This window comes from Streptomyces sp. NPDC022552 (assembly GCF_055561875.1).
This window is the reverse complement of record NZ_JBVHGJ010000003.1, coordinates 53,894-166,937: the sequence shown is the minus strand read 5'-3', so window position 1 is coordinate 166,937 and position 113,044 is coordinate 53,894. Positions and strand designations below refer to the sequence as shown.

General features: G+C 71.9%; 108 protein-coding genes (2 of these 108 cut by a window edge). 65 read left to right on the top strand and 43 right to left on the bottom strand.

All coding sequences use genetic code 11. The features are described 5' to 3' along the window. The 9 genes from ACZ3OF_RS10540 to ACZ3OF_RS10500 all read left to right on the top strand — a co-directional run. Positions 1-492: the 3' portion of an ABC transporter permease gene (locus ACZ3OF_RS10540; RefSeq protein ID WP_361668408.1), read on the top strand. Its footprint begins 462 nt before the window's first position; only the last 492 of its 954 coding nucleotides appear in the window; the start codon falls outside the window, past its left edge; its stop codon occupies positions 490-492. A gap of 17 nt (positions 493-509) precedes the next feature. Continuing rightward, positions 510-1,568 (top strand): ABC transporter ATP-binding protein, encoded by a 1,059-nt coding sequence (locus tag ACZ3OF_RS10535; protein ID WP_467304021.1) that lies wholly within the window; start codon positions 510-512, stop codon positions 1,566-1,568. After that, on the top strand, positions 1,561-2,709 hold the full coding sequence (locus ACZ3OF_RS10530) for an ABC transporter ATP-binding protein (protein WP_467304019.1): 1,149 nt from the start codon (positions 1,561-1,563) through the stop codon (positions 2,707-2,709). The genes ACZ3OF_RS10535 and ACZ3OF_RS10530 overlap by 8 nt, the downstream gene beginning before the upstream one ends. Positions 2,710-2,854: 145 nt before the next feature. Continuing rightward, entirely contained in the window at positions 2,855-4,480 is a 1,626-nt protein-coding gene (locus ACZ3OF_RS10525) for a peptide ABC transporter substrate-binding protein (protein ID WP_361668415.1), read from the top strand. Between the two features lie 82 nt (positions 4,481-4,562). Beyond that, positions 4,563-5,486 (top strand): ABC transporter permease, encoded by a 924-nt coding sequence (locus ACZ3OF_RS10520; RefSeq protein WP_361668418.1) that lies wholly within the window; start codon positions 4,563-4,565, stop codon positions 5,484-5,486. Next, entirely contained in the window at positions 5,479-6,465 is a 987-nt protein-coding gene (locus ACZ3OF_RS10515; RefSeq protein ID WP_361668420.1) for an ABC transporter permease, read from the top strand. The genes ACZ3OF_RS10520 and ACZ3OF_RS10515 overlap by 8 nt, the downstream gene beginning before the upstream one ends. 6 nt (positions 6,466-6,471) lie before the next feature. Further along, positions 6,472-7,446, top strand: coding sequence for an ABC transporter ATP-binding protein (locus ACZ3OF_RS10510; RefSeq protein ID WP_361668423.1), 975 nt, complete (start codon positions 6,472-6,474; stop codon positions 7,444-7,446). Then, the gene (locus ACZ3OF_RS10505) at positions 7,439-8,488 is read left to right on the top strand and encodes an ABC transporter ATP-binding protein (protein WP_361668426.1); all 1,050 of its coding nucleotides are present in this window, start codon (positions 7,439-7,441) and stop codon (positions 8,486-8,488) included. The genes ACZ3OF_RS10510 and ACZ3OF_RS10505 overlap by 8 nt, the downstream gene beginning before the upstream one ends. A 235-nt stretch (positions 8,489-8,723) precedes the next feature. Beyond that, positions 8,724-9,653 (top strand): hypothetical protein, encoded by a 930-nt coding sequence (locus tag ACZ3OF_RS10500; protein WP_361668429.1) that lies wholly within the window; start codon positions 8,724-8,726, stop codon positions 9,651-9,653. Between the two features lies 1 nt (position 9,654). Here the strand turns inward: ACZ3OF_RS10500 and ACZ3OF_RS10495 are convergent, their stop codons facing one another. Continuing rightward, positions 9,655-11,796, bottom strand: a complete 2,142-nt coding sequence (locus tag ACZ3OF_RS10495) for a S9 family peptidase (RefSeq protein WP_467304015.1) — start codon at positions 11,794-11,796, stop codon at positions 9,655-9,657. A gap of 174 nt (positions 11,797-11,970) precedes the next feature. Between ACZ3OF_RS10495 and ACZ3OF_RS10490 the strand changes: the two genes are divergently transcribed. From ACZ3OF_RS10490 to ACZ3OF_RS10475, 4 genes are all read left to right on the top strand, one after another. After that, the gene (locus ACZ3OF_RS10490; RefSeq protein ID WP_137993529.1) at positions 11,971-12,165 is read left to right on the top strand and encodes a hypothetical protein; all 195 of its coding nucleotides are present in this window, start codon (positions 11,971-11,973) and stop codon (positions 12,163-12,165) included. A 94-nt stretch (positions 12,166-12,259) separates the two neighbouring features. Continuing rightward, a complete protein-coding gene (mshB, locus tag ACZ3OF_RS10485) occupies positions 12,260-13,156 on the top strand; it encodes an N-acetyl-1-D-myo-inositol-2-amino-2-deoxy-alpha-D-glucopyranoside deacetylase (RefSeq protein ID WP_361668434.1) in 897 nt (298 codons plus the stop codon). Beyond that, on the top strand, positions 13,153-13,497 hold the full coding sequence (locus ACZ3OF_RS10480) for a DUF6113 family protein (RefSeq protein WP_361668437.1): 345 nt from the start codon (positions 13,153-13,155) through the stop codon (positions 13,495-13,497). Before mshB ends, ACZ3OF_RS10480 begins: the two co-directional genes overlap by 4 nt. A gap of 185 nt (positions 13,498-13,682) precedes the next feature. Continuing rightward, a complete protein-coding gene (locus tag ACZ3OF_RS10475) occupies positions 13,683-15,875 on the top strand; it encodes a hypothetical protein (RefSeq protein ID WP_467304011.1) in 2,193 nt (730 codons plus the stop codon). A gap of 96 nt (positions 15,876-15,971) precedes the next feature. Here ACZ3OF_RS10475 and ACZ3OF_RS10470 read toward each other — a convergent pair whose 3' ends face one another. Both ACZ3OF_RS10470 and ACZ3OF_RS10465 read right to left on the bottom strand, forming a co-directional pair. After that, positions 15,972-17,546, bottom strand: a complete 1,575-nt coding sequence (locus tag ACZ3OF_RS10470) for an alkaline phosphatase D family protein (protein WP_361668442.1) — start codon at positions 17,544-17,546, stop codon at positions 15,972-15,974. Beyond that, positions 17,543-18,121 (bottom strand): phosphoesterase, encoded by a 579-nt coding sequence (locus ACZ3OF_RS10465; protein WP_467304008.1) that lies wholly within the window; start codon positions 18,119-18,121, stop codon positions 17,543-17,545. The genes ACZ3OF_RS10470 and ACZ3OF_RS10465 overlap by 4 nt, the downstream gene beginning before the upstream one ends. A 174-nt stretch (positions 18,122-18,295) precedes the next feature. Here ACZ3OF_RS10465 and ACZ3OF_RS10460 point away from each other — a divergent pair, with 174 nt between their 5' ends. Continuing rightward, complete coding sequence (locus ACZ3OF_RS10460; protein ID WP_361668448.1) at positions 18,296-18,484, top strand: hypothetical protein; 189 nt, start codon at positions 18,296-18,298, stop codon at positions 18,482-18,484. Between the two features lie 25 nt (positions 18,485-18,509). Here ACZ3OF_RS10460 and ACZ3OF_RS10455 read toward each other — a convergent pair whose 3' ends face one another. Together ACZ3OF_RS10455 and ACZ3OF_RS10450 are read right to left on the bottom strand one after the other, a co-directional pair. Beyond that, positions 18,510-19,397 (bottom strand): hypothetical protein, encoded by an 888-nt coding sequence (locus tag ACZ3OF_RS10455; protein ID WP_467304005.1) that lies wholly within the window; start codon positions 19,395-19,397, stop codon positions 18,510-18,512. A 249-nt stretch (positions 19,398-19,646) separates the two neighbouring features. Then, on the bottom strand, positions 19,647-19,871 hold the full coding sequence (locus ACZ3OF_RS10450) for a hypothetical protein (RefSeq protein ID WP_361668453.1): 225 nt from the start codon (positions 19,869-19,871) through the stop codon (positions 19,647-19,649). Positions 19,872-19,986: 115 nt separating this feature from the next. Between ACZ3OF_RS10450 and ACZ3OF_RS10445 the strand changes: the two genes are divergently transcribed. Further along, a complete protein-coding gene (locus ACZ3OF_RS10445; RefSeq protein ID WP_467304002.1) occupies positions 19,987-20,829 on the top strand; it encodes a helix-turn-helix domain-containing protein in 843 nt (280 codons plus the stop codon). Continuing rightward, positions 20,801-21,091 carry a DUF397 domain-containing protein gene (locus ACZ3OF_RS10440; protein ID WP_361668456.1) on the top strand — a complete coding sequence of 97 codons (291 nt, stop codon included), beginning with the start codon at positions 20,801-20,803 and terminating at the stop codon, positions 21,089-21,091. Before ACZ3OF_RS10445 ends, ACZ3OF_RS10440 begins: the two co-directional genes overlap by 29 nt. Here ACZ3OF_RS10440 and ACZ3OF_RS10435 read toward each other — a convergent pair. From ACZ3OF_RS10435 to ACZ3OF_RS10425, 3 genes are all read right to left on the bottom strand, one after another. Next, on the bottom strand, positions 21,074-22,663 hold the full coding sequence (locus tag ACZ3OF_RS10435; RefSeq protein ID WP_467304000.1) for a serine/threonine-protein kinase: 1,590 nt from the start codon (positions 22,661-22,663) through the stop codon (positions 21,074-21,076). The genes ACZ3OF_RS10440 and ACZ3OF_RS10435 overlap by 18 nt on opposite strands. 70 nt (positions 22,664-22,733) lie before the next feature. Continuing rightward, positions 22,734-23,054, bottom strand: a complete 321-nt coding sequence (locus ACZ3OF_RS10430) for a GatB/YqeY domain-containing protein (RefSeq protein ID WP_361668797.1) — start codon at positions 23,052-23,054, stop codon at positions 22,734-22,736. Between the two features lie 104 nt (positions 23,055-23,158). Beyond that, on the bottom strand, positions 23,159-23,701 hold the full coding sequence (locus ACZ3OF_RS10425; protein WP_467303998.1) for a DapH/DapD/GlmU-related protein: 543 nt from the start codon (positions 23,699-23,701) through the stop codon (positions 23,159-23,161). A 105-nt stretch (positions 23,702-23,806) separates the two neighbouring features. On the opposite strand from ACZ3OF_RS10425, the gene ACZ3OF_RS10420 reads away from it, so the two are divergent. Both ACZ3OF_RS10420 and ACZ3OF_RS10415 read left to right on the top strand, forming a co-directional pair. After that, positions 23,807-24,694, top strand: coding sequence for a MerR family transcriptional regulator (locus ACZ3OF_RS10420; RefSeq protein ID WP_361668463.1), 888 nt, complete (start codon positions 23,807-23,809; stop codon positions 24,692-24,694). Beyond that, a complete protein-coding gene (locus ACZ3OF_RS10415) occupies positions 24,691-25,572 on the top strand; it encodes a hypothetical protein (RefSeq protein ID WP_467303995.1) in 882 nt (293 codons plus the stop codon). The genes ACZ3OF_RS10420 and ACZ3OF_RS10415 overlap by 4 nt, the downstream gene beginning before the upstream one ends. A gap of 11 nt (positions 25,573-25,583) precedes the next feature. Here ACZ3OF_RS10415 and ACZ3OF_RS10410 read toward each other — a convergent pair whose 3' ends face one another. The 6 genes from ACZ3OF_RS10410 to ACZ3OF_RS10385 all read right to left on the bottom strand — a co-directional run bounded on the left by ACZ3OF_RS10410 (position 25,584) and on the right by ACZ3OF_RS10385 (position 30,473). Beyond that, entirely contained in the window at positions 25,584-25,973 is a 390-nt protein-coding gene (locus tag ACZ3OF_RS10410) for a VOC family protein (protein WP_361668468.1), read from the bottom strand. Beyond that, the gene (locus ACZ3OF_RS10405) at positions 25,970-26,272 is read right to left on the bottom strand and encodes an ArsR/SmtB family transcription factor (protein WP_361436283.1); all 303 of its coding nucleotides are present in this window, start codon (positions 26,270-26,272) and stop codon (positions 25,970-25,972) included. Before ACZ3OF_RS10405 ends, ACZ3OF_RS10410 begins: the two co-directional genes overlap by 4 nt. Positions 26,273-26,348: 76 nt before the next feature. After that, positions 26,349-27,284, bottom strand: a complete 936-nt coding sequence (locus ACZ3OF_RS10400; RefSeq protein ID WP_361668471.1) for a sigma-70 family RNA polymerase sigma factor — start codon at positions 27,282-27,284, stop codon at positions 26,349-26,351. A 10-nt stretch (positions 27,285-27,294) separates the two neighbouring features. Then, on the bottom strand, positions 27,295-28,485 hold the full coding sequence (locus ACZ3OF_RS10395) for an NAD(P)/FAD-dependent oxidoreductase (RefSeq protein ID WP_361668473.1): 1,191 nt from the start codon (positions 28,483-28,485) through the stop codon (positions 27,295-27,297). A 153-nt stretch (positions 28,486-28,638) separates the two neighbouring features. Further along, entirely contained in the window at positions 28,639-29,475 is an 837-nt protein-coding gene (locus ACZ3OF_RS10390) for a transglutaminase-like domain-containing protein (RefSeq protein WP_361668477.1), read from the bottom strand. Next, positions 29,472-30,473, bottom strand: coding sequence for a GNAT family N-acetyltransferase (locus ACZ3OF_RS10385; RefSeq protein ID WP_361668479.1), 1,002 nt, complete (start codon positions 30,471-30,473; stop codon positions 29,472-29,474). The genes ACZ3OF_RS10390 and ACZ3OF_RS10385 overlap by 4 nt, the downstream gene beginning before the upstream one ends. A gap of 112 nt (positions 30,474-30,585) precedes the next feature. Between ACZ3OF_RS10385 and fdxA the strand changes: the two genes are divergently transcribed. Both fdxA and ACZ3OF_RS10375 read left to right on the top strand, forming a co-directional pair. Next, entirely contained in the window at positions 30,586-30,906 is a 321-nt protein-coding gene (fdxA, locus tag ACZ3OF_RS10380) for a ferredoxin (RefSeq protein WP_003985062.1), read from the top strand. Between the two features lie 82 nt (positions 30,907-30,988). Beyond that, a complete protein-coding gene (locus ACZ3OF_RS10375) occupies positions 30,989-32,098 on the top strand; it encodes a bifunctional succinyldiaminopimelate transaminase/glutamate-prephenate aminotransferase (RefSeq protein WP_361668481.1) in 1,110 nt (369 codons plus the stop codon). A gap of 117 nt (positions 32,099-32,215) precedes the next feature. Here the strand turns inward: ACZ3OF_RS10375 and ACZ3OF_RS10370 are convergent, their stop codons facing one another. Further along, complete coding sequence (locus tag ACZ3OF_RS10370; RefSeq protein ID WP_467303989.1) at positions 32,216-32,650, bottom strand: ATP-binding protein; 435 nt, start codon at positions 32,648-32,650, stop codon at positions 32,216-32,218. Positions 32,651-32,912: 262 nt separating this feature from the next. Further along, a complete protein-coding gene (locus tag ACZ3OF_RS10365; protein ID WP_361668487.1) occupies positions 32,913-33,842 on the bottom strand; it encodes a VldE C-terminal domain-containing protein in 930 nt (309 codons plus the stop codon). Between the two features lie 29 nt (positions 33,843-33,871). Between ACZ3OF_RS10365 and dapE the strand changes: the two genes are divergently transcribed. Both dapE and ACZ3OF_RS10355 read left to right on the top strand, forming a co-directional pair. Then, positions 33,872-34,954 (top strand): succinyl-diaminopimelate desuccinylase, encoded by a 1,083-nt coding sequence (gene dapE / locus ACZ3OF_RS10360; protein ID WP_361668490.1) that lies wholly within the window; start codon positions 33,872-33,874, stop codon positions 34,952-34,954. 84 nt (positions 34,955-35,038) lie between these two features. Beyond that, a complete protein-coding gene (locus ACZ3OF_RS10355) occupies positions 35,039-35,788 on the top strand; it encodes an LOG family protein (protein ID WP_467303986.1) in 750 nt (249 codons plus the stop codon). A 111-nt stretch (positions 35,789-35,899) separates the two neighbouring features. Here the strand turns inward: ACZ3OF_RS10355 and folP are convergent, their stop codons facing one another. Beyond that, positions 35,900-36,760, bottom strand: a complete 861-nt coding sequence (folP, locus tag ACZ3OF_RS10350) for a dihydropteroate synthase (RefSeq protein WP_361668495.1) — start codon at positions 36,758-36,760, stop codon at positions 35,900-35,902. Between the two features lie 103 nt (positions 36,761-36,863). Between folP and ACZ3OF_RS10345 the strand changes: the two genes are divergently transcribed. Together ACZ3OF_RS10345 and ACZ3OF_RS10340 are read left to right on the top strand one after the other, a co-directional pair. After that, entirely contained in the window at positions 36,864-37,250 is a 387-nt protein-coding gene (locus tag ACZ3OF_RS10345) for a hypothetical protein (RefSeq protein ID WP_361668498.1), read from the top strand. Then, entirely contained in the window at positions 37,247-37,831 is a 585-nt protein-coding gene (locus ACZ3OF_RS10340; protein ID WP_361668501.1) for a DNA-3-methyladenine glycosylase I, read from the top strand. The genes ACZ3OF_RS10345 and ACZ3OF_RS10340 overlap by 4 nt, the downstream gene beginning before the upstream one ends. A 48-nt stretch (positions 37,832-37,879) precedes the next feature. Here ACZ3OF_RS10340 and ACZ3OF_RS10335 read toward each other — a convergent pair whose 3' ends face one another. The 3 genes from ACZ3OF_RS10335 to chcB all read right to left on the bottom strand — a co-directional run bounded on the left by ACZ3OF_RS10335 (position 37,880) and on the right by chcB (position 41,354). Further along, on the bottom strand, positions 37,880-39,109 hold the full coding sequence (locus ACZ3OF_RS10335; protein WP_467303983.1) for an FG-GAP-like repeat-containing protein: 1,230 nt from the start codon (positions 39,107-39,109) through the stop codon (positions 37,880-37,882). 38 nt (positions 39,110-39,147) lie between these two features. Next, a complete protein-coding gene (locus ACZ3OF_RS10330; RefSeq protein ID WP_361668506.1) occupies positions 39,148-40,398 on the bottom strand; it encodes an FG-GAP-like repeat-containing protein in 1,251 nt (416 codons plus the stop codon). A 152-nt stretch (positions 40,399-40,550) separates the two neighbouring features. Then, a complete protein-coding gene (gene chcB / locus ACZ3OF_RS10325) occupies positions 40,551-41,354 on the bottom strand; it encodes a 2-cyclohexenylcarbonyl CoA isomerase (RefSeq protein ID WP_361668508.1) in 804 nt (267 codons plus the stop codon). Between the two features lie 312 nt (positions 41,355-41,666). On the opposite strand from chcB, the gene ACZ3OF_RS10320 reads away from it, so the two are divergent. Further along, positions 41,667-41,834: a DUF3117 domain-containing protein gene (locus tag ACZ3OF_RS10320; RefSeq protein ID WP_006346801.1), complete on the top strand. Its 168-nt coding sequence runs from the start codon at positions 41,667-41,669 to the stop codon at positions 41,832-41,834. Between the two features lie 121 nt (positions 41,835-41,955). Here ACZ3OF_RS10320 and ACZ3OF_RS10315 read toward each other — a convergent pair whose 3' ends face one another. Beyond that, positions 41,956-42,621 (bottom strand): O-methyltransferase, encoded by a 666-nt coding sequence (locus tag ACZ3OF_RS10315; RefSeq protein ID WP_467303979.1) that lies wholly within the window; start codon positions 42,619-42,621, stop codon positions 41,956-41,958. Between the two features lie 141 nt (positions 42,622-42,762). Between ACZ3OF_RS10315 and sigE the strand changes: the two genes are divergently transcribed. The 5 genes from sigE (at position 42,763) to ACZ3OF_RS10290 (ending at position 47,728) form a co-directional block, all read left to right on the top strand. Further along, positions 42,763-43,521 (top strand): RNA polymerase sigma factor SigE, encoded by a 759-nt coding sequence (gene sigE / locus ACZ3OF_RS10310; protein ID WP_361668513.1) that lies wholly within the window; start codon positions 42,763-42,765, stop codon positions 43,519-43,521. Between the two features lie 2 nt (positions 43,522-43,523). Beyond that, positions 43,524-44,525 carry an anti-sigma factor family protein gene (locus ACZ3OF_RS10305; RefSeq protein ID WP_467304440.1) on the top strand — a complete coding sequence of 334 codons (1,002 nt, stop codon included), beginning with the start codon at positions 43,524-43,526 and terminating at the stop codon, positions 44,523-44,525. A gap of 78 nt (positions 44,526-44,603) precedes the next feature. Further along, positions 44,604-46,445 (top strand): S1C family serine protease, encoded by a 1,842-nt coding sequence (locus ACZ3OF_RS10300; protein ID WP_361668516.1) that lies wholly within the window; start codon positions 44,604-44,606, stop codon positions 46,443-46,445. Positions 46,446-46,537: 92 nt separating this feature from the next. After that, a complete protein-coding gene (locus tag ACZ3OF_RS10295; protein WP_361668518.1) occupies positions 46,538-47,008 on the top strand; it encodes a sec-independent translocase in 471 nt (156 codons plus the stop codon). 93 nt (positions 47,009-47,101) lie between these two features. Then, entirely contained in the window at positions 47,102-47,728 is a 627-nt protein-coding gene (locus tag ACZ3OF_RS10290) for a hypothetical protein (RefSeq protein ID WP_361668520.1), read from the top strand. Positions 47,729-47,852: 124 nt separating this feature from the next. Here the strand turns inward: ACZ3OF_RS10290 and ACZ3OF_RS10285 are convergent, their stop codons facing one another. The 3 genes from ACZ3OF_RS10285 to ACZ3OF_RS10275 are packed head-to-tail and all read right to left on the bottom strand — an operon-like array spanning position 47,853 to position 50,883. Further along, entirely contained in the window at positions 47,853-48,986 is a 1,134-nt protein-coding gene (locus ACZ3OF_RS10285; RefSeq protein WP_361609567.1) for an Mrp/NBP35 family ATP-binding protein, read from the bottom strand. A 42-nt stretch (positions 48,987-49,028) separates the two neighbouring features. Next, positions 49,029-49,622, bottom strand: a complete 594-nt coding sequence (locus ACZ3OF_RS10280; protein WP_361668522.1) for a DUF1003 domain-containing protein — start codon at positions 49,620-49,622, stop codon at positions 49,029-49,031. Continuing rightward, entirely contained in the window at positions 49,612-50,883 is a 1,272-nt protein-coding gene (locus ACZ3OF_RS10275; RefSeq protein WP_361668524.1) for a magnesium transporter MgtE N-terminal domain-containing protein, read from the bottom strand. The genes ACZ3OF_RS10280 and ACZ3OF_RS10275 overlap by 11 nt, the downstream gene beginning before the upstream one ends. Before the next feature lie 184 nt (positions 50,884-51,067). Between ACZ3OF_RS10275 and ACZ3OF_RS10270 the strand changes: the two genes are divergently transcribed. Continuing rightward, the gene (locus tag ACZ3OF_RS10270) at positions 51,068-51,868 is read left to right on the top strand and encodes a hypothetical protein (RefSeq protein ID WP_361668526.1); all 801 of its coding nucleotides are present in this window, start codon (positions 51,068-51,070) and stop codon (positions 51,866-51,868) included. An 18-nt stretch (positions 51,869-51,886) separates the two neighbouring features. On the opposite strand, the gene ACZ3OF_RS10265 is transcribed toward ACZ3OF_RS10270, so the two are convergent. Beyond that, positions 51,887-52,396 carry a hypothetical protein gene (locus ACZ3OF_RS10265; RefSeq protein ID WP_361668528.1) on the bottom strand — a complete coding sequence of 170 codons (510 nt, stop codon included), beginning with the start codon at positions 52,394-52,396 and terminating at the stop codon, positions 51,887-51,889. Between the two features lie 36 nt (positions 52,397-52,432). Beyond that, entirely contained in the window at positions 52,433-53,572 is a 1,140-nt protein-coding gene (locus ACZ3OF_RS10260) for a magnesium and cobalt transport protein CorA (protein WP_361668530.1), read from the bottom strand. Positions 53,573-53,987: 415 nt separating this feature from the next. On the opposite strand from ACZ3OF_RS10260, the gene ACZ3OF_RS10255 reads away from it, so the two are divergent. The 4 genes from ACZ3OF_RS10255 to ACZ3OF_RS10240 all read left to right on the top strand — a co-directional run bounded on the left by ACZ3OF_RS10255 (position 53,988) and on the right by ACZ3OF_RS10240 (position 57,612). Continuing rightward, the gene (locus ACZ3OF_RS10255) at positions 53,988-54,572 is read left to right on the top strand and encodes a suppressor of fused domain protein (RefSeq protein ID WP_361668532.1); all 585 of its coding nucleotides are present in this window, start codon (positions 53,988-53,990) and stop codon (positions 54,570-54,572) included. Between the two features lie 222 nt (positions 54,573-54,794). Beyond that, on the top strand, positions 54,795-55,433 hold the full coding sequence (locus ACZ3OF_RS10250; RefSeq protein WP_361668534.1) for a DUF6758 family protein: 639 nt from the start codon (positions 54,795-54,797) through the stop codon (positions 55,431-55,433). Between the two features lie 133 nt (positions 55,434-55,566). Next, on the top strand, positions 55,567-56,427 hold the full coding sequence (locus tag ACZ3OF_RS10245) for a PHP domain-containing protein (RefSeq protein ID WP_361668536.1): 861 nt from the start codon (positions 55,567-55,569) through the stop codon (positions 56,425-56,427). Between the two features lie 579 nt (positions 56,428-57,006). Then, positions 57,007-57,612, top strand: coding sequence for a MarC family protein (locus ACZ3OF_RS10240; protein WP_361436347.1), 606 nt, complete (start codon positions 57,007-57,009; stop codon positions 57,610-57,612). 90 nt (positions 57,613-57,702) lie between these two features. On the opposite strand, the gene ACZ3OF_RS10235 is transcribed toward ACZ3OF_RS10240, so the two are convergent. Next, complete coding sequence (locus ACZ3OF_RS10235; protein ID WP_086024648.1) at positions 57,703-57,855, bottom strand: hypothetical protein; 153 nt, start codon at positions 57,853-57,855, stop codon at positions 57,703-57,705. 182 nt (positions 57,856-58,037) lie between these two features. On the opposite strand from ACZ3OF_RS10235, the gene ACZ3OF_RS10230 reads away from it, so the two are divergent. Beyond that, positions 58,038-58,964 carry an NYN domain-containing protein gene (locus ACZ3OF_RS10230; protein ID WP_361436349.1) on the top strand — a complete coding sequence of 309 codons (927 nt, stop codon included), beginning with the start codon at positions 58,038-58,040 and terminating at the stop codon, positions 58,962-58,964. 20 nt (positions 58,965-58,984) lie between these two features. Here ACZ3OF_RS10230 and ACZ3OF_RS10225 read toward each other — a convergent pair whose 3' ends face one another. Together ACZ3OF_RS10225 and ACZ3OF_RS10220 are read right to left on the bottom strand one after the other, a co-directional pair. Next, the gene (locus tag ACZ3OF_RS10225) at positions 58,985-59,881 is read right to left on the bottom strand and encodes an alpha/beta fold hydrolase (protein ID WP_467303968.1); all 897 of its coding nucleotides are present in this window, start codon (positions 59,879-59,881) and stop codon (positions 58,985-58,987) included. Positions 59,882-59,976: 95 nt separating this feature from the next. Further along, positions 59,977-62,127 carry a DEAD/DEAH box helicase gene (locus ACZ3OF_RS10220; protein ID WP_467304438.1) on the bottom strand — a complete coding sequence of 717 codons (2,151 nt, stop codon included), beginning with the start codon at positions 62,125-62,127 and terminating at the stop codon, positions 59,977-59,979. Positions 62,128-62,615: 488 nt separating this feature from the next. Here ACZ3OF_RS10220 and ACZ3OF_RS10215 point away from each other — a divergent pair, with 488 nt between their 5' ends. Then, the gene (locus ACZ3OF_RS10215; RefSeq protein ID WP_361668542.1) at positions 62,616-63,395 is read left to right on the top strand and encodes a ferritin-like fold-containing protein; all 780 of its coding nucleotides are present in this window, start codon (positions 62,616-62,618) and stop codon (positions 63,393-63,395) included. Between the two features lie 188 nt (positions 63,396-63,583). Here ACZ3OF_RS10215 and ACZ3OF_RS10210 read toward each other — a convergent pair whose 3' ends face one another. The 4 genes from ACZ3OF_RS10210 to ACZ3OF_RS10195 all read right to left on the bottom strand — a co-directional run bounded on the left by ACZ3OF_RS10210 (position 63,584) and on the right by ACZ3OF_RS10195 (position 65,427). Next, positions 63,584-63,853 (bottom strand): hypothetical protein, encoded by a 270-nt coding sequence (locus tag ACZ3OF_RS10210; protein ID WP_361436357.1) that lies wholly within the window; start codon positions 63,851-63,853, stop codon positions 63,584-63,586. Positions 63,854-64,057: 204 nt separating this feature from the next. Further along, positions 64,058-64,285 carry a DUF3107 domain-containing protein gene (locus tag ACZ3OF_RS10205; protein ID WP_352193002.1) on the bottom strand — a complete coding sequence of 76 codons (228 nt, stop codon included), beginning with the start codon at positions 64,283-64,285 and terminating at the stop codon, positions 64,058-64,060. A 119-nt stretch (positions 64,286-64,404) separates the two neighbouring features. Then, on the bottom strand, positions 64,405-65,064 hold the full coding sequence (locus ACZ3OF_RS10200; RefSeq protein WP_361609768.1) for a TetR/AcrR family transcriptional regulator: 660 nt from the start codon (positions 65,062-65,064) through the stop codon (positions 64,405-64,407). A 147-nt stretch (positions 65,065-65,211) separates the two neighbouring features. Beyond that, positions 65,212-65,427, bottom strand: a complete 216-nt coding sequence (locus tag ACZ3OF_RS10195) for a hypothetical protein (RefSeq protein WP_361668545.1) — start codon at positions 65,425-65,427, stop codon at positions 65,212-65,214. A gap of 135 nt (positions 65,428-65,562) precedes the next feature. Between ACZ3OF_RS10195 and ACZ3OF_RS10190 the strand changes: the two genes are divergently transcribed. From ACZ3OF_RS10190 to moeZ, 7 genes are all read left to right on the top strand, one after another. After that, on the top strand, positions 65,563-66,603 hold the full coding sequence (locus ACZ3OF_RS10190) for an alpha/beta fold hydrolase (protein ID WP_467303962.1): 1,041 nt from the start codon (positions 65,563-65,565) through the stop codon (positions 66,601-66,603). 416 nt (positions 66,604-67,019) lie between these two features. Continuing rightward, on the top strand, positions 67,020-68,102 hold the full coding sequence (locus ACZ3OF_RS10185) for a DUF3152 domain-containing protein (RefSeq protein ID WP_467303960.1): 1,083 nt from the start codon (positions 67,020-67,022) through the stop codon (positions 68,100-68,102). A gap of 254 nt (positions 68,103-68,356) precedes the next feature. Further along, the gene (locus ACZ3OF_RS10180) at positions 68,357-69,979 is read left to right on the top strand and encodes a DUF3492 domain-containing protein (protein WP_361668552.1); all 1,623 of its coding nucleotides are present in this window, start codon (positions 68,357-68,359) and stop codon (positions 69,977-69,979) included. Positions 69,980-69,992: 13 nt separating this feature from the next. Beyond that, positions 69,993-71,621: a hypothetical protein gene (locus tag ACZ3OF_RS10175; protein ID WP_467303957.1), complete on the top strand. Its 1,629-nt coding sequence runs from the start codon at positions 69,993-69,995 to the stop codon at positions 71,619-71,621. Between the two features lie 156 nt (positions 71,622-71,777). Beyond that, positions 71,778-72,737 carry an NAD-dependent epimerase/dehydratase family protein gene (locus ACZ3OF_RS10170; protein ID WP_361668558.1) on the top strand — a complete coding sequence of 320 codons (960 nt, stop codon included), beginning with the start codon at positions 71,778-71,780 and terminating at the stop codon, positions 72,735-72,737. Next, on the top strand, positions 72,725-73,498 hold the full coding sequence (locus ACZ3OF_RS10165; RefSeq protein ID WP_361668560.1) for a spherulation-specific family 4 protein: 774 nt from the start codon (positions 72,725-72,727) through the stop codon (positions 73,496-73,498). The genes ACZ3OF_RS10170 and ACZ3OF_RS10165 overlap by 13 nt, the downstream gene beginning before the upstream one ends. Positions 73,499-73,561: 63 nt before the next feature. Then, a complete protein-coding gene (moeZ, locus tag ACZ3OF_RS10160; protein ID WP_361668562.1) occupies positions 73,562-74,740 on the top strand; it encodes an adenylyltransferase/sulfurtransferase MoeZ in 1,179 nt (392 codons plus the stop codon). 55 nt (positions 74,741-74,795) lie between these two features. On the opposite strand, the gene ACZ3OF_RS10155 is transcribed toward moeZ, so the two are convergent. The 3 genes from ACZ3OF_RS10155 to ACZ3OF_RS10145 form a co-directional block, all read right to left on the bottom strand. Further along, positions 74,796-76,367 carry an alpha/beta hydrolase gene (locus tag ACZ3OF_RS10155; RefSeq protein ID WP_467303954.1) on the bottom strand — a complete coding sequence of 524 codons (1,572 nt, stop codon included), beginning with the start codon at positions 76,365-76,367 and terminating at the stop codon, positions 74,796-74,798. 58 nt (positions 76,368-76,425) lie between these two features. Beyond that, positions 76,426-77,997, bottom strand: a complete 1,572-nt coding sequence (locus ACZ3OF_RS10150; protein WP_361668566.1) for an alpha/beta hydrolase — start codon at positions 77,995-77,997, stop codon at positions 76,426-76,428. 112 nt (positions 77,998-78,109) lie between these two features. Further along, positions 78,110-80,983 (bottom strand): lysylphosphatidylglycerol synthase transmembrane domain-containing protein, encoded by a 2,874-nt coding sequence (locus ACZ3OF_RS10145; RefSeq protein ID WP_467303951.1) that lies wholly within the window; start codon positions 80,981-80,983, stop codon positions 78,110-78,112. Between the two features lie 180 nt (positions 80,984-81,163). Between ACZ3OF_RS10145 and ACZ3OF_RS10140 the strand changes: the two genes are divergently transcribed. The 7 genes from ACZ3OF_RS10140 to nudC all read left to right on the top strand — a co-directional run bounded on the left by ACZ3OF_RS10140 (position 81,164) and on the right by nudC (position 93,223). Continuing rightward, a complete protein-coding gene (locus tag ACZ3OF_RS10140; protein WP_361668571.1) occupies positions 81,164-81,586 on the top strand; it encodes an MGMT family protein in 423 nt (140 codons plus the stop codon). Between the two features lie 157 nt (positions 81,587-81,743). Then, on the top strand, positions 81,744-85,277 hold the full coding sequence (locus ACZ3OF_RS10135) for an ATP-dependent helicase (protein ID WP_467303948.1): 3,534 nt from the start codon (positions 81,744-81,746) through the stop codon (positions 85,275-85,277). Between the two features lie 133 nt (positions 85,278-85,410). After that, the gene (locus ACZ3OF_RS10130) at positions 85,411-86,220 is read left to right on the top strand and encodes a hypothetical protein (protein ID WP_361668577.1); all 810 of its coding nucleotides are present in this window, start codon (positions 85,411-85,413) and stop codon (positions 86,218-86,220) included. 172 nt (positions 86,221-86,392) lie between these two features. Continuing rightward, positions 86,393-87,217, top strand: a complete 825-nt coding sequence (locus ACZ3OF_RS10125; protein ID WP_467303945.1) for a hypothetical protein — start codon at positions 86,393-86,395, stop codon at positions 87,215-87,217. Between the two features lie 93 nt (positions 87,218-87,310). Then, positions 87,311-90,796: a UvrD-helicase domain-containing protein gene (locus ACZ3OF_RS10120; protein ID WP_467303943.1), complete on the top strand. Its 3,486-nt coding sequence runs from the start codon at positions 87,311-87,313 to the stop codon at positions 90,794-90,796. 10 nt (positions 90,797-90,806) lie between these two features. After that, positions 90,807-92,240 (top strand): dipeptidase, encoded by a 1,434-nt coding sequence (locus ACZ3OF_RS10115; protein WP_467303941.1) that lies wholly within the window; start codon positions 90,807-90,809, stop codon positions 92,238-92,240. Positions 92,241-92,275: 35 nt separating this feature from the next. Beyond that, a complete protein-coding gene (gene nudC, locus ACZ3OF_RS10110; protein WP_361668585.1) occupies positions 92,276-93,223 on the top strand; it encodes an NAD(+) diphosphatase in 948 nt (315 codons plus the stop codon). Positions 93,224-93,304: 81 nt separating this feature from the next. Here nudC and ACZ3OF_RS10105 read toward each other — a convergent pair whose 3' ends face one another. Then, positions 93,305-94,417 carry an acyltransferase family protein gene (locus ACZ3OF_RS10105; RefSeq protein WP_361668588.1) on the bottom strand — a complete coding sequence of 371 codons (1,113 nt, stop codon included), beginning with the start codon at positions 94,415-94,417 and terminating at the stop codon, positions 93,305-93,307. A gap of 222 nt (positions 94,418-94,639) precedes the next feature. Then, entirely contained in the window at positions 94,640-94,897 is a 258-nt protein-coding gene (locus ACZ3OF_RS10100) for a mycoredoxin (protein WP_361436404.1), read from the bottom strand. Between the two features lie 160 nt (positions 94,898-95,057). On the opposite strand from ACZ3OF_RS10100, the gene ACZ3OF_RS10095 reads away from it, so the two are divergent. The 5 genes from ACZ3OF_RS10095 to ACZ3OF_RS10075 all read left to right on the top strand — a co-directional run bounded on the left by ACZ3OF_RS10095 (position 95,058) and on the right by ACZ3OF_RS10075 (position 98,955). Then, positions 95,058-97,271, top strand: coding sequence for an ATP-dependent DNA helicase UvrD2 (locus ACZ3OF_RS10095; protein ID WP_467303938.1), 2,214 nt, complete (start codon positions 95,058-95,060; stop codon positions 97,269-97,271). A gap of 171 nt (positions 97,272-97,442) precedes the next feature. Beyond that, entirely contained in the window at positions 97,443-97,817 is a 375-nt protein-coding gene (locus ACZ3OF_RS10090; protein ID WP_361668592.1) for a hypothetical protein, read from the top strand. Between the two features lie 173 nt (positions 97,818-97,990). Next, a complete protein-coding gene (locus ACZ3OF_RS10085; RefSeq protein WP_137993472.1) occupies positions 97,991-98,359 on the top strand; it encodes a WhiB family transcriptional regulator in 369 nt (122 codons plus the stop codon). Next, a complete protein-coding gene (locus ACZ3OF_RS10080; RefSeq protein ID WP_361606555.1) occupies positions 98,356-98,679 on the top strand; it encodes a hypothetical protein in 324 nt (107 codons plus the stop codon). Before ACZ3OF_RS10085 ends, ACZ3OF_RS10080 begins: the two co-directional genes overlap by 4 nt. A gap of 93 nt (positions 98,680-98,772) precedes the next feature. Continuing rightward, positions 98,773-98,955 carry a hypothetical protein gene (locus ACZ3OF_RS10075; RefSeq protein WP_361668594.1) on the top strand — a complete coding sequence of 61 codons (183 nt, stop codon included), beginning with the start codon at positions 98,773-98,775 and terminating at the stop codon, positions 98,953-98,955. Positions 98,956-98,991: 36 nt separating this feature from the next. Here the strand turns inward: ACZ3OF_RS10075 and ACZ3OF_RS10070 are convergent, their stop codons facing one another. Together ACZ3OF_RS10070 and ACZ3OF_RS10065 are read right to left on the bottom strand one after the other, a co-directional pair. Continuing rightward, positions 98,992-100,335: an ABC1 kinase family protein gene (locus tag ACZ3OF_RS10070; RefSeq protein ID WP_467303932.1), complete on the bottom strand. Its 1,344-nt coding sequence runs from the start codon at positions 100,333-100,335 to the stop codon at positions 98,992-98,994. 41 nt (positions 100,336-100,376) lie between these two features. Continuing rightward, complete coding sequence (locus ACZ3OF_RS10065) at positions 100,377-101,528, bottom strand: TOMM precursor leader peptide-binding protein (RefSeq protein ID WP_467303930.1); 1,152 nt, start codon at positions 101,526-101,528, stop codon at positions 100,377-100,379. A gap of 193 nt (positions 101,529-101,721) precedes the next feature. On the opposite strand from ACZ3OF_RS10065, the gene ACZ3OF_RS10060 reads away from it, so the two are divergent. The 4 genes from ACZ3OF_RS10060 (at position 101,722) to ACZ3OF_RS10045 (ending at position 105,484) form a co-directional block, all read left to right on the top strand. After that, positions 101,722-102,297: a M48 metallopeptidase family protein gene (locus ACZ3OF_RS10060; protein ID WP_361668601.1), complete on the top strand. Its 576-nt coding sequence runs from the start codon at positions 101,722-101,724 to the stop codon at positions 102,295-102,297. 113 nt (positions 102,298-102,410) lie between these two features. Further along, entirely contained in the window at positions 102,411-104,015 is a 1,605-nt protein-coding gene (locus ACZ3OF_RS10055; protein WP_361668604.1) for a TerD family protein, read from the top strand. A gap of 13 nt (positions 104,016-104,028) precedes the next feature. Beyond that, positions 104,029-104,709, top strand: a complete 681-nt coding sequence (locus ACZ3OF_RS10050; protein ID WP_361668607.1) for an AIM24 family protein — start codon at positions 104,029-104,031, stop codon at positions 104,707-104,709. Between the two features lie 19 nt (positions 104,710-104,728). Continuing rightward, entirely contained in the window at positions 104,729-105,484 is a 756-nt protein-coding gene (locus ACZ3OF_RS10045) for an AIM24 family protein (protein WP_361668610.1), read from the top strand. Between the two features lie 81 nt (positions 105,485-105,565). Here the strand turns inward: ACZ3OF_RS10045 and ACZ3OF_RS10040 are convergent, their stop codons facing one another. After that, a complete protein-coding gene (locus tag ACZ3OF_RS10040; protein ID WP_467303926.1) occupies positions 105,566-106,087 on the bottom strand; it encodes an NUDIX hydrolase in 522 nt (173 codons plus the stop codon). Beyond that, positions 106,084-107,523 carry a zinc-dependent metalloprotease gene (locus ACZ3OF_RS10035; protein WP_361668615.1) on the bottom strand — a complete coding sequence of 480 codons (1,440 nt, stop codon included), beginning with the start codon at positions 107,521-107,523 and terminating at the stop codon, positions 106,084-106,086. Before ACZ3OF_RS10035 ends, ACZ3OF_RS10040 begins: the two co-directional genes overlap by 4 nt. Positions 107,524-107,733: 210 nt before the next feature. Between ACZ3OF_RS10035 and ACZ3OF_RS10030 the strand changes: the two genes are divergently transcribed. The 4 genes from ACZ3OF_RS10030 to ACZ3OF_RS10015 all read left to right on the top strand — a co-directional run bounded on the left by ACZ3OF_RS10030 (position 107,734) and on the right by ACZ3OF_RS10015 (position 110,983). Further along, positions 107,734-108,843: an SDR family oxidoreductase gene (locus tag ACZ3OF_RS10030; RefSeq protein ID WP_361668617.1), complete on the top strand. Its 1,110-nt coding sequence runs from the start codon at positions 107,734-107,736 to the stop codon at positions 108,841-108,843. Between the two features lie 78 nt (positions 108,844-108,921). After that, a complete protein-coding gene (locus ACZ3OF_RS10025; RefSeq protein ID WP_361668620.1) occupies positions 108,922-109,383 on the top strand; it encodes a molybdenum cofactor biosynthesis protein MoaE in 462 nt (153 codons plus the stop codon). A gap of 206 nt (positions 109,384-109,589) precedes the next feature. Then, positions 109,590-109,820 carry a death domain-containing protein gene (locus tag ACZ3OF_RS10020; protein WP_361668623.1) on the top strand — a complete coding sequence of 77 codons (231 nt, stop codon included), beginning with the start codon at positions 109,590-109,592 and terminating at the stop codon, positions 109,818-109,820. Between the two features lie 74 nt (positions 109,821-109,894). Further along, positions 109,895-110,983 carry a YlbL family protein gene (locus ACZ3OF_RS10015; protein ID WP_361668625.1) on the top strand — a complete coding sequence of 363 codons (1,089 nt, stop codon included), beginning with the start codon at positions 109,895-109,897 and terminating at the stop codon, positions 110,981-110,983. A 79-nt stretch (positions 110,984-111,062) separates the two neighbouring features. Here the strand turns inward: ACZ3OF_RS10015 and ACZ3OF_RS10010 are convergent, their stop codons facing one another. Beyond that, the gene (locus tag ACZ3OF_RS10010; protein WP_361668628.1) at positions 111,063-111,620 is read right to left on the bottom strand and encodes a PPA1309 family protein; all 558 of its coding nucleotides are present in this window, start codon (positions 111,618-111,620) and stop codon (positions 111,063-111,065) included. Between the two features lie 136 nt (positions 111,621-111,756). Between ACZ3OF_RS10010 and ACZ3OF_RS10005 the strand changes: the two genes are divergently transcribed. Beyond that, positions 111,757-113,044, top strand: partial view of a UPF0182 family membrane protein gene (locus ACZ3OF_RS10005; protein WP_361668631.1) — the beginning only. The gene runs 1,694 nt beyond the window's last position; only the first 1,288 of its 2,982 coding nucleotides appear in the window; its start codon is at positions 111,757-111,759; the stop codon falls past the right edge of the window.

The following is a 113,044-nucleotide window of genomic DNA, read 5'->3' as shown; positions in this document are numbered from 1 at the left end:
CTGCCGCTGCTGCTCGCCGCGATCGTCATCCTGAACAACTTCCGTGACGAGAAGGGCATGCGCAACGCCGGTGTGATGGCCGTGGTCATCACGCTCTCCGTCGTCGGCTGGATGTCCATGGCCCGCGTCATGCGCGGTGCCGTCATGCAGGTGAAGCAGGCGGACTACGTCGCCGCGGCCCGTTCGCTGGGTGCCTCCACCTGGCGGCTGATGTTCCGTCACGTCATGCCGAACTCCGTCACCCCGGTGATCGTGGTCGCCACGATCTCCCTCGGTGTCGTCATCGGCGCGGAAGCGACGCTGAGCTTCCTCGGTATCGGCATCAGGCCCCCGGCCATCTCCTGGGGCGTGATGATCTCCGAGGCGCAGCAGCGCATCTCCCAGGGGCTGCACCCGCTGCTGTTCCCGTCCGGAATGCTCACCATCACGGTGCTCGCCTTCATCATGCTCGGCGACGCGGTCCGTGACGCCTTCGACCCGAAGCTGCGCTGAGAGTAAGGACGAACGCAGTGACCACCATCGACAAAACCGCGAGCGTCCCCGCGCCGCGCGACGGCGCGACCCACGACGGTCCGCTGCTCGACGTACGCGACCTCCATGTGGAGTTCCGCACCCGTGAGGGTGTCGCCAAGGCCGTGAACGGTGTCTCGTACTCCGTGAACGCCGGCGAGACCCTCGCCGTCCTCGGCGAGTCCGGTTCCGGCAAGTCCGTGACCGCGCAGGCCATCATGGGCATCCTCGACACTCCGCCGGGGTTCGTGACCAAGGGAGAGATCCTCTTCCGCGGCCAGGACATGCTCAAGATGTCCGAGGACGAGCACCGCAAGCTGCGCGGCAGCAAGATCGCGATGATCTTCCAGGACGCGCTGTCCTCGCTCAACCCCGTGCTCAGCGTCGGCTACCAGCTCGGCGAGATGTTCCGGGTGCACCAGGGCCTCTCCAAGAAGGAGGCCAAGGCCAAGGCGATCGAGCTGATGGACCGGGTGAAGATCCCGGCCGCCGCGGCGCGGGTCAACGACTACCCGCACCAGTTCTCCGGCGGTATGCGTCAGCGCATCATGATCGCCATGGCGCTCGCTCTCGAGCCCGACCTGATCATCGCGGACGAGCCCACCACGGCGCTCGACGTGACCGTGCAGGCCCAGGTGATGGACCTTCTCGCGGAGCTCCAGCGCGAGCTCAACATGGGTCTGATCCTGATCACCCACGACCTCGGCGTCGTCGCCGACGTCGCGGACAAGATCGCCGTGATGTACGCGGGCCGGATCGTCGAGCAGTCGCCGGTGCACGAGATCTACAAGCGCCCGGCCCACCCGTACACCAAGGGTCTGCTCGACTCGATCCCGCGCCTGGACCAGAAGGGCCAGGAGCTCTACGCGATCAAGGGTCTGCCGCCCAACCTGCTCAAGATCCCGTCGGGCTGCGCCTTCAACCCGCGCTGCCCCAAGGCGGACGACGTCTGCCGCACGGAGGTCCCGGCGCTCACGCCGGTCACCGAGCAGGACGGCACGGATCTGCCGGGCCGCGGCAGCGCCTGCCACTTCTGGAAGGAGACGATCCATGGCTGAGCTCAGCAAGAAGGACGAGGCCGCGGACGCGACTCCGAACGTCACCGAGGTCCACGAGGTCGACGCCGCGAGCGAGGCGGAGGCCGTAGCCGCCATCGAGGCGCCGGTCGAGCGCGGTGAGCCGATCCTGCAGGTGCGCAACCTGGTCAAGCACTTCCCGCTGACCCAGGGCATCCTGTTCAAGCGCCAGGTCGGCGCGGTCAAGGCCGTGGACGGGGTCTCCTTCGACCTCTACCAGGGCGAGACCCTCGGCATCGTCGGCGAGTCCGGCTGTGGCAAGTCCACGGTCGCCAAGCTGCTGATGAACCTGGAGAAGGCGACCGCGGGCGAGGTCTTCTACAAGGGCCAGGACATCACCCGGCTGTCCGGCCGCGCCCTGAAGGCCGTCCGCCGGAACATCCAGATGGTGTTCCAGGACCCGTACACCTCGCTGAACCCGCGCATGACGGTCGGCGACATCATCGGTGAGCCCTTCGACATCCACCCCGAGGTGGCCCCGAAGGGTGACCGGCGCCGCAAGGTGCAGGAGCTGCTCGATGTGGTCGGTCTGAACCCCGAGTACATCAACCGCTACCCGCACCAGTTCTCCGGCGGTCAGCGCCAGCGCATCGGCATCGCCCGAGGCCTCGCGCTCAACCCGGAGATCATCATCTGCGACGAGCCGGTCTCGGCCCTGGACGTCTCAGTCCAGGCGCAGGTCATCAACCTGATGGAGAAGCTGCAGGACGAGTTCAACCTCTCCTACGTCTTCATCGCGCACGACCTGTCGATCGTCCGGCACATCTCCGACCGGGTCGGCGTCATGTACCTCGGCAAGATGGCCGAGATCGGTACGGACACGCAGATCTACGACCACCCGACGCACCCCTACACCCAGGCGCTGCTGTCGGCGGTCCCGGTCCCGGACCCGGAGGCCCGCGAGGGCCGCGAGCGGATCATCCTCACGGGTGACGTCCCCTCGCCGGCCAACCCGCCATCGGGCTGCCGCTTCCGCACCCGGTGCTGGAAGGCGGAGGAGAAGTGCTCCACGGAGGTCCCGCTGCTGGCGATCCCCGAGCGCTTCCAGGGCCAGGACACCCCGGCCGCGCACGAGTCGGCGTGTCACTTCGCCGAGGAGAAGGACGTCGTCCACGCCGGATGACCGAGTTCTACGCGTGAGGCGCCCGGCCGATTCGGCCGGGCGCCTCACGCGTTTCTTCTTACGGGTGTCGTAAAGGTGCATACCGCCCGCACTCGGGTGATATTGGGGCTCTCGGTAGAGACCAGAGATCCTCGGGAGGCACCTGATGCGTGGAGCCACGCACGCCAAGTGGGCCGCACTGGCCGTTGCCGTCGCCCTCACGGTGACGGCATGCGGCGGCGGAGGCGACGGCGGAGGCGGTGGCGCCGACGGCATCGTGAGCTCCTCGTGGGGTGATCCGCAGAACCCGCTGGAACCCGGGAACACCAACGAGGTCCAGGGCGGCAAGGTCCTGTCCATGATCTTCCGGGGACTCAAGCAGTACGACCCGAAGACCGGCGAGGCGAAGAACATGCTCGCCGAGAGCATTGAGACGACCGACTCCACCAACTTCACCATCACGCTCAAGGACGGCTGGACCTTCTCCAACGGCGAGCAGGTCACCGCGCAGTCCTTCGTAGATGCCTGGAACTACGGCGCGTCGCTGAAGAACAATCAGAAGAACGCCTTCTTCTTCGGTCAGATCGAGGGCTACGACCAGGTCCACCCCGAGTCGGGCGAGCCGACCGCGGAGACCATGTCCGGTCTCAAGGTCGTCAACCCCAAGACGTTCACGGTCAAGCTCACCCAGAAGTTCTCCACCTGGCCGGACACCCTCGGCTACGTCGCCTTCGCCCCGCTGCCCCAGTCCTTCTTCGACGACCACGCGGCCTGGCTCGACAAGCCCGTCGGGAACGGCCCGTACACCGTCGCCTCGTACTCCAAGGGCTCGCAGATGGAACTGCAGCGCTGGGACGGCTACCCCGGCGACGACAAGGCGCAGAACGGCGGCGTGACCCTCAAGGTCTACACCGACAACAACACCGCCTACACCGATCTGACGGCCGGCAACCTCGACCTCGTGGACGACGTGCCCGCCTCCCAGCTCAAGAACGTCGAGGCGGACCTCGGCGACCGGTACATCAACGTCCCGGCCGGCATCATCCAGACCCTCGGCTTCCCGTTCTACGACCCGGCGTGGAACAAGCCGGGGCAGGAGAAGCTCCGGCAGGGCCTCTCCATGGCGATCAACCGCCAGCAGATCACCGACCAGATCTTCCAGAAGACCCGCACCCCGGCTGTCGACTGGACCTCCCCCGTCCTCGGCGAGGAGGGCGGCTTCAAGGACATCTGCGGCGACTTCTGCCAGTACAACGCCGAAGAGGCGAAGAAGCTGGTCGCCGAGGGCGGTGGCATCCCCGGCGGCACGATGACGATCACGTACAACGCCGACACCGGCTCCCACAAGGAGTGGGTGGACGCCGTCTGCAACTCCATCAACAACGCCCTCGGCAACAACCGGGCCTGCGTCGGCAACCCCATCGGCACCTTCGCCGACTTCCGCAGCCAGGTCAGCACGCAGAAGATGAAGGGCCCGTTCCGGGCCGGCTGGCAGATGGACTACCCGCTCATCCAGAACTTCCTGCAGCCGCTCTACTACACCAACGCCTCGTCGAACGACGGAAAGTACACCGACCCGGAGTTCGACAAGCTCGTCGACCAGGCCAACGCCGAGTCCGACATCGCCAAGGCCGTCGAGACCTTCCAGAGCGCCGAGGAGGTCCTCCGCGACGACATGGGCGCGATCCCGCTCTGGTACCAGAACGGCAGCGCGGGCTACTCCGAGCGCATCTCCAACGTGACCCTGAACCCCTTCAGCGTCCCCGTCTACGACCAGATCAAGGTCAACTGACGCAGCTCGTCGGCGTACGGCCCGGCCTGGCGATCACGCGCGAGCCGGGCCGTACGACGTCCCCACACCCCCGGAGCCCCTCATGGGTCGTTATGTGATCCGGCGTCTGCTGCAGATGATCCCGGTCTTCATCGGCGCCACCCTGCTGATCTTCCTGATGGTGAACGTGATGGGCGACCCCATCGCCGGCCTCTGCGGCGACCGCGCCTGCGACCCGGCGACCGCCGCCCAGCTGGAGAAGGAGTTCGGTCTCGACAAGCCGGTATGGCAGCAATACCTGATCTACATGGGCAACCTCTTCACCGGCGACTTCGGTACGGCCTTCAACGGCCAGCCGGTGACCGAGCTGATGGCAAGCGCCTTCCCCGTCACCATCAGGCTCACCATCGTCGCGATCCTCTTCGAGATCGTCATCGGCATCAGCCTCGGCGTGGTGACCGGCCTGCGCCGCGGCCGCCCCGTCGACACCACCGTGCTGGTGCTCACGCTCGTCGTGATCTCGATCCCGACGTTCGTCACCGGCCTGCTGCTCCAGCTGCTGCTGGGCGTGGAGTGGGGCTGGATCAAGCCCGCCGTCTCGCCCGAGGCCCCCTTCAACGAGCTGATCGTCCCCGGCCTCGTCCTCGCCTCCGTCTCCCTCGCCTACGTCACCCGGCTCACCCGGACCTCGATCGCCGAGAACAAGCGCGCCGACTACGTCCGCACCGCCGTCGCCAAGGGCCTCCCGCGCCGCCGGGTCATCTCCCGGCACCTGCTGCGCAACTCGCTCATCCCGGTGGTCACCTTCATCGGCGCCGACATCGGCGCGCTGATGGGGGGCGCCATCGTCACCGAGCGGATCTTCAACATCCATGGCGTCGGCTACCAGCTCTACCAGGGCATCGTCCGCCAGAGCACCCAGACCGTCGTCGGCTTCGTGACCGTCCTCGTCCTCGTCTTCCTGGTGGCCAACCTGCTCGTCGACCTCCTGTACGCCGTCCTTGACCCGAGGATTCGCTATGCCTGAGCAGCCCGCGCCGTTCGACGACGGCCGCGCCATCGACCACACGGGGGCGGGTGGCGCCACGGACCTCGCCATGGAAGAGGGCGAGTCGCTGGAGAAGACCCCGGGCGGGCCCCTGGGCACCGGCCCCACGGGCAAGCCCCGCTCCCTGTGGTCCGACGCCTGGCACGACCTGCGCCGCAACCCGGTCTTCATCATCTCCGGCCTGATCATCATCTTCCTGGTGGTCATCTCCATCTGGCCGTCCCTGATCGCCAGCGGAGACCCCCTCCAGTGCGACCTCTCCAAGGCGCAGGAGGGCTCCCAGCCCGGCCACCCCTTCGGCTTCAACGGCCAGGGCTGCGACGTCTACACCCGTACGGTCTACGGTGCCCGGACCTCCGTCAGCGTCGGCGTCCTCGCCACCCTCGGCGTCGCGATCCTCGGCTCCGTCCTCGGCGGCATCGCCGGCTTCTTCGGCGGCGGCTCGGACGCCGTCGTCTCCCGGATCACCGACGTCTTCTTCGCCATCCCCGTCGTGCTCGGCGGACTGGTCCTGCTGTCGGTCGTCACCAGCAGCACGATCTGGCCCGTCATCGGCTTCATGGTGCTGCTCGGCTGGCCACAGATCTCCCGCATCGCCCGCGGCTCGGTCATCACCGCCAAACAGAACGACTACGTGCAGGCCGCCCGGGCGCTCGGCGCCTCCAACTCCCGCATGCTGCTGCGCCACATCACGCCCAACGCCGTCGCGCCGGTCATCGTCGTGGCGACCATCGCCCTCGGTACGTACATCTCGCTCGAAGCGACCCTGTCCTACCTGGGCGTCGGGCTGAAGCCGCCGACCGTCTCCTGGGGCATCGACATCTCCTCGGCCTCGCAGTACATCCGCAACGCCCCGCACATGCTGCTCTGGCCGGCGGGCGCGCTCGCCATCACCGTGCTCGCGTTCATCATGCTCGGCGACGCGGTGCGCGACGCCCTCGACCCGAAGCTGAGGTAGCCGCCCATGCTGCTCGAAGTGAGCGATCTGCACGTGGAGTTCCACACCCGGGACGGAGTGGCGAAGGCGGTCAACGGGGTCAGCTACTCGGTCGACGCGGGTGAGACCCTGGCCGTGCTGGGTGAGTCCGGATCCGGAAAGTCCGTCACCGCCCAGGCCATCATGGGCATCCTCGACATCCCACCGGGGAAGATCACCGGCGGCGAGATCCTCTTCCAGGGCCAGGACCTGCTGAAGCTCAAGGAGGACGAGCGGCGCAAGGTGCGTGGCGCGAAGATGGCGATGATCTTCCAGGACGCGCTGTCCTCGCTCAACCCCGTCCTCAGCGTCGGGGACCAGCTCGGCGAGATGTTCCAGGTCCACCAGGGGATGTCCCGCAAGGACTCCCGGGCCAAGGCGGTCGAGCTGATGGACCGGGTCCGCATCCCGGCCGCCAAGGAGCGGGTGGGGCAGTATCCGCACCAGTTCTCGGGAGGCATGCGCCAGCGCATCATGATCGCGATGGCGCTCTCCCTCGAACCCGACCTGATCATCGCGGACGAGCCCACCACCGCCCTCGACGTCACCGTCCAGGCCCAGGTCATGGACCTCCTCGCCGAGCTCCAGCGCGAGCTCAACATGGGCCTGATCCTCATCACCCACGACCTCGGCGTCGTGGCCGACGTCGCCGACCGGATCGCCGTCATGTACGCGGGCCGGATCGTCGAGTCCGCCCCCGTCCACGAGATCTACAAGGCACCCGCGCACCCCTACACCCGGGGCCTGCTCGACTCGATCCCGCGCCTGGACCAGAAGGGCCAGGAGCTGTACGCGATCAAGGGCCTGCCCCCGAACCTGCTGGCCATCCCACCCGGTTGCGCCTTCAACCCGCGCTGCCCCCTGGCCAGGGACATGTGCCGCACGGACGAGCCGCCGTTGTACGAAGTGTCGGAGGAACGCCGCAGCGCGTGCCACTTCTGGCAGGAGGCCCTCCGTGGCTGAGCCGATCCTCGAGGTCCGGGACCTGTACAAGCACTACCCGCTGACCCAGGGCATCCTCTTCAAGAAGCACGTCGGCGCGGTCAAGGCCGTCGACGGTGTCGACTTCGACCTGACGGCGGGGGAGACCCTCGGCATCGTCGGCGAGTCCGGCTGCGGCAAGTCCACCGTGGCCAAGATGCTGGTCAACCTGGAGCGCCCGACCTCGGGGTCGATCCGCTACAAGGGCGACGACATCACCAAGCTGTCCGCCAAGGCCCTGCGCGCGGTCCGCCGCAACATCCAGATGGTCTTCCAGGACCCGTACACCTCGCTCAACCCGCGGATGACGGTCGGCGACATCATCGGGGAGCCGTACGAGATCCACCCCGAGGTCGCCCCGAAGGGGGACCGGCGGCGCAAGGTCCAGGACCTGCTGGACGTGGTCGGGCTCAACCCCGAGTACATCAACCGCTATCCGCACCAGTTCTCCGGCGGTCAGCGCCAGCGCATCGGCATCGCCCGCGGGCTGGCGCTCCAGCCCGAGATCATCGTCGCGGACGAACCGGTCTCGGCGCTCGACGTCTCCGTCCAGGCGCAGGTGGTGAACCTTCTGGCGAAGCTCCAGGACGAGTTCAGCCTTTCGTACGTCTTCATCGCCCACGACCTGTCGATCGTGCGGCACATCTCGGACCGGGTCGGCGTCATGTACCTCGGCCGGATCGTCGAGATCGGTACGGACGCGCAGATCTACGACCACCCCACGCACCCGTACACGCAGGCGCTGCTCTCCGCCGTCCCGGTGCCGGACCCGGACGCGCGGGAGCACCGCGAGCGCATCATCCTCACCGGGGACGTGCCCTCGCCGGCGAACATCCCGTCGGGCTGCCGCTTCCGCACCCGGTGCTGGAAGGCGCAGGAGCGCTGCGCGCTGGAGGTCCCCGAGCTGGCGGTCCCGGCGGTCTTCCGGCTGACGGACACCCCGGCGAAGCACGACTCCGCCTGTCACTTCGCGGAGGAGAAGCACGTGGTCCCGTCGGAGGACGAGCGCCCCGACGAGGGTTAACGCCGGGGCAACGCGGCCGACTTGGATCCGATATACGAACACGGCACGCTCGGCAGCGTACGGCCGTGCGGGTGCCGTAGGCCGGCCGGGAGGCACCAAGCATTCCGGTCGGCCGCTCGCTCCGCGGCTCGCTCGTCTCGGCGGCCGGCGGTCTCGGCGGTCCTGGCCGGCGCCTTGCCGGTCGAATATGCGGAACCGCTTGTTTCGGTGCGTGGTAGCGGTGAGTATCGGCACCGTGACTGTGACCCGACCGGCACGTCTCACCGGCGCCGCGCTGTGCGGTGCCCTCGCGCTCGTCATCGTCGTCTGGATCCTGCGGGACCTCGCGGCCTTCGGCTCGCCCGCCGGGCTCGCCTGGCACTGGGCCGGGGAGCACACGTTCCTGTCGCGCCGCCGGGCCGCCACCTCGCTGGTCGACCCCCTGCTGCTCGTCGCGTACGCCGCCACCGCCGTCGCCGCCCTGCGCTCCTCCCTCGCCGCGCCCGCGCTCGCCGCCACCGCGGCCGTCACGCTCGCGCTGCGGCTCCCCGGCCTCTGGGCGACCGGTGTCGACGCCCTCGTCACCACCCTCCTCACGCTCGTCCTCGCCGCCGGGCTCCTGGTCACCGCCGTCGCGGGCCGCCGTCCCGCCGAGACCCGCCGCGAGCTGCCGGCCCGCCCCCGCACGGGCCCGGCCGTCGCCGCCGGGGTCCTCTGCGCCGTGGCCGGGCTCGGCTGGGCCGCCCGGGAGGTGCACCGGGCGGCCGCGCTCCCTGTAGAGGCGACGGTCGACCGGTTCACCGGCGGCCGCTCGCTCCTCCTGCCCGCCCTCGCCGTCCCGCCGGCCTGGCTGAACCTGACGCTCGCCGCCCTGTTCCTCGCGGCCGCCGGCGTGGCCTTCGCCCGCGCCGTCCACGCTCGCCCCCTCGGCCTGCTCGCCGGGCTTCTCCTGACGGGCTGGGGGCTCTCCGGGGCCGCCGTCGCGTTACGGCTCGGGTGGGCCGAGCGGTTCGCCGCACCGGACGACGACGGCCGGCTCACCCTCGCCACCTCGGCGTACGCGCTCCTCGCCGGAGCCGCCGTCCTCGTCCTGCTCTCCCTGCGCGGCGCACCCCGCCCCGCACTCCGCCGCCCGGTCGCCGCGCTGCCGCCCGCCCCGCCGCACCCCCGCCCGCCCGGCTGGTGAGCTACCGGTCCAGGCCGAGCGCCCGCTTCAGGAAGTCCACCTGAAGGAGCAGCATGTTCTCCGCCACCTGCTCCTGCGGCGTCATATGGGTCACGCCCGTCAGCGGCAGCACCTCATGGGGCCGCCCCGCGGCGAGCAGCGCCGAGGAGAGCCGGAGCGTATGGGCCATCACCACATTGTCGTCCGCCAGACCATGGATGATCATCATCGGCCGCGCCGGCTCCTCGGGCGCCGCCAGACCGTCGTCGGTGACCAGCGAGTTCGCCGCGTACACCTCCGGACTGTCTTGTGGCGTCCCGAGATAGCGCTCGGTGTAGTGGGTGTCGTACAGCCGGAAGTCCGTCACCGGCGCCCCCGCGATCGCCGCGTGGAAGACGTCGGGCCGCCGCAGCACCCCAAGCGCCGCGAGATAGCCGCCGTACGACCAGCCCCGGATCGCCACCCGCCCCAGGTCGAGCGGGAAGTCCTTGGCGAGCGCGTGCAGCGCCTCGATCTGGTCGTCCAGCGTCGGCGTCAGATCGTTCTTGATCGCCTTCTCCCAGCCGGGCGACCGGCCCGGCGCACCCCGCCCGTCCGCCACGATCACGGCGAAGCCCTGGTCGGCGAACCACTTTGACGTCAGATGCGGATTGTGGGCGGCGACCACCCGCTGCCCGTGCGGACCGCCGTACGGATCCATCAGTACGGGAAGCGGCCCGTCACCTTCCGCGTAGCCGGAGGGGAGCAGGACGGCGCACGGAATCCGCCGTGCGCCCCCCTCCACGAGTCGCACGCCCGCGGTGAGCGCCGGAGTCTCCGCGTACGAGGTGATCACCGCCACCTGCGCTCCGTCCCGCAGCACCCGCGCCACGCTCCCCGGCGCGTCCGGCCGCGCCGAGACCAGCACCGTCACCGCGCCGCAGCGCACCGCCGAGTGCACCCCGACACCCTCCGAGACCCGCTCCACCCCCCGCTCGTCGACCCGGTACACATGGATCTCCCCGGTCTCCGGCTCCGCCCGCTCCTCACCGGCCGAGGCCGAGACCAGGACGTCGTTCTCCCCGACGTCCAGGACCCCGCGCAGGTGGAGCGCCCCACCGGTGAGCGCCCGGTCCCCGACCGCCAGAACCCGCGCCCCGCCCTCGTCGGCGATCCGCACCAGCCGCCCGCCCGGAGCCCACGCCGGCACCCCCGGCAGCAGCTCCAGCCACACCGGGTCCTCGTCCGCGTGGACCGTCCGCGTCGCCCCGGTCGTCACGTCCACCGCCAGGTGCAGCTGGGTGCGCTGGTCGCGCGCCTGGACGAGCAGCAGCGGGGCCCCGTCCGCCGACCAGTGCACGCGGGCCAGATACGGATACCGCTCGCGATCCCACGCGACCTCCGTACGCTCCCCGGCCAGGTCCACCACGTAGAGCCGGACCTCCGCGTTCGCCGTCCCCGCCGCCGGATACGGCACCACCTGCGGCTCCCGGTCGGGGTGCGCCGGATCGGCGATCCACCACCGCCGCACCGACCGGTCGTCCGCGCGGGCCACAAGGAGCCGGTCCGACTCCGGCGACCACCAGAAGCCCCGGTACCTGCCCATCTCCTCCGCGGCGATGAACTCCGCCAGCCCGTACGTCGTGTGCGCGTCCTCCGGCTCCACGAGCGCCCGGTCGCCCTGCCCGTCCGCGCCCGTCACCCGCAGCGCGCCGCCTGCCACATAGGCGATGCGCCGCCCGTCGGGCGACGGACGCGGGTCCACCACCGGGCCCGGCACCCGGAGTTCCTCCGCCGTCCCCGCCCGCAGCTCCGCCGCGAACAGCCGCCCCGAGAGCGCGAACGCGGCCAGCTCCACGGCCGCGTCCACCGCGTACGCCACGATCCCGCCCGAACCCTCACGGCTCCGCTCCCGCCGAGCCCGCTCCTCCGCCGACAACTCCTCGGCCGCGCCCGCGAGCAGCGCCTCCGGATCCGCCGCCGACCGCTCCCGCGGCTCGCCCGTGAGATCGAGCACCCACAGCGCGTGCGAGCGGTCCGTTCCGGACGACGAGCGCACGAACACGACGCGTTCACCGTCCGGAGAGACCGTGAACGCACGGGGAACGCCCAGGGTGAAGCGCTGGGTCCGGGCGTACTGACGAGGGAACGAGAGCGGGAACGACGGCAGTTGCGTGGAGGTCATGCGACCGAAACTAGCGCTGTGCGCCCCCTCTGTGCCTCCGTACACCATCAATGCGGTGCCACACATAGTTATGATCCGTAGCGCTAGGTGGGTAGGGGTCACCTGACATCTGGCACATGCTCGCCGAACTGACCGTCCGAATATCCGACCGAAGAAGTGTGGAGGTGAACCGCCGTGGCACTCTCGATTTCGGCGGTGGTGCTGCTGGCGATCGTCGTCTTCCTGCTGATCCGGAAATCCGGGCTGAAGGCTGGACATGCGGCGGTCTGCGCGCTCCTGGGGTTCTACCTGGCGAGCTCGTCCATCGCCCCGTCCATCAGCACGCTCACCACCAATGTGGCGGGCATGATCGGCGGCCTCAAGTTCTGAGCTGCGTGCCCGGGAGTGCCCGGGCGTGCCCGGGGGTGCCCGGCGGATCACGGCCGGGGCCCCGATCCGTGGCCCCGCCTCGTAGGGTGGGGCCATGACGGTTCTCCCAGCCCGTCGTCTGCTCCTGGTGCACGCGCACCCCGACGACGAGTCGATCAACAACGGCGCCACCATGGCCAGGTACGCGGCCGAGGGTGCCCAGGTCACGCTCGTGACCTGCACACTCGGCGAGGAGGGCGAGGTCATCCCGCCCGAGCTCGCCCACCTCGCACCCGACCGGGAGGACCGGCTCGGCGCCCATCGCGTCGGCGAGCTCGCCGACGCGATGAAGGAGCTGGGCGTCACCGACCACCGCTTCCTCGGCGGCCCCGGCCGTTTTCGCGACTCCGGGATGATGGGCGTCGAGCAGAACCGGCGCGCGAACGCCTTCTGGAACACGGACGTCGACACCGCCGCCCCGTACCTCGTCGAGATCGTCCGCGAGACCCGCCCGCAGGTCCTCGTCACCTACGACCCCGACGGCGGCTACGGCCACCCCGACCACATCCAGGCCCACCGCGTCGCCATGCGCGCCGCCGAGCTGGCCGCGGACGCCACGTACCGCCCGGACCTCGGGCCCGCCCACGCGATCGCGAAGGTCTACTGGAACCGGGTTCCGCGCCCGGTCGCCGAGGCCGCCTTCGCCCGGCTCCACGCCGAGGGCGCCGGCTTCCCCGGCGTCGCGGACATCGACGACGTACCGGGTGTCGTCGACGACTCCCTCGTCACCGCCGAGATCGCCGGCGACACCGCCTGGACGGCCCGGAAGACCGCCGCGATGCGGGCCCATGCCACCCAAATCGCCGTCGAAGGGCCCTTCTTCGCGCTCTCCAACGACCTGGGGCAGCCGATCCTCACCACGGAGTACTACCAGTTGGTGCGGGGTACGCCGGGCGCACCGGCGGGCGTGCGCGAGACCGACCTCTTCGCGGGCGTGGGTGAGTCCACGTGAATCTCCGGATCGTCTGGTACGTCGTGTTCCTCGTCCTCGGAGCGCTCGTCGGCATCGCCGGCTCGATCGCCCAACCGGCCTGGTTCCCCGGCGGGTTGATCCTCGCCCTGCTCGCCACCGCCGGAGTCTTCTACGGCGGGCTGCGGGCCACCGACACCCAGCTCGGCATCGTGGCCCCCGCCGTCGGCTGGCTCGTCGCCGTGGTGCTGCTCAGCGTCGGACGCCCGGAGGGCGACGGGGTCTTCGGCGGCGGAGTCTCGGAGATGATCTATCTTCTCGGAGGCATGGCGGTCGCTGTGATGTGTGCCACGGTGGCACGGCTTCCTCGACCGACCCCGTGAACAGGGTGACTTGGGGGGAGCTTCGGTGAAGGGGTGTCCCGACTTCGGCCGGAATGCCCTGTACTGGATCCCCTGCGATCGGGTGCGATTCGGCGACGGCCAGTATGGTGGTGCGCGCCGCCGAGCCGCCCGGGTACACGAGCACCAGCAAGAGCGGGCGGTGGAGCCAACCGGGAGAACCTGCTTTGAGTCGTGAAACTGGTCGAGAGACTGACAGTTCGTCCTCCGGCGCCCAGGGGCGCGGTGGAGCCGCGTACCCGTCGGGTACACCGCCGTACGGATCCCGTCAGTATCCGTCGCTCCACCCCACGCAGGACGGATCCGACGAGACGGCCGGTGCCGCCGGCGCGCCTTCCGCTCCTCCGCTGCCGGAAGAGCCGAAGACCGAGACCACGCTGACCACGCGGATCCGGATCAACATCCCGGGTTCGCGGCCCATCCCGCCCGTCGTGGTCCGCAAGCCGGTCGACAACACAACCTCGGCGCCCGCGAGCGCTCCGGCCGCCGAGAAGGCACCGGCCCCCGCGCCGGAAGCCCCCGCCCCGGCTCCCGCCCCCGCGCCCGCTCCCGCCCAGGCCGAGGCGCCCCAGGCGGAGGAGAAGACCAGCGACTGGTTCGCCCCCCGCAAGGCGGCGGCGCCCGCGGCTCCCGCCGCGCCCACCGCTCCGACACCCCCGGCCGCTCCGGCCGGGACGTCCGGACCGGCCGATCCGTCGGAGCGGGGGTCCGGCTCCGGTGCTCCCGGCTCCCGCACGTCCGGCCCCGGCGCGTCCGGCCCGGGGCGTACGCCTCCCGGGGGCGCACGGCCTCCGGCCCCGGGCGCCGGCCCGAACCGCGGTTCGGGTTTCGCCGGTCCCGCGACCGGTGGCATCCCACGCGTCGGTGGCGCGTCGATCTCGGCCACGCCCGCGTCCGGTACGCCCATGTTCCTCGCGACCCCGCCCCAGGACGAGGCCGCGTACGGCCCCGGTGGCGCGCCCTACGCCCAGGGCGGCCCGCAGGCGCCGACCGGCCCGACCACGGGCCCTGTCACGGGCAGCAGCCCGATCGGCGGCAGCCCGATGGGCGCGGGCCCGCTCGACGGTGGCCCGCTGGGCGGTGGTCCGACGGGCGGCGCTCCGATGGGCGGCGCTCCGATGGGCGGTGACCCCTTCCCGGGCGGTCCGCGGATCTCCGACGACACCGCCGTGCTGACGCCGCAGAAGCCCGGCCCGGTCACCCCGCCCCCCGGCCCCGCCGGCCATGTCTCCGGGGACACGCTCACCAGTGGCATCCCGGTCGTCCCCTCGGGCCCCGACCTCACGCCCCGCCTTCCGGACCACGGGTTCTCATCCCCGGAGTTCGTCGGCGGCGCCCCGGCCCCGACCGCGCCCCGCCCCGCCCCCGCGCCCTCGTCGTCCTCCTCGGGCGGACGCTCCGCCCCGGCGAAGAAGGGCCGCTCCAAGCTGGTCCTCGTCGGTGTCGGCGTCTTCGGCCTGGCCGGTGTCGCCTACGGCGCCGGGCTGCTCCTCAACCACTCCGACGTCCCCAAGGGCACGACCGTCCTCGGCGTCGACATCGGCGGCGGCACGAAGGAGGAGGCGGTCAACAAGCTGGAGGCCGCCCTCGGCAAGCGCGCCCACGCCCCGCTCAAGCTCCACGTCGGCGGCAAGGACGTCGAGCTCGCCCCGGACAAGGCCGGCCTCTCCCTGGACAGCCAGGAGACCGTCCGCGCCGCCGCGGGCAGCGACTACAACCCCGTCTCCGTGATCGGCTCCCTCTTTGGCGGCGAGCGCGTCGCCGAGCCGAAGCTGCCGGTCGACGAGGAGAAGCTGGCCGTCGCCCTGACCGACGTCGCCGGCGCCTCCGGCTCGGCCACCGAGGGCACGATCAGGTTCTCCCCGGGCAAGGTCACCGCCGTGGAGGGCAAGCCGGGCATGGGCCTGGACGTCGGACGCTCGATGATCTTCGTCAAGGACGCCTTCCGCGCCCAGGTGGAGACGGGCCAGTCGAAGCCCGTCGAGCTCCCGGTCGTCACCCGCCAGCCCACGATCACCAAGGCGGAGCTGGACCGGGCCATGCGCGAGTTCGCCAAGCCCGCCATGTCCGACGTGATCCTGATCAAGGCGGGCTCGAAGGAGATCAAGTTCGGCCCTGCGCGGTCGCTGCCGCAGATCCTCTCCATGAAGGCCGTCAACGGCCGGCTGGTGGAGGTCTACGACAAGAAGGCGATCGACCGGCTCCTCGACGGCGTCTTCGACGGCATCATGATCACCAAGGCCGACGGCAAGAAGCACCAGGTCTCCGCCGACGACGTCGCGTTCGTCATGCGCGACGCGCTGATGGGCAGGACTACGGCCGAGCGGACCAAGACCATCGACCTGACGGGCCAGGGCTGATCACCGCCCCGTAACCCACAGAGCGACAGCGCGAGAAGCGCACACGGACGCCCGTCCCACCGGTCACGACCGGCGGGACGGGCGTTTCGGCGTGTGTCAGTCCCTGCGGTACTGCGCCGGCGAGTTCTTCGTCGCCGGGTCCTCGTACGAGCCCGCCTTCCCGCGGTCCACATGGAACGTCGTCAGCGTGGAGACGGGCGAGGCCGGGTCACGCCGGTCGTCGATCACCCGCATGTGGGCGCTGAAACGCTCCGGCGTGACCTCGTAGACGTCGTAGCCGTAGCGGTTGCCCTCGAAGTACTTCAGGTGCGGGTTGCCCGCGCCCATGACCGGACCATTCGTGGCGTTCCAGCTCGCCGAGTACGCCCCCGAGGTCACCGAGTGCGCCGTGAACTCCGTACCGATGACCGGCGACGAGACGTCGTCGAAGTCCGGCCGGATGTCGTCGACGAACGCCGAGTGCCAGTCGCCCGTGATGACGACCAGGTCCTCCATGCCGGTGCTGTGCACATGGCCGAGGACCTCCTTGCGCTCGGTGCGGAAGCCGTCCCACTGGTCGGTGAACATGTACGAGCCGCCGGGACGGCTCCGCAGCTGGCTGAGCATGATCGAGTTCGCCCAGACGTGCCAGGTGTCCGGAGCCTGGTCGATGTTCCGCTTCAGCCACCCCTTCTGCCCGGCGCCCAGGATCGTCCCGTCGGCGAGGTTCTGCGCCGAGCGGTACGAGCGCAGGTCGAGGACGGTCAGCTCCAGCAGGTCGCCCCAGCGGCGCACCCGGTGGATCTCGGGGTCGGGCAGCGCGGTGGCGGTCCCGGCGCCGCCGTCGCGGTGCGGCATGTTCTCGTACCAGGCCTGGTACGCGGCCGCCCGCCGCTGCATGAACGGCGCGCCCCCGCCCGTACCGGAGTAGTCGTTGACGACCTCGTGGTCGTCCCACGTCAGGAACCAGGGGTGCGCGGCGTGCGCCTCGCGCAGGGAGGCGTCGCCCTTGTAGAGCGCGTGGCGACGGCGGTAGTCGGCGACCGTGAAGATCCCCGGGCCCTCGTGGTCGCGGACATGGTCGGCCGGGACTCCGCCGACCTGACCGTGCTCGTAGATGTAGTCGCCGAGGTGGACGACGAAGTCGACGTTCTCGCGCGCGATGCCCCGGTGGGCCGCGTAGAAGCCGTCGTGGAACGCCTGGCAGTTGGCGGCGGCGAACCGGACGGACGAGACACGGCCGACGGGCGCGGTCTTCGTGCGGCCGATCCGGCTCCGCTTGCCCAGCGCCGTGAAGGCGTACCAGTAGCGGGTGTTCGGGCGCAGCCCCGAGACCGGGACGTGCACGCTGTGGCCGAGCGTGGCGGAGGCGGGCACGGTGCCCTCCGCGACGACGCGCTTCAGCTGGGCGTCCGTGGCGACGACCCACTGGACCTCGACGATCTCGGACAGCTTCTGCTCGGCCGCCAGCGGCTCGGGGGCGAGCCGGGTCCACAGCAGGACGCTGTTCGGCTGCGGGTCGCCGGACGCGACGCCGAGGGTGAAGGGCGCCGGGTCGTAGTCGGCGCCGAGCGCCTGGGCGGCCTCGAGGGCCTGCGCGGGCGAGAGCCCCGCGGCCAGCGGCCAGACGAGGTTCAGGGCACCGGCGGCTCCGGCGGCCTTGAGCAGATCGCGTCGGTTGAGCCTGGTCACTTGCGTCCCCCCGTGGCGTGCAGCGTGAGCGATATCGAGTCGGCGTAACCGTCGTTGGACGTCCCGCCGCCGCTGCGGGTGAAGACCAGCAGCACACGCGCGGAGCGCGCCGTGCGCGGCACCTGCGCGGTCGCCGTGCGCTCCAGGAGCGCGGTACGGGACAGCCGCTCGGCGGCCGTCACGGGGCCGAGCACGGACAGGGCGACCGGGGTCCCCTGGGCGTTCCGGAACTCCACGGACAGCCGCGCGCCGTCCTCCTGCGTGGCGTAGCCGCCCAGCCAGCCGGCGAGCGTGTACCGGACCCGCCCGGCGTCGATGTGCCGCCACCCCGTGGTGCCCGTCCTCGGCAGGTCGATGTCCTGGACGAGAGCCGTGCGCGGGCTGTTGCCGCCGGAGAAGAACCGCGTGCCACGGGCGGCGGGACCGGGGTCCGCGGGCCCCGGGTAGCCGTTGCCCAGGCTGTACGCGATGAGCGCGGGCGCTCCTTCCCGCACGTCCCAGCCGGTCACACCGGTGACCGGGTCGGCGGACCCGCCGGGCCCGCTCTCCGCGTCTCCGTTGACTACGAGATTCACTCGAGCCTCCTCGATCAAGCGCTGTTCGTCGGTCACATGACGCGTGTATCGCAGCAGTCGGGAGTGAACTCTCGACGTCCGACCGGGGAACGGCGACCGGGAGTTGTACAGACAACTCCCGGGTAGGGAGGGGTGATTGTCGCACCGATACCGACTGCGCGAGAGAATGTGTGTATGACCGACGATCAGAATCCCGAATCGGCAGCGGCCGCGGCCGCGGAGCCCACGCCTCGCTGCAAGGAGCCCGGACCGGACAGCTGGGACCTCTTCCTTCAGGGCAACTTCTTCTGCGAGCTGCCTCGCGGCCACGACGGACTGCACTTCGAGACGGGTGCACCCCGCAAATGGTGGGCCGGCGAGTAGGCAGGAAGTCGCCCACGTGTACGCCCTACAGGCGCCGTCGGAGGGCCGCGCGGGCCAGGGAAGGGCCGGTCTGTGCGGTGGTGGTGGGGGAGACGGAGGAGGCCGCGGAAGGCTGGCGGCAGCCCCCGCAATGGTCCTCGTCGGCCAATGGCCGGAACAGGTACGGCTGTACGTGAAGCCCGCTCTCGCACTCGCGGAGGCCCGTGACCCTCGGCGGCGGTGGAGGCGGGGCGACCGGCGGCACCTCGCGCAGGATGTACCGCAGCAGCCCGCCGGGACGGTGGATGGGACTGCCCCTGCCCGGCAGGCAGCGGGCGATGGCGTCCCGTACGGCGTCGGCCATGTGTCCCGCCTCCAGCCAGCGGGCGGTGAGGCCCGTCAACTCCGGGAGCATGGCGCGCGGGACGCGCAGCCGGGGGTCGAGGGCGGGCAGGTCGTCGACGAGGCGCCGGGCGTCGGGAGCCGCGGGCACCTCCGCCGCCTCGGGCGGGGGAGGGGTGGAGGTGTTCTCCCCGGATGTTCCTTCAGGATGACGGCCGACGGCCCGACCGGTCGGCTCACCGGCGGCCGGACGGGTGTCCGTCGGAGGGCCGGAGCGCACCGCTGACGCCTCGGCCGGGCTCAGCGGGACGTTGGAGACGAGCTGCCGGGTGGCCCAGAGCCCCCGTGCGCTCTGCTCACGCCACTCGTGCAGATAGCCGGCGGACTTCAACTGCCCCTTGGCGCGGAGGAAGGCGACCTTGCGGATGCCCGCCCGTTCGGCGGTCTTGGAGAGCGGCTCGTTGACGCCGTCGGGGAGGGAGAGCTGCCAGCACAGGAGCCGTACGGCGTCGGAATTGAGATCGGGGTGGCGCAGGATCTCGTGGGGGATCTGACTGAAGCGCCGAGTGGGCGCGTTAGCATGACGAAGCATTCCGGGTGCTCCCTTAAGCACTCGAAGTGAAGGCCCTCGGTGCTGGCTGCAACCAGCTCGGGGGCCGCTTTTGTGCTCACCGTACCGCAAGCTCCGTGTTCGCCTGATCACTCGATGTGACGACGCAGCGGTCACATCGGCAGGGCGGAAAGCGCAGAACCGATTCGACCGGCACGTCTCCTCTCCGGGGCGTGTACGTCCGCGTCGCGGACCAGGTCCGGCCGCCGTCGCGCGAGACGCGCAGCCGCATCACCACTCGCCGCCGTACCGCTGCCGCTTCGTGCGCAGCCAGTCCTGGATCTCCCGCGTCTCGCGGGGCGTGGCGGGCCGGAGGTCGGAGGCGCGGATCGTGGCCACGAAGTGCACGAACCGCACACGCCGGTGGACTCCGTCCACGCCGATGACCTTGCCGGGGCCGTAGACGTCGGTTCCGGTATGGGCGACGAAGGCGCCGGGACCGTGGGGGGTTTGCATTGCGTGCGAGCCCTTTCGCTCTGTGTGTTGTTCCGGTCACACAGTGGCGTGGATCACGTTACGCTCGACAGGGGTTCGCATGTGACAACGCAACCAGCACATCGGGGAGTTGGCGGTGGCGATCGAGGACAACCCGGAGTCCCGTAGAAAATACGGTGAAGAGCTGAAACGCCGAAGGGAATCGGCGGGGCTCACCCAGGAGCGTCTGAGCGAACTGACCATCATCTCGCGCACCCACTTGGCACACATGGAAGCGGGCCGCCGCCGCCCGGACGTGGCGGACGCGCGGCGCTTGGACCAGGTGCTGAACACGGGGGACGACTTCTTCGAACGATTCCTGCCGATGCTGGACGGCAAGAAGGTGGCGGAGCACTTCGAGGAGGCGCTGGAGTTCGAGGGCCAGGCCATCGTGATTCGGGAGTACGCCCCGAAGCTGGTGCCGGGGCTTCTCCAGACAGAGGTGTACGCGCGGGCGGTCCTTGGTTCGGGGCACCCGCCGAAGAGCGACGCCGCACGTGACAAGCTCCTTGTCACAAGGCTGGAGCGGGCCCGGATTCTGGAGAATTTCGACTCCCCGGTGGTGTGGGTGCTCATGGATGAGGCCGTGCTGAGGCAACACATCGGCGGTCCGGCAGTGATGTGCGAACAGCTGCGTCACATCGTGAGACTGGGGGAGAGCCGCCGCATCCGTGTGCACGTCCTCCCGTTCACGGTGGGCGCGCATGCGATGTTGGAGGGCTTCGTCTCCCTCATGTGGTTCTCGGACCTTCCGCCGATCGCATACGTCGAGGGCCTCAAGTCCGGCCGTGTTTGGGAGACTCCGTCCGTGGTCCGGGAGTGTCAGGAGGTCTACGATCATGCCCTGGGTGACGCGCTCTCCCATAGCGAGTCGCTGGCTCTGATCAGGTCCGTCGCGGAGGAGTACGAGCATGCAGCACGCACCGACCAGCATCCCTGACGCATCGGTCCTCCCCGGCTGGCGGAAGTCGTCCTACAGCGGTGGCAGCAGCGGCGAGTGCCTCGAAGTCAGCGACGCCTGGCGGAAGTCCTCCTACAGCGGTGGTAGCAGCGGCGACTGCCTCGAAGTCAACGACGCCGCCTGCGTCGCCCACGTCCCCGTCCGGGACAGCAAGAACCCCACCGGTCCCGCGCTCCTCTTCCCCGCGACCGCCTGGGCGGCGTTCGTCGACGGGGTGAGGGGGTCACGCGGGCATCGCTGAGACGGCGGCCCTGGCGATCCGCACCGCCTCCTCATCGCAGGTCGAGTTGGGGTGCCGGTCGCCGGTCAGCATGACCCAGACGACGAGGTTGCCGTCACGGACGTTCAAGGAGCAGTTCCAGCCGTGTTGGTACGAGTCCCAGGAGGCCTCGTCGCCGACGCCGAGGTTGGGCGCGGGTGTCTCCGTCTCCTGGTCGAACGTCTCGTCCTGGCGCTCCGTACCGTTCCCGTCCGCGCTGGTCGTCCGTATCAGGGTCCAGCGGACGACCGCGTCCGGGGTGTCCCCCGGGTACAGCTCCGTCTTCTTTGCGTACCAGGAGCAGCGGGTCACGTAGACGGGGCTGTTCTCGACGCTGCTGTCCTGGTCCGTGCGCCGGGCCGGCAGGGGGAGGGTGGGGGCCGCGTCGGCGCAGGCCGGCAGCTTCGTGTACTTGTCCGCCGGACTCTTCGCGGCGCCGCCTGTGCCGCCGCCCTTGCGGTCGTCCTCCTGGAGCGCGAGGTACGTGCCGACTCCCGCGCCCGCCAGGGCGACCGCGCCCGCGGCGACGAGGGCAACGAGCCTGCCGCGTCTGCGCGGCGCGCGGGTGGGGAGGGCTGGTTCCCGAGCGGGGGCGGTCGCCGTGACGGTCTCGGCGTCCGGGGCGGGTGCAGGGTCCTCGGCGGTGTCGTCGCTGCCCTCGTCGCCGCTCAACAGAGCCTCCAGGCGGCCTTTCTGCTCGGCGATCAGCCCGTGGACGGCGGGCGGCCACGGCCGGGTCGCAGGGGACACGGGACCGAGCAGCTTGCGGAGTTCGGCGACGGTCGGGCGGCTCGACGGGTCCTTGGCGAGGCAGCGGGCGACGGCCCCGCGCAGATCCTTCGGTACGCCGCCGAGGTCGGGCTTGGCGTGGACCACGTTGAAGAGGGTCATGAGGGTCGAGTCGGCGGCGAACGGCGCGCGGCCGGTCGCGGCGAAGGCGAGGACCGAGCCGAGCGAGAACACGTCGCTCGCCGCGGTGAGGTCCTTGGTCTCGGCCTGCTCGGGCGACATGAACGGCGGCGAGCCGATCACCCAGCCGGTCTGGGTCAGTGCGGTCGCCGTCTCCGGCTCGGCGGCACGGGCGATGCCGAAGTCGATGACACGGACGCCGTCCTCGGCGAGCAGGACGTTCTCCGGCTTGAGGTCGCGGTGGATGAGGCCCACGCGGTGGATCTCCTCAAGTGCCGTCACCAGGCCCACCGCCAGTCGGCGTACGGTCTCGGTGGGCAGCGGCCCGGTGGCCTTCACGGCCGCGCCGAGCGAGGGGCCGGGCACGAACACCGAGGCGAGCCACGGCAGCTCGGCGTCCGCGTCGGCGTCCATGACGGCGGCCGTATAGGCGCCCGAGACCTTGCGGGAGGCGGTGACCTCGCGCCGGAAGCGGCTGCGGAAGCCGTCCTCGGCGGCGAACCGCCGGTGCACCTGCTTCACGGCGGCGAGGCGGCCGTCGGGTGCGGCACCCAGGAACACGCGGCCCATGCCGCCGCTGCCCAACTCGGTGAGCAGCTGGTACGGCCCGGCCATGGTCGGCATGGACGCGTCGAGCGGCTTCATGCCGGCTCCCCCCTCGGTTCCCCCTTGAACGCGCAAGATCCTATGACCGTCGGGGTTCGGGAGGGGGCGCCTACGCGGTTTCGGGACCGTCGAGGAAACGGAGCAGCACGTCGGCCTCCGCGCGGAGTCGGGCGGCCCGCTCCGCGTGGGCGGGCGCGGTCAACTGCTCGGCGGCCTCAAGGCGCTCGGTGGCCTCGGCGCGTACGACCTCCACCACGGTGTGCTCGCTCAGCTCCTGCCGTACGGCCTCGGTGGCACCGACACCGGCGGGCGAGGCCTCCAGGGCGGTGCCACGGAGCTGGTCCTCGGTCAGGGGCACCGCCTCGGCGTTGTCCAGCGCGGCGAGCGTGGAGCGCAGGGCGCTCACGGCGGCCTTGTCGCGGGCGCGCATGGCGACGGGCAGGGCTTCACGCATACGGAGACGTACAGACATGCCGGCGACCCTATGCGCGCGCCCGGCCGCCCACAACGCGATATGCGGCGCCGGAGAAGTCTTCACCACGTCCGGTGCACGGTCGCCTTTCCACCGGTCACCAGGCTCGCCGGCGGAACGTCGTCCGCCACGACCGCGCCGGCGGCGATCACGGCATCACGGCCGATGCTGACGCCGGGCAGGATCGTGGCACCGGCACCGATCCACACGTTCTCCGCCACGTCGATGGGTGCGCCGGTGAGGTACAGCCGCCGCTCCTCGGGATCGACCGGGTGACCGCTGGTGATGAACGTGACCTTCGGACCGACCATCACCCGCTCGCCGAGCCGGATGCCGGCGTAGTCCAGGAACGTGCAGTTCTGGTTGATGAAGACGCGCTCGGCGAGGTCGAGATGCAGGCCGTGGTCGGTGTAGAAGGGCGGATAGATCGTGACTCTCGGAGGCAGCGGCTTGCCGAGGATCTGTTCGAACAGCTCCGCCTTGCCCGCCTCGTCCTCGAACGGCAGGACGTTCAGGCGGGAGGTGAGCTCGGTGACCCGCAGGACCCTGTCGGCCATGGCCTGGAACTCAGCGCTGTGAATGCGCATGAGACGGTCGCTGGACATGCCGCGATCCTTTCACGACACCTGACGTCGTCCAGAAGTCGTCGTCCCGACGTACCGAGGGGCGGCCTTGCGTCTCCCCCAAGGGGAGGTCCCAGAGTGGTCCGCATGGACGGCGACACGCTCTTCTCGATCGGTGAACTGGCGCGGCGGACCGGTGTGACGGTCAAGGCCGTGCGGTTCTACTCCGACGAGGGGATCGTGCCGCCCCTCGACCGCACCCCCGCCGGTCACCGCGTCTACGGCACCGACGCCGTCGCGCGCCTCGGACTCGTACGGACGCTGCGCGAGCTCGGGCTCGGGCTTCCCGCCATCCGGAAGGTCGTGGACCGGGAGGCCTCGCTCGCCGAGGTGGCCGCCGCGCACGCGGAGGCGCTCGACGTGCAGATCCGCACGCTGAGGCTGCGGCGCGTGGTACTGACGGCGGTGGCCGGGCGGGGATCGACCCCGGAGGAGCTGGACCTTATGCACAAGCTGGCGCGACTGTCCGCCGCAGAACGCGACCGTCTGATCACGGAGTTCCTCGACGCCGCCTACCGCGGCCTCGACCCGGGCGTCGTCCGCTCGGTGACGCCCGTTCTGCCCGACGACCCCGACGACGCGCAGGTCGCCGCGTGGGTGGAGCTCGCGGAACTGACGCAGGACCCGGGGTTCGTGGCCGACACGCGGCGGCTGGTCGAACGGTTCGCCGCCGCCCGGGACGGGGGCCTGGCGCCTCCGCGCCCCCACATCGTGGCCGTGGTCCGCGCGACGGCCGACCTCACGCTCGACCCCGCCTCGCCGGAGGCCCAATCGATCGTCGACCACGTCACCGCCCACCCGGCCTGCCCGGACGACCTCCCCGCGTACCTGAAGGCCGCGATCGCCCCGCGCCACACCCGCTACCTCCAGCTCCTGTCCCGGATCAACGCCTGGCCACCCCCGGAGCCGGCGACCCCGGCCGTCGACTGGTTCCTGCGGGCGTTGTCGGTGCGGCACGGTTCAATCGGGCCATGAGTGAGACGACGCAGGCGTACGCCGAGCTCGGAGCGGTGACGGCACCCTCCGGGGCACTGGTCCTGGGCAAGGGCGGCTGGATCGACTGGTGGCCCCAGGTGGGCCGGCCGCTCTCCGAGCGCGCCCGGGAAGCCGCCGCGCGCGGCGGCGGCCATCTGTACGGCCCTGAGGGCGGCGAGCCCAGCTTGTGGGAGGGCGAGGCCATCGTCGTGCCGGCGGCGCAGGGCCGGCCCCTGGCGATACGGGCGCAGACCTCCCCCTCGCCCTTCGACGGCGAACCGACGATCTCCGTCCTGGAGGTGGACCTCGGTCTTCCCTGGGCGGAAGGGCGGAGTGACGCACCGGTGGTCCTCGGCGACCTGCCCGTCGACCGCTGTGGCATGGTCCTCGGCGACGCGTGCGCCCTGGACTCCTTCGTCGGCACGGAAGGAGAGAGTCTCGACGGTCTTGCCGACCTCACGTACTGGGGGCGGTACGAGAAGGAGGTGGCCGCCGAGTTCGGTGGCGAGCGCATCCCGCAGACCTCCTGGGGCCACGGGCCGTTCGGCTGGCTCGACCTTCCCCTGCCCGAGGCGCAGGCGCTCGCCGCACGGCTCCGGGCCTGGGTCGAGAACGGCCCGGGCAGGGGCCTGATGTGCGTCGTGGACGCGCACACCCACGCGTACCGTCTCGCGCGCGCGGCATGGCCCCGTCCTCTCCTCGACGGGCTGACCGACGTCGCCGGCTGCCCCGTCCTCGGCCTCGGCTGGGATCCCGGCGACCACTCCATACGTCATCACGGCGAGCGCGCCGCCGGGCAGGTCTACCCCGCCACCCTCGAACGCCTCGACGGCGGGACCGTCCTGCGGTGGACGGTCCCGCCGTGGAGCGAGGAGTGACGGCGCGTGTCCTACGGCTTCGTCGCGAGCTGGATCAGGTTGCCGCACGTGTCGTCGAGGACCGCCGTGGTGACCGGGCCCATCTCCAGAGGCTCCTGGACGAAGCGGACGCCCAGGGCGGTCAGGCGCTCGTGCTCCGCCCGCACGTCGTCCACGGCGAACTGGGCGAGCGGGATGCCGTCGCCGACGAGCGCGTCGCGGTAGGCCTTGACCGCCGGGTGGCCGGCCGGCTCCAGAAGGAGTTCGGTGCCTTCGGGCTCGTCGGGCGAGACGACGGTCAGCCACCGGTCCTTCTCGCCCACCGGGACGTCGTGCTTCTTCACGAAGCCGAGGATCTCGGTGTAGAAGTGCAGGGCCTTCGCCTGGTCGTCGACGAAGACACTGGTCAGATGGATCTTCATGGGGTGCTCTCCCGCGGTCCGGAGGTGTCGGGCACGAGCCATCGCTCGGTGATCTGCCGCAGCGGGGCCGTGTTCAGGTCGTGGAACTTGTAGCGCCCCTCCCGCCTGGTCTCGACGAGCCCCGCGGCCTCCAGCACGGCGAGGTGCTGGGAGACCGCCTGGCGCGAGATCCCGAGCTGATGCTTCATGCTCAGCCGCGAGCAGATCTCGAACAGCGTCTGTCCGGACCTCTCCGTCAGCTCGTCGAGGATCGTGCGGCGGGTGGGGTCGGCCAAGGCTTTGAATATCTCGTCGGCCACGACCCCAGGATAGGCAAGTGTTCACTTGCCTATCAAGTCGACGCGCACCGCGGGACGGCACCCGCCCGCACTCAGGTCACCAGGCGTCGATGACCGGCGCCCCCGGTTCGTGCCGCCGCCATGCCTCGTCGAGGCGCCCGAGCCGGTCCGCGGCGGCGATCCCGCACAGGGACGCGACCTTGCCGTCTCTGACGTCGAACACCACCGCCCCCACGACCCGGCCCTCGACCACGGCGAGGACGGCCGGGGAGCCGTTGACCGGTGCGATGTACATCGCGAGGGAGCCGCCCGCCAGCCGCCGCTTCGCCGGCGTCGGCCTGAAGCCGGCCCGCACGAAGGAGGCGACGCGCTCGCGCGTCGTGAACCGCAGCAGCCGCCTGGCCAGTCCGGCGCCGTCCGACACCGCCGTCACGTCGTCGGTCAGCAGCGCCACCAGCCGTTCGGTGCGCCCCGACGTGGCGGCGGCGAGGAACTCCTCGACGACCCGGCGCGCGGACGCGGGGTCCACCTCGCCGCCGCGCCGCTCGGCGGCGACCCGGCGCCGGGCCCGGTGGACATGCTGCTGGCTCGCGGACTCGGTGATGTCGAGGATCCCGGCGATCTCCGCGTGCGGGTACGAGAAGGCCTCGCGCAGGACGTAGGCGGCCCGCTCGACCGGAGAGAGGCGCTCCAGGAGGGTCAGTACGGCCAAGGACACCGATTCGCGCTGCTCGACGGTGTCGGCGGGGCCGAGCATCGGGTCGCCCTCCAGGAGCGGCTCGGGCAGTCGGACACCGGCCGCTCGCTCGTGGCGTGCCCGCGCCGAGCGGAGCCGGTCGAGGCAGAGGTTGGTGACGACCTTGGTCAGCCACGCCTCCGGCACCTCGACATGACCGCGGTCCGCGGCCTGCCAGCGCAGGAACGTGTCCTGCACGGCGTCCTCGGCGTCGGCCGCCGAGCCGAGCAGACGGTACGCCAGCGAGGCCAGCCGGCCCCGGCTGGCCTCGAACATGTCGATGGCTGCGCTGTCCATGCGGCGCAGCCTAGGCGGCGACCCTCACAGCGGTCCCGTCCGGCGCGGTGACCAGGCGGCGCCTGCGCTTCGGCATGCCGAAGGTCGGATGGGCGATGCCCCACCCGGCCCCCTTGAGCACGCCCGACTTGAGCCGCGCGGCGGTCCGGCCGCCCAGGTACCAGGACGCCGACCGGACGTCCCGGTCCACCATCTGGAAGATCGCGTCCCGCCGCCCGAGGCTGATGTGGTTGCCGTAGTACTTCAGCCCGGTGGCCGGGACCTCGTCACCCGTCAGACGGGCGATGATCGCGGCGGTCGCCTGCATGTTGGTGAAACCGGCCGAGGCGCAGGACATCGGCAGCGGCCGGCCGTTCTCGCCGATCGCGTAGGCGCAGTCGCCGGCGGCGTAGACGTCCGGGTGCGAGACCGAGCGCATGGTGCGGTCGACGACGATCTGCCCGGTCTCGGCGACCGCCAGGCCGCTCGCGGCGGCGATGGGGTGCACGGCGAACCCGGCCGCCCACACGGTCACGTCGGCCGGGATCGACGTACCGTCGGCGGCGACCGCCCGTGCCGGCTCGACGGCTTCGATGCCGGTGTGCTCGTGGACGGTGATGCCGAGCCGGTCGAAGGCCCGGCGCAGATGCCGGCGGGCCTTCGGGGAGAGCCAGGCGCCCAGCTCGCCGCGGGCGGCGAGCGCGACCGAGAGGCCGGGCCGGGACTCGGCGATCTCGGTGGCGGTCTCGATGCCGGTCAGTCCCTCACCGACGACCAGCACGGTGCCGCCCGCACCCAGGCCTGCCAGGCGCTCGCGCAGACGCAGCGCCGAGGACAGGCCGGTCACATCGAAGGCGTACTCGGCGACGCCGGGGACACCATGGTGGGCGACGGAGCTGCCGAGCGCGTAGAGAAGGGTGTCGTACGCGAGCTCGCCGTCCCCGTCCTCGCCGGTCACGGCGACGGTCCCGCGCTCGGGATCGACGGCGGTGACGCGCGCGAGGCGCAGCCGCACCCCGGTGCCGGCGAACACGTCGGCCAGCTTGCGGACCGCGAGGTCCTGGCCGCTCGCGAGCTGGTGGAGCCGCATCCGCTCGACGAAGTCGGGCACGGCGTTGACGACGGTGATCTCGGTGTCGGCGGGGGAGAGCCGGCGGGCCAGATTCCCGGCGGCGAAGGCCCCGGCGTATCCGGCGCCGAGGACGACGATGCGGTGCTTCATGGCGTTGCTCCTGTCTCGTTCGCGTGCCCCCTGAACGAGACGGCGCACCGATTGCTGACAGGATCCGGGTGTGACTCAGGTCACCGAGCCGGGGCGAGCGGCCGAACCGCCGGCATCGATCGGCGCCAGGGACGTGAAAGAGGCACCGGTGTGCTAGTTCAGCAGGGCCCGCGCCGCCTGCGCCCGGTTCCGGATCGACGCCGCCGCGCTCGGTTCGACCGCGTCGACCACCGAGGCGTACGCCTCCATCTCCGCCGCCCCCGCCAGGAACTCGCCCCGCTGCACCAGCAGCTCCGCGTGCTCGTAGCGCAGCCTGGCCGGGTGGGCGGGGAGCAGCAGGGACAGTTCCACCGCCCACAGCGCCACGCCGGAGCGCTCCGGGCGCGGCGAGGCCCAGGCGCGGATGTTGTTCAGGATGCGCAGGACGATCTCCAGCGCGTCCGCCGGGCGCAGCATCGAAGGCTCCAGGGGCTCGCCCGTCGCCCCCGCCACCAGCAGCTCCGCGTCCATGCCCGTCATCGGCCGGCCGCCCGCGAACGGGTCCGCGAAGACCTGGGCCGACGGGTCGCCGAGGCCCACCACGAAGTGGCCCGGCAGGCCGAGGCCGTACACCGGCGCACCCGCCCGGCGGGCGACCTCCATCCAGACCACGGACAGGAGGATCGGCAGACCGCGCCGCCGCCTCAGGACCTCGTGCAGCAGCGAGGACTCCAGCCGCTGGTAGTCCGCCGGGACGCCCTGGAAGCCGTACCGTCCGCCGAGCAGCCGGGCCAGCGCGGCCACCCAGTCGTCCGGCTCGCGCAGACCGTACGGCAGCTCCCCGGCCAGCCGGTCCAGCTCGATCTCCGCCGCGTCCAGATCCGCTGCCGTCACCGTCTCGTCCGCGACCGCTCCGATCAGCAGACAGAGCCGCGCGAGGTCCGGGCGCCGTGAACGGGCCTCCTCCGCGAACTCCCGCCGCCAGTCGGTCACGCCGGTCACCTCGCTCACGCCTCGGTCGCTCGATAGTGGTGGTAGTGGTGATGGACCGCGAAGCCCATCCCCTCGTACAGCGACCGCGCCGCGTCGTTCTCCGCCTCCACCTGCAGCCAGGCCGCCGAGGCGCCCTCGTCGAGCGCCTGCCGGGCGAGCGCCGCCATCACGGCCGTGGCCAGACCCCGACGACGCTGCGCGGGGTCGACCTCCACCGCCATGAACCCGGCCCAGCGGCCGTCGACCACACACCGCCCGATCGCCGCCGGTATGTCTTCCGTGCCCGGTACGGACGCGAACCACACACTCGGGCCGCTGGACAGGACGCTCAGCACATGGGGTCCGACCACACCCGACCGGTTGTAGCGACGGAGCCACGCGTCGTCCACGCTCCGCGCGAGCCGGACGCGTGACACGTCCGCGTCCAGGTCTCCTACCGGGGCCAGCGCCCCGATCCGTACCTCCGCCGAGACCTCCGACCGCCAGCCGTGCCGTTCGAGGCCGGCGCAGAGCAGCTCCTGCGTGCCCTCGGCGCCGGTCGCCGTCTGTACGTACGCGGGGAGGTCCCGCTTCCCGTACCAGTCGCGCACCCGCGCGAGCGCCTCGCCCAGCGGAAGCCCGGGGTCGCCGAGCGGCAGTACGGAATTGGCCCGCCGGGTGAACCCGCCGGCCGCCCGCAGCGTCCACCCGCCCAGCGCCTCGCTCTCCACCGGCTGCCAGCCGCGGGCCATCGCCCGCGCCAGCTCCTCGAAGGAGGCGGCGGGGCCGCGCCTGCGGGCCGGGGCGGCGGGCACGACCTTGCCGGCGACGAGGGTGGATTCCGCGATCCGGACGGTCTCACCGGTCCGCCGTGTGATCAAGAGCACACCGTCGTCCCATGATGTGAGCACGCCGACCGCGTCAGTGAATTTCCCGCCCTGGTCACCCGCGTCCGTCACGTACCGAACTGAGACACGTTTTCCCACGTCAGCGCGGGTAATGCGGACCTCAAGGCGCCCTCCTGCGGTGAATTCCACAGCTTCTCCGCCCCTCCTGTTCGGATCGACCCCAAGAACGGAGATACTAGGGGCGGGCATCGACGACGCCGCGCTCCCGCGCAGACCAGCCCTACCGAGGAGGAACGACAGCGTGACCTACGTCATCGCGCAGCCTTGTGTCGACGTCAAGGACAAGGCATGCATCGAGGAGTGCCCCGTCGACTGCATCTACGAGGGCTCCCGGTCCTTGTACATCCACCCGGACGAATGCGTCGACTGTGGTGCTTGTGAGCCGGTGTGCCCGGTCGAGGCCATCTTCTACGAGGACGACACCCCGGAGGAGTGGAAGGACTACTACAAGGCGAACGTCGAGTTCTTCGACGAGCTCGGTTCGCCCGGTGGTGCCTCCAAGCTCGGCCTGATCGAGCGCGACCACCCCTTCATCGCCGCTCTGCCGCCGCAGAACGGCTGATACCCCGCCCTCGGTCCCGTACGGCCTCGCCCGCTGTACGGGACCGACGCGTTTCCCGTACGTACGACGAAGTGAGCCACTCGTGAGCGCAGTCTCGGGCGCAGTCTCCTCGCGCCTGCCCGTCTTCCCCTGGGACAAGCTGGAGCCGTACAAGAAGACGGCGGTCGCCCACCCGGACGGCATCGTGGACCTGTCCGTGGGCACGCCGGTCGACCCCGTGCCGGAGCTGATCCAGCGCGCGCTGGTCGCGGCCGCGGACTCGCCCGGCTATCCCACGGTCTGGGGCACCACCGAGCTGCGGGACGCGCTCACCGGCTGGTGCGAGCGGCGCCTCGGCGCGGTCGCGCTCACCCACCACAACGTGCTGCCGGTCGTCGGCTCCAAGGAGCTCGTGGCCTGGCTCCCGACGCAGCTGGGCCTCGGCGCCGGGGACCAGGTCGCCTACCCGCGCCTCGCCTACCCGACGTACGAGGTCGGCGCGCGGCTCTGCGGCGCGGAGCCCGTCGTCTACGACGACCCGACCACCGACCTCGACCCGGCCCGGGTCAAGCTGCTCTGGCTCAACTCGCCCTCCAACCCGACCGGCAAGGTCCTCGGCAAGGACGAGCTGACCCGGATCGTGGCCTGGGCGCGCGAGCACGGCATCCTCGTCTTCTCCGACGAGTGCTACCTGGAGCTGGGCTGGGAGGCCGACCCGGTCTCGGTGCTGCACCCGGACGTGTCCGGCGGTTCGTACGAGGGGATCGTCGTCGTCCACTCGCTCTCCAAGCGCTCCAACCTGGCCGGCTACCGCGCCGCGTTCATCGCGGGCGACGCGGCCGTCCTCGGCGAGCTGCTCCAGATCCGCAAGCACGGCGGCATGATGACGGCCGCCCCCGTGCAGGCCGCCACGGTCGCCGCCCTGGGCGACGACACGCACGTCGCCGAGCAGCGGGAGCGGTACGCCGCGCGGCGCTCGGCGCTGCGGACGGCCCTCGAGGCGCACGGCTTCCGGATCGAGCACAGCGAGGCGAGCCTCTACCTGTGGGCGACCCGTGACGAGCCGTGCTGGGAGACGGTGGCGTACCTGGCCGAGAAGGGCATCCTGGTCGCGCCCGGCGACTTCTACGGGACGGCGGGGGAGCGGTTCGTCCGCGTGGCCCTCACGGCCACGGACGAGCGCGTCGAGGCGGCGGTCAAGCGTCTGGGCTGAGCCTGCCCGGGCCGAGCCTGCCCGGGGCGGAGGCCGCGCACATGTGAGAGGGCCCGGGGAGCGTCACGCTCCCCGGGCCCTCGCCCGTACCGGTGCTGGAGAACCGGACGGGGTTTCTCAGCCGCCGAGCGGCAGGCCGCCCAGGGTGGGCACACCGCCGCCGGCCGGCAGGTTCTGGCCGAGGCCGCCCGCCGACGGGGCGGTCTCGCCGAGGACCTCGCCCGCGCTGCCCGCGGTGTCGCCGGCGACCTTCTGCGCGGCCGGAGTCGCGGTCCTGCCCGCCGCGCCCACGGTCTTGCCGGCGGCCGGGACGGCCTTGCCGACGGCCTTGCTACCGGTGTCGCCGACGACACCGGTAGCAGTCTGCGAGGCACCGTCGACGGCGTTGCCGACACCGGCGCCGTCCAGCGAGCTGATGCCGGGGAGCGCGCTGGTGGGCGCGATGCTGTGGTCCAGGGCGCTCGCGGAGCCGGCCGCACCGACCACGGGGGCTGCTCCGGCCGCGACGATGAGGGCGGCGCGGGCGATCCGACGGGTCAGGGGGAGGGACATGGTGCTCCTTCGACGAAGACGACGTGCTGACGCCGTGACAACCGAGGCGAGGGAGGGAGAGGTTGCGGCGGCCGAAGGTAAAGGCTCCGCAATGCATCGCATTATCGGGTGGGGAGGAAAGCGGACGAACGCGCCGAAGATCCAACACCTGCTGAACCGTCACTTCCCTTGCTGGGCAAGGGGAGTGCGGGGGTAGGTGCAGGCGAGTGGTGGCGAGCGTCGGCGAATACCCGGTCGGGTGACGCCCCGTACTTGCGTCCGGCTACCGCGCGAGCCGGATGCGAACCGTTCCTTCACCGGCCGCGTCGGCCGTCTTCGTCCACGCGCCCGCGGAGTCGCCCGCGCGCCAGACCTTGTCCGCGTACGCCACTTCCACGACCCGCAGATCCTCCGCGCGCGCCACGGCCCAGTGCGCGAGCTCCCAGCCGCGCTGGGCGTCCGACCCGGTGGTCGCCAGGACCGGCACGGAGACCACGGCGGAGGAGGAGCCGACGCTCGTCCTGGCGCTGCCGCCGGCCGTCGTGCGGGGCGCCGCCTTCTTGCCGAAGGCCCGTACCAGCTCCGCCCGCAGCTTCGCCGGATCGCCCGCCGCCACGTCCCGCGCAGGGTCCGTCATACAGCGGAGGGCGGCGGGCGAGCGGCCCGTCAGCGCGGCCGAGAGAAGCGCCGCGTCCGGCTCGTGCTTCGCGTACGCCTGCGGGAAACCGCTGCGCTGCACCTTCTGCGCCGCCACGGTCAGCGGGAGCCGCGAATAGCCCGGAACCTCCGCCAGACCTTCGTAGAACCTCCCCGAGGAGTACACCGGATCCATGATCTGCTCCGGCGTCCCCCAGCCCATGGACGGGCGCTGCTGGAACAGTCCGAGGGAGTCCCGGTCGCCGTGCCGGATGTTGCGCAGCGCGGACTCCTGGAGCGCGGTCGCCAGGGCGATCGTGACCGCGCGCTCCGGCATCCGGCGCGTGGTGCCCACGGCCGAGATGGTGGCGGCGTTCGACGCCTGCTCCAGGGTGAATTCGTAGGTGTTCCTGCCACTGCCGACCGTGCACCGAGGGGCGCCCTTGGAGCCCGTCGACTGGTGTACGGCCACATAGGCGATCAGGCCGCAGAGCACGACGAAGGCGGCCGTGAACCTGGCGAGACGGCCCTTGCGGGGGGTGCGGGGGGAACGGGTGGGCTCGGACACGGGGCCCACCGTACTGGAGGCCGGGTTAGGGTCGGCACATGGCTGACAACGCTCCTCTTGACCTCACGCTGGACGGCCCCGCGCTCACCGCCGCGCTCGTCGACTTCCCCTCGGTCAGCGGGACCGAGAAGCCGCTCGCCGACGCGATCGAGCAGGCGCTGCGGCCCCTGCCGCACCTCACCGTCGACCGGTACGGCAACAACATCGTCGCCCGCACGCGGCTCGGCCGCGAGGAGCGCGTGATCCTCGCCGGGCACATCGACACCGTGCCGATCGCCGACAACGTGCCCTCGCGGCTCGACGAGAACGGCATCCTGTGGGGCTGCGGCACCTCGGACATGAAGTCGGGCGTCGCCGTCCAGCTGAGGATCGCCGCCACCGTTCCCGAGCCCAACCGTGACCTCACCTTCGTCTTCTACGACCAGGAGGAGGTCGCCGCGCACCTCAACGGCCTCGGGAAGGTCGCCGAGGCCCACCCGGACTGGCTGGAGGGCGACTTCGCGGTCCTCCTCGAAGGGTCGAACGCCGAGGTCGAGGGCGGCTGCCAGGGAACGCTCCGCGTCCTCCTGCGCACGGAGGGCGAGCGCGCCCACTCCGCGCGCTCCTGGATGGGCTCCAACGCCATCCACACCGCGGCCCCGATCCTCGCCCGCCTCGCCGCGTACGAGCCGCGCAAGCCGGTCATCGACGGTCTGGAGTACCACGAGGGCCTCAACGCCGTACGGATCGAGGGCGGCGTCGCCAACAACGTCATCCCCGACGCCTGCACCGTCGTCGTCAACTACCGCTACGCGCCCGACCTCACCTCCGAGGAGGCCGAGGCGCACGTCCGCGAGGTCTTCGCCGACTGCGGCGTCGCCGAGTTCGTCGTCGACGACCACAGCGGAGGCGCCCTGCCGGGCCTCTCCCACCCGGCCGCCGAGGCGTTCATGAAGGCGGTCGGCGGCGCCGCCCACCCCAAGTTCGGCTGGACCGACGTGGCCCGCTTCAGCGCCCTCGGCGTCCCCGCCGTGAACTACGGACCCGGCGACCCGATCTACGCGCACAAGGTGGACGAGCACGTCGTCGTCGAGCGGATCGTCCAGTGCGAGGCACGTCTCCGCGACTGGCTCACTGGCTGACAGCCGAAATTCTGCTTTTTGTCACGTCTGTGGACCTACCCTGACCGAATCAGAAGATCAGTGGATCGGCGGAGGGAGCAGACCATGGGTGTCCCCGAGGGAGGGTCGAAGCCGGAGGAGCAGCGGTTGGGGCCGGTGTTGAGGCGCCGGGACCAGGTCCAGCCGGGCACCACCGATCAGCGTCTGCTGGACACCGAGGGCGACTCGGAGTGGGTGCACACCGACCCCTGGCGGGTCATGCGCATCCAGTCCGAGTTCGTGGAGGGCTTCGGCGCGCTCGCCGAACTGCCGAGCGCGATCAGCGTCTTCGGCTCGGCCCGCACGAAGCCGGACTCGCCGGAGTACGAAGCGGGCGTGCGGCTCGGCCGCGCCCTGGTCGAGGCCGGCTTCGCGGTGATCACGGGCGGCGGCCCGGGCGCCATGGAGGCGGCGAACAAGGGCGCGCGGGAGGTCAAGGGCATCTCGGTGGGCCTCGGGATCGAGCTCCCCTTCGAGCAGGGGCTCAACCCGCACGTCGACATCGGCGTGAACTTCCGCTACTTCTTTGTCCGAAAAACGATGTTTGTGAAGTACGCGCAAGGGTTCGTGGTTCTCCCGGGCGGCCTCGGCACCCTGGACGAGCTCTTCGAGGCGCTCACCCTGGTCCAGACGCGCAAGGTGACCCGGTTCCCGATCGTGCTCTTCGGTACGGAGTACTGGAAGGGTCTCGTCGACTGGCTCCGCGACTCGGTGGTCGCGGGCGGCAAGGCCTCGGAGCGGGACCTGCTGCTCTTCCACGTGACGGACGACGTGGACGAAGCGGTCGCCCTGGTGTCGAAGGAAACGGGCCGGTAGGAAACATGAGCCTCGCCGACGATTGAGGCGCGTGGTCCGGGGCGGAGCCCCGGTTCGGGAAGGGGCGGGGTGGGGAAACAGCCCGCCGCAGGCGCCCCGCCCCTTCCGTACCTACGCCAGCCCCCGCCGCGCGACGGCCGGCGCCCGGTGCCCCGCGATGGACGCCACCATGTCGAGCACCTGGCGCGTCTCGGCCACCTCGTGAACGCGGTACACCTGCGCCCCGAGCCACGCGGAGACGGCCGTCGTCGCCAAGGTGCCGAGCACCCGCTCCTTCACCGGCCGATCCAGCGTCTCTCCCACGAAGTCCTTGTTGGACAGGGACACCAGCACCGGCCACCCCGTCTCCGTCATCTCGCCGAGCCGTCGTGTCGCCTCCAGGCTGTGGCGGGTGTTCTTCCCGAAGTCGTGGCCGGGGTCGATCATGATCCCGTCGCGCCGCACCCCGAGTCCGACCGCCCGCTCGGCCAGTCCGACGGTCACCCGCAGGATGTCGGCCATCACGTCCTCGTACTCGACCCGGTGCGGCCGGGTCCTCGGCTCCGCGCCGCCCGCGTGGGTGCAGACGAGGCCGGCGCCGTACCGCGCCGCGACCTCGGCGAGTCGCGGATCCACCCCGCCCCACGCGTCGTTGAGGACGTCCGCACCGGCCTCGCAGACCGCCTCGCCGACGTCCGCGCGCCAGGTGTCGACGCTGATGACGACCTCCGGGTGCCGGCGCCGTACCTCCGCGACGAAGCCGACCGTGCGGCGCGCCTCCTCCTCGGCCGAGACCTCCTCGCCCGGGCCCGCCTTCACGCCGCCGATGTCGATGATGGCGGCGCCCTCGGCCACCGCCTGCTCGACGCGGGCGAGAGCGGGCTCGTCGCGGAAGGTGGCGCCCTGGTCGTAGAAGGAATCCGGGGTCCGGTTCACGATCGCCATGATCACCGGCTCGTGCGGCCCGAATTCACGCCGTCCCAAGCGCAGCATCCCTTTTGTCCTCCCTCGCGTCCGTTCGCTGCGACCCTAACTGTCGGCGGCGCATGGCACGATCGACCACGGGACGAATTCCACTCCTGGGAGAGGCGCGCTGGTGTTCTGGTTTTTGCTGATCGCGATGGTCGTGGTCGTCGCTGCGGTCACCCTCGCGGTGGTCGGCGGGGGCGACAGCGAGGTGCTGCCCGAGGTGGCGCCCGAGCAGCTGGTGGACCCGCTGCCGGCGGCCCGCCCCGTGGACCGCGACGACGTCGAGGCGCTTCGCCTGCCGGTGACGGCGCGGGGGTACCGCATGGCGGACGTGGACGACGTCCTGGGGCGCCTGGGCGCCGAGCTCGCCGAGCGGGACGCCCGGATCGCCGAGCTGGAGGCCGCGCTCGCGTCGGGGCCCGGCAGGCCGGGCCCGTCGTCCGGTGGCCCGTCGTCGGGCGGTCCGTCGTCCGGTGGTCCGTCCCTCCGCAAGGACGAAGGGGAAGACCGGTGACCGGCGAGGCGGTCCCCGGCCCCGACGGGCGGCTGCGCTGCCCCTGGGGCCTGTCGACCGAGGACTACGTCACGTACCACGACGAGGAGTGGGGACGTCCGGTCCACGGGGACGACGCCCTCTTCGAGCGGCTCTGCCTGGAGGCGTTCCAGTCCGGGCTCTCGTGGATCACGATCCTGCGCCGCCGCGAGGGCTTCCGGCGGGCCTTCGCCGACTTCAAGATCGCCTCCGTCGCGGAGTTCGGCGAGGCGGACCGGGAGCGGCTCCTCGCGGACGAGGGGATCATCCGCAACCGCGCCAAGATCGACGCGACGACGGCCAACGCGAAGGTGCTGGCCGAGTGGGCCCCCGGTGAGCTGGACAGCCTGATCTGGTCCTACGCCCCGGACCCGGCCGGCCGCCCCGCACCCCGCACGATCGCCGACGTCCCGGCGGTGACCGACGAGTCGACGGCCCTGGCGAAGGCCCTGAAGAAGCGCGGCCTCCGCTTCATCGGCCCGACGACGGCCTACGCCCTGATGCAGGCCTGCGGCCTCGTCGACGACCACCTCGAGGCCTGCGTGGCCCGGAGCGCCCGCTAGGGGCGCTCCGTGCCACGCAGGCCGTTCCCGCCGCTTCCGCCGTCCGCGTCAGAAGACGTGGACGCCGTCGGCGGAGTCGAAGCCGGTCAGGTACGACGGGGCGCCGATGCCTCCCCGGCCGTTTCCGGCGTCGACGTACAGGTCGCGGTAGTTGATCGTCCGCATGAGGTCGGACAGGCCGTCCCCGGTCACGTCCCCGACCGCCAGCAGCTGCTCGTTGGCGGGCCAGGCGTACGGCAACTTCGTACGGGCACCGAACGTGCCCCGACCGTTGCCCGGGTAGAGCCACAGCGAGCGCGAGCCGTCACGGGCGACGAGGTCGGCCCTGCCGTCCCCGTTCATGTCGCCGGGCGCCACGAGGCGGTTCATGGCGTTCCAGCCGCCGCCGACCTTCTTGCGCGCCCCGAACGAGCCGCGCCCGTTGCCGGGGTACGTCCAGAGCACGCCGGCGGTGTCCCGGGCGACCAGGTCACGCCGGCCGTCACCCGTGATGTCACCCACCGCGGCGATCTCCCGCATGCTGTTCCAGCCCCCGCCGATCTTGGCGCGGGTCTTGAGCGAGCCCAGGCCGTTTCCGGGGTAGAACCAGAGCACACCGGCCCTGTCGCGGGCGAACACGTCCTCGTTGCCGTCGCCGTTGTGGTCGCCGTGCCGGACGAGCTGCGTCATCGCGTTCCAGCCGCCACCGATCAGCCGCCCCTTCGGGGCGCCGGTGGTGCCCCTGGGGGCATCGCCGGGCAGGAACCACAGCCTGCCGTCCTCGGCGCGGTGGAGGAGGTCGGGGACCCAGTTGTTGTCCAGGTCTCCGAACATGGTCACGGGCGTGGGCTCGGGGCGCGCGCTGGGTGCCAGCCAGTCCATCCAGGGGACGCCGTAGGAGAGCTCCCAGTCGGTCGTCGCCATCCGGATCGAGCTGATCTTGTTGTCGAGCCTGCCGTCGAACGCGCCCCCGCCCAGGTCGATCGGGCCGTTGTGCGGGCTGATGTACAGCGAGTCGTCGCCGGAGTGGTTCGGGCCCGTGGAGGCGCTCGCGTACAGACCGGAGTTGTTGACCAGGGACGAGATCGAGTCGTTCCACACGCCCAGGGTGGCCTGGCTGGACGAGAAGATCTTCATCTCGCCCCGGTAGTTCGCGTACTGGAAGACACAGAACTTGCCCGCCGGGCACCGGGACGAGTCCGCCGCGGCGTTCGGTGCCGCGGTGACGAGAGTGGCCAGTGAGGCCAGGGTGGCCACGGCCGCGCCGAGAGCGCGCCGGGCCCGAGAGGTTCCGACCATGGTTCGGACTCCTTTCGATGCGGGAGTGAGGGCCGGCATCAGAAGACGACGTGGGAGGAGCGGAGCTGGGCGAATGTCCTCGGGGCCTGGAGGCCGCCGTCCGCCCTGCCCGGGTAGACCCGCAGGTACATGGGGGTCGTCCGGTCCCATGGATCGCTGCCCGGGGCGTGCGCGACCAGGTCCGGCCGTCCGTCGCCCGTCAGGTCGCCCAGACCGGCCAGCTCCTTCAGGGAGTTCCAGCCGCCGGAGCCGATGAGCTTGCGGGTGCCGAGCGTGCCGCGGCCGGTCCCCGGGTAGAGCCAGAGTCGGCCCGCCGTGTCACGGGCGACGAGGTCGGCCCGCTTGTCGGAGTTCATGTCGCCGACGCCGACGAGCTCGTTCATGACCTTCCAGCCGCCGCCGACCTTCTTGCGCGCCCCGAAGGAGCCGCGGCCGTTGCCGGGATACGTCCAGAGGTCGCCGGCGCTGTCGGACGCGAGCAGGTCGGCCCTGCCGTCCCCGGTGAGATCGCCCGCGGCGGCGATGTCCCGCATGCTGTTCCAGCCGCCGCCGATCTTGACGCGGGGCTTGAACAGGCCCTTGCCGTTGCCCGGGTAGAACCACAGGACACCGGCGGAGTCACGGGCGAGGACGTCCTCGTTGCCGTCGCCGTCGTGGTCGCCGTGACGGGTCAGCTTGGTCATGGTCTGCCAGCCGCCGCCGATGCGCTGCGTGGTGCCCGCGCTCTCCCAGGTGTGAGAGGTCCACAGCCCGCCGACCGCGTCACGGGTGAGCAGGTCCGCGTAGCGGTCGTCGTCGATGTCGCCGAACGCGCCGAGCGTCGACGACGAGGCCGGGCGGAGCTTCGGAACGGAGTCGCTGCCGTACCAGGTCGGGATCCGGCTCTCGGACCCGCAGAAGTCGTCCGCCTCCGGCCCGACGTCGATCGAGCTGGCGGCGCGGTCGAGCTCGGGGTACGCGCTCTCGTCGAAGGACTCCGAGGTGTAGAAGTGCACGGACCCTTCGGGAGCGAAGCCGGGCTGCGGATAGAAGCAGACCGCGTCCGCGCTGAGGTTCACGAAGGAGCGGATGCGGTTGTCCCAGGCGCCGAGGGAGTACATCGGCTTGCTGATGACGAGCATGTCGCCCTGGTACAGCGGCTTGCTGAAGGCGCAGACCTTGCCGGAGGGACAGCGGTCCCAGCCGTCCGCCGCCCGTGCCGGGGACGAGAGAGCGGCCGACGCCAGGCCGAGTGCCAGGGCGCCGGTGAGTGCGCCGCGAACGGATCGCGACGCGGATGAAGAACGCACGGAACCCCCCAGGTGATGTGCGTGTGAAGAGAGATGAGAACGCACTCGAACAGATCGAGCGGTGTGCGGATCATATAGACGCGCGCACCACTCGATCGACGGGGTTCCCCGTGGGGCTCCGGCGGCCCTGGGCCGCCCTTCGCGTCAGGCGCTCAGCGCCCGACGTACTTCGGCTTCTCCTTCGCCAGGAACGCCCGGACCGCGATCGTGTGGTCCTCGGACGCGCCCGCCGCCGTCTGGAGCTCGTCCTCCTTCTCCAGGGCCTCGGACAGCGAGTGGTCCGCCCCGTACGCCAGGGAGGCCTTCAGCGCCGCGTAGGCCACCGTCGGGCCCTCGGCGAGGGTGCGGGCGATCTTCAGGGCCTCCTCGGCGAGGTCGGCCGCCGGGACCAGCTTGTTCGCGATGCCCAGCTCGTACGCCTCCTGGGCACTGATCGAGCGCGGGAAGAGCAGCAGGTCGGAGGCGCGGCTCGCACCGATCAGCCGGGGCAGTGTCCAGGACATGCCGGAGTCGGCGGTGAGCGCCACCCCCGCGAAGGACGTGTTGAACGCGGCGGACTCCGCGACCACCCGGTAGTCCGCCGCCAGCGCGAAGCCGAAGCCGGCGCCTGCCGCGACCCCGTTCACGCCCGCCACGACCGGCTTCTTCATGCCGGTCAGCGCCCTGACGATCGGGTTGTAGTGGTCCCGGACGGTGTTCATCGTCGCCTGCGAGCCGGTCTCCTTGTCCGTCATCAGCAGGCCCACGTGCTCCTTCAGGTCCTGACCCACGCAGAACGCCCGGTCGCCCGCCGCCGTGAGCAGCACCGCCCGTACGGCGGTGTCCGCGGCGGCCGCCTCCGCCGCGTCCCGCAGGGCGACCTTCGCCTCCACGTTCATCGCGTTCATGGCCTCCGGCCGGTTGAGCGTGATCGTGGCGAGTCCGTCGGTCACTTCGTACAGCACGGTGTCGGCCATCGGGGCTTCCCTTCGCGTCTTTGCGTCCCTGACGTGCCCAGCATGGCGGAGATCACCCGCCTCGCACATGTGAGCTGCGTCAAAGGCCGACGGCGAAGGAGCGGCACGGCAGCGGCGAAGTATCGCAGGCTGATCGCCGAAAAGGGCGGTTTTGCGGAAGCGCGTTGCGCAAGCGATGCAACCTGATGTTGGTCATCGGGTCCTGTGATGCGGGATAATGACCTGGAAGCAATGTGTTCGATGCCGGTGACGTGTGCTCCCGATCAGGGGCCGTCGGCTGACGAAGAGCTGGTTTCAGGAAGGGGAACAAGCATGGCGGCCATGAAGCCGCGGACGGGCGACGGCCCGCTCGAGGTGACCAAGGAGGGGCGGGGCATTGTCATGCGCGTTCCGCTCGAAGGCGGCGGTCGGCTTGTCGTCGAGCTGACGCCGGACGAGGCCGAAGCCCTCGGCGACGCCCTGAAGCAGGTAGTCGGCTGACGCGACAAGCCAGGATTGTCCACTCCTGCCCCGGCACGGTACCCACCGCGCCGGGGCAGGGGTGTGTCGGGGGTGGTTCGCGGTACGGAGTGTCTCCGCGCCGGGGGCCTGACGGAGGCCGTCAGCCGCGCCGCACCGCGCACAGCAGGCCGTCTCCCACGGGCAGCAGCGACGGCAGCAGCTCCTGGCTCTCCCGGACCGCCCGCAGCAGCTCCCGTATCCGCAGCACCTCGGCCGACTGCGCCGCCGAGTCGATCGTACGGCCGTCCGCGAAGACGCCCTCGAAGCAGACCAGACCGCCGGGTCTCAGCAGGCGCAACGATTCAGCGAGGTAGTCCAGGGCCTCCAGCCGGTCGCCGTCGCAGAAGACGAGGTCGTACCCGCCGTCTGCCAGCCGGGGCAGGACGTCCAGGGCGCGGCCGGGGATGAAACGTGCCTTGTTCCCGGCGAAACCCGCCGCCCGGAAGGCCGTCTTCGCGAACTGCTGACGCTCGGGGTCCAGGTCCACGGTCGTCAGGACCCCGTCCGGTCGCATGCCGTGCAGCAGATAGATTCCGGAGACGCCCGTGCCGGTACCGATTTCGGCCACCGCTTTCGCGTCGGCCGTCGCGGCCAGCAGGCGCAGGGCGGCGCCGGTGCCCGGTGACACCGAGGGCAGCCCTGTCTCCCGGGCCCGGTCACGGGCCCAGCGCAGCGCTTCGTCCTCGGCGACAAAGGCGTCGGCGAACGCCCAGCTCGTCTGCCGGTTGGCGGTAATGGCCCTCTCCTGTCCCCGTAGTTGGCGCAACGGTGACTGTATCCGCTGCACACGGGAACCCGCAGATGGGACCGCGCGTTCACCAGGGCAGGACGTCGATGAGGGCGGCGGGCTGCCCGGTCCCCAAATTCGCGTAAAGATTCTTATCCGGAGCTAACGGGCGAGGTGGCTATGGTAGGGGCTCCACTGGACACCACCAGAGCCGACAGGGGAGGTGCGGCTGCGCCTGTGGATCGGGGAGGAGTGCTTCGGCGTCTTCTCAGGTCGGCGGGTGAGCCGAAATCCGTGACCGACACCGCTGACCGAATCCACACTGCCGACTCCGCTCCCACCACCGCGACCTTCGCATCGGATGCGGAATCGCAGGCGTGGACTCCGCCCACATGGGAGGAGATCGTCAGCACGCACAGTGGCCGCGTGTACCGCCTCGCCTACCGGCTGACCGGCAACCAGCACGACGCCGAGGACCTCACGCAGGAGGTCTTCGTCCGCGTCTTCCGCTCGCTGTCGACGTACACGCCGGGCACCTTCGAGGGCTGGCTGCACCGCATCACCACGAACCTCTTCCTCGACATGGTCCGCCGCAAGCAGCGGATCCGTTTCGACGCCCTCGGCGACGACGCGGCCGAGCGGCTGCCCAGCCGCGAGCCCTCGCCGCAGCAGGCGTTCAACGACACGCACTTCGACGCCGACGTCCAGCAGGCCCTCGACACCCTCGCGCCCGAGTTCCGGGCCGCGGTCGTGCTCTGTGACATCGAGGGCCTCTCGTACGAGGAGATCGCCGCCACGCTCGGTGTGAAGCTCGGCACGGTCCGCAGTCGTATCCACCGTGGCCGCTCGCACCTGCGCAAGGCGCTCAAGCACCGTTCCCCCGAAGCCCGGGCGGAGCGCGCGCTGGCCGTCGTCGGCTGGGAGGGCGGAACGGCGTGAGCATGAGTCCTGCCGGCCCGACCCCCGCGGAGCAGCACCTCGGGGACAGGCTCGCGGCGTTGGTCGACGGGGAGCTCGGCCACGACGCCCGCGAGCGGGTCCTCGCGCACCTCGCGACCTGTGCCAAATGCAAGGCGGAGGCCGACGCCCAGCGCCGGCTGAAGAGCGTCTTCGCCTCCACCGCACCCCCTCCGCCCTCGGAGGGGCTCCTCGCACGCCTTCAGGGGTTGCCCGGGGGCCCTCCGGGGGGTGACGAACGTCGGGGGGGACCCTTCGACGACATCTTCGGCCTGGGCGGCTCCGGTGGCTCCGGTGGCCCCGGCATCGGCGGCCTCGGCGACCTCGGCGGAGTGAAGTCGGACGGCTTCGCGACGGCCGGGGCGGTCTCCCCGCACTCCGGTTTCCGTATCCACGCCGTCGGACGGCCCGACCACGACCGCTCGTCCTGGCGGGGCCGGCGCTTCGGCATCGCCGCCGCCAGCGCGGTCTCGTTCGCCGCGATAGCGCTCGGCGGAGCCCTTCCGCTGGAGTCCACGCCGAACATCGGCGCGCGCGGCGAAGGCACGGGCACCAACGTCACCCCGCTGCGGGCCCCCGCCTCGGGCGGCCCCACGGCCGCGGGCTCGGTCTCCGGTACGGGCTCGGGCACGGGATCCGGTACGGGTTCGGCCCTGGGCACGGCGACCGGTCGTGGCGGGCGTACGGAGGAGAGGGCGGCAGCCGACTCCTCGACCAGGCGGATCGGCGTCGGTTCGACCACGGGACCGGTTTCCGCGGGACCCCTGTTGCCGGGTGGCGCGACGCCCACCGAGGGCGTCCGGCTCCAGGGCGTGTCCGCACCGTCGGTGCTCGAGCTCTCCCCGTTCGTACGGCCCACGGGACCGGCCCTGCGGCTGTCGTTCACGTCCGGGTTCGACGCGCTGGGCGGACCGGGGGTCACCCCGGCTCCGACCCCGCTCGCGGCCCCGAGCCCGACGACGACACCGCTCACCTCCCACCGCTGACCCGGGACCTGGTTGAATCCAGGTCACGGGTGTCCGCCGCGAGGCGGGCGCGGACAGGCCAGCTGTTGCGGGGAGAGCATGAACGACGGGAAGCCGACCGGCCAGAAGCCGAAGTGGTGGAGCCGGCCGACGAGTACGCCGCCGGCGGCCATACCGGAACCGGAACCGGAAGCGCCGGTCGCGGACGAGGGTGACTTCACCCTCGCCGCTCCCGCGACCCCGGACGCCACGTCGCCGCAGACTCCGGACGCCCCGGCCCCGGAGGCCGTGACACACGAGGCCGCGCCCGCCGCCGTACCCGTACCGCACCAGGCGCAGGCCGCCCCGGACACTGCAACGCCGCAGGCCGGGGACGCCGTGACCGCGGAGGGCGCGACGCCGGCGTCCGGGGAGGCCGTGACGGCGCAGTCCCCTGGTGCCCCGGCCCCGGAGGGCGTGGCGCACGAGGCCGTGTCCGTACCGCAGCAGGCGCAGGGCGAGCCGCAGGGGCGGGTCGAGGCTCAGGGACCGGGTGGGCCGGAGGCGCAGCCGCAGCCGTTGCACGCGCCCGACGAGTACCGCACCCCGCCGTACGGCGGGCCAGGGCCCTGGGCCCCCGCCCCGCCCGTGCAGCGGCCCGTGGCCCCTCCGGCCCACGGAGTTCCCGTACCCCAGCAGCCGACCGCCCCGCAGCCCGTCGCGCCGCACCCGGTCTCCCCGCAACCCCCGGCGCCGCAGCACGCGCAGTGGGTGCAGTACGACCCGTGGGGAGCCCCCGGTGCCTCCGGCGCCCCGCTGACTCTCGCGGCCGAGCCCCCCGCCAAGCGCCGCCGCTCCCGCCGCGGGCTCGCCCTCGTGGGCGCGCTGACCTTCGCGCTGCTCACCGGCGTCCTCGGTGGCGCGGTCGGCGCGTACGTCGAGCGGAACGGCGGCATCACGACCGTCGAGCTGCCCCAGGCGGACGCCGAGAACTCCGGCCGGGCCCCCGACAGCGTCGCGGGGATCGCCGCCAGTGCCCTGCCGAGCGTGGTCACCCTCCACGTCAGCGGCGCGGGCTCCTCCGGCACCGGCACGGGCTTCGTCCTGGACACTCAGGGCCACATCCTCACCAACAACCACGTGGTCGACGCGGCCGCCGCCTCCGGCGAGATCACCGTCACCTTCAGCAGCGGCGAGACCGCGGACGCCAAGCTGGTCGGCAAGGACAGCGGCTACGACCTCGCCGTCGTCAAGGTCACCGGGGTCTCGGGCCTCAAGCCGCTGCCGCTCGGCAACTCGGACAACGTCCGCGTCGGCGACCCCGTCGTCGCCATCGGCGCCCCCTTCGACCTCCAGAACACCGTCACCTCCGGCATCATCAGCGCCAAGGAGCGCCCCATCACGGCCGGCGGGGAGAAGGGCGACGGCAGCGACATCAGCTATGTCGACGCGCTCCAGACCGACGCCCCGATAAACCCGGGCAATTCGGGCGGTCCGTTGGTCGACTCCAAGGCGCGCGTCATCGGCATCAACAGTGCGATCCGCGCGGCCGGCGACGGTTCGGGCGGCGAGGGCGCGCAGTCCGGCTCGATCGGCCTCGGCTTCGCCATCCCGATCAACCAGGGCAAGCGCGTCGCCGAGGAGCTCATCAACACCGGCAAGGCCACCCATCCCGTCATCGGTGTGAGCCTCGACATGCAGTTCAACGGCGACGGCGCGCGGGTCGGCGAGAAGGGCAAGGACGGCTCCGCCTCGGTCACCCCCGGCGGCCCGGCGGCCAAGGCCGGCGTCCGCCCCGGTGACGTCATCACCAAGGTCGACGGCCAGCGGGTGCACAGCGGCGAGGAATTGATCGTGAAGATCCGCGCCCACCGCCCCGGCGACCGGCTGGAGCTGACGCTGCTGCGCGGTGGCAAAGAACAGACCAAGACGTTGACGCTCGGTTCCTCGCAGGGCGACTGAACGCCATGTGGGGGACACCGCAAGGTACCCGCCCGGCTGTTTCGGCGGGTACCGTGGAGCGGGCCCCGGACCCCGTGTAAGGAGCAGCAAAGGTGTTCAACGACATCGGCATACTCGAGCTCGTGACGCTCGTGGTCCTCGCCGTACTCGTTTTCGGCCCGGACAAGCTGCCGAAGGTCATCCAGGACGTCTCGCGCTTCATCCGGAAGGTCCGCGAGTTCTCCGAGAGCGCGAAGCAGGACATCCGCTCGGAGCTGGGGCCGGAGTTCAAGGACTTCGAGTTCGAGGACCTCAATCCCAAGACGTTCCTGCGCAAGCAGCTGGACGGCAACGAGGACCTCAAGGAGCTGAAGGAGCTGCGCAGCAGCTTCGACCTCAAGAAGGAGATGAACGAGGTCGCGGACGCGGTGAACGGGCGCGAGGCCGAGGCTCCCGCGGTTCCGGCGTCCGTTGGGGGCACCTCCCGTACCGAAGGTCACGGGGGAGGCTCGCCGGACCTGCTGAAGAAGCAGGACAAGCCGGGCACCGACGAGCGCCCGCCGTACGACTCCGACGCGACCTGACCACCTGGGCTGACACGACCTGACGCCAACCGGTGGCTATCCTCCATCTGTTGTCCGCCGACGCGGGCACGACGGATCGAGGAGGCGGCCGAGATGGAGACGACGAGTCGGGTGGAGGGAGTGCCCGCAGCCCGGCGTACGGCCGAAGGCTATCTGCGCGCACCCTTCACCTGGTACGGACTCGACGACGCGTTCACCGGACCGCGCTGGCTGATGCAGGTCGGCACGGCGGCGGACGGGACCGTTCAGCACGGTTCGATGGGCCACGGGGACGAGCCGTCCATAAAGTCCGACGCGAGCGGGGCCGAGAAGGAGCGCTTCGCCGTCGTCGTGACGGTCGCGGCGAGCCCGGTGCGCAGGACGGGCGACGGTACGGGGGTACTGGACGCGACCACGGTCGCCTCCGCCGCCTGGCTGGCCGGCTCGGGACTCCTGGCGTACACCTGGCCCGCGCAGCTGGACCACGCGCTGCGGGACGACTGGCTGGACCAGCAGACGGAGACGGCGTTCGAGCTGGCGGACGACCTGGAGGGCCCGGAGTGGTCCACGCTGTCGCTGCCGGTGGACGGGGTTCCGGTGCCGTTCCACTACCGGGAGTCGGAGTTCGGGTGGGTGCTGGCCGGGTCCGCGGGTGAGGTGCACATCGGGGCGTACGGCCGGGGCATGAGTGCGTACGGGCTGGGGTTCTCGGGGGTGGAGGACCTGGACGCGTACGCGTAGCCACGTCCCAGGCACGACGGGGGGGCGCCGCTCGATGTGAGCGGCGCCCCTTCACGTTGCGCGGCCGAATGCGGCCGGCGTGCCCATCGGTCCGTCCCGGGGGAACGGACGCCCCCGACGCGTCCTAGAACTTGTTGCGCGGGGTGATGCCCAAGCTCATGCCCGAGAGGCCCCGGGCGCGGCCGCCGAGCTTGCCGGCGATCGAGCGGAGCGCCGCGCCCGCGGGGGAGTCCGGGTCGGACAGGACGACCGGCTTGCCCTCGTCGCCGCCCTCGCGCAGGCGGACGTCGATCGGGATCGAGCCCAGGACCGGCACCGTGGCGCCCGTGGTCTTCGTCAGGCCGTCCGCGACCTTCTGGCCACCGCCCGTGCCGAAGACGTCGACCATCTCGTCGCAGTGCGGGCACGGCAGGCCCGCCATGTTCTCGACGACGCCGACGATCTTCTGGTGGGTCTGGACGGCGATCGAGCCGGCCCGCTCGGCGACCTCGGCGGCCGCCTGCTGCGGGGTCGTGACGACGAGGATCTCGGCGTTCGGCACCAGCTGCGCCACGGAGATCGCGATGTCGCCCGTGCCCGGGGGCAGGTCCAGCAGCAGGACGTCCAGGTCGCCCCAGTACACGTCCGCGAGGAACTGCTGCAGCGCGCGGTGGAGCATCGGGCCGCGCCACACGACCGGGGCGTTGCCCGGGGTGAACATGCCGATGGAGATGACCTTCACGCCGTTCGCCGACGGCGGCATGATCATGTTCTCGACCTGGGTCGGACGGCCGTCCGCGCCCAGCATGCGGGGCACCGAGTGCCCGTAGATGTCGGCGTCGACGACACCGACCTTCAGACCGTCGGCGGCCATCGCCGCGGCCAGGTTCACGGTCACGGAGGACTTGCCGACGCCACCCTTGCCGGAGGCGACCGCGTACACACGGGTCAGCGAGCCCGGCTTGGCGAACGGGACCTCGCGCTCGGCCGTCGTACCCCGCAGGGCCGAGGCCAGCTCCTTGCGCTGCTCGTCGCTCATCACGTCCAGCGTGACGTCGACGCCGGTGACGCCCTCCACCCCCGCGACCGCGTCCGTGACGCGCTGGGTGATCGTCTCCCGCATCGGGCAGCCGGAGACGGTGAGGTAGACCGTGACGGCGACCCTGCCGTCGGATCCGATCTCCACCGACTTCACCATGCCGAGCTCGGTGATCGGTTTGTTGATCTCGGGGTCGTTCACCGTCGCCAGTGCTTCGCGCACCGCGTCTTCCGTAGCCATACGGAGATGGTACGGCGCGGACCACCGGCGCCGGAAAGTCTGTCAGCGGTCGGGTACGTCACTTCCGCGATCGCCGCCGGAGGGGAATAGACCGCGATGGTCCCGAAGAGCGCCGCCCCGGTGGCCGTCCTGGCGCTCCTCCATCTCCTTGATGAGGTCCTGGAGCTCCGAGCGGATCCAGTCGCGGGTCGCCACCTCCCCCAGCCCCATCCGCAGCGCCGCGATCTCCCGGGTCAGGTACTCGGTGTCGGCGATGGACCGCTCGTTCTGCTTGCGGTCCTGCTCGAGATTGACCCGGTCCCGGTCGTCCTGCCGGTTCTGCGCCAGGAGGATCAGCGGGGCCGCGTACGAGGCCTGGAGCGACAGGGCGAGCGTCAGGAAGATGAACGGGTACTCGTCGAACTTCAGCGACGACGGCGCGAAGATGTTCCACAGCACCCAGACGACGATGGTGATCGTCATCCAGACGATGAACCGCCCCGTCCCGAGAAAGCGCGCGATCCGCTCCGAGACCCGGCCGAAGGCCTCCGGGTCGTACTCCGGAAGGAACCTGGGCCGCCGCTCGCGCGGGAGGTCGAGCCGGATCCGCGGCATGGAGCGCTCCCGCTCCCGCTCCGGCGCGCGCTCAGCCCCCATGGACGGCCTCCTCACCGTGGAACTCGGTCTCGCGCCAGTCCTCCGGCAGCAGATGGTCGAGAACGTCGTCGACGGTGACCGCGCCGAGCAGCGACCCGCTCTCGTCCACCACCGGCGCCGCGACCATGTTGTACGCGGCGAGGTAGCTGGCGACCCCGGGCAGCGGGGTGTCCGGGGACAGCGGCGGCAGGTCGCTGTCCGCCAGCGAGCTGACCAGGGTGAACGGCGGGTCGCGCAGCAGCCGCTGGAAGTGCACCGTGCCCAGGTACTTGCCCGTCGGCGTCTCGTCCGGCGGCCGGCACACGTACACCTGCGCCGCGAGCGCCGGCGAGAGGTCCTGCTGCCGTACCCGGGCCAGGGCGTCCGCGACCGTGGCGTCCGGCCGCAGCACGATCGGCTCCGTGGTCATCAGACCGCCCGCGGTCCGCTCCTCGTACGCCAGGAGCCGCCGCACGTCCGCCGCGTCGTCGGGGCGCATCAGCGTGAGCAGCCGCTCCTTGTCCTCCTCCGGCAGCTCGGAGAGCAGGTCGGCCGCGTCGTCGGGGTCCATCGCCTCCAGGACGTCCGCGGCGCGCTCCTCCTTGAGCTTGCCGAGGATCTCGATCTGGTCGTCGTCCGGCAGCTCCTCCAGGACATCGGCCAGCCGGTCGTCGTCGAGGGCGGCGGCGACCTCGGCGCGGCGCTTCGGGGAGAGGTGGTGCAGCACGTTGGCCAGGTCGGCGGGGCGCAGCCGCTCGAACGTGGCGACCAGGTTCTCCGCCCCCTGGCCCTCCTCCTCCAGGGAGAAGCCGGTGACCGCGGACCACTCCACGGTCAGCGTCTCGCCCTTGCGGCGCAGCGCCCCCGGCTTGCCGCGCCGTACGAAGACCTTGTCGATCTCCCACTCGCGGCGGGCGGGAAGCTGCTGGATGGCCACGTCGAGCACGGTGACGTCCTCGTCCGTACCGACGATCCGCACCCGGCGGTCGAGGAGTTCGCCGAGGACGAGCCGCTCGGTGGGGCGCTGCTCGAAGCGCCGCATGTTGACCACGCCCGTGGTGATGACCTGGCCGGACTCCACGCCCGTGATCCGCGTCATCGGGACGAAGACCCGGCGGCGGCTGAGCACCTCGACGACCATGCCGAGCAGCCGGGGCGGGCGGCGGCCCACCCGGAGCATGGCCACGAGGTCGCTGACCCGGCCGACCTGGTCGCCGTTGGGATCGAAGACCGGGACTCCGGCGAGATGGGAGACGAAGATCCGGGGGGCGCCTGCCGCCATGCCACGCGCCTCCTCGGTGCCGCTCGATTCGGGTCAATGCTGAGCTATGCCGGGTTCAGGCTAGCCCGTGCCCATCCGTGGCGCCCCGGCAGAGCGCCCGTACGGCTGCCTGCGGCGACGGCGCGCGTCCCGGGTACGCTGCGGTCTGCCGTCCCCCCACCATCGACGACGAGAGGCAGCGCCGGTGACGTCACTCCCCACTGCATCGCGCATCCGCAGGGTCGTCCTGCCGCTGGCGCTGTGCGCCGGTCTCGCGGCGGGACTCAGCGCGTGCGCGGAGGACCCGGACGAGGGGACGAACGGGGTCGGGAGGCTCTCCCCGGACGCCATCGAGGAGAAGGCGCAGTCGGCGGCCGACCGTGCGAAGGCGGTCCGGCTGGCCGGGACGCTGGTCAGCAAGGGCGGCACGTTCAAGCTGAACATGCGCCTCAAGGACGACGGCGCGACCGGCTCGGTCGTGACGAAGAACAGCACGTTCGAGCTGCTGCGGATCGGCGACGCGCTCTACATGAAGGCCGACGCGGCGTTCTGGACGCACGGCGAGGGCGGCGGCGAAGGCGGGAGCGGCGACGGGGACGGCGGAAGCCAGGGGTCCGCGGAGCCTTCGGAGGCCGACAGCGACGCCGCCGACAAGCTCGACGACAAGTACGTCAAGGTGCCGCAGGACGACCCCTCGTACAAGCAGCTGCGCGGCTTCACCGACATGGACCTGCTCCTGGACGGGCTGATCGGCCTGCACGGCGAGGTGGTGAAGGGCGACCGCGACAAGATCGGCGGCATCCGTACGGTCAAGGTCAAGGGCGGCGAGGACGGCGAGGGCGGCACGCTGGACGTCGCCCTGGAGGGCACCCCGTTCCCGCTCCAGTTCGCGCGGGGCGGCGGAGCGGGCGTGGTGGTGCTGTCCGAGTGGGACAAGGACTTCCCGCTGGAGGCCCCGGCGCCGGGCCAGACGCTGGATTACGGCAAGCAGCTGCCGCGTACCTGAGCCCTGCGGTACCGGGGCTCAGCGCTTGCGGCGCTTGAGCAGCAGCCGGGGGAGGGCCGCGGGCGCGGGGCGGCGCGTGAGCGCCTCCGAGGGCTGCGGGACCGCCGCGAGCGAGCCGGTCGGCAGGTCCGTCGTGGAGTCCAGCGGGGACAGCCGCAGCACCCGGCACTCCCGCGCCCAGCGCTCCGGCATCGCCTCGCCGTCCGTCGCGTTCAGGCGCTTGCCCTTCAGCTCGGCGACCGCCGCGTCCCACTCCTCCGTGCCGGGAGCCAGTTCGCTCACCGCCGCCGTCCAAGCGACGATGCGACCACCCTTGTCCTTGCTGCGGACCGTGACCTCGGCCGTCGAGCCCGCGACCAGCCCCGGGAGCGGTTGCTCGCCCGGACCGTCGCCGACGACGTGCGCCGCGCCCTCGTGCCAGACGTGCCAGAGGGCCCGGGCGGGGGCGGCCTCGCCCCGGACCCAGATGAGGCCGGACTTCTTCGTGGCCTCCTCGACGAGGGCGGGCCCGAGCAGCTTGTCTGTCATGCCCCGCAGCCTATCGAGAGCCGGCCGGCGCGCGGCCTAGAGCCAGCCGTTGCGCTTCAGTGTGCGGTGGATGGCGAAACAGATGACCGTGATGCCGACGAGCACCATCGGGTAGCCGTACTTCCACTCCAGCTCCGGCATGTGGTCGAAGTTCATGCCGTACACGCCGCAGACCGCCGTCGGGACGGCGATGATCGCCGCCCATGAGGTGATCTTGCGCATGTCCTCGTTCTGCGTGACGGTCGCCTGCGCCAGGTTGGCCTGGAGGATCGAGTTGAGCAGCTCGTCGAAGGCGACGACCTGCTCCTGCACGCGCGCGAGGTGGTCGGCGACATCACGGAAGTACTTCTGGATGTCCGGGTCCACCAGCCGCATCGGGCGCTCGCTCAGCAGCGCCATCGGGCGCAGCAGCGGGGTGACGGCCCGCTTGAACTCCAGTACCTCACGCTTGAGCTGGTAGATCCGCCCGGTGTCCGTGCCGCGCGTGGAACCCTTCGCGGGCGGCGAGAAGACATCGATCTCGATCTGGTCGATGTCGAGCTCGACGGCGTCGGCGACCGCGATGTAGCCGTCGACGACATGGTCGGCGATGGCGTGCAGGACGGCCGAGGGGCCCTTGCTCAACAGCTCGGGCTCGCCCTGGAGGCGGTGGCGGAGGTTGCGCAGCGAGCCCTGCCCGCCGTGCCGGACGGTGATGACGAAGTCGGGGCCGGTGAAGCACATCACCTCGCCGGTCTCGACGACCTCGCTGGTGGCGGTGAGTTCGGCGTGCTCGACGTAGTGCATCGTCTTGAAGACGGTGAAGATGGTGTCGTCGTACCGCTCCAGCTTCGGCCGCTGGTGGGCGTGGACGGCGTCCTCGACGGCGAGCGGGTGCAGCCCGAACTCGGCGGCGATACCGGCGAATTCGGCCTCGGTCGGCTCGTGCAGACCGATCCAGGCGAAGCCGCCGCTCTCCCGCACCTGGCGCATCGCGCCACGCGGCGTGAGGCAGGCGCGGTCGTCCACGCGACGCCCGTCGCGGTAGACCGCGCAGTCCACGACCGCGCTGGAGGCGGACGGGTCGCGGGTCGCGTCGTAGTTCGCGTACGGCGAGGCACCGCCGGCGGTGGGCTTGCGCAGGGAGGTGCGCAGGGAGGGGCGGACCGCGGCGCGCAGGTCACGGATCATCGACATTTGGCATGCTCCTTCACGGAGAAGCCGTCGGCGAGACGTGGCACAGCCCGGAATGGGGACGTGGAGCTACGTCGTCCACAAAGCGGGCGGCACCGCGGGATCGCGGTGACGGCGTTCGCTACAGACAGGCAAAGGCGAAGTGCTCTTCCGTCGTGCGAGATGCCGGGTGACGGTGGGCGGACCGGGTGCGGAAGGCCTCAGATCACCGGGAGGAACGCACCGGGCTCAGGTGCGGGGCGGAAGAGCGGTTGGTACTGCCCGATCGACTTCGATCCACGCAGCCCCACCTCCTCCAGCCGGTCCCCCTTGGGGGATGACGAGTTGGTCGGGAGTACCGACCAGCGGCCAAGACTATCAGCCGACAGAGGGTCAATCCCTTCCATTGCCCGTTTCCCACGCGCTTTATGCTCGCCGCATGGGAGAAGTTCTTGCTCTGGTCGAGGCCCGGCTGCGTTCGGCGCTCGGTGAACCGGACGCGCGCGCCGCGGTGACGTTTCTCGGTACGGACCGGATCGAGGTGCTCCGCTTCATCGACGGCGACCTCGTGCGGTACGTCACCCTCGGCATGTCCGCGCATCCGATGACCGACCCGACGGCCGCGCTGGCCGATCCGGTGAAGGGCCCGCGCGCGGAGCTGGTGCTCTCGGTACGCGCGGGGCTCGCCGACACCGACAAGGTGCTGCGCCCGCTCGCCGTGCTCGCGTCCACCCCGCAGGTCGAGGGTGTCGTCGTGGCCGCCGGCGCCTCGCTCGACGTGGGTGAACCCCTCTGGCCCGGGGCCCCGTTCAGCTCGGTGCTCGTCGCGGAGCCGGGCGGCCTGGTGGAGGATCTGGACCTCGACGACCCGATGGATCCCGTGCGGTTCCTGCCGCTGCTGCCGATGACGTCCAACGAGGCCGCGTGGAAGCGGGTGCACGGGGCGGACGCGCTCCAGGAGCGCTGGCTGACCAACGGCACGGACCTGCGTGACCCGCTGCGGCGTTCGGTGGCGCTGGACTGACCGGTGGGGCGCGTTCGGTGGCGGAGGGGTGGTCGGTACGGGTGTGGCCGTCGGGAGCGGTGCGCCCGTCGGTAGCGGTGCGGCCATCGATACCGGTGCGGCCATCGGTGTGCCGCGGGGCCGACTTGGCGCCGCCGGCGTCTATCACTCGGGGTGAACTGGTCGGGCCGGACGGGTGATCGTCCTTGACGCGGGCGCGGAGGGGTAGGACCGTTGGGCTCTATGAGGGGCGAACCCAGTTGCCCGAAGTGCGGTGGCCGGGTCAGGGCGCCCGGTCTTTTTGCCGATTCTTGGCAGTGCGACGTGCATGGTTCGGTGCACCCGCTGCAGCCCGTGATCCCGCCCAGCGTCGAGGCCCTCGGTGTGGTGGTGCACCGGGCACAGGTGCCGGTCTGGATGCCGTGGCCTCTACCCGTCGGCTGGCTCTTCACCGGGGTCGCGTACGCCGGTGACGATCGCAGTGGCGGACGCGCGACCGCCGTCGCCTGCTCGGGACCCGGGCCGTTGGGCGGGATCGGCGAGCTGCTGCTCGTGGCGGAGGAGCTGGGCGTCGGACTCGGAGCGCGGTACGCGGGGATCGACGGGCCCGACCCCGGTCCCGGGATGGCCATCGACAAGCCCGCCCAGACCAAGGTGCTCGCCGCGGGGCGACCGACACCGCTCTGGCACGTGAACGGGACCCCGCAGGACCGGGCGGTCTTCGCGGGTGAGGCGCGTGGCCTGTGGCTGTGGGCGATCGTGTGGCCGGAACAGTCGGGACTGCTGATGTACGACGAGCTGGTGCTGACGGACCTGCGGGACGCGGGCGCGGAAGTGGAACTGCTGCCGTGCGGGGCGCTGACGCCGCGTCTGCTGTCGTAGCCGGGGACAGGGGGTTTGGGGATCCAGGAGTTCCAGGGGTTCCAGGGGGCCGAGGCCGGGCGGGTGAGGTCGGATGCGCCCGTTATGCTGGAGCGTCCCCTTCGTCCGTCCCTGAGCCCTGGAGCAACGCGTCGTGCGCATCGACCTGCACACCCACTCCACGGCGTCGGACGGTACGGACACCCCGGCGGAGCTGGTCCGCAACGCGGCGGCGGCCGGACTGGACGTCGTCGCCCTCACGGACCACGACACCACGCGCGGGTACGCGGACGCGATCGCGGCGCTGCCCGAGGGGCTGACGCTCGTCACCGGCATGGAGCTGTCCTGCCGTGTGGACGGGGTCGGTCTGCACATGCTCGGGTACCTCTTCGACCCCGGGGAGCCGGAGCTGGCCGCCGAGCGCGAGCTGGTCCGGGACGACCGGGTGCCGCGCGCGCGGGCGATGGTCGGCAAGCTCCAGGAGCTCGGCGTCCCGGTCACCTGGGAGCAGGTCGCCCGCATCGCGGGGGACGGCTCGGTCGGCCGCCCGCACGTCGCGGAGGCGCTGGTCGAACTCGGCGTCGTACGGGACGTGTCCGGGGCGTTCACGCAGGAATGGCTGGCGGACGGGGGGCGGGCGTACGTGCGGAAGCACGAGATCGACCCGTTCGAGGCGATCCGTCTGGTCAAGGCGGCCGGCGGTGTCACGGTCTTCGCGCACCCGGCGGCGGTCAAGCGGGGCGAGGTCGTCCCGGAGTCCGCGATCGCGCGTCTCGCGGAGGCGGGCCTCGACGGCATCGAGGTGGACCACATGGACCACGACGAGGCGACGCGGGCGCGGCTGCGAGGGCTGGCCAAGGAGCTCGGGCTGCTGACCACGGGGTCCAGCGACTACCACGGCAGCCGGAAGACGTGCCGCCTCGGTGAGCACGTGACGGACCCCGAGATCTACGGCGAGATCACCCGCCGCGCCACGGGCGCCTTCCCGGTGCCCGGCACAGGCGGACGCCCCTAGCCCGTACCGGGCGCACTGGGCCCCTCGGTCGCTCACGACCCTCCCGGCGAGCCCGCTGAAGGCCTCTCGCGAGGCCGGGCCGGGTCCGTTCCGCACGGCCGCCGGCAGCCCCTGCCGGAAAGCCTCCGACGGTGGCGGTGCCCCGACTCGGGTCCGGCTCGCGCCGAGCCGAGTCCGCCCGGTCGGTTCCGGTCCCAAGGCCCTCGCCGGGACGCCCGACGACCGGCGCCGGACCCACCCCGCCGGAACCCAGCCCCGACAGGGCCTGACCCGGCCGGCAGGGCCGGGCTCCGCAGGATTCCGACTCCCGGAGGGGATCCGGACCCGCAGGGCCCGTTCTCCGCAGGGACCAGGCCTCCGCCAGAGACCCGGCCCCGGCAGGGATCCGAGTCCGCAGGGCCAGGCCTCCGCAGGGATCAGGCCTCCACAAAATTCCGATCCCGGCAGGGATCGGGGCCCGCCGGGCCCGGATCCCCGTCGGGCCCGGATCCCCGCAGGGCCCGGTCCGTCGCCGCCCCACGCCCACCGGGGCGCCCCCCCCGACCACCCACTCGTACACCCCACCACGCAAGGCACACCGTGTTCGACGTCGCCGTATTCGGCTCGCTGTTTCTGACCCTGTTCGTGATCATGGATCCGCCCGGGATCACCCCGATCTTCCTCGGCCTCACCTCCGGCCGCCCCGCCAAGGTGCAGCGGCGCATGGCCTGGCAGGCCGTTGCCGTGGCCTTCGGTGTCATCACCGTCTTCGGGATCCTCGGGCAGCAGATCCTCGCCTATCTCCACGTCTCCGTACCCGCCCTGATGATCGCCGGCGGTCTGCTCCTCCTGCTCATCGCGCTCGACCTCCTCACCGGCAAGACCGACGAGCCCAAGCAGACCAAGGACGTCAACGTCGCCCTCGTCCCCCTCGGCATGCCGCTCCTCGCCGGGCCCGGTGCGATCGTGTCGGTGATCCTCGCCGTGCAGCACGCCGACGGTGTCGGCGCGCAGGTCTCCGTCTGGGCCGCGATCGTCGCCATGCACGTCGTCCTCTGGCTGACCATGCGCTACTCGCTGCTGATCATCCGTGTCATCAAGGACGGCGGCGTCGTGCTCGTGACCCGGCTCGCCGGCATGATGCTCTCCGCCATCGCCGTGCAGCAGATCATCAACGGCGTCACCCAGGTCATCCAGGGCGCCTGACCCGCAGCCCCCGCACGCCACTGCGCCCCCGTACGGATTCCGGTGTTCACGGAGTCCGTGCGGGGGCGCGGTGCGTCTGAGCGGTGCCTGTTATGAGGCCGAGGTCTCGGCCGGGCGGATCCAGATGCGCTGGCCGATCGAAGCGGCCTGCTGCACGATCCGGTTGACGGAGGCGGCGTCCACGACGGTCCGGTCGACGGGCGTGCCGTCGATGTCGTCGAGTCGCAGGATTTCGAAGCGCATGGGCTTCTCCCTTCGTCTGGAGTTGATCCTCCTGTTGGAGAACTGTGGTACGTGTTACGACATGTCCAACGGGATGCATCCTGCAAACATTCCCTACGCTAAGGAAATTTTTTGGATGGCTAACTACTAAGTCGTAGGGGACGTTGGCGGGAACCGCCCGAGCGGCGGAGAATGAGCCGCGTATGAACGACGCAGAGCTTTCTCCCACGCCGCCCCGCGACCCCGTCCACGACCTGCGCGACCGCCTGGAGCACACCAATGAGCTCCTCCGGCGGATGCTGGCCGAAGTGGCGAAGACCCCCTCGACCCATGCCATCTTCGTCGACGCCGGTTACGTCTATGCTGCGGCGGGGTTGCTTGTGGCGGGCACCGAGGACCGGCGCTCCTTCGACCTCGACGCCGAGGGACTCATCGAGGCCTTCATCGACAAGGCCCGCACGATCTTCGCGGACAGCCGGCTGCTGCGCGTCTACTGGTACGACGGCGCCCGGCGCCGGATCCACACCCCCGAGCAGCAGACCATCGCCGAACTCCCCGACGTCAAGGTCCGGCTCGGCAACCTCAACTCCAACAACCAGCAGAAGGGCGTCGACTCCCTCATCCGCTCCGACCTGGAGTCCCTCGCCCGGCACCGCGCCATCAGCGATGCCGCGCTCGTCGGCGGCGACGAGGACCTCGTCCCGGCCGTCGAGGCCGCCCAGGGCTACGGGGCCCGCGTCCACCTCTGGGGCATCGAGGCCGCCGAAGGGCGCAACCAGGCCGAGCCGCTGCTCTGGGAGGTCGACAGCCGCCGCACCTTCGACCTCGACTTCTGCCGCCCGTACGTCACCCGACGCCCCGTCACGACGTACGAGAACGAGGGTGAGCCGCCGCCCTCCCGCGAAGAGGTCCGCTTCGTCGGCGCCCAGATCGCCGCGGTCTGGCTCGCCGAACGCGGCGGCGACGCGATGGCCGAGCTGCTGCCCGGACACCCGTACCTGCCGGGACCCGTCGACCAGGACCTGCTCATCGAGGCGGAGAAGCTCCTCAGCCGCTCGCTGCGCGGGCACGCGGCCCTGCGCAGAGCGCTGCGCGACGGCTTCTGGCAGCACCTCCAGGCGCAGTTCTAGCCGCGGTACCGACAGCCGTACTAGCCGCCGGCGCGTTCGTCGGCGGCTCCCGCCCTCGCGTCCACGTGGTCCCAGAACGCCGCCAGGCGCGCCGCCAGCTCCTCCGGATGCGAGACATTGGGGGAGTGGCCCGCGCCCTCGAGCACCGTGTGGTGCGCGCCCACGTTCGTCGCCGCCGCGGCCAGATGCGGCACCGGCCAGACCATCTCCTCCGCGCCGTACGCGATGTGCACCGGCAGCGTCAGCGCGGCGAGCCGTGCCGTACCGTCCGGGTCGCGCAGCAACAGCCGTCCCGCGCCCGCCAGTTGGGCGATCCGGGTGGCCATCCAGCGCCGCCGCAGGAACCGCACGATCTCCGGCGGGTCGGCGCTCTCCGGCTCCTCGCCGCGGCTGTCCAGCCAGCGCGTCGCCAGCCAGACCCGCTCCTTGGGCAGCAGGGCGAGCGCACCGCGCAGCGCCCGGACCCTGATCCGCTGCGGGCGGGCGACCCGGCCGGGTCCCGAGGAGAGCAGGGTCAGCGAGCGGAACGCGGCGGGCGCGAGCTCCGCCGCGGCCCGGGCCACCAGTCCGCCGAAGGAGTGGCCGAGCAGATGCACCGGTCCGTCGCCGAGCGCGGCGGCCTGCGCCACCACGTCGAGGGCGAGGGCACGGCGGCTGTAGGCGTGGCGCCCGCGGGGCCCGGGGGTCTCGTGCTGGCCGCGACCGTCGACGGCCACGGCGCGGAAGCCGTCCGAGCCGAGGGGGCCTAGCAGCGCGAGGAAGTCCTCCTTGCTGCCGGTGTACCCGGGCAGCAGCAGCACCGTGCCGCGGGTCTCGCCGTCGGGTGCGGTGTCCAGGACGGCGAAGCCGCCGCGCGTGGTCTCCAGCCGGTAGGCACGGGTGCGGGGTGGCAGCGCCAGGGACCGGGGCTTGCTCATAGAGGGACTGTAACCGCTGTTCAGCGGCGGCCGGACGGCACAGTGGCCCGGTCCCTGGGGAGGGACCGGGCCACTGCGGAAGGTGCGACGGCGCGTCAGCCCTCGGGCTGCGCGGCCGCGGCCTTCTTCGTCGTGCGACGGCGGGGGGCCTTGGGGGCCTCGGCGGTCTCGGTGGCGACGGTGGCCTCCGCCGGAGCGGCGGCTGCCTTCTTCACCGTACGGCGGCGGGGTGCCGTCTTCGGCTCGGACGCGTCCGGGGCCTCGGCGGCGACGGCCTTCTTGGCCGTCCGGCGGCGCGGGGCCTTGGGGGCCTCCTCGACGGCGGGCTCGACGGCCGGGGTCTCGACCGCGGGGGTCTCGACGGCCTCGGCGGCGACGGCCTTCTTGGCCGTACGGCGACGGGGGGCCTTCTTCGGCTCCTCGACGACCTCGGCGATGGCGGGGGCCGCCTCGACGACCTCGACGACCTCGGCCGCGACGGCCTTCTTCGCCGTGCGGCGGCGGGGGGCCTTCTTGGGCTCCTCGACGGTCTCGGTCACCGGCTCGGCGACCTTGGCGGCCGGCTTCGCCGCCGCGAGGGCGGCGGCCGCGGTCTCCACGGTCTGGAAGGTGACCGTCTCGGCCTCGGGCTTCACGATGCGCGTACGACGGCGGCGCGGGGCCGCGTTCGGGGCTTCGTCCACCGGCTTGGCCTGCGCGACCACGGAGACCGGAGCCGCGGCGGCGGGGGCGGGAGCCTCCACGACCGGGGCGACGGCAGCGGCCGGGGCGACGGGCGCGGACGCGTGGGACGCGACCGCACCGGCCGTGGCACGGGTGCGACGACGGCGGCGAGGGGTGCGCGGCTCGGCCGCCGCGTCCTCGGTCACCGCGGCGGCGACGGCGGCCGGGGCCTCGGTCGCCGTGCTCGTCGTTGTCGTCTCGACCGTCTCGTCGAGCGTGGAGCCACCGCGGGTACGGCGACGCTGGCGCGGGGCGCGCGTACGGGCCGGACGCTCCTCGGCCACCGGGGCGGCCTGCTTGGCGCCACGGCCACCACGGCCACCGCGTCCGCCGGGCTCGCCCAGGTCCTCCAGCTCCTCCGCGCCCAGACCCGCACGGGTCCGCTCGGCGCGGGGCAGGACGCCCTTGGTGCCCGCCGGGATGTCCAGCTCCTCGTACAGGTGCGGGGAGCTGGAGTACGTCTCGACCGGCTCGTGGAAGTCCAGCCCGAGCGCCTTGTTGATCAGCTGCCAGCGAGGGATGTCGTCCCAGTCGACCAGGGTGACGGCCGTGCCCTTGTTGCCCGCGCGGCCGGTGCGGCCCACGCGGTGGAGGAACGTCTTCTCGTCCTCGGGCGACTGGTAGTTGATGACGTGGGTGACGCCCTCGACGTCGATGCCGCGCGCGGCGACGTCGGTGCAGACGAGCACGTCGACCTTGCCGTTGCGGAAGGCGCGCAGCGCCTGCTCACGCGCGCCCTGGCCGAGGTCGCCGTGGACCGCGCCGGAGGCGAAGCCGCGACGCTGCAGCTGCTCGGCGATGTCGGCCGCCGTGCGCTTCGTACGGCAGAAGATCATCGCGAGTCCGCGGCCGTTGGCCTGCAGGATGCGGGAGACCATCTCCGGCTTGTCCATCGAGTGCGCACGGAAGACGTGCTGCTTGATGTTGGCGACGGTCACGCCCTCGCCGTCGGGCGAGGTGGCGCGGATGTGCGTCGGCTGCGACATGTAGCGGCGGGCGAGACCGATGACCGCGCCCGGCATGGTGGCCGAGAACAGCATGGTCTGGCGCTTCGCCGGAAGCATGTTCATGATCTTCTCGACGTCGGGCAGGAAGCCCAGGTCGAGCATCTCGTCGGCCTCGTCGAGGACGAGGGCCTTGACGTGGGACAGGTCCAGCTTGCGCTGGCCCGCCAGGTCGAGCAGGCGGCCCGGGGTGCCGACGATGACGTCGACGCCCTTCTTGAGCGCCTCGACCTGGGGCTCGTACGCCCGGCCGCCGTAGATGGCGAGCACGCGGACGTTACGGACCTTGCCGGCGGTCAGCAGGTCGTTGGTCACCTGGGTGCACAGCTCGCGCGTGGGGACGACGACCAGGGCCTGCGGGGCGTCGGTCAGCTGCTCGGGCTTGGCCCGGCCGGCCTCGACGTCCGCGGGGACGGTGACGCGCTCCAGGAGCGGCAGGCCGAAACCGAGGGTCTTGCCCGTGCCGGTCTTGGCCTGGCCGATGACGTCGGTGCCGGAGAGGGCGACCGGAAGGGTCATCTCCTGGATGGGGAAGGGGGTCACGATGCCGACGGCTTCGAGCGCCTCGGCCGTCTCGGGAAGGATCCCGAGCTCTCGGAAAGTCGTAGTCAGGGTGCTGCCTCTTCTGTGAGACGCGGCGCGAGGCGAACGCTGGGGGTCGTACCGTGCCGATTCGCTTCCGACCGGATCGAGGAAAGGATCACAGTCGGGTGGCGCGGGACCACTGCCGTCGCTCGAGCGTCGTGCCGCTTGAGGGACCCTCCTGCGGGTGCGCGGGGAGGGCTGTCGGGTCGGAGCCAGTCGGGCCACCGACCGGGCATCCTCATTCATGAGTCGGCCCACCGAGTACGTCCGAACGTGCGAAAACTTGTCCGCATACTCAGCAGGCGCTTTACCACTGTACCCCGGATTCGCGCATGTGTGTTGGGAGAATTGATGATGAGGGCGCGGTCACAGTGACTGACCAGCGCCTTGAGCGCGCCGGGGAGCGGGCTATTGTGCGCTTCATGGAGACGCCTGACAACGCCACGCCCGCCGAAGAGAACGCGGAAGCGACCACGGAAGAGACCGCCGAAGGGCTCACCGGGATCGCAGCCCAGGACTGGGCCACCGCTTCCGCCGAGCCGCAGTACCGCGCCGCGGTCGTCGACCTGCTCGGCGCGCTGGCCTACGGCGAGCTCGCCGCCTTCGAACGGCTCGCCGAGGACGCCAAGCTCGCGCCGACCCTCGCGGACAAGGCGGAGCTGGCGAAGATGGCCTCCGCCGAGTTCCACCACTTCGAGCAGCTGCGCGACCGGCTCGCCGCCGTCGACGCGGAGCCGACGGCGGCGATGGAGCCGTTCGCCAAGGCCCTGGACGACTTCCACCGTCAGACCGCGCCGTCGGACTGGCTGGAGGGCCTGGTCAAGGCCTATGTCGGTGACTCGATCGCGAGCGACTTCTACCGGGAGGTCGCGGCCCGGCTCGACTCCGACACGCGGCGGCTCGTGCTGTCGGTCCTCGACGACACCGGCCACGGCAACTTCGCCGTCGAGAAGGTGCGCGCCGCGATCGAGGCGGACCCGCGCGTCGGCGGTCGGCTCGCACTGTGGGCGCGCCGGCTGATGGGCGAGGCGCTCTCGCAGGCCCAGCGGGTCGTCGCCGAGCGCGACGCCCTCTCCACGATGCTCGTCGGCGGAGTCGACAGCATGGCCGCCGGCTTCGACCTGGCCGAGGTCGGCCGGATGTTCTCCCGGATCACCGAGGCGCACACGAAGCGTATGGCCGCGCTGGGCCTGGCGGCGTAACCCCGCCACCGGTCACGCCACGACCGGTCCGTCACGCCACGACCGGTCCGTCACGCCACGGCCGGTCGGTCACGACACGACCGGTGGCGTCACCACCGGACAAGCGCGTCGGCGGCCCCGCGGTTCAGGCCGCGGGGCCGCCGACGTGTGTTCCGTGGAGGCTCCGGTACGTGGCGGGTGGGCGCTGTTCACGCCGCCGCTGATCGGCGCAGACGGCGCGTGGCCGGGCGGATCAGCAGCGAGAGCAGGACCGTCGCGATCGCCACGGCCCCGATGAGCGTCGCCAGGGCGTGGCCCGGGCCGAGCGCGCCATGGGTCACCAGGGCGCCGAAGACGGCGCCGAGCGTGCCCGTGGTGAGAACGACCCCTCGTGCGGGGAGGCGGTCGGGCAGCCGGTGCACGGCCGCCCAGGCCAGGGCGAGTCCGAGCAGGGCGGAGCCGAGGGCTTCCAGGAACACGGGATCACCTCGCGTGCGGTGCGGGGCGGGACATTCGGTCGTAGGCGGTCCTACCCGGGCCGACTCCGACGCAATCCTCCTCGCCCGCCTCACCTGCACCTTCGGCCCGCATCCGCGCACCGCGCCGGACCCGGAGCCCACCCGGACGGACGAAGGGCCCGGCGGATCGAATCCGCCGGGCCCTTCTCCTGTGCTCCGTACGTCTCAGAGCGCGCCGAAGCCCACGCGGCGCACCGCCGGCTCGCCGATCTCCACGTACGCGATCTTGTCGGCCGGGATCAGGACCTTGCGGCCCTTCTCGTCCGTGAGGCTGAGCAGCTGCGCCTTGCCGGCCAGCGCGTCGGCCACCGCGCTCTCGACCTCCTCGGCGGACTGCCCGCTCTCCAGAACGATCTCCCGGGGTGCGTGCTGCACGCCGATCTTGACCTCCACGGCTATGTCCCTCCGAACGGTCAGCGTTGCGCGTCTCCCGCGCCGTACGCTGCACACATTAGCCCGGTGAGGCGATCCGTACGGCGCACCGGCGGAACGCCAGGAGCGAACACGCGGGCTCAGCGGCCGTCGTTGAGCGGCTGGCCGTCCGTCGGGTGCAGCGGGAAGCCGGCGATACCGCGCCACGCCAGCGAGGTCAGCAGCGCCACCGCCTTGTCGCGCGGGATGGCCGACTCGCTGGAGAGCCAGTAGCGAGCGACGACCTGCGACACACCGCCCAGGCCCACGGCGAGCAGCATGGACTCGTCCTTGGACAGGTCGGTGTCCTCGGCGATCACGTCGGAGATCGCCTCGGCGCACTGCAGGCTGACCCGGTCCACGCGCTCGCGCACGGCCGGCTCGTTGGTCAGGTCGGACTCGAAGACGAGCCGGAACGCGCCGCCCTCGTCCTCCACGTACGCGAAGTACGCGTCCATCGTGGCCTCGACCCGGAGCTTGTTGTCCGTCGTCGACGCCAGCGCCGTGCGCACGGCCTGGAGCAGCGACTCGCAGTGCTGGTCGAGCAGGGCCAGGTAGAGCTCGAGCTTCCCCGGGAAGTGCTGGTAGAGCACCGGCTTGCTGACACCCGCGCGCTCCGCGATGTCATCCATCGCTGCGGAGTGGTACCCCTGGGCGACGAACACCTCCTGGGCCGCCCCGAGGAGCTGGTTCCGTCGGGCTCGGCGCGGCAGGCGCGTGCCCCGAGGGCGTGCTGCCTCTGTCTGCTCGATGGCTGTCACGCCGCCTCCCAAAAATCGATCCATGCGCTGTGTGGCGCCGCGCCCGCCATCGTACTTTTGGGTAACCCGGCTGTGCGCGGTGCGGACGCAGAATTTCACGGACCGGACGTCGAGGGCGATAGGCGATCCAACATTAAACCGAACGAATCAGCGGTAGTCGTCCTCGTCGAGCGCGACGACACGTGCCTGTTCGGACGAGTCCGCCTCGTTCGCGGAGTCCCGTTCGACATGGGTGTGCCGCTCGTCCTCGCGCTGCTGCACTTCCGCGCGCTGCTCGGCCGCGTCGGCCTCAGGGATTTCCTCGTCGAGCACGTCGTCCTCTTCCTCGGCGAATGTGTCCGGCTCGTTCGGATCGACAGTCATGCGGATTCCTTCCAGCATGCGGGTCCTCTCCGATGGCCCTCTCTATGAGCGTAGGAGCACACTCCGCGCGGCGCACCCGAACCTGTGACGCCACACACACACGCCCCCGCGTGATCGTCTCGTAATATTGCGGCCATGTCGTCGACCGAGCTGCCGGAGACCCGGACCGCCGCCGCACCGTCCTCGTCGCGGACCCGCGCCGTACGGGTCGCCGACGGCGAGAAGCTGCGCTCCGTGACACTGCCCGGGCTCACGCTCACCGTCCGCGCGCGCCCCGGCGATCGGCCGGGACTCGCGCCCGCGCTCTACGTCCACGGCCTGGGCGGCTCGTCCCAGAACTGGTCGGCGCTGATGCCGCTGCTCGCCGACCTCGTCGACGGCGAGGCCGTCGACCTGCCCGGCTTCGGCGACTCCCCGCCGCCCGACGACGGCAACTACTCGGTCACCGGACACGCCCGGGCCATCATCCGGTTCCTCGACGCCTCCGGCCGCGGCCCGGTCCATCTGATCGGCAACTCGCTCGGCGGAGCCGTCTCCACCCGGGTCGCCGCCGTCCGCCCCGACCTGGTCCGCACCCTCACCCTCGTCTCGCCGGCCCTGCCCGAGCTGCGCGCCCAGCGCACCGCCTGGCCGACCGTGATCCTGGCCATGCCGGGCGTCGCCCCTCTCTTCGCGAAGCTGACCAGGGGCTGGACGCCGGAGCAGCGGGTCCGCGGGATACTCGCCCTCTGTTACGGCGACCCCGGCCGGGTCTCGGACGAGGGCTTCCGGCACGCCGTGGAGGAGATGGAGCGGCGCCTGGAGCTCCCGTACTTCTGGGACGTGATGGCCCGCTCCTCGCGCGGCATCGTCGACGCGTACACGCTCGGCGGTCAACACGGTCTCTGGCGGCAGGCCGAACGGGTGCTGGCGCCGACGCTGCTCATCTACGGCGGCCGTGACCAGCTCGTCTCGTACCGGATGGCGCGCAGGGCGGCCGCCGCGTTCCGCGGTTCGCGCCTCCTGACCCTCCCGGACGCCGGGCACGTCGCCATGATGGAGTACCCCGAGACGGTCGCGCAGGCCGTACGGGAACTGATCGAACTGAACGAACAGAGCGACGACCGCGTAGAGAACGCAGAGAAGCGCGGCGACAGCGGCGACACAGGCAACAGCGGCGACAGTGGCGGGAGCTGATCCGGGGCGTGGGACGACATAGTAGGAAGGGACCCGCGCCCGCTCCTCCCGCGGATCCGGGGCGGCGGGAAGCCGCGGGTCAGGGGACGGGACGCCGAAGGCGCGCACAGGGCGGCGAGGACACGGGCCCCCAGGAGCGGTACCAGGAGCCGCGACGGGGCACGCACCCCTCGGATCCGTACGCCCAGGGGGCCCGCGGACAGCAGACCGGCAACACCCAGGGCGGCCATGGGCCGGGCCCGAATACGTACGGGCAGGGTTCGTCCGGATACGGGCAGGGATCCGGCCCGTACGGGGCGGCGCCGAGCACCTACGGACAAGGGCCCAGCACCTACGGGCAGCGACCCGGCGCGTACGGGGCGCCGCAGCCCGGCCCGCGCGGTCAGGGCGGCGGCCGTCCCGTCTGGGACACGCCGATGCACGGCACCCCGGTCTACACCGCCCCCGTCGACACGGCCGTACGGGGCGGGCACCCCGAACACGCCGACACGGCCCCCCGGCCGCCCGAGCGCTACGGCGACCGGCCGGGCATCCGCGGGAACGCGCCGGACGAGGCCCGGGCCACCGAGACCACCGGGCGCACCCCCTTCATCCCTGCCCCGCGTCGGGAGCGCGACCCCGAGACCCTCCCCGACGACGTTCCGGAGGAGCTTCCCGAGGAGCCGCCGGCCAAGACGGGCGGCATGGGCCGGGCGTTGACCGGCATCGCCGCCGCAGCCGTCACCACGGTCCTCGCCGTCGTCGTGGCCGGGCAGGTCACCGACCAGGGCTCCGGAACCGCCGTCGCCCGCTCGGCGGAGGGGCCCACGGACCGGGCCGTCGACAAGGGCGGTGCGTCGCGCTCCGACCAACGGCCCGCGCCCCCGAAGGCGGCGCCCGCCGCACCCGCCAAGCCGCCCACGTACGAGCAGTTGATGGCCCGTCAGTTCCCCATCGACCCCAAGTTGAAGGGCTCGGGCGAGTTCGAGGCCGTGGGCGGCTTCGAGAAGGCGCCGGGCAAGGGGCGCAAGATCCGGTACCGGGTCGACGTGGAGAAGGGGCTCGGGCTCGACCCGAAGCTCTTCGCCGAGGCCGTGCAGAAGACCCTGAACGACGAGCGCAGCTGGGCCGGCAAGGGCGCCATGACCTTCGAGCGGATCTCCAGCGGGGACCCGGAGTTCGTGATCACGCTCGCCAGCCCCGGCACCACCGGTGTCTGGTGCGCGAAGTCCGATCTGGACACCACCGTCGACAACGTGTCCTGCGACTCCGCGTCCACCTCCCGCGTGATGATCAACGCGTTCCGCTGGGCGCAGGGGTCGGACACCTTCGGCGCGAAGGCGATGTTCGCCTATCGCCAGATGCTCATCAACCACGAGGTCGGACACCGGCTCGGTCACGGCCACGTCAGCTGCCGCACGCCCGGCTCCCTCGCGCCCGTGATGCAGCAGCAGACCAAGTCCCTGGACGTCGAGGGCATCAAGTGCCGCCCCAACCCCTGGGTGCATCCCGGGAGTTGAGGAGTCCCCGGGAGGCTCCGCGGGCGACGCCGTCCGGCGCCGCCAGGAGCTGGCCGCAGCATGACTCCGTGTGATCGAAACGCCCCGTAGCGCGACGGAACGCGACCGGGGTGTGAAAGTTACGTGTATTCACCCCTTCCGGTGGCGCGACGGACAACCGTCCGTCGCGCCACCGGTACATCCGCTTACGTTCTTCCCGCTGCGAGTCGCCGGACCACGGTGGCCGGGAGTCAAGCGAGATCGGGGGTGTACTCATGCGGATCGGACTGCTTACGGAGGGTGGTTACCCGTACGCCACGGGTGAGTCCAGGCTCTGGTGCGACCGGCTCGTGCGCGGGCTCGTGCCGCACGAGTTCGACGTGTACGCCCTCAGCCGCAGCGCCCGGCAGGAGGAGAGCGGCTGGGTCGACCTCCCCCCGCAGGTCCGGCGCGTCCGCACGGCCTCGCTCTGGGCCCCCGAGGACGACGGCCACACCTACGGGCGGCGCGAACGGCGCCGCTTCGCCGAGCACTTCGGCGCGCTCGTGACCGGCGTCTGCGCCGAGGACGACACGACCGCCGCGCGCTGCTTCGCCGACGGACTCTACGGACTGGCCGAACTCGCCTGCGAGCGCGGCGGCCTCTACGCGGCCCTGCGCTCCGAACTCGCCGTCCGCACCCTGGAGTCCGCCTGCCGTGCGCCCGGCGCACGCCGGGGCGTGGCCGACGCCACCGTGCCCGACTACCTCGACACCGTCGACCAGCTGGAGCGTGCCCTGCGCCCGCTGTCGCTCGACTGGTACGGCGAGGACGGCCTCGGCGCCGTCGACCTCTGCCACGCCGCGTCCGGCGGCTCCGCGGCCCTGCCCGGCCTGTTGGCCAAACGCTTCTTCGGCACTCCGCTGCTGGTCACCGAGTACGGCGTCCAGCTGCGCGCGCACTACCTCGCCGCCACCGAGGCGCCCCGGTCCGCTCCCGTCCGTGCGCTGCTCGCCGCCTTCCAGGGCCGGCTGGCCGGCGAGGTCTACCGGCAGGCCGCGCTCCTCACCCCCGGCAACACGCACGCCCGGCGCTGGCAGGAACGGTGCGGGGCCGACCGCGCCAAGCTGCGCACGGTCTACCCGGGCATGGAGATCGAGCGGTTCACCGAGGTCGGCGAGGACGAGGAGAGCGGTGACCCGGCGACCCTCGTCTGGGTCGGCAGGGTGGAACCCGCCAAGGACCTGATCGCCCTGCTGCACGCATTCGCGGAGGTGCGCAAGGCCCAGCCGGACGTACGGCTGCGGATCATCGCCGCGCCCGTGCGCGAGCCCGGGGCCGACGCGTACGTCGCCCACTGCAAGGCGCTCGCCGCCCAGCTCTTCCCCGACGAGGCGCCGGGGGCGCACGCCGTCGGCGAGAACCCGGTCTCCTTCGAGGAGATCGGCGGGCCGGAGGCGCCGACGCTCGCCGAGGCGTACGCGGCGGGGGCGGTCGTCGTCCTCTCCAGCGTCGTGGAGGGGTTCCCGATCAGCCTGGTCGAGGCGATGTTCTGCGCGCGGGCGACGGTCTCGACGGACGTCGGCGCGGTCGTCGAGGTCATCGGCGGCACGGGACTCGTCGTGCCCCCGCGCAATCCGCGGGCGCTCGCGGACGCGTGCCTGGCGCTGTTGCGCGACCCCGAGCGCCGGTACCGGCTGGGGGCGGCGGCACGGGCCCGCGCGCTCGAACTCTTCACCGTCGAGCAGAACCTGGCCGCGTTCCGCGGCATCTACCTCGAACTTCTCTCCCACTCGCCGGTGCGCCGCCGCGCCGCGGACGGCATCCCCTTCGCGAACCCGGCCGAGGCGTACGTCCCGGGCACCTGGGCGGACCAGCCCGTGAGCGCGACCAGCGGATCGGGAGACCCCGATGCCTGAAGGAGGCACCCCCATGCGCGGCCCCGCCGCCCCCACGACCCCCGGCCCCTGGGACTCCCGCTCCGAGGCGCTCCTCGAGACGAAGGCCCTGACGGTGGCCGTGACGGTCTCCGTCACGGCCACCGAAGCCCCCGAGAGGCCGGCCCCCCTGGGACACGGGACCGACGCGGGACACGAGGGCTCCGCCACGGTGGCCACGGGAACGGGCACGGCCACGGGAACGGGGTCGGGTTCGGGGGCGACCTGCCGCCCCGACCCCGGCGCCGGGGCGTGGCGTCCGGAGGCGCTCGCCCCCGGAACCACGCCCCCCGCGGCGCCCCTGTCGGGCGGTGAGGGCCTCGACCTCCGGTCGCCAGGGGGCGCGCGCCGGACCCCCGACCCGCAGCCCGGTGCCGTCCCTGGCCCGCGCACCGAGGACGTCCGCCCGCAGGGCGACCCGCCCACCGCTCCCGCGCCGGAGGCGTTCGACGCCCGGGGCGCCACGCCCCCGGAGGCCACGGTTGCCGCGCACCCGCGGGACGGCGCCCCGGAGGCCGCTCCGGGCCCGGGCGCCGTGGCTCCCGATGCGGTCGGCGACGGCCCGCCGAAGCCCGCCCGGCGGGGCCCCGCCGACCCCGTCAAGGCGCTCATGCACCGGCACCGGGAGCTGTGCGAGCGGGCCGTCGACCCGCTGGAGATCGCCGCCGGGCTCGAAGCGCACGGCGTCACCGACCGGACCGCCGCCCGGTTCCGGCACCGGGACGTCTTCTCGCTCGCCGAAGAGCTGTACGCGCGCGTGCCGCGTGGAACCGGGGCGCCCGCGCGCCCCGCGCCGGAGGGCGAGGCGCACGCCGGGTGGGCCGGGTGGACCCTGGCCGCCCTGGCGCCCGGCGCCGTCACCGCCCTCACCGTCACCGGACTCGCGCTCACAGAAGGGCCCGTGCGCCTCGCCGTCGGCGCGGCCGGGGCCCTCGGCCTGGCCGCCGCGCTCGCCGTCGCCGTACGGCGCGGCCCCCTGCGCGCCGCCGGCCGCACCGTCCCCGCCGCCCGCGTCTGGACCCTCTGGCTCCTCGCGTACGCGCTCGGCGGGGACGGTCTCCTCCAGGCGACCCTCACGGGCGGACCCGACGGAGCCTGGCCCGTCACCCCCGCCCCCCTCCTCGGCCTCGCCCTCGCCGTCGCCCCCGCCGCCTGGTGCGCCCGGCTCTTCGCCACCAGGGCCCGCCGCAGGCTCGCCGCCAGCCGTGGCCTGGAGGACTTCGCCGCCGGCACGCGCCCGGTGCTCCTCGCCACCGTCGCGCTCCATCTCGCCGCCCTCGCCGGCCTGCTGACCCTGACGGGGTTCGCCCCCGGCGCCCTCGCCCTCGGCACCCTGCTCCTGCTCGCCCGGCTCCTCACCGTCCACGGCTTCCCCGAGACCGCCGCGAGCGGCCTCGCCGCCGCCTGCGCCGCCGAGGCCCTCGCCCTCGCGAGCGTCCTCGCGGGCCGGATCCCCGGCGCCGACCTCCTCGCCGCCCCCGTCCGCGCCCTCGTCGACACCTGGGGCCCCGGAGCCGTACCCGCCCTCGTCTGCGGCGGCGCGGCGCTCGGCCTCCTCGCCCACGCCACCGCCACCCTCTCCCGGGCCTCGGCCCACGCCCAGGCTCCGGCCCCCGCCCCCTGATCAGGCCGGACCGGCACCAGACCCCCTGAACCCCGGCGCACCCGCGGAGCCGACGCCGCGGGCGCACCCACCGCGCAGGACCCCATCCCAAGGAGACGAAAGAGACATGACCTCCCAACTTCCCGCAACGGCCGGTCGGCACGAAGGGGCCGCACGATGAGGGTGCTACTGCTCGGAGCCAACGGATTCCTCGGACGTTTCGTCGCCGACCGGCTGCTCGCCGACCCGGCCGTGCACCTCACCGCCCTCGGCCGGGGCGACGACGCCGACGTACGGTTCGACCTCGCCGGGGGCAGCCCCGGCGCCCTGACCCGCTTCCTGGACGCCGTCCACCCCGGAGTCGTCGTCAACTGCGCCGGCGCCACCCGCGGCGGAGCCCGTGACCTGACGCGGCACAACACCGTGGCCGTCGCCACCGTCTGCGAGGCCCTGCGTCGCAGCGGCTGCGGCGCGCGGCTCGTCCAGGTCGGCTGTGCCTCGGAGTACGGTCCCTCCCAGCCCGGCTCCTCCACCGCCGAGGACGCCGTGCCCCGCCCCGGCGGCCCGTACGGCGTCTCCAAGCTCGCCGCGACCGAACTCGTCCTCGGGTCGGGACTCGACGCCGTCGTCCTCCGGGTCTTCTCCCCGGTCGGCCCCGGCACCCCCGCCGGCTCCCCGCTCGGCCGCCTCGCCGAGGCCATGCGCCGCGCCATGCAGGCCGGCGACGGCGAGCTCAAGCTCAGCGGCCTCGGGGTCCAGCGCGACTTCGTCGACGTCCGCGACGTCGCCCGCGCCGTCCACGCGGCCTCGCTCTCCGCCGCCCAGGGCGTCGTCAACATCGGCACCGGACGTGCCGTCAAGCTCCGCGACGCCGCAGCCGTCCTCGCCAGGGTCGCGGGCTACGGGGGCACCCTGCACGAACTCGACGGCCCACCCCAGCGACCCGTCATCGGCGCCCCCCGCACCGAGAGCATCGCCGAGCAGCTGGCCGCCGCGCCCTACCCGTACCCCGACGGCTGCGGCAGCTGGCAGCAGGCCGACGTGCGCACCGCCCGCGACCGGCTCGGCTGGCGGCCCCGGATCAACCTCGAGGAATCCCTCGCCGACATCTGGATGGAGGCGGCATGCCGCATCTGACCACCCCCACGACGACCGTCGGCGCCGTCCAGGAGCAGGAGATGGGCGTCGGCGTCCCCGGCTACGCCCACCCGCTCCTCGCCCGCGTCGAGTGGGCGGAACTGGCCCGCCCCGGCACCCCCCTGCACTGGGCCGTGCTCAACGTCGCCGAGGGGCCGGGGGACCGGCCCGACCCGCACTGTCTGGAGGCGGCGGGCCGGCTCAAGAACGCGCGCGTGAGGGTGCTCGGGCATCTGGACCTCCGCCACGGCTCGCGCGCCTTCGGCGAGATCGTCTCGGACGCCCACCGCTTCCTCGACTGGTACAAGGTCGACGGCTTCTATCTGGACCGCTGTCCCACGGACCGGGCCGACCTGCCCGAGGTGAGGCGCCTCACGGCGACCCTGGAGGCGGCGCTCGACGGCGAGGCGCATCTCGTCCTGAGCCACGGCACCCATCCGTACCCGGGCTATGCCGAGGCCGCCGACCAGCTGGTCACCTTCACCGGGGCGTGGACGGACTACCGCTGGTCGCAGGTGGCCGAGTGGACGGCCGAGTACCCGCCGGAGAAGTTCGTCCATCTCGTCCACGGGGTGCCGCGCAGCCACCTCGACGAGGCGATGCGGATCGCCCGCTGGCAGGGCGCGGGCACGATCTTCTTCACCGATCACACAGGTCAGGCCGGTCACGCCGACCGGTTCGGACAGACCGGTGCGTTCCAGACTCTGCCCGGCTACTGGGACGAAATCGTCTCGCGCATTGGACCGGGTGTCTCGGAATGAGAAGGGCCGTGGCAGTGTTACGGGGAGAACAACCGTACTGACATACCGACCAACGGAGTCCCCGTGTCGCTGCCACCCCTGGTCGAGCCGGCTGCCGAGCTCACCGTAGACGAGGTCCGCAGGTACTCCCGCCACCTGATCATCCCGGATGTCGGGATGGACGGGCAGAAGCGGCTGAAGAACGCCAAGGTGCTCTGTGTGGGCGCCGGTGGCCTCGGTTCGCCGGCCCTCATGTACCTGGCCGCGGCCGGTGTCGGCACGCTCGGCATCGTGGAGTTCGACGAGGTCGACGAGTCGAACCTGCAGCGCCAGATCATCCACAGCCAGGCGGACATCGGCCGCTCCAAGGCGGAGTCCGCCAAGGACTCGGTCCTCGGCATCAACCCGTACGTGAACGTGATCCTCCACGAAGAGCGGCTCGAGGCCGAGAACGTGATGGACATCTTCAGCCAGTACGACCTGATCGTCGACGGCACGGACAACTTCGCCACGCGCTACCTCGTCAACGACGCGTGCGTGCTGCTGAACAAGCCGTACGTCTGGGGCTCGATCTACCGCTTCGACGGCCAGGCCTCCGTCTTCTGGTCCGAGTACGGCCCCTGCTACCGCTGCCTCTACCCGGAGCCCCCGCCGCCGGGCATGGTCCCGTCCTGCGCCGAGGGCGGCGTCCTGGGCGTGCTGTGCGCGTCCATCGGCTCCATCCAGGTCACCGAGGCGATCAAGGTCCTGGCCGGCGTGGGCGACCCGCTGGTCGGCCGGCTGATGATCTACGACGCCCTGGAGATGCAGTACCGCCAGGTGAAGGTCCGCAAGGACCCGAACTGCGCGGTCTGCGGCGAGAACCCGACCGTCACCGAGCTCATCGACTACGAGGCCTTCTGCGGCGTCGTGTCGGAGGAGGCCCAGGAGGCGGCGCTCGGCTCGACGATCACTCCCAAGCAGCTCAAGGAGTGGATCGACGAGGGCGAGAACATCGACATCATCGATGTCCGGGAGGTCAACGAGTACGAGATCGTCTCGATCCCCGGCGCGCGGCTGATCCCGAAGAACGAGTTCTTGATGGGCACCGCCCTCCAGGACCTGCCGCAGGACAAGCGGATCGTCCTGCACTGCAAGACGGGTGTCCGCAGTGCGGAAGTCCTCGCCGTGCTCAAGTCCGCGGGCTTCGCGGACGCGGTGCACGTCGGCGGCGGCGTGATCGGCTGGGTCCACCAGATCGAGCCCGAGAAGCCGGTCTACTAGGACGCGAGACCCTGTGAGGAAGGGCCCGGACCTGACATCAGGTCCGGGCCCTCTCTCATGCCCCGCTGCGCGCCGTCCCGCTGGAACAGCGCTTGCCGTACGCCGGGACCTTGCCGTCGAGCAGGTAGGCGTCGACCGTCTTCGTCACGCAGGAGGACGTGCCGTACGCGCCGTGCCCCTCGCCCTCGTTGCTGACCAGGATGCCGACGCCGGCGCCCAGCTCCCTCGCCATCCGCTCGGCGCCCTCGTAGGGGGTCGCCGGGTCACCGGTCGTGCCGACGACCAGGATCGGCCCGGCACCGGGGGCGCTCGCGTCCGGGTCGACCCGCTCGCCCTTCACCGGCCAGTCGGCGCACCAGCCGGCCGTGTCCCAGGCCAGGAAGGCTCCGAAGACCGGCGAGAGCTTGCGGAACTCGGGGAGCAGGGCCTTCGCCTGCGCGCTCGTGGGGCGTTCGCTGGAGTCGGCGCAGGAGATCGCCCGCTGCGAGTGGGACTGGGTGCCGTAATGGCCCTTCTCGTCCCGGTCGTTGTACCAGTCGGCGAGGCGCAGCAGCTCGGAGCCGTCGCCGCGCTCGGCCTTCTCCAGGGCGGAGGTCAGCAGGGGCCAGTTGCTCTGCGCGTACAGCGTGATCGCGATGCCCGTGACGGCAAGGCCCTCGGTCAGCCTCCGGTCGCCGACGCGCAACGGCTCCCGGTCCAGCCCCTCCAGGAGCCGGACGGTCCGGGCGGTCCCCTCCGCGGAGCTCACGCCGGTGCTCTTGAAGTAGTTGTCCAGGGCCCGCTGGAAGCCGATCGTCTGGTTCCGGGCGTGGCCCGTGCCGTCGGCCGTGGGGTCGACGACCGCGTCGAGGACGGTCCGGCCGACACGCGACGGGAAGAGATGGGCGTAGGCGGCGCCGAGCTGGGTGCCGTAGGAGATGCCGAAGTAGTTCAGCTTGTCGTCGCCCAGGACGTGCCGGATCAGGTCCAGGTCACGGGCGGTGTTGCTGGTCGTGGTGTGCGGGATGACCGTGCCGGAGCGGCGGGCGCAGCCGGCGCCGAAGGAGGCGCCGTCCTCGACGAACGCGGCCTCCTCGGCCGCCGTGTCCGGCGTGACGTCCGTACCGAACTCGGCGGCGGCCAGCTCCTTGTCGTCCCGGCACACGACGCCGGCGCTCCGCGCGACGCCGCGCGGGTCGAAGCCGACGAGGTCGTAACGGCGGTTCAGCCCGCCGTACTCCTGGGCCGCACGGGGGAGGATGTCGACGCCCGAGGCGCCCGGGCCGCCGAAGTTGAAGAGCAGCGAGCCGATCCGCCCGCTCTTGTCGCGGGCCTCCTTGCGGATCAGTGCGATCTCGATCGTCTCGCCGTCGGGCCGGTCGTGGTCGAGGGGGACCCGGACGTCGGCACAGCGCCAGTCGGCGCCGGGCTTCTCGCCGCCCTCGGGCGCCGCGCAGGGCTTCCACGAGGGGCGCTGGCCCGTGAGCGAGGCGGGGAGCGTGCCCGGGGGCGAGGAGGGGGGCGAGGCGGCCCCCCGCGACGGCTTGCCGTCGGTGGACGGCCGTGCCGTATCGCCTGAGGGGCTCGTACAGCCGGCGGCCAGCAGCCCGGTGACGGCCAGAGCGGCCACCCGTATCCGTATGGACATGTCGCGCAACCCCCGTGATCCGTACCGGAAGCCGCCATCCTAGGCGGCGCGGCGGGGACTACTCGCAGACGGTCCCCGAGGCCGGCACCTTCCCGTCCAGGAAGTACGCGTTGACCGTGTCCTGCACGCACGCGTTGCCGCCGTTGTACGCGCCGTGGCCCTCGCCCTCGTACGTCAGCTCCACGCCGACGCCCTTCCCGAGCGCGTTCACCATCGCGCGCGTGCCCTCGTACGGCGTCGCCGGGTCGCCCGTCGTTCCCAGCACCAGGATCGGGGCGGAGCCGGGCGCGGAGACGTCGGGGTGCTCCCAGGTCCCCGGGACCGGCCACTGGGAGCAGCTCGACAGACCCCAGCCCATGTAGTCGCCGAAGACGGCCGACGCCTCACGGAACTCGGGGAGCCGTTCCTTGGCCTGGCCGAGGGTGTAGCGCTCCTTGAAGTCCACGCAGTTGATGGCCGCGTTGGCCGCCTGGATGTTGCTGTAACTGCCGTTCTGGTCGCGCCCGTTCATCGAGTCGGAGAGGGCGAGCAGCAGCGCGCCGTCGCCGCCGTCGGCCGCGTCGAGACCCTGCTCCAGGTACTGCCAGAACTCCTTGGAGTACAGCGCCTGCGCGATGCCGTTGGTGGCCTGCGTCTGGGTGAGCTTGCGGTCCCCGATCCCGGGGATGGGCTTCTTGTCGAGTTCGGCGAGGAGGTCGAGAATGCCCGCCTCGATCTCGTCGACCGTCGAGCCGGGCAGCGTGCACTCGTCGCCGCGGTCCACGCAGTCCTTCGCGAAGTTGTCCAGGGCGAGCTGGAAGCCCCTGGCCTGACCGAGGGCGCCCGCCTCGGTGCCGGAGTTCGGGTCGACGACGGCGTCGAAGAGGGCGCGGCCGACGTTCTTCGGGAACATGTGCGCGTACACGCCGCCGAGTTCCGTGCCGTACGAGATGCCGAAGTAGTGGAGCTTGTCGTCGCCGAGGACCTGGCGCATCAGGTCCAGGTCGCGGGCGGCGTTCTCGGTGCCGACGTGGGGGAGGACGGTGCCGGACTCCCCCTCGCAGCCGGCGGCGTACTTCTTCTGCGCGTCGGAGAGGGTCCGCTCCTCGGCGGCGTCGTCCGGGGTGAAGTCCATGGCGTAGTAGGCGTCCAGCTCCTTGTCGGACAGACACTGGACGTCCGCGCTCCGGCCGACGCCGCGGGGGTCGAAGGAGACCAGGTCGTAGCGGGTGCGGAGCTTCTCGTAGTCCGGGGCGAAGGACGGCAGGCCGGTGACGCCGGAGCCCCCGGGGCCGCCGAAGTTGTAGATCATGGAGCCGATGCGACGGTCCTGGTCGCGGGCCCGGGCGCGGATGAGGGCCAGTTCGATGGTCTCGCCGTCGGGGTCGGAGTAGTCGAGCGGCGCGTCCATGAACGAGCACTCCCAGGGGGTGCCGCCGGGCAGCGGGGAGGGCGCGGGGCCGCCACCCTCGGCGGCGGACGGGGGTGGGCAGGGCGCCCACTCCAGCTGCTGCGTGCCGAGCCCGGCGAGATCCGTGGGGCCGTCGGAGGCGGAGTCGCTGTCACTGTCCGAACATCCGGTGACCCCGGCGGCGAGCAACACGGTGGTCGCGAGGAGCAGGGCGGCGCGCTGCGCGGCGGAAGTCGGCATGAATCCATGGTGAGCCGTACGAACCACCCCCGCGCGGGGGAACACCCACACGGGTGTTCCCGCCCCCGCGGGGACGGGGGAACTGCGCGGTCGGCCCCACACGGCCCGCGGGCTAGAGCGCGCCCCGTTTCGTCAGCCAGTTGAAGCACAGCCACCCCGGCAGCACCGGCAGCCACAGCGTCAGGAGCCGGTACAGCAGCACCGCCGGAGTCGCGACCTCCAGCGGGAGGCCGACCGCGACCAGACCGAACGTCAGCGCGCCCTCGACCGCACCCACACCACCCGGCGTCGGCGCCGCCGAGCCGAGCGCGTTGCCGGCCAGGAAGACGACCGCCACGCTCGCGTAGCTCAGCCCCTGGCTGTCGTGCCCGAACGCCCGGATCGACGCGTCCAGACAGAGCACGAAGACACCGGTCAGCAGCAGCATCCCGCCGATGCCCGTCAGCAGCTTCAGCGGCCGCTGGAGCACGTCCAGCATGCGCGGCACGACACCCGCGAACAGCGACCGCAGCCGCGTCGAGACGAACTTCCGCATGAACGGGATCGCTGTCACCACGAGCACCAGCACCGCCACCGTCAGCAGCCCGGCGATGACCGTCCTCGACGGGGTGAACGACTGCGACTTCTCCGTACCCGTCAGATAGCCGAACGCGAGCAGCAGCAGGATGTGCGCCCCGAGCCCGAAGAGCTGCGACGCGCCGACGCTCGCCACCGCGAGCCCCGGCCGCACCCCCGAGCGCTGGAGGAACCGCGTGTTCAGCGCGACACCACCGACCGCAGCCGGAGCGACGATCTTCACGAACGACCCGGCGACCTGCGCGACCACCGTCCGCCAGAACCCGACCCGCTCCGGTACGAAGCCGAGCAGGCTCATCGCGGCGGCGATGTAGCTCAGCGCCGAGAACAGCACCGCCGCCGCCACCCACCGCCAGTCGGCGGAGCTGATCGTCGACAGCGGGGTCCGGGCGATCTGCGAGAGCAGGAAGTACGCGGCGACGGCGCCGGCGATGAGACTGATGAGGGTCCGCGGCTTGATCCGCTCCAGACGGACCGGCTCGACGGGCGCCTGCGGCCGGATCAGCAGCACCTGCCGGCGGATCTGCGCCAGCAGGTCCTCCTCGCGGGCGTCGTCGAGTGCCTCGTCGATGGCCCGCTTCTCGGCCTGCTTCTCCGCCTTCTCCAGCTTCCGGTCGGACTTGCGCTCGGCTTTGAGCTCGGTGGCGGTCGCCGCCTCCGGGGCGGCCGCCGCGGCCTCCACCCGGGCCCGCTTCGCCGCCTCCGAGGCCGCGAGGACGGCCTCGCGCTCCCGCTTCGACCGTTCCCTGGCCAGTCGCCTGAGCGTCGCGCGCGTGGAGCGGCTCAGCGCGATCGGCTGGAGGAGGGGGAGGCAGTCGGCGATGGCGTCCGGGCCGAGGACGTCCACGGCGCCCGCCACCGCGCGCTCGGCCCCCACCCGCAGGCCGAGGGTGGTGAGCAGCTGGGCGATGTCCATCCGCAGGATCAGGTCGCCGGCGGCGATCTCACCGCCGCGCAGATCGGTCAGGATCACCTTGCCGGAACGATCCACCAGAATCGCGTCCCCGGCGAGCCGCCGGTGCGCGATCCGGCGCGACTGGAGCGCGCGCACCTGGCGCCAGGCACTGCGCACCAGCTCGTCGGTGATGTCGTCGTCGTCCAGGGAGTCCAGGGTCCGGCCGCCCAGGTGCTCGTAGACGAGCATCACGGCGTCCGGACCGAGCTCCGAGGTGGCGATCAGCTTGGGCGCATTGGCTCCGGCGGCGATCGCCGCGTACGCGAGCAGCGCCTCCTGCTCCAGCGCCTGGCGCAGCGAGACGATCGAACGGCGGGTGGTGATCGCCCGCAGGGTCAGCCGCCGCCACGCGCGGTAGAAGAAGCCGTGCGCCTGCTGTTCGCGGTCCACGACCGTGACGTCGAGCGGCGGTCCTTCCTCCAGCGTGACGATGTACCGGCGGCCCCGGTCCCCGGTGTCGGCGGAGTCGGGCACGCCCGCGCCCTCGGCGCGCAGCGCCGTGACCGGCCGGAAGCCGACCCGTCGCAGTCCGGCGAGGAGCGTCTGACCGGTGGGGCGGACGTTGGGGGAGCCGACGGCGTACAGCGTTCCGTACGCGACGGTCCAGCCGATCAGCACGGTCAGGATGATCGAGAACGCGGTGGTGTACCCGGCGACCAGCATCGTGAACGCGTCGAGCAGTAGCACCGCCCACAGGCTCACCCGCCAGCGCGGCCGCCGGGCCATGCCGACGGCGGTCATGTACGCGATGACGGGTGCCAGGTAGTTGTGCACCGGGTCGGTGAGTCCGCCCCCGGTCGCGGGCTGGGTCAGCGCGTCCTGGATGGTGCCGGGCGCGGCCTTGGCGACCCAGAGGTCGGTGGCGAGGGTGACTCCGTGGGCGAGGACGGCGGCGAGGACGCCGTCGGCGATCCGCAGCCCGTCCCGTTTGATCAGCCGCTCGATGGCGAAGGCGACCGGCACGAGGAGCACGGCGATGCTGGAGACCAGTCCGGCGATCTTGACGAAGACGTCGGGAGCGCCGCCCGCGCCCTTGTTGATGTCCTCCTCCAGACCGGAGGTCGTGCCGTGGGCGAAGGCGGCGATGGCGATGACCAGCGCGATCGCGACGGCACCGATCAGCAGCCGCATCAGGTCGGACGGGCGGTGCACCCGGGCGGCGAGCAGCGGCTCGTCCTGGGAGACACGCTCGCTGGGCTCGCCCTCGGTGACGGTGTCGGGGAGGAGCTCGGGGGAGGGACCGTGCGCGGGGCCACGCCCATGACCGCGGCCGTGTCCCGAGCGGCCGCCGGGAACGGGCGTCTCGGGAACGGGCGTCTCGGGAACGGTCGTCTCCGGGGCGCTCTCCGGGGCGCTCTCCGGGGCGCTGTCGGCGGCGCTCTCGGTGGCGGGCGTGCCGTGGGCGGGCATGCCGGGGCGCGCCTCCTCCTCAGGAGGCTGAGCGTCGTGCCCCATCACCATGTCCGTCTCTGCCTGTGTCGTACGTTCCGCACGTTCGTCGGCTTGTACGAATTCTTGTTCTTCTTGTTCGTCTTGTCGCTCTTGATCTCGTATCACCAGTCACCGCCCGGACGATGGTGGCATGAAGCGGCGGCCTGCGGAGGCAACGGGGCGTTGTCGGTGGGGTGAGGCAGGATGGGGCGGATGAGCGTGGTGGAGCTTCCGGAGTACGCGGAGCGGGTCCTCGAGGTTGCGGAGCTGATCCCGCCGGGCCGTGTGATGACCTACGGCGACGTGGCCGAATGGCTGGGCGAGGGCGGGCCGCGCCAGGTCGGCCGGGTGATGGCCCTCTACGGCGGGGCGGTGCCGTGGTGGCGTGTGGTGCGGGCGGACGGCACGCTGCTGCCGGGCCACGAGCTGCGCGCCCTCGGGCACTACAGGGACGAGGGCACGCCCCTGCGCCAGGCCGGGCGCTCGGCCGAGGGGCATGTGCCGAAGCTCGACATGCGACGAGCACGCTGGGACGGGGCGAGCGGTGCGCACGGTCCTGGCGGTGCGCATGAGGAGGACGGCGCCGGCGGTGCGGACGCGGAGCCGCGTGCGGGAACTCACACGTGACAGCTTTGCCCATGGCTGGAGGGGCCGGGCGGCCCGATGACGGTACGGAGGCCCGTACGGAGTACGGCACGGGTGCCCTCCGTATCCCGTAACGTCGTCGTTCGCCCCGTACACCTCTCCACCTCTCCACCACTTCGCTCAGGACCGGTCGATCCACGTGAGTTCCTCCTCCACCACTCGGCGTACGCCGTACCAGGGGCGGACCACGGGCGCGTACCGACTGGTGCGTACGGCCCCGGAGCGGGTGGATCCCCCTGTCCTTGACGCAACGCAGCGGGAAGTGGTTGACCACGCGGGCGGACCGCTTCTCGTCCTGGCCGGACCGGGCACCGGAAAGACGACGACGCTCGTGGAGGCCGTCGCCGCCCGCATCGAGAAGGGCGCGGACCCGGAGCGGATCCTCGTGCTCACCTTCAGCCGCAAGGCGGCGGTGGAGCTGCGCGACCGGATGGCGAGGCGCATCGGAGCGGGCGAGCGCGCGGCGCTCTCCGGCAAGGCCGGCGGCGGGCGACGGGTGGGCGACGTACGGCCGCCGCAGGCGACCACCTTCCACTCGTACTGCTACGCCCTGATCCGCGCGCACCAGGACGCGGAGCTGTTCGCCGAGCCGATGCGGCTGCTGTCGGGACCGGAGCAGGACCTCGCCGTACGGGAGCTGCTGGCGGGCCAGCTCGACCTGGAGAAGTCGGGTCTCGCGCGGGTGCGGTGGCCCGACGAGCTGAGGGCCTGCCTGACCACGCGCGGTTTCGCCGACGAGGTACGGGCGGTCCTCGCGCGCTCCCGCGAACTGGGACTCGGGCCGAGGGCGCTCGCGGAGTTCGCGCAGCGGGTGGGGCGGCCGGACTGGAAGGCGGCGGCCGGCTTCCTGGCGGAGTACCTCGACGTCCTGGACCTCCAGGGGGTGCTCGACTACACGGAGCTGGTGCACCGGGCGGTGCTGCTGTCGGAACGGACCACGCTCCCCGACTACGACGCGGTCTTCGTCGACGAGTACCAGGACACGGACCCGGCGCAGGTGCGGCTGCTGAGGGCGCTGGCGGGCGGCGGGAGGACGGTGGTCGCCTTCGGCGACCCCGACCAGTCGATCTACGCGTTCCGGGGTGCCGACGTGAACGGCATCCTGGACTTCCCCGACACGTTCGTGGGCACGGACGGGCGGCCTGCGGAGGTCCGGGTCCTGACGCGGTCCCGGCGCTCGGGCGAGAAGCTGCTCGACGCGACCCGTGAGCTGACCCGGAGAATGCCGCTGCCCCGCCTGCCCGGCGACAAGGTCCGCGCGCACCGCGACCTGGGGGCCGTGCGCGGCGGGGGCCGGGTGGAGGTCTTCACGTACCCGACCGCCTCCACGGAGTCCGACAACATCGCCGACCTTCTGCGCCGCGCGCATCTGGAGGACGGCGTCCCCTGGCACGACATGGCGGTCCTCGTCCGGGCGACGGCCTCCGTCCCCACCCTCCGGCGCGCCCTCACCTCGGCGGGCGTCCCCCTGGAGACGGACACCGCCGACACCCCTCTCCGCCACGAACCCGCGGTCGCCCCCCTGCTCCTGGCCCTCCGAGCGGCAGCCACCCCGGCGGACCGCGCGCCGGACCCCCGTGAAACCGCGGCCGGCGCACCCGAAGGGGACGAGCAGCGGCCTGCCGCCGAGGTTCCCGCCCCGGATGGGGGAGGTACGGACGGGCCCGGCACGGAGGGGCTGGGTACGGACGGGCCCGGCACGGACGGGCTCGGCGCCGACCCGGTCGGTACGGCCACGGACCCGGCCGGCACGGACGGGCTCGGCGCGGACCCGGTCCGTACGGACCGGACCGGCGCCGCCTGGCTCGACACCGAGACCGCGCTCTCCCTTCTCGCCTCGCCGCTCGCCGGGATGGACCCCGCCGACCTGCGGCGGCTCGGGCGTGCGCTGAGGGACGAGGAGCGGGCCGGCGGGAACAAGGTGCCGCCGCCCTCCGACGTGCTGCTCGCCCGCGCGCTCGCCGAGCCCGAGCGGCTCGTCGCGCACGACCAGTCGTACGCCCGGGGCGCCAAACGGCTCGGGGAACTGCTCCAACAGGCCCGTAACCGCCTCGCCGCGGGCGGCACCGCCGAAGAGGCGCTCTGGCTGCTCTGGAACGGCACCCCCTGGTCCGGCCGCCTGGAGCGCGCCGCGCTCCGCGGCGGCGCGGCGGGCCGCAACGCCGACCGCGACCTCGACGCCGTCTGCGCCCTCTTCGAGACCGCCGCCCGCGCCGAGGACCGCGTCGGAGGCCGCGGCGCGCTCAACTTCCTCGAAGAGCTCGACGCCCAGGACATCGCCGCCGACACCCTCTCCGGGCGCCAGTCCCGCCCCGACGCCGTCCGCCTGATGACCGCCCACCGCTCCAAGGGCCTCGAATGGGGTCTCGTCGTCGTCGCCGGGGTCCAGGAGGGCCTCTGGCCCGACCTGCGCCGCCGCGGCTCCCTCCTCGAAGCCGACCGCATCGGACGTGACGGCCTCGCCGAACCCCTCACCCCCGGCGCCCTCCTCGCCGAGGAGCGCCGCCTCTTCTACGTCGCCGCCACCCGCGCCCGCGACCGCCTTGTCGTCACCGCCGTCAAGGCCCCCGCCGACGACGGCGACCAGCCCTCCCGCTTCCTCACCGAACTCGGCGCCGAGCCCAAGGACGTCTCCGGCCGCCCCCGCCGTCCCCTCGCGGTGGCCGCGCTCGTGGCCGAACTGCGCGCCACCACCGTCGACCCGGCCGCCTCCGATGCGCTGCGCGACGCCGCCGCACAGCGCCTCGCCAAGCTGGCCGCGCTCACCGACGACGAGGGCCAGCCACTGGTCCCGGCCGCCCACCCGGACCGCTGGTGGGGCCTGTTCGAGCCCACCCGCAGCCGGGTCCCGCTGCGCGACCGGGACCACCCCGTCGCCCTCTCCGGCTCGGCGCTCGACCAGCTCGCCAACAGCTGCGCCCTCCAGTGGTTCCTCGGCCGTGAGGTCAAGGCCGCCGCCCCGGCCACGGCCGCCCAGGGCTTCGGCAACGTCGTCCACGTCCTCGCCGACGAGGTCGCCTCCGGCCGTACCCCCGCCGACCTCGACGTCCTCATGGCGCGCCTCGACTCGGTCTGGGACGCGCTCGCCTTCGACGCGCCCTGGAAGTCCGCGCAGGAGAAGGAGCACGCGCGCGTGGCGCTCGAACGCTTCCTGCGCTGGCACGTCATGGACCGCGGCGGCCGCACACCCGCCGCCACCGAGCACGACTTCGACGTGACCCTCGAAGCCGGTGCGTACGAGGTCCGGATCCGGGGCTCCATGGACCGCGTGGAGACCGACGAGCACGGCCGCGCGTACGTCGTCGACTTCAAGACCGGCAAGTCCGCTCCCACCAGGGACGAGGTGGCGCACCACCCGCAGCTCGCCGTCTACCAGCTCGCGGTACGCGAAGGAGCCCTGGACGAGGTCCTCGACGGGCACCGCCCCGACCCGGGCGGCGCCGAGCTCGTCCAGCTCCGTCAGCCCGCCCCCAAGAAGGAGGGCGGGGACACGCTGCCGAAGGTCCAGGCCCAGGAGCCCCTGGCGGGGGAGTGGGTCGGCGATCTCCTGGCCACCGCGGCCGGTCGCGTCCTCGACGAGCGCTTCACCCCCACCACCGGCCAGCACTGCACCCACTGCACCTTCCGGTCCGCCTGCAGCGCCCAGCCGGAGGGCCGCCACGTCGTGGAGTAGCGCCTCGCCAGGCGGCGCCGCGCACGCTGTCGTGGCCCCCGTGGCCGAGGTCACATCCCCGCGGTGCATCCATAGGGACCTCACAGGTGTCGGACAGTCCCGGGAGTCAAGAAGAACCACAGGGAGTGCACACATGCGGGCCAACCGGAAGATCTGGGTCGCGACGATGGTCTGCGCGGCCACCGTCGTCGCCGTGACGGGCTGTTCCAAGGGCGACAAGGACGACACCAAGGCTCAGGGCGGGACCAAGACGCCTGCGGCCTCCGCCACCACCACGAAGGCCCCGGTCGACCCGTTCGAGGGTCTCGACGCCGACTCGATCGCGGACCGGGCCGTGAGGGCCACGAAGGGCGCGTCCTCGCTGCACATGGTCGGCGACGGCAAGGCCGACGGCGAGCAGATGACGATCGACATCGCCTTGGACGACAAGGGCGCGTGCACCGGAAGCATCGGCCTCAAGGACGCCAAGGCCGACATCCTGCAGGCCGACAAGATCATGTACATGAAGGGCGACGAGAAGTTCTGGCAGGTCTCCGCCGGTGAGGGCGGCGCCTCCGCCGAGGACGGCAAGGCCATGGCCGAGCTCCTCAAGGGCCGCTGGATGAAGATGTCGAAGAAGAACGCCGGTGAACTGGCCGACCTCTGCGACATCAAGGCCCTGATCAAGCAGATGGACAAGGACAAGGCCCAGCGGCAGGGCATGACCAAGGGCCCCGACGCCGAGGTGGACGGCAAGCCCGCCGCCACCCTGACGAAGAAGGACAGCAAGGGCGAGACGTTCACCATGTACGTCGCCAAGGAGGGCGAGCCCTTCATCCTCAAGACCGTCGAGGCGGGCGGCGACGAGCCGGGAACCATCGTCTTCTCCGACTACGACAAGCCGGTGACGGCCACCGCCCCGCCGGCCGACCAGGTGGTGGACCCGGCGAAGCTCGGCGGCTGACGAACGCGGCTGACCCACGCGGCTGACCCACGCGGCTGAGCCGCCGACGAACGTGGCCGGCGAACGCCGTCGACGAAGCCCCTCCCGGTGTGCGCCCGCCCCGGCGAAGTCGCGGGCGCGGGCCCCGGGGCTCACCCTGGTGGGTGAACGGGGAATCCGCGAGGAGGCTCGCATGGCGCCGTCCACCCACCGCAGGGCCCGTACCGCGGCGGCCGCCGTATGCACCGCGGCGGCGGTCGCGACAGCCGGGTTCGCCGGCCCCGCCGCCTGGGCACGGACAGCCCCGCCGGCAGTGGCCGCCGCCCCGGCCCTCGCCCCCGCGCCCGACCCCTTCGAGGACCTCACGCCCGACGCGATCGCCGACCGGGCCGTCAAGGCGACCCAGTCCGCGACCTCCCTCCGCATGGAGGGGCGGGTCGTGTCCGAGGGGCAGCCTCTGGACCTCGACATCGCGCTCGACGACGAGAACAACTGCACGGGGCTGATGAAGGTCGACGGCGGCACCGGCGAACTGCGCCAGGCCGACCGGATCACGTATCTGAAGGGCGACGAGAAGTTCTGGAGGGTCTCCATGACCTCCCAGGGCGTGCCCCCGCCCCAGATCGACGCGACGATCGAGCTCGTCGAGGGACGCTGGATCAAATTCACACCCGGGCAGCCCGGCGGCAGCGATCTGAGCGGGGTCTGCGACCTCGACGCCGTGCTGGACGACCTCGGTGAGAACAAGGAGGATCGCAAGGGCATGACCCGGGGGCCGGACGCCGAGGTCGAGGGAGTGCCCGTCGCCACCCTCGTGAAGAAGAAGCCGGGCGGCCGGACGACCACGGTCTCCGTCGCGCAGGAGGGCAAGCCCTACATCCTCAAGATCGTCAAGACGGGTGGCGAGGAGCCGAGCACGCTCCTCCTGTCCGACTACGACAAGCCCGTCAAGGTCGTCGTGCCGCCGGCGAACGAGACGGTGGACATCGCGAAGCTGGACCCGGGCATGCCCGCCTGAGACCCACGGACCAGGGCGCGGGGCCGGCCCGGGCCCTGCGGGAAGCCGCGCGGCCGGTCGGCTCTGTCGGTGGGGCCGGTTAGCCTCTCTGAGGTGACCGCACGCATCACCGACCCCGAGCAGCTCAAGGAGCTTCTCGGCATCCCGTTCACCCCGGAGCAGACGGCCTGCATCATCGCGCCGCCCGCCCCGCAGGTCATCGTGGCCGGAGCCGGTTCCGGCAAGACGACGGTGATGGCCGCCCGGGTGGTCTGGCTGGTCGGCACGGGCCGGGTCGCCCCCGAACAGGTCCTCGGTCTGACCTTCACCAACAAGGCCGCCGGTGAACTCGCCGAACGCGTCCGCACCGCCCTGGTCCGCGCCGGCGTGACGGACCCCGACGTCATCGACCCGGACGATCCCCCGGGCGAGCCCCGCATCTCCACCTACCACGCCTTCGCGGGCCAGCTCCTGACCGACCACGGCCTGCGCATCGGTCTGGAGCCCACCTCCCGCCTCCTCGCCGACGCCACCCGCTACCAGCTCGCCGCGCGCGTGCTCCGCGAGGCGCCCGGACCGTACCCCGCGCTCACCAAGTCCTTCCCGACGCTCGTCAGCGACCTCCTCGCCCTCGACGCCGAGCTCGCCGAACATCTCGTACGGCCCGAGGACCTCAGGGCGTACGACTCCGAGCTGCTCGACGCGCTCTCCCGGGCCAAGCTGACCAACGCCGACCTGCGCAAGGTCCCCGAGACGGCCGCCGCCCGCCGCGAGCTGCTCGACCTCGTCGTCCGCTACCGAGCCGCCAAGCGCTCCCGCGACCTCCTCGACTTCGGCGACCAGATCGCCCTCTCCGCCGAACTGGCCACCACGCGCACGGAGGTCGGCGCCCTCCTGCGCGACGAGTTCCGGGTGGTGCTGCTCGACGAGTACCAGGACACGTCCGTCGCGCAGCGGCTGCTGCTCTCCGGCCTGTTCGGCGGGGGTACGGGCCACGCCGTCACCGCGGTCGGCGACCCCTGCCAGGCGATCTACGGCTGGCGCGGCGCCTCCGTCGCCAACCTGGACGACTTCCCCGCCCACTTCCCGTACGAGGACGGCAGCCCCGCCACCCGCTACGCACTCTCCGAGAACCGGCGCAGCGGCGGCCGCCTCCTCGACCTCGCCAACGGCCTCGCCACGCCCCTGCGCGCCATGCACGCGGGCGTGGAGGCGCTGCGCCCCGCGCCCGGCGCGGAGCGCGACGGCTCGGTACGGATCGCCCTGCTCCCCACCCACGCCGAGGAGATCGACTGGCTCGCCGACTCCCTCGCCCACCTGGTCCGTACGGGCAAGGAGCCCGGCGAGATCGCCGTCCTGTGCCGGACGGCGACCGACTTCCCCGCCATCCAGGCCGCGCTCGTCGCCCGTGACGTACCGGTCGAGGTCGTCGGCCTCTCCGGGCTGCTCCACCTCCCCGAGGTCGCCGACCTGGTCGCCGTCTGCGAGGTCCTCCAGGACCCCGGGGCCAACGCCTCCCTGGTCCGCCTGCTGACCGGCCCCCGCTGGCGCATCGGCCCCCGTGATCTGGCCCTCCTCGGCCGCCGGGCCCGCGTGCTCGTCCACCGGGAGCGGGGCGGGGACGACGACGCCGACACCGACCTGCGGCTCGCGGCGGCGGTCGAGGGCGTCGACCCGGCCGAGGTCATCTCGCTCGCCGACGCGCTCGACACGTTCCTCGACTCCGGCGGAGAGGACGACGGCCTGCCGTTCTCGGCGGAGGCCCGGGTCCGCTTCGCCCGGCTCGCCGCCGAGCTGCGCGCCCTGCGCTCCTCGCTCGCCGACCCCCTGATGGACGTCCTCCACCGGGTCCTCGCCACCACGGGCCTCGAGGTCGAACTCTCCGCCTCCCCGCACGCGCTCGCCGCCCGGCGCCGCGAGACCCTGTCGAACTTCCTCGACACAGCCGCCGGCTTCGCCTCCCTCGACGGCGAGGCGACGCTGCTGGCCTTCCTCGGCTTCCTGCGCACGGCCGCGCAGTACGAGAAGGGCCTCGACAACGCGCTCCCGGGCGGCGAGAACACGGTCAAGGTCCTCACGGCCCACAAGTCCAAGGGCCTGGAGTGGGACGTCGTGGCGGTGCCCGGCCTGGTCTCCGCCCAGTTCCCCAGCACCAGGTCCCGCGAGTCGTGGACCTCCCAGCCGCAGGTGCTCCCGCACGCGCTGCGCGGCGACGCGGCGACCCTGCCGGACATCGACAGCTGGGACGCCGCCTCCCTGAAGGGCTTCAAGGAGGCGATGCGCGACCACCAGCACACCGAGGAGCTCCGCCTCGGCTACGTCACCTTCACCCGCCCCCGCTCCCTCCTCCTCGGCTCCGCGCACTGGTGGGGCCCGGCACAGAAGAAGCCCCGGGGCCCCTCGGACTTCCTCCACGCCCTGTACGACCACTGCGCGGCGGGCCACGGCGAGATCGAGGCCTGGGCGGACGAACCGGAGAAGGACGCCGAGAACCCGTCCCTGACGGAACACCTCGCGGACCAGGCCTGGCCCCTCCCCCTGGACGAGACCTCCCTCCGGCGCCGCAGGAAGGCGGCGGAGCAGGTCCGCGCCGCGTTGTGGGCGCAGCCCACGACCACGCTGCCCGCGCAAGGGCCCGCACCCCAGGACCCGGAGGACCTCTGGCCCGACGAGGAACCGGTCCGGGACGAGGAGGAACCCCTCTGGGACGACGAGGAACCCCCCTGGGACGACGAGCCTCCCCGGGACGACGAGCCTCTCCGGGACGACGAGCCTCTCCGGGACGACGTGCCTCTCCGGGACGACGTGCCTCTCCGGGACGACGAGCGCGTGGCCGACGAGATCCCCGCCCCGCGGGCCCCCGAGCGGCTGCTCGCCCCCGAGGACCAGAGAACGATCGCCTCCTGGGACCGCGACCTCACCGCCCTCACCACAGAACTGCGCCGCTCCCGCGCCACCACCCGCGACGTCCTCCTCCCCGCCTACCTGTCCGCCTCCCAGGTCCTCCGCCTCGCCGCCGACCCCGACGGCTTCGCGCAGGACCTGGCACGGCCCATGCCCCGGCCGCCGCAGCCCGCCGCCCGGCGCGGTACGCGGTTCCACGCGTGGGTGGAGTCCCGGTTCGAGGAGCTCCCGCTCCCCATGCTCGGCCCGGACGAGCTCCCCGGCGGCGAGGAGTTCGCCGGCGAACCGGAGATCGCCGACGAGCGGGACCTCGAAGCGCTAAAGGACGCCTTCGCCCTCACCCCGTACGCCCACCGGACGCCGTACCGCGTCGAGGTCCCCGTCCATCTCACCCTCGCGGGCCGGATCGTCCGGGGAAGGATCGACGCCGTCTACCGCGACCCGGACACCGGCGCGTACGAGATCGTCGACTGGAAGACCAGCCACCTCCGCACCGCCGACCCGCTCCAGCTGGCCATCTACCGGCTCGCCTGGGCGGAGCAGCACGGCCTCGACCCCGACGACATCGCCGCCGCGTTCGTCTACGTCCGTACAGGCGAGGTCGTCCGCCCCCGCGCCCTCCCCGGCCGTGCCGAGCTGGAGGGGATCCTCCTGGGCGGACCGGCCCCCGACAGACCCACCCCGGGCGCCGGATAGGCTCAGGAGCATGAGCGACACCCCGGACAGCGCCGTCCAGACCGTACGTACCCAGGCTGTGCGCACGTACATCGAGCAGCACCGTGCCGCATTCCTCGACGACCTCATGGCCTGGCTGCGCATCCCCTCCGTGTCGGCTCAGCCCGCCCACGCCGAGGACGTACGGCGCAGCGCGCAGTGGCTCGCGGACAAGCTGTCCGGGACCGGCTTCACGACGGTCGAGATCTGGGAGACGGACGGCGCTCCCGCCGTCTTCGCCGAGTGGCCCTCCGGCGACCCGGACGCCCCGACCGTCCTCGTCTACGGTCACCACGACGTCCAGCCCGCCGCCCGCGAGGACGGCTGGCTCACCGACCCCTTCGAGCCGCACGTCACCGAAGGCCGGATGTACGCGCGCGGTGCCGCCGACGACAAGGGCCAGGTCTTCTTCCACACCCTCGGGGTCCGCGCCCACCTCGCCGCGACCGGTCGCACCGCGCCCGCCGTCAACCTCAAGCTGATCGTCGAGGGCGAGGAGGAGTCCGGCTCGCCGCACTTCCGCGCCCTGGTCGAGGCCCGTGCGGACCGGCTCGCCGCCGACGCCGTGATCGTCTCGGACACCGGCATGTGGTCCGAGAACACCCCGACGGTGTGCACCGGCATGCGGGGCGTCGCGGACTGCGAGATCGAGCTGTACGGCCCCGACCAGGACATCCACTCCGGTTCCTTCGGCGGCGCCGTGCCCAACCCGGCCACCGTCGCCGGGCGCCTGGTCGCCGCCCTGCACGACGAGGACGAGCACGTCGCCATCCCGGGCTTCTACGAGGGCGTCACCGAGCTCTCCGACGCCGAGCGGGCCCTGATCGCCGAGCTGCCCTTCGACGAGGTCGCCTGGCTGACGACGGCCAAGTCCCACGGGACCCTCGGCGAGACCGGCTTCTCGACCCTGGAGCGCGTCTGGGCCCGGCCCACCGCCGAGGTCAACGGCATCGGCGGCGGCTACCAGGGCCCCGGAGGCAAGACGATCGTCCCCGCCTCCGCCCAGCTGAAGCTCTCCTTCCGGCTGGTGGCAGGTCAGGACCCGGCCAAGATCGAACTCGCCGTACGGGAGTGGCTCGCCGCCCGTGTCCCCGCCGGCATCCGGTACGAGATCGTCTTCGGTGCCCCGACCCGCCCCTGCCTCACGCCACTGGACCATCCCGCCCTCAAGGCGGTCGCGGGCGCGATGAGCCGCGCCTTCGACGGCGCCAAGGTCCGCTACACCCGCGAGGGCGGCTCGGGCCCGGCCGCCGACCTCCAGGACGTCCTGGGCGCGCCGGTGCTGTTCCTCGGCATCTCCGTGCCGTCCGACGGCTGGCACGCCCCCAACGAGAAGATCGAGCTCGACCTCCTCCTCAAGGGCGTCGAGACCACCGCCCATCTGTGGGACGACCTGCCCGCCGCCCTGCACACCGCCGCGCGATGAACCCACACAACGATCCGGGGGAGTTGGAAGTACCTGTGTCCACCTTGAACAGCCAGTTCGCGGACCGGCCGATCTCGCTCACCGCTCCGAGCGGCATCGACCGTGCCGCTCACCACCGTCTCGACGAGGCCTGGCTCGCGGCGGCCTGGAGCCACCCGACCACCCGTGTCTTCGTGGTCTCGGGCGGGCAGGTGCTGATCGACGACACCCCGGACGGCCGTACCGAACTCGTCATGACCCCGGCCTTCGAGGCCCCCGTCACCGAGACCCACCGCTACTTCCTGGGCACGGACACCGACGGTGTCTCCTACTTCGCCCTCCAGAAGGACGCCCTGCCCGGCCGCATGGACCAGTCCGCCCGGCCCGCGGGGCTGCGCGAGGCGGGTCTGCTGCTCTCGCCGCGGGACGCGGGCCTGATGGTCCACGCCGTCGCCCTGGAGAACTGGCAGCGGCTCCACCGCTTCTGCTCCCGCTGCGGCGAGCGCACGGTGATCGCGGCCGCCGGGCACATCCGCCGCTGCCAGGCCTGCGGCGCCGAGCACTACCCGCGGACGGACCCGGCGGTGATCATGGCCGTCACGGACGACCAGGACCGCATCCTCCTCGGCCGCCAGGTCCACTGGCCCGAGGGCCGCTTCTCGACCCTCGCGGGCTTCGTCGAGCCCGGTGAGTCGATCGAGCAGTCGGTCGTGCGCGAGGTCTTCGAGGAGGCCGGTGTCACGGTCGGCGAGGTGGAGTACGTCGCCAGCCAGCCCTGGCCGTTCCCGTCCAGCCTGATGCTGGGCTTCTTCGCGCACGCCACGTCCTCGGAGATAGACGTGGACGGCGAGGAGATCCACGAGGCCCGCTGGTTCTCGCGCGAGGAGCTGGCCGCCGGCTTCGAGTCGGGCGAGGTGCTTCCCCCGTACGGCATCTCGATCGCCTCGCGTCTGATCGAGCTCTGGTACGGCAAGCCGCTCCCGAAGCCTGGCGACGCCGTCTGATCCGCCGGCGCCGCATCGGCTCCTGACTGGCTGAAAAGAGGCCCCGTCCGGCACTGCCGGACGGGGCCTCCTCGCATGGGCTCAGATGCGGGCGAGATTGCGTTTCAGGTACCGGCCGAGCGGCCGCTCGACGAGACGGTGCACCAGGTACGACAGCGCCAGCATCCCCACGAACACGGCGGTGATCAGCGCCCACGGGGAGACATGCGGCGTGGCATGGCTGAAGTAGCGGAAGAACTCCCAGCCGATGAACTCGTGCAGCAGATACAACGGGTACGTCAGCGCCCCCGCGATCGGCAGCCACTTCCACTGCATGCCGGAGAGCTTGCCGGTGGCGACCAGCGTCATCAGTCCGAAGAAGGCTGCGAGCAGGACGAGCACGGGCCAGGCGGGCCGGTCACCGAGGAAGCCGAGCCGCTTGTGCGTGTCGATCGCGGGCGCGAGGGAGGCGCAGTAGGAGACCCCGATGACGCCGAAGAGCATCAGGTTCGGGCGGAACCGGTACATCAGGTAGAACGCCATGCCCGCGATGAAGAACCAGCTGTGCTCCGGCATCAGGAGCAGGCGCAGCGGGCCGGGCGGTGCCGGTGCGACCAGGACGGTGGCCGCGCCCCACACGCAGCAGAACAGCAGCACCCTGCGGTACGTCAGCCCCCACCAGGCGAGCAGCGAGAAGAGCAGGTAGAAGCGGAGCTCGGCGAAGAGCGTCCAGTAGACGGCGTCGACGGGGGCGACCCCCAGCGGCTCCTGGAGCATCGTCAGGTTGGTGAGTATGTCGTTCCAGGGCAGGTGGCCCCGGCCGCCGGGGATCACCGCGACGGCGACGCTGGTGGCGATGACGGCGAACCAGTACGCGGGATAGAGACGCACCACGCGCGAGACGAAGAAGTCCTTCAGCGGCCGGCCCCAGGCACTCATGCAGATGACGAAGCCGCTGATGAGGAAGAAGAGCTCGACGCCCAGGTAGCCGTAGGAGGCGGTGAAGAAGGTCTCGGGGAAGATCTCCTCGACCGGCCTCGGCCAGCCGCCGTACGCCATGTAGTGGTACATCACCACCATGACCGCCGCGGCGAGGCGCATGCCGTCGAGAACATGGAGGCGTCCGGACTTTCCGCTCGCCGGGAGCGGCGGGACGCTCGGCGCGAAGGCAGGTTCGCGCGGCGCTGCGGCGACGGGGGTCTTCTGGTTGAGCACTGGACTTTCCCCACCTGGCTGTGCAGACGCAAATCACGGTCGAGGGGAGAGCATAGGTGCGGCGTCGGGGGCCGATCAAAACTTCGCAGGTGTGATGCTCTTCACGGTTGAACTGGTGTCTGCGCGAGGAGATGTGGGGTACACGCGGTCGCCGCCCTGGACGCGAAAGGGCCCCCCGCCGGTGCTCCGGCGGGGGGCCCTTCCGTGTCCGGCCGCGCGCGATCAGGCGCTGAGCGCCTGCTTCACCTGCGCGAGGCTCGGGTTCGTCATGACGACCTCGCCGCCCCCGGCGGTGGGAAGGATGCGAACGGTCGGCACCGTCTGGTTGCCTCCGTTGGCCTTCTCCACGAACGCGGCCGAGTCCGGGTCCTGCTCGATGTTGATCTCCGTGTACGCGATGCCCTCGCGGTCGAGCTGGCTCTTCAGCCGACGGCAGTAGCCGCACCACGTGGTGCTGTACATCGTCACAGTGCCCTGCATGGCCAGGCGCTCCTCTTCTTAGCGGATGCGGGTGGGTCGGGTGGGTCCGCCCAGTGAGAACGTACGGGGTCCCGCGGCCATTCCCGATTCGTATGACCGGCCGCCCCGCCCTGTGGACAACGCACCGCACCCCCCTGCCCCGACCTGGCAGCATGGCGGGGTGACAGCAGCAACGCACTCCACTCTCTTCCCGCAGGTCCCCGAGTCGGCCGACGCGGTGCTCGACGGGCTCGACCCCGAGCAGCGCGAGGTCGCCCTCGCCCTGCACGGTCCGGTGTGCGTGCTGGCGGGAGCCGGCACGGGCAAGACCCGGGCGATCACGCACCGCATCGCCTACGGGGTGCGGGCGGGGATACTCCAGTCCGGCAGTGTGCTGGCCGTCACGTTCACCAACCGGGCCGCCGGAGAGATGCGCGGCCGGCTCCGGCAGCTCGGCGCGGGAGGTGTCCAGGCGCGTACGTTCCACTCCGCCGCCCTCCGTCAGCTCCAGTACTTCTGGCCGAAAGTCGTCGGTGGCGACCTCCCCCGGCTCCTGGAGCGCAAGGTCCAGCTCGTCGCCGAGGCCGCCGCGCGCTGCCGTGTCCGGCTCGACCGGAACGAGCTGCGGGACGTCACCAGCGAGATCGAGTGGGCCAAGGTCACCCAGACCGTCCCCGCCGACTACCCGGCCGTCGTGGCCAAGTCCGTCCGCGAGGCGCCGCGCGACCCGGCCGAGATCTCGCAGATCTACGCGATGTACGAGCAGCTCAAGCGCGACCGCTCGGTGATCGACTTCGAGGACGTGCTGCTGCTCACGGTCGGCATCCTCCAGGACCGGCACGACATCGCCGACCAGATCCGCCGCCAGTACCAGCACTTCGTGGTGGACGAGTACCAGGACGTCTCCCCGCTCCAGCAGCGACTCCTCGATCTCTGGCTGGGCGACCGCGACAGCCTCTGCGTCGTCGGCGACGCCAGCCAGACGATCTACTCCTTCACCGGTGCCACCCCCGACCACCTGCTGAACTTCCGCACCCGGCACCCGAACGCCACGGTGGTCAAACTGGTCCGCGACTACCGCTCCACGCCCCAGGTCGTCCACCTCGCCAACGGGCTGCTCAGCCAGGCCCGCGGCCGGGCCGCCGAGCACCGCCTGGAGCTGATCTCCCAGCGCGAGGCGGGCCCCGACCCCGCCTACACCGAGTACGCCGACGAGCCCGCCGAGGCCGAGGGCACCGCCCGCCGCATCCGCGACCTGATCGCCGCCGGAGTCCCGGCCGGCGAGATCGCCGTGCTCTACCGCATCAACGCCCAGTCCGAGGTCTACGAGCAGGCGCTCGCCGACGCCGGCGTGCCCTACCAGCTGCGCGGCGCCGAGCGCTTCTTCGAGCGCCAGGAGGTACGGGAGGCGGGCATCGCCCTGCGCGGCGCCGCCCGCGCCGGCGGGAACGACTCGCTGCTCGACGACGCCGAGGACCTGCCCTCCCAGGTCCGCGCCGTGCTCTCCACCAAGGGCTGGACCACCGATCCGCCCGCCGGCTCGGGCGCCGTCCGCGACCGCTGGGAGTCCCTCGCCGCGTTGGTCAGGCTCGCCGAGGACTTCGCCCGGGCCAGGTCCGGCGCCACCCTCTCCGACCTGGTCGCCGAGCTCGACGAGCGGGCCGCCGCCCAGCACGCCCCGACCGTCCAGGGCGTCACCCTCGCCTCCCTGCACGCGGCCAAGGGCCTGGAGTGGGACGCCGTCTTCCTGGTCGGCCTCACCGAGGGCATGATGCCGATCACGTACGCCAAGACCGACGAGCAGGTCGAGGAGGAACGCCGCCTGCTGTACGTCGGGGTCACGCGCGCCCGGCTCCACCTCACGCTCTCCTGGGCGCTCTCCCGCTCTCCGGGCGGCCGCCCCTCCCGCCGCCCCACCCGCTTCCTCAAGGGGCTGCGGCCCGGCTCAGGCGCCCTCGGCGCGGGCACGGGCGGCGCGGGCGGCGCGGGCGGGTCGAGCGGCGCCGGCTCCCTGGATCGGGGCCTCGGCGGCGCGAAGCGCAAGCGCCGCGGCCCGGTGCTCTGCCGTGTCTGCGGTGCCACGCTCACCGAGGCCGGCGAGATGAAGCTGATGCGCTGCGAGGACTGCCCCTCCGACATGGACGAGGCGCTCTACGAGCGGCTCCGCGAGTGGCGCGGCGACCGGGCCAAAGAGCTCGGGCAGCCCGCGTACTGCGTGTTCACCGACAAGACGCTGATGGCGATCGCCGAGCGCGTGCCCGCCACGGGCGGCGAGCTCGCCGGAATCGCCGGGGTCGGCGCGCGCAAGCTGGACCGGTTCGGAGCCGACGTTCTCGCCCTCTGCGCGGGCGAAGAGCCAGGTGAGGGTGGTGGAGGAGTCGACGAGGAGAGCTGAGGAAAACTCGTCGAAAAAATAGTTTGCGCCCGCCCCGTCAAGCCCCATAGGTTCTTAACCACGGAAACAGCGGCTTCTCCGAAGCCCTGTCTTCGTGCTGTACTTGTCCAAATAAACATGAGGGTCCGGCTCACACCGAGCCCTCCGAGACGCCGAGAGGAGGCGATTCCAGTGATCAGCAACATCAACAGCACCACCGTCAGCTTCGTCAGCACCGACAAAATGACCGATCGCTCGGTCGTCTCCGCCTGCTCGCTCGGCCTCTCCGCCTCGGCGTTCATTGGCAGCGGTCTTCCTGGCACCGGTCTGTCCGGCGCCGGCGTGGCCGGCGCCGCCGCTTCCCTGCGGCCGGCTGCCGACCTCGCGGGTCTTCCCGTCATGGAGCGCGACGAGCGACCGACCAAGGCACTGGAAGCAGGAGTAGCAGCAGTCAAGGCCACGGCCTATGGCTTTGCGGCGACCGGTGCCGAAACCAAGCAGCAGACGACGCAGCACCACACGATGTGGGCCTTCCGTGGGCTCGAACCCTGGAGTGATCCAGCCTGATCTGAATCAGGCCGGCGCCTTCAGGGCCGCGGAACCCCACCCGGGATCCGCGGCCCTTCTGTTTGTCCCCGAACGGGGACGACGGAGCGAAGGGGCCTCGGGACCAGCACCACCCGGTACCAGCCGAAACCCCGGCCCACCAGGCCGGAACGACCAGACGAGGAACAACACCCGTGCAACTCGAAGCGCACGCCCCGTCCGTACCGCCTTCCGAAACGATCCCGCCGCCCGGCCTCACGGAGGACTCCACCTTGACCCCCCTCACCGCGCTCACCGCGCTCGACGACGCCATCGAGAACCTCGGGGTACCCGTCCCCTGTCGCTCGTTCGACCCGGAGGTCTTCTTCGCCGAGTCCCCGGCCGACGTCGAGTACGCCAAGTCCCTCTGCCGTACCTGCCCGCTGATGGAGGCCTGCCTCGCCGGTGCGAAGGAGCGGCGTGAGCCGTGGGGCGTCTGGGGCGGAGAGCTGTTCGTCCAGGGCGTGGTCGTCGCCCGCAAGCGGCCGCGTGGCCGCCCGCGCAAGAACCCGGTCGCGGCATGAACGTCACCGGAACCATCGACCGACCCCTCACGCACGATCCCCAGAAGCTGGCCCCGATGACCCCTTCCACCAGCGAGCCTTCCGGCTCCGCCACCACAGACGTCACCATCTCCGGCGCGAACGCCTCGCGTCAGAACAGGACCCGTGAAATGCAACTCATCCCAGAAGCCCTGGCTCGTGCTCATATGCACGACCTTCTGCGGGAAGCCGATGCGGAACGCCAGGCCCTGCGCCTGGTCGCCGCCCGGCGGATGCAGAAGCGGGCCGAGCGCGTCTCGCTGCGCGCCCGGCGCGCGCTCGCCATGGCTGTCATGCACTGACCCGAAAGAACCACGCGGGGGCCGGTCCGAACGGACCGGCCCCCGCGGTGCGTTGCTGCGCGGCCCGGCCCTGGCCGGACTATCGTCAGGAGGGTGAACGACGCCCGGAAGTCCGAGGAACCCTACGTCTGCGCCCGCTGCGACACGACGACGGAGGAACTCCCGGTGACCTGGACCTGCTCGGTGGAGAACGGAGCCCGCCAGTACTTCTGCGAGGCCTGCGCGCGCGAGAACATCAGGTCCATCGAGGGCCGCCTCGACTCCTCCTGGTGGTGACGGCCCTCCCGGCTCCGCCCGGCGCACGCCGGGCCGCTACTCGGCCCGGACGAAGCCCGGCAGCCACTCCTCCAGTTCGTCGCGCAGCCGCACCGTCGCGTTCAGCTGGCAGAGCACACCGATCGTGCTCAGGGTCACCCGGTGTATCAGCAGATACGACGGCGGCAGATTCAGCTGCTTGCCCAGCTGATGTGCGGGGGAGCGGGGGTCGGCGATCCGGGCGGCCTGGTTCCGCATCCAGCCCCGTGTGAACCCGAACGCGTCGGCTTCCGCCGGCTCGATGATCGGCAGCAGATACGCGAGGACCGCGTCCGGGTCGAGAGCGATGGACTCCTTGACGAACCCCTCCTCGCGCAGCAGCTCGTAGACCGTGTCGGCGTCGCCCTCCAGGGTCAGCCGCAGACAGGTGCCGATCGTCTCCGGCAGCCCGCCCGGCAGCCGGTCCACCGTGCCGAAGTCCAGCACGCCGAGCCGCCAGCTCTCCGGACCCTCCTCGTCGTCGGCGCCCGGCAGCAGCCGGAAGTTGCCCGGGTGCGGATCGGCGTGCAGGAGCCCCGTGCGGGCCGGGCCGGAGAAGAGGAACCGCGCCAGGAGCTGACCCGCCCGGTCCCGCTGCTCCTCCGTACCGTCCGCGATCACCTCCGACAGCGGGATCCCGTCGATCCACTCCGTCACGAGCACCTGGTCGCTCTGGTGCACCACACACGGCACCACGACATCGGGATCGCCCGCGAACACCTCCGCGTGCTCCCGCTGCGCCTGCGCCTCCAGGTCGTAGTCCAGCTCCTCCGAGACCCGGTCGCGCAACTCGTTGATCAGGGGCTTGATGTCCATACCGGGGATCAGCGGGCCGAGCAGCCGGGCGAAACGGCTGAGCTGCGTCAGGTCGGAGAGCAGCGCCTCGCCCGCCCCCGGGTACTGCACCTTCACCGCGACCTCGCGGCCGTCGTGCCACACCGCCCGGTGCACCTGCCCGATCGACGCGGCCGCCGCCGGCTTGTCCTCGAACTCCAGGAACAGCTCCCGCCACTCCTCGCCGAGCCGCTCCTCCAGGACTCCGTGGACCGTCCTCGTCGGCATCGGGGGCGCCGCGTCCTGAAGCTTGGTCAGGGCGGCCCGGTACGGGCCTGCCACCTCCTCGGGGAGCGCCGACTCGAAGACGGACAGCGCCTGCCCGAACTTCATCGCCCCGCCCTTGAGCTCGCCGAGCACCTTGAACAGCTGGTCGGCCGTGCGCTGTTGAAGCTCTCGTGCGACCAGCTCCGCGGACTTGCCACCGATCCGCTTGCCCAGACCCCAGGTTGCCCGTCCGGCGAAGCCCAGGGGCAACGCGGCCAACCTGGCGGTCCGGGTGACCGCCTTCCGGGGAAGATCAGACATGCGCCCCTCCAGTTCCCAGACTGCCGTGCCCCACAGGACCGTTACCTCGCCATTGTGTCGTGCGGGCTTCCGGCCCCCGAGGCATGCTCCCCCTCTTCGCGCCGCAGCGCCCCACACGGACACGCCGGATGCGGTCTCATCCGCTCCACGCGCCACTCGAGAAGCGGCAGCGACACCTCCCAGCGCGCCCCCGTGCTCGCGGGCAACTCACCGTCGATAAAGGCCAGCGCGTGGGCCGCGGCCAGCCCGGCGACCGCGGTCGCGAGACCCAGATCACAGGCCGGCACCTGAGGGGGCGGGCCCGAGCGCCACTGTGCCAGCATGCGGGGCCACACCGGCTCCCGGTCCGTCCGCTCCTCCTGCGCACACCGGGCGCAGGCCGTCCCTCCGGGCAGCACCAGCGGCCCCACCACACCGGTCGCCTCCAGGACCCCCGCGTAGAGATGAGGCGTGCCCGTCGTGATCCAGCCGTCGGCGGGGAGAGGGTCCGGGAGGTAGGCGGCGAGGCCGTCCCGTGGTGTCACCACGACGAGTGAGAGCCCTGGCTCCTGGCCGCCCTCACCCGTCACCCGTCTGCCCGCCCGCGGCGGGCGGCCGCCCGGAGCCGACCGCGCCACGAGCCGGTGCGCCGCCGCGGCCCGGCGCTCGCCCACCGCCTCGGCCGGCAGTCCGCCCGGCGCCACCTCCCAGGGCCGCACGCATCCGGAGTCCAGCACCTCCACCCTGCCCACACCCGAGGCCGAGAGCAGGGCGGCGACCGTGGCGCCGACCCGCCCCGCGCCGCGGACCTGGACGCGCGCCGCCCGACGGGCGGCCACGCGCCGTAACGCCCCGTCCGGCTCGGGGTGGACCACGGAGAGTGAGGCGAGATCGGCGCGCAGGGGATCGAGCGCGCCGTCCGGGCGCCCGGCGCCTGCCGACTTTCCCGGCCTGCCGGCCGAGGCGTCCGCGATCAGCCCGGCCCGCGCGAGCCGGTCGAGCAACCCTTCCAGCCATCCGTCCGGCAGTCCGAGTGCCCGTGCCTCGGCCCGCAACAGCGTCATCCCGCGTGTGCCGTCGAGCAGCCCGAGCAGGCTGCCGGTGGTCGTGTCGAGCGGGCCCACCACCACCGCGTGCGAGGACGTCGCCCCGAACTGCACACTTCGCAGATCGCGCCACGCCCTTCGCAGCGCGGGTTTCAGCATCGGATGCATTTCCGCCCCCGTGATCTTGATCGGTCGCCTCTTCCCTCCGCCGTCAGATTGCCCGGGAGCCGAAGCGGACACGGAAAGTTGTCCACAGGGGCGGGGTATTAATCATTCAAATGGTGCACGGTGTGACGGGATCACCGCCGAAACCGCCCCGGAGGCAGGACTTCCCCCGCTGACAGCGGGTAACGTCGGGGCCGTGCCCGCCGACCCACAGCGCAGCGTGACCAACCAGCCGCCCCGCGGTGCGGGGACGAGTGCGGTCGAGGTCCGCAGAAGCTCCCGGCGGAGGAGAACCGTCTCCGCCTACCGCGAGGGCGACCGGACCATCGTGCTCATCCCGGCCCGGATGTCCGAGGCCGAGGAGCAACGCTGGGTGACGGTCATGCTGGACAAGCTGGCCGCCCAGGAGAGCAAGAGCGTCCTCGGCGACGCCGAACTCACCGAGCGTGCCGAGCGCTTGTCCGACCAGTACTTCGCCGGCCGGGCACGGCCGACATCCGTACGCTGGGTGACCAACCAGAACACCCGCTGGGGCTCGTGCACTCCCTCGGAGGGCAGCATCCGCCTCTCGCACCGGCTCCAGGGCATGCCCGAGTACGTCGTCGACTACGTCCTCGTCCATGAACTGGCGCACCTCCTGGTGCCGGGCCACGGCCCCCGGTTCTGGCGGCTCCTGGAGGCGTACCCGCGCACCGAGCGTGCCCGCGGCTACCTCGAAGGAGTCGTCGCCGCCGACCGGCTGCCCCACCTGCCCGCCGCCCGCGAGGAGTAGCCGGAACCGCTTCAGTCCTGTACCGAATACGTACCGGCTTGGCTCAATGTCGCACGTAGCCGTTAGCCTGACGCGACGCATTCACATTTCGGGATGGGGGACGGTCGTTACGCATGGCCAGGGAATTCCAACGCGGCCACAAGGCCAAGATCAGTGATCTCACACCGGGAACCGATCTGTACGTGGGTGTGCAGATCGCGGCGCCCGGGCTGACCTTCGACATCAGCTGCTTCGGCCTCGACGCCAACGAGCAGCTCTCGGACGACCGGTACTTCATCTTCTTCAACCAGCCGAAGTCCCCGGAGGAGTCCATCCAGCTCCTCGGCGCGCAGTCGGGCGACACCGAGTCGTTCCGGGTCACGCTGGACCGCATCCCGGCGAACATCCACAAGCTGTCGTTCACCGCGACCATCGACGGCGCCGGCCAGATGTCGCAGATCGGCCCCGGCTACATCCGGATCGTGGCGGGCGGTGAGGAGGTCGTCCGATACCCGTTCACGGGTACGGAGTTCTCCACCGAGCGCGCCGTCATGCTGGGCGACTTCTACCTCAAGGACGTCTGGCGGTTCGCCGCCATCGGCCAGGGCTTCGACGGCGGCCTGGACGCGCTCCTGAAGAACTTCGGCGGCGAGGTCGCCGAGGAGCAGCCCGCGGCGCAGGCACCGCAGGCGGCCCCCGGCTTCGGCGCGCCGCCGCAGGCCGCCGCGCCGCCGGCGTTCGGTGCGCCGGCCGCGCCCCAGGCGCCCCAGCCCGCCCCGCAGTTCGGCGCCCCGCCGGCCGCCCCCGTACCGGCGCCCGCTCCGGCCCCTGCCCCGCAGGCTCCGGTCCAGCCGATGCACGCGGCCCCCACCATGGGCGCCCCGATGGCTCCTCCGGCCCCCTCGCCGTACGGCCAGCCCCCGCAGGCCCCGCAGTTCGGCCAGGTCCCCGGCGGCCAGGTCCCGGGCCAGCCCCCCTACGGCCAGCCGCAGCCCCAGTTCGGGCAGGTCCCCGGCCAGATGGGCGGAGCGCCCCACGGCATGCCCCAGGGAATGCCCCAGGGCGCTCCCGCCACCGGCGCCGGGCTCGCCGCCGCGCTCCAGCCCTTCAAGGAGACCGCGACCGGCGCCCGCTGGGCCCCGCAGAACCAGCAGCTCATGCGGGTCGACCTGCAGATGGGCGGCGTCCCCGTCCTCGCCCGCCAGGGCAGCATGGTCATGTACCAGGGCAAGGTCGACTTCAGCCACAAGGGCGCCGGCTTCACCGGCCGGATCGTCGGCAACGCCACGGGCCAGGAGATGCAGCTCATGCGCTGCACCGGCCGCGGCCAGGTCTTCCTCGCCGAGGAAGGCGCCCACCTGCACCCGATCGAGCTCCAGGGCGACGGCATCTGCGTCTCCGCCGAGAACGTGCTCGCCTTCGACGAGTCCCTCCAGTACGAAGTACGGAGGATCGAGGGCCACGGCATCCCCGGCGGCGCCCTGTTCACGATGCAGTTCCAGGGCACCGGCACCGTCGTCGTCAAGACGCACGGCGTCCCCGTCGTCCTGCCCGTCACGCCGACCACCTTCGCCGACTGCAACGCGGTCATCGCCTGGTCGTCCGCGTCCCAGGTGATCCTCTCCAGCCAGGTCAGGCTGCGCCGCAACGCGTACCCCGGCCACAGCGGAGAGACCGTCAACCTCCAGTTCCGGGGCGCTCCCGGCAACTTCATCGTCGTCCAGCCGTACGAGGTCTGAGGGAGCCCGAAGAATGAATCAGCAACTCGCGGGCTTCGCCCCGACCCCGATGGCGGCCCGGATGGAGAACCACGGCCGCACCATGCTCAAGGTCGCCATGGCCTCCGGCCACGACCTGTACGCGCGCACCGGCTCGATGGTCGCCTACGAGGGCTTCGTCACCTACGAGCCCAACCCGCCGGCCGCCCGCCAGGTCGCTCAGCAGTGGATCACCGGCGAGGGCGCGCCCATCATGAAGTGCTCCGGCGACGGTCTGCTCTACCTCGCCGACTACGGCGCGGACGTCGTCGTGATCAACCTCAACAACGACTCGCTCTCGGTCAACGGCACCAACCTGCTGGCCTTCGACGCCCACCTCCAGTGGGGCGTCGAGAAGGTCAAGGGCCTCGCCAAGTTCGCCGGCCAGGGCCTGTTCAACGTCGAGATCGCCGGTACCGGCTGGGTCGCGATCACCTCGCGCGGCACGCCGATCGTCGTCGACTGCGGCCGCGGCGAGGACGAGACGTACGTCGACCCGGACGCGCTCGTCGCCTGGTCGCCGTCGCTCAAGGTCAAGGGCAAGCGCAGCTTCAAGGCCTCTTCCCTGATCGGGCGGGGCAGCGGCGAGGCGTTCCAGATGGCCTTCTCCGGCCAGGGCATCGTCGTCGTACAGCCGAGCGAGGACAGCACCGACCGCCTGCGGATCCGGGGCTGAGGGGGAGCGAGAACACACCATGCAGAGCCCGCTTTTCAACTACGCCGAGCAGCAGAGCCAGGAACGGTACGTCATCCAGAACCCGCAGCTGCTGCGGGTCTCGCTGACCGGCTCGGACGACATCCTCGCCCGCAAGGGCGCCATGGTCGCCTACCAGGGACTCGTCGACTTCGACGGCGAGTACCAGACGTCCAGTCAGCGACGCGCCCAGGCACGCACCGGTGAGGGCCTCGACCTCATGCGCTGCTCCGGCCAGGGCACGGTCTACTTTGCCAACCTCGCCCAGTACATCCACGTCGTGGAGGTCGAGCAGGAGGGCATGACCGTCGACAGCGCCTACGTCCTGGCGCTGGACTCGACCCTGCACACCGAGGTCATCGCCGTGGACAGCCAGTACGGCGTCTCCGGCACCGGCAAGTACCAGCTCAACATCTCCGGCCGCGGCAAGGTCGCTCTGATGACCTCCGGCCAGCCGCTGACGATGCACGTCACGCCGGACAAGTACGTCAACGTCGACGCGGACGCGATCGTCGCCTGGTCCACCGGGCTGCGGGTGCAGATGCAGGCGCAGACGCACAACTCGAACATCCGCCGCCGCCGTGGCGACACGGGTGAGGGCTGGGAGCTCAGCTTCCTCGGACAGGGCTTCGCCCTCGTCCAGCCCAGCGAGGTCATGCCGCCGCAGCACGCCGCCATCGGCCAGGGCGTCGCCGCCCAGTTCGGTGCCGGGCAGCACGGCTCCCGCGCCCAGAACCAGAACAACGCCTGGAACTGACGCACCGGGAACGGAAGCAGACGTAAGGGGCGGCCTCCCAGGAGGCCGCCCCTTACGCATGTCCGCCGCTCGCCCGCCTGCCTACAGGCGGGCGAGAGTGCCCTCCAGGAGCCGCACCACCGAGGTGTCGGCCACCGCCGCCACCTCGTCGTACGCGAACCAGCGCAGGTCGAGCGACTCCTCGCTGATCGCCTCCACCGCGCCGGCCGGAGCCAGCGCCGCGTACTGCACGTCCAGATGCCAGTGGCACGGCGCCGGGATCGGATGCCGGTCGAGCCGCACAGGCCCGCCCGTCAGCAGCGTCAGACCCGCGATCCCGGACTCCTCCGCCGCCTCCCTGAGCGCGGCCTCCGCCAGCGTCGCGTCACCCGGCTCGCAGTGGCCACCCATCTGCAGCCACATACCGAGCTTCTTGTGCAGCGTCAGGAGAACCCGCCCGCGCACGGGGTCCACCACCAGCGCGCTGGCCGTCAGATGCCCGGCCTCGCACGCCTTCCACATGCCGTCCTCGTGCGCCGCGAGATGGTCCAGATAGAGCTCGCGCAGCTCGTCCTGGCTCTCGTACGACTTCAGTACGAGAACGGCGTCGTCGTGCAGGCTCACTTGGCGCTGTCGTCCTTGCCTTCGTCGTCGCCGTCCCCGCGGGCCGCCTCGCCGAGCATCTTGTCGATCTCCGAGAAGTCGAGGTGCTCGCGGTGGACGAAGCCGTCCGGGTCGTCCAGGTCGGATGCCGTCGGCAGCATGTCCGGGTGCTCCCACAGGTCGTCACGGCCGTCGACCCCGCGCGCGTCCGTGAGCGAGGCCCACAGGCGCGAGGCGTCCCGCAGCCGGCGCGGACGCAGTTCGAGACCGATCAGCGTGGCGAAGGTCTGCTCCGCGGGACCGCCGCTCGCCCGGCGGCGGCGCAGCGTCTCGCGCAGCGCGTCCGCCGAGGTCAGCCGGGACTTCGCGGCCTCGTGGACCACCGCGTCCACCCAGCCCTCGACCAGCGCGAGCGCCGTCTCCAGACGGGCCAGCGCGGCCTTCTGCTCCGGCGTGTCCTCGGGCTGGAACATGCCCTGCTGGAGCGCCTCCTGAAGCTGCTCCGGGTGCGTCGGGTCGAGCTGACCCACCGCCTCCTCCAGCTTCGACGTGTCGACCTTGATCCCACGGGCGTAGCCCTCGACCGCGCCGAACAGATGTGAGCGCAGCCACGGCACATGGGCGAAGAGCCGCTGGTGGGCGGCCTCGCGCAGGGCGAGGTAGAGCCGGACCTCGTCCTTGGGGACGCCCAGGTCCTTGCCGAACGTCTCGATGTTCAGCGGCAGCAGAGCCGCCTTGCCGGCCGGGCCCAGCGGCAGACCGACATCCGTCGAACCGACGACCTCGCCCGCGAGCGCGCCGACGGCCTGCCCGATCTGCTGGCCGAACATGGCGCCGCCCATCGACCGCATCATGCCGATCAGCGGGCCCGCCATGGCCTGCATCTCCTCGGGCAGTACATCGCCCATGGCCGTGCCGACCCGCTCGGCGACCGGGTCGACCAGCTGCTGCCAGGCCGGCAGCGTCGCCTCGACCCACTCCGCGCGGCTCCACGCCACGGCCGTGTTCGCCCCGGAGGGCAGCGACGTCACGCCGTCGAGCCACAGATCGGCCAGGCGCACGGCCTCCTCGACCGCGGCCTTCTCCGCCGGACCCACGCTGGCGTCCTTGGTGCCGTCGGACGTGCCCTGGGCGACCACCTGGCGCGCGATCTGCTTGGCCATGTCCCAGTTCACCGGACCGCCCTCGTACGAGAGCATCTGGCCGAGCTGCTGGAAGGCGGCACCCAGGTCGTTCGGGTTCAGCGAGCCGAACATCGCGGCGAACGGGTTGTCCGCGCCACCCGGACCGCCCATGCCCGGCAGACCGCCGAAGCCGAACGGATTGGCCCCGAACGGGTTGCCGCCACCCTGGCCACCGGACCCCTGGCCACCTCCGGCGGGGTCCTTCTTCTTGCCCTCGTCGCCGTCTTCCGGCTCCTCCGGCGGAAGGCCGAATCCGAATGGGGAGTCACTCACAGGTTTCCTCGGCTCGTAGGGCCGCCGGATTCCTTCCGACGGCGGCTTTCCTGGCTCGGCTCGATGCCCGGTTGCACACCACCAGCGTAGACATCCGGGCCGGATCTGGGCTCGGTGCTCCGCCGGGCCGTGGCCTGCGGCAGGATGGACGCCACCTGGTACGTACGCGTCATTCGGGTACGTACTGAAGACAACCGCTGGAGACGCCCGGTGAGTTCCCCAGATCCTCAGGTTCGCGCAGCGCGAAACATCTCGACCCGGCCCGCCGGGCGCGGCCCCGTGGTCGCGGTCACGGGCGCCGCCTCCGGGGTCGGCGACCTGCTGACCAGGCGCCTCGCCGCGTCCGAGGAGATCAAGCAGGTCATCGCGATCGACGAGCGCCGGGGCGAGGTCTCCGAGGCGCAGTGGCACATCCTCGACGTCCGCGACCCGGCGATCGCCGAGAAGCTGCGCGGCGCCGACGTGGTCGTGCACCTCGCCGTCGACCTCGACCTGGAATCCGACGCCGCCGCCCGAACGGCCTACAACGTGCGCGGCGCGCAGACCGTCCTCACGGCGGCCGCGGCCGCGGGCGTGCGCCGGGTGGTGCTCTGCACCTCCGCGATGGTCTACGGCGCACTGCCCGACAACGACATCCCGCTCTCCGAGGACGCCGAGCTGCGGGCGACCGCCGAGGCCACCGGCGTCGGCGACATGCTGGAGATCGAGCGGCTCGGCCGCCGCGCGCCCCGCGCCCACCCCGGCCTCCAGGTCACCGTCGTCAGGCCGGCGGTCCTGGTGGGCGGCACGGACACGGCCCTGACCCGCTACTTCGAGTCGCCCCGGCTGCTCGTCGTGGCCGGCTCACGCCCCACCTGGCAGTTCTGCCACGTCGAGGACCTGGTCAGCGCGCTGGAGTACGCGGCGCTCGAGAAGGTCGACGGGGAGTTCGCGGTCGGCTGCGACGGCTGGCTCGAGCAGGAGGAGGTCGAGGAGCTCTCCGGGATCCGGCGCATGGAGCTGCCCTCCGCGGTCGCCCTCGGCGCGGCGGCCCGGCTGCACCGGATCGGGCTCACCCCGTCCCCGGCCGGGGACCTCGCGTACACGATGCACCCGTGGGTGGTCAGCGTCGGACGGCTGCACGACGCGGGCTGGCGGCCGACATGGACCAACGAGGAGGTGCTCGCCGCGCTCCTGGAGGAGGTCGAGGGCCGGCACACCGTCGCGGGCCGCCGGCTCGGCCGCAAGGACGCGACGGCGGCGGGAGCGGCCGGTGCGACGGTGGCACTGCTCGGCACGGCGGCGCTGGTGCGCCAGATGCGGAAGCGGCGCGGCATGTAGGACCCTCCTACGGAGGGTCGGGTCCACCGGTGGAAAGCGCTATTCCGCGATGTCCGTGCGGTACGGCACCATGGGCGCATGGCACGCACCCATGACCACCCCGGCGAGCAGACCGCGGCGGATCCGATCAAGCTCCTCGCGATCCGTGACACCCCGCTCTCGGTCGACGAGGTCTTCCGGGCCGTCGGCGACGACGCGGCCGGCGGCACGACGCTCTTCGTCGGCACGGTGCGCAACCACGACGGCGGCGCGGACGTCGACGCGCTCGGTTACTCCTGCCACCCCTCCGCCGAGGACGAGCTGCGCCGGGTCGCCGAGAAGGTCGTCGCCGACTACCCGGTCCGCGCGCTGGCCGCCGTCCACCGTGTGGGCGATCTGGCCGTCGGCGATCTCGCGGTCGTCGTCGCGGTCTCCTGCCCGCACCGCGGAGAGGCCTTCGAGGCCTGCCGCAAGCTCATCGACGACCTCAAGCACGAGGTCCCCATCTGGAAGCACCAGAAGTTCTCCGACGGCACCGAGGAGTGGGTCGGGGCGTGCTGAGGGGCCCGCTGAGCCTCCGGCCGGCAGGTACCGGCTCGGCCCTCGGGCACGGGGATTGGCAAGGCGCCGCGCCGACATGCCGTAGTCGAACGCCCCGATTTGCGTAACCGGCCCCCCGGCAGCAGCGTTGATGCTGCAGATCGTTAGTCTGCTGATCGGCCGGTCACGGTCGGTTGCGGTCGCTCATTTGGGGATGGGAGGTCGGGATGGCAGCGCTCGCCTGGTTGCTGATTCCGCTTTTCGCAGTCGTCGGCGCGGCGATATGGGGAAGCTGGGCCCAGCGGAACAAGACCATCGGAGACGTCGCCGAGCTCGCCGGTTACGCGCGGTTCCGGGACGCCATGGAGCGGACCCACGCGGGCCTCGAGGTCGCCGAACGCGATCTGGCTCCGGCCGCACCCTCGTCCCCCGTACGCAGTAGCCACGTCTCCGGCTGAGTTCCCTCCGCCGACCGCCTCGTACGGACCCGCCCCACGGGTGCACTCACAGACCGGTCCCGTACTGTCGTTCCATGCCACGCCGCACTGCGACGATGCTCGCCTCCACCCTGGTCCTGATCACCCTGCTCTGTGTGGGCGTCCTGGTCCCGGTGCCGTACGCGGAGATGAGCCCCGGCCCGACGGTCAACACCCTCGGGGAGGCCGCGGGCGAGCCCGTCCTTCAGATCTCTGGTCGCAAGACGTACCCGACCGACGGGCATCTCAACATGACGACCGTCCGCGTCACGAGCGCGGACTACCGGATGAACGTGGTCGAGGCGGTCTACGGCTGGCTCGCCCACGACAACGTGGTCGTCCCCAAGGAGACCCTCTACCCGGACGGCAAGACCGAGGAGGAGTCGACCCAGGAGAACGCCGAGGAGTTCAGCCAGTCCCAGGAGAGCGCCAAGGTCGCCGCCCTCGGTGAGCTGGGCATCCCGGTGACCACCCGGGTCGTCGTCGCCTCCGTCGTCAAGGACAGCCCCGCCCAGGGGCAGCTGCACGCCGGGGACGTCATCAAGGCCGTGGACGGCGTGCCGGTGAAGGAGCCCGGAGACGTCGCCAAGCAGGTGACCACGCACAAGCCGGGCGAGAAGGTCGTGTTCACGATCGTCCCCACCAAGGAGGCCGAGGCGGCGGAGAAGGCCGGCAAGGAGCCCACCGCCACCGAGAAGGTCACCGTCACGACGGTGAAGTCCCAGGAGGGCGACCGGGCGATCGTCGGCATCCAGGCCGGTACCGACCACGTCTTCCCGTTCACGATCGACATCAAGCTCGCCGACGTCGGCGGCCCCAGCGCCGGACTGATGTTCGCGCTCGGCATCGTCGACAAGCTGACGCCGGAGAGCCTCACCGACGGCAAGTTCGTCGCCGGCACCGGAACCATCGACGAGAAGGGCCAGGTCGGCCCCATCGGCGGTATCGAGATGAAGCTCGTCGGCGCGCGCAACGCCGGCGCCGAGTACTTCCTCACCCCGGCCGACAACTGCGCGACCGCCGCCTCCGACATCCCCGACGGCCTCACCCTGATCAAGGTGAACACCATCGACGACGCGACGAAGTCGCTCGAGAAGCTCCGCAACGGCGACACGAAGAACCTGCCCAGCTGCTCGAAGAGCTAGGACGGGCCCGCACGAACGAAGGGGGGCGCCCCGGTCACCGACCGGGGCGTCCCCCTTCGTCACGCGTACGCGGCCGGCCTCATGCCTCGAAGGTCGCCGCCAGGGCCTCCGCGAGCCCCGGCACCAGGTCCGCGCCGGTCAGCACCTCGTTCGGCGAGTCCTTCTCGCGCAGCCGGATCGCCGCCTCCCGCGCGCCGTCACGGAGCACGGCCACGGTCATCCGGACCTCCTGGCGGTCCGGGTGCCGGGCCACCCACTTCGCCAGAGCGGCCTCGTTCAGGCCCTCCGGCACGGAGGCCTCGGCCGACGGAGGGAGCATCAGCCGCTCCACGGTCAGCGCGCAGCCGACCACGGCGTCCGGCCAGGCGATGGTGCCGAGGAACTCGTCGAGGGGCTTCCCCTTCGGCAGTTCCTCCTGCTCGATGGGGGTGTAGGCGGCCGCCGCCTCGTCGTTCTCGAGGCCGAGCTGGGAGGCCAGTCCCGGCTCCTGGGCACGCAGTCGGGCGGTGTCGACCAGGGCGAAGAGCCGGGCCGGACGGTCCCAGCCGAGGCCGGAGGCGTACTCGTCGATCTCGAGCACCGCGCGGGTGAGGGGGCTCGCGGCCATGGGGGTGCCGGAGGGGGAAACGTTGGACATGGACAACATCCTGCCTCCTCTTCCCCCGAAGACGGGAACTAGGTAAAGCCTCAGTAAGTTGCATCAGTGGGCTCTACGATCGCGGGGCCTGCTTTATCGACGCATCAACCTCGAGGGGCGCACGTTGGCTTTCCAGATGCCGGACCGCGGAGGCGGCGGAGGTCCGTCCGGGCCAAGGATCAGAGTCGGCCGGCCGTCCCGGCGCGCCCGCACGCTGCTCATGACCCTGGGTGTGCTGGCCGTCCTGGCCATGGCGTTCGTCATGTTCGCCGGGTTCTGGACGGACTGGCTCTGGTACCGCTCCGTCCACTACTCGTCCGTGTTCACCACCACGCTGTGGACCAAGATCGGCCTCTTCGCCGTCTTCGGTCTGCTCATGGCGCTCGCCGTCGGGTTCAACATCTGGCTGGCGCACCGCCTCCGGCCGCCGCTGAGCGCGATGTCGCTGGAGCAGCAGAGCCTCGACCGGTACCGGATGGGTCTGGCGCCCTACAAGAAGTGGGTGCTCCTCGCGATCACCGCACTCGTGGGCCTGATCGCCGGCGCCTCGGCCTCCGGCCAGTGGCGGACCTGGCTCATGTGGGTCAACGGCGTGCCCTTCGGCGAGAAGGACCCCCAGTTCCAGCTGGACGTGTCGTTCTACGCCTTCGACCTGCCCTGGTACCGCTCGCTGCTGGCCTTCGGCTTCGCCGCCGCCGTCCTGTCGCTGGTGGCCGCCGCCCTGACGCATTACCTGTACGGCGGACTGCGCGTCACCAGCCCCGGTGCCCGCGCCACCGCCGCCGCGACGGGCCACCTGTCGGTGCTCCTCGGCGTCTTCGTCTCCCTGAAGGCCGTGGCGTACTGGCTCGACCGGTACGGCCTCGCCGTGAAGTCCAGCGACTTCAAGGCCGCCGGCAACTGGACGGGTCTGCGGTACGTCGACGCCAACGCGTACCTCCCGGCGAAGACGATCCTGTTCTGCATCGCCGTGATCTGCGCCGTGCTCTTCTTCGCGACGCTGTGGCGCCGCACCTGGCAGCTGCCGGTGATCGGCTTCGGCCTCATGGTTCTGTCGGCGATCCTGATCGGCGGCCTGTACCCGGCCATCGTGCAGAAGTTCCAGGTCCAGCCGAACGAGCAGGCCAAGGAAGCGCCGTACATCCAGAAGAACATCGATGCCACGCGCAAGGCGTACGCCATCGACTCCACCGAGCCGGAGAACTACTCGGGCAAGTCCACGGTCAAGGCCAAGGACCAGCTCCGGGCGAACTCCGACACGGCGGCCAGCTACCGCCTGATCGACCCGAACATCGTCTCGCCGACGTTCCAGCAGCTGGAGCAGAAGCGGAAGTACTACCAGTTCCCGACCACCCTCGATGTCGACCGCTACAAGGGCCAGGACACCGTCGTCGGCCTGCGTGAGCTCAACATCAAGGGCATCC

Coding starts and splice junctions, on each gene's coding strand:
- ACZ3OF_RS10455 (WP_467304005.1), bottom strand. CDS start 19,397: ATGCTTCGTCATGCTAACGCGCCCACTCGGCGCTTCAGTCAGATCCCC.
- ACZ3OF_RS10460 (WP_361668448.1), top strand. CDS start 18,296: ATGACCGACGATCAGAATCCCGAATCGGCAGCGGCCGCGGCCGCGGAG.
- ACZ3OF_RS10495 (WP_467304015.1), bottom strand. CDS start 11,796: ATGACCTCCACGCAACTGCCGTCGTTCCCGCTCTCGTTCCCTCGTCAG.
- ACZ3OF_RS10280 (WP_361668522.1), bottom strand. CDS start 49,622: ATGGGGGCTGAGCGCGCGCCGGAGCGGGAGCGGGAGCGCTCCATGCCG.
- ACZ3OF_RS10335 (WP_467303983.1), bottom strand. CDS start 39,109: ATGGTCGGAACCTCTCGGGCCCGGCGCGCTCTCGGCGCGGCCGTGGCC.
- ACZ3OF_RS10510 (WP_361668423.1), top strand. CDS start 6,472: ATGCTGCTCGAAGTGAGCGATCTGCACGTGGAGTTCCACACCCGGGAC.
- ACZ3OF_RS10370 (WP_467303989.1), bottom strand. CDS start 32,650: ATGTCCCTCCCCCTGACCCGTCGGATCGCCCGCGCCGCCCTCATCGTC.
- ACZ3OF_RS10010 (WP_361668628.1), bottom strand. CDS start 111,620: ATGTCCAACGTTTCCCCCTCCGGCACCCCCATGGCCGCGAGCCCCCTC.
- ACZ3OF_RS10145 (WP_467303951.1), bottom strand. CDS start 80,983: ATGGGGCACGACGCTCAGCCTCCTGAGGAGGAGGCGCGCCCCGGCATG.
- ACZ3OF_RS10150 (WP_361668566.1), bottom strand. CDS start 77,997: ATGCCGACTTCCGCCGCGCAGCGCGCCGCCCTGCTCCTCGCGACCACC.
- ACZ3OF_RS10290 (WP_361668520.1), top strand. CDS start 47,102: ATGGAGACGACGAGTCGGGTGGAGGGAGTGCCCGCAGCCCGGCGTACG.
- dapE (WP_361668490.1), top strand. CDS start 33,872: ATGGCTGACAACGCTCCTCTTGACCTCACGCTGGACGGCCCCGCGCTC.
- ACZ3OF_RS10115 (WP_467303941.1), top strand. CDS start 90,807: ATGAGCGACACCCCGGACAGCGCCGTCCAGACCGTACGTACCCAGGCT.
- folP (WP_361668495.1), bottom strand. CDS start 36,760: ATGCTGCGCTTGGGACGGCGTGAATTCGGGCCGCACGAGCCGGTGATC.
- ACZ3OF_RS10165 (WP_361668560.1), top strand. CDS start 72,725: ATGCCGCATCTGACCACCCCCACGACGACCGTCGGCGCCGTCCAGGAG.
- ACZ3OF_RS10425 (WP_467303998.1), bottom strand. CDS start 23,701: ATGTCCAGCGACCGTCTCATGCGCATTCACAGCGCTGAGTTCCAGGCC.
- ACZ3OF_RS10170 (WP_361668558.1), top strand. CDS start 71,778: ATGAGGGTGCTACTGCTCGGAGCCAACGGATTCCTCGGACGTTTCGTC.
- ACZ3OF_RS10070 (WP_467303932.1), bottom strand. CDS start 100,335: ATGTCTGATCTTCCCCGGAAGGCGGTCACCCGGACCGCCAGGTTGGCC.
- ACZ3OF_RS10065 (WP_467303930.1), bottom strand. CDS start 101,528: ATGCATCCGATGCTGAAACCCGCGCTGCGAAGGGCGTGGCGCGATCTG.
- ACZ3OF_RS10285 (WP_361609567.1), bottom strand. CDS start 48,986: ATGGCTACGGAAGACGCGGTGCGCGAAGCACTGGCGACGGTGAACGAC.
- ACZ3OF_RS10020 (WP_361668623.1), top strand. CDS start 109,590: ATGGCAGCGCTCGCCTGGTTGCTGATTCCGCTTTTCGCAGTCGTCGGC.
- ACZ3OF_RS10015 (WP_361668625.1), top strand. CDS start 109,895: ATGCCACGCCGCACTGCGACGATGCTCGCCTCCACCCTGGTCCTGATC.
- ACZ3OF_RS10175 (WP_467303957.1), top strand. CDS start 69,993: ATGCGCGGCCCCGCCGCCCCCACGACCCCCGGCCCCTGGGACTCCCGC.
- ACZ3OF_RS10225 (WP_467303968.1), bottom strand. CDS start 59,881: ATGAGCAAGCCCCGGTCCCTGGCGCTGCCACCCCGCACCCGTGCCTAC.
- ACZ3OF_RS10180 (WP_361668552.1), top strand. CDS start 68,357: ATGCGGATCGGACTGCTTACGGAGGGTGGTTACCCGTACGCCACGGGT.
- ACZ3OF_RS10055 (WP_361668604.1), top strand. CDS start 102,411: ATGGCCAGGGAATTCCAACGCGGCCACAAGGCCAAGATCAGTGATCTC.
- ACZ3OF_RS10155 (WP_467303954.1), bottom strand. CDS start 76,367: ATGTCCATACGGATACGGGTGGCCGCTCTGGCCGTCACCGGGCTGCTG.
- ACZ3OF_RS10260 (WP_361668530.1), bottom strand. CDS start 53,572: ATGTCGATGATCCGTGACCTGCGCGCCGCGGTCCGCCCCTCCCTGCGC.
- ACZ3OF_RS10525 (WP_361668415.1), top strand. CDS start 2,855: ATGCGTGGAGCCACGCACGCCAAGTGGGCCGCACTGGCCGTTGCCGTC.
- ACZ3OF_RS10520 (WP_361668418.1), top strand. CDS start 4,563: ATGGGTCGTTATGTGATCCGGCGTCTGCTGCAGATGATCCCGGTCTTC.
- ACZ3OF_RS10045 (WP_361668610.1), top strand. CDS start 104,729: ATGCAGAGCCCGCTTTTCAACTACGCCGAGCAGCAGAGCCAGGAACGG.
- ACZ3OF_RS10410 (WP_361668468.1), bottom strand. CDS start 25,973: ATGAAGATCCATCTGACCAGTGTCTTCGTCGACGACCAGGCGAAGGCC.
- ACZ3OF_RS10415 (WP_467303995.1), top strand. CDS start 24,691: ATGAGTGAGACGACGCAGGCGTACGCCGAGCTCGGAGCGGTGACGGCA.
- ACZ3OF_RS10195 (WP_361668545.1), bottom strand. CDS start 65,427: ATGACTGTCGATCCGAACGAGCCGGACACATTCGCCGAGGAAGAGGAC.
- ACZ3OF_RS10305 (WP_467304440.1), top strand. CDS start 43,524: ATGAGTCCTGCCGGCCCGACCCCCGCGGAGCAGCACCTCGGGGACAGG.
- ACZ3OF_RS10420 (WP_361668463.1), top strand. CDS start 23,807: ATGGACGGCGACACGCTCTTCTCGATCGGTGAACTGGCGCGGCGGACC.
- ACZ3OF_RS10430 (WP_361668797.1), bottom strand. CDS start 23,054: ATGCGCGCCCGCGACAAGGCCGCCGTGAGCGCCCTGCGCTCCACGCTC.
- ACZ3OF_RS10235 (WP_086024648.1), bottom strand. CDS start 57,855: ATGCGCTTCGAAATCCTGCGACTCGACGACATCGACGGCACGCCCGTC.
- ACZ3OF_RS10300 (WP_361668516.1), top strand. CDS start 44,604: ATGAACGACGGGAAGCCGACCGGCCAGAAGCCGAAGTGGTGGAGCCGG.
- ACZ3OF_RS10025 (WP_361668620.1), top strand. CDS start 108,922: ATGGCACGCACCCATGACCACCCCGGCGAGCAGACCGCGGCGGATCCG.
- ACZ3OF_RS10435 (WP_467304000.1), bottom strand. CDS start 22,663: ATGAAGCCGCTCGACGCGTCCATGCCGACCATGGCCGGGCCGTACCAG.
- ACZ3OF_RS10275 (WP_361668524.1), bottom strand. CDS start 50,883: ATGGCGGCAGGCGCCCCCCGGATCTTCGTCTCCCATCTCGCCGGAGTC.
- ACZ3OF_RS10255 (WP_361668532.1), top strand. CDS start 53,988: ATGGGAGAAGTTCTTGCTCTGGTCGAGGCCCGGCTGCGTTCGGCGCTC.
- ACZ3OF_RS10450 (WP_361668453.1), bottom strand. CDS start 19,871: ATGCAAACCCCCCACGGTCCCGGCGCCTTCGTCGCCCATACCGGAACC.
- ACZ3OF_RS10250 (WP_361668534.1), top strand. CDS start 54,795: ATGAGGGGCGAACCCAGTTGCCCGAAGTGCGGTGGCCGGGTCAGGGCG.
- ACZ3OF_RS10220 (WP_467304438.1), bottom strand. CDS start 62,127: ATGACCCTTCCGGTCGCCCTCTCCGGCACCGACGTCATCGGCCAGGCC.
- ACZ3OF_RS10100 (WP_361436404.1), bottom strand. CDS start 94,897: ATGCAGGGCACTGTGACGATGTACAGCACCACGTGGTGCGGCTACTGC.
- ACZ3OF_RS10185 (WP_467303960.1), top strand. CDS start 67,020: ATGCACGGCACCCCGGTCTACACCGCCCCCGTCGACACGGCCGTACGG.
- mshB (WP_361668434.1), top strand. CDS start 12,260: ATGACGGTTCTCCCAGCCCGTCGTCTGCTCCTGGTGCACGCGCACCCC.
- ACZ3OF_RS10050 (WP_361668607.1), top strand. CDS start 104,029: ATGAATCAGCAACTCGCGGGCTTCGCCCCGACCCCGATGGCGGCCCGG.
- ACZ3OF_RS10265 (WP_361668528.1), bottom strand. CDS start 52,396: ATGACAGACAAGCTGCTCGGGCCCGCCCTCGTCGAGGAGGCCACGAAG.
- ACZ3OF_RS10190 (WP_467303962.1), top strand. CDS start 65,563: ATGTCGTCGACCGAGCTGCCGGAGACCCGGACCGCCGCCGCACCGTCC.
- ACZ3OF_RS10515 (WP_361668420.1), top strand. CDS start 5,479: ATGCCTGAGCAGCCCGCGCCGTTCGACGACGGCCGCGCCATCGACCAC.
- ACZ3OF_RS10440 (WP_361668456.1), top strand. CDS start 20,801: ATGCAGCACGCACCGACCAGCATCCCTGACGCATCGGTCCTCCCCGGC.
- ACZ3OF_RS10230 (WP_361436349.1), top strand. CDS start 58,038: ATGAACGACGCAGAGCTTTCTCCCACGCCGCCCCGCGACCCCGTCCAC.
- ACZ3OF_RS10080 (WP_361606555.1), top strand. CDS start 98,356: ATGAACGTCACCGGAACCATCGACCGACCCCTCACGCACGATCCCCAG.
- ACZ3OF_RS10320 (WP_006346801.1), top strand. CDS start 41,667: ATGGCGGCCATGAAGCCGCGGACGGGCGACGGCCCGCTCGAGGTGACC.
- ACZ3OF_RS10355 (WP_467303986.1), top strand. CDS start 35,039: ATGGGTGTCCCCGAGGGAGGGTCGAAGCCGGAGGAGCAGCGGTTGGGG.
- sigE (WP_361668513.1), top strand. CDS start 42,763: ATGGTAGGGGCTCCACTGGACACCACCAGAGCCGACAGGGGAGGTGCG.
- ACZ3OF_RS10125 (WP_467303945.1), top strand. CDS start 86,393: ATGGCGCCGTCCACCCACCGCAGGGCCCGTACCGCGGCGGCCGCCGTA.
- ACZ3OF_RS10400 (WP_361668471.1), bottom strand. CDS start 27,284: ATGGACAGCGCAGCCATCGACATGTTCGAGGCCAGCCGGGGCCGGCTG.
- ACZ3OF_RS10130 (WP_361668577.1), top strand. CDS start 85,411: ATGCGGGCCAACCGGAAGATCTGGGTCGCGACGATGGTCTGCGCGGCC.
- ACZ3OF_RS10530 (WP_467304019.1), top strand. CDS start 1,561: ATGGCTGAGCTCAGCAAGAAGGACGAGGCCGCGGACGCGACTCCGAAC.
- chcB (WP_361668508.1), bottom strand. CDS start 41,354: ATGGCCGACACCGTGCTGTACGAAGTGACCGACGGACTCGCCACGATC.
- ACZ3OF_RS10140 (WP_361668571.1), top strand. CDS start 81,164: ATGGGGCGGATGAGCGTGGTGGAGCTTCCGGAGTACGCGGAGCGGGTC.
- ACZ3OF_RS10395 (WP_361668473.1), bottom strand. CDS start 28,485: ATGAAGCACCGCATCGTCGTCCTCGGCGCCGGATACGCCGGGGCCTTC.
- ACZ3OF_RS10215 (WP_361668542.1), top strand. CDS start 62,616: ATGGAGACGCCTGACAACGCCACGCCCGCCGAAGAGAACGCGGAAGCG.